Source organism: Pseudomonas sp. TE12234 (genome assembly GCF_054061835.1).
On sequence record NZ_JBSSEP010000010.1, the window covers coordinates 112,882 to 221,610 of the forward strand.

A 108,729-nucleotide genomic window follows, 5' to 3' on the forward strand; every position below is an offset into this window, starting at 1 on the left:
ATCTGGCTGTAAAGCGCGTCGAGTTGGTCAAGCCGGGTGGAGTCGACCTGCACGCCGGTGGCGTTGCCGACTGCGGCTACCGCGGCGTCCAGTTCAACCTGGCGGCGACCGGTGATGTACACGTGGGCACCTTCTTCAGCGAAGCGTTTCGCAGTAGCCAGGCCGATACCGGTGGTGCCGCCGGTAACCAGTGCAATTTTGCCTTTGAGTTTGTCAGTCATGGTGTTTCTCCCGTTGTTCGGTTGAGTAAGTTGCGATGTGGGAGAAGCATATCGACGGCGGTTTCATTTCAAAATAGAATTGTCTGAAACCTATCGTTGCAGAAATGAAATGAGCAAACTTCCGGATTTTGAAGGGTTGGCCATGTTTGCCAAAGTGGCCGAAGAGGGTTCGTTCGCCGCCGCAGCGCGTGTCATGAGTGTTTCGGTGCCCACCGTATCGCGGGCCGTTGCCCGGCTGGAGGAGCGATTGGGCGGGCGATTGTTCAATCGCACCTCACGGCAGCTGGCGCTTACCGAGTTTGGTGCGAGCATGGCGGCGAAAGCAGGGGAGATCTATCGGCAGGCCGAAGATGTCGAGAGCGAGGCCCAGGAATTAGCGATTCAACCCCGTGGCCAGGTTCGACTGGCCATACCCATGTCGTTCGGTTTGCGCTGGGTCGCGCCCCTGATGCCAGAATTGATGCGACGCTACCCTGAACTGTCTATCGATCTGCACCTTTCAGATGCGTCCGTTGACCTTATCGCCGACGGCTTTGATGCGGCGCTGCGCATTGCGGTTTTGCCCGACTCGTCTCTGGTGGCTCGCCGACTGTGTGCAGTCACACAATACCTGGTCGCGTCTCCGGGCTATCTGGAAGCGCACGGTTGGCCCAAGCATCCGCGTGAGTTGGCCGCCCGGTCATGCCTCAGTTATGCATATCGGGCTCGCAGCCAGGTGTGGCGCTTTACCCATGAGAATGGGGTCGAGGAAGATGTGGTACCCAGCGGCCAACTGAGAGTAACCAATTCGGACGCTTTGCTGCCCGCCTTGCTTGAAGGGTTGGCTATCGCCGAACTCCCTGAATTCATCGCGAGTGAATACCTTGCCGATGGTCGATTGGTCGTGCTTTTGCCTGAGTGGAGCATGGCGCGGGGTGGGCTTTACTTCGTTACACCATCGGCACGCACCAGGTCGGTAAAGATCAAGGCGCTGTCGGATTTCTTTGCCGAGCACCTATCGGAACCTGAGTGGCGCTGGTCGTGAAAGGGTGGAGGTCAGGCCTGTGCTGAGGCAAGGATAGGTTCCTGAAGTGGTCCTGCTTGATACAAAGATCGACCGCTTCTGGCTGTTCTCTGCCGATCATGGTTATAGCGCGTGCTGGTCAAATCCGATGCAATCGCGGGTCAGAACCAATGCAAGTGACTGGTCAGGTCGGATGCAAACGGATAGTCAAATGGAGCGCAATTTCGCAGTGAAAAAAGCCGCGTTCGTACGCGGCTTTTTTACGCCCATGAGCCGTTCCTATGGCGTTACCGTGCGCTCACGATCAGCCTCTCGATCCAGCACTTTCGCCACATCATCGATCACCGCTTTGCTCATCGCTGTCAGGTAATGGGCGGCCCAGGCGTGGCGGTCGGTGTCTTTGGCGTAGGCGGCGTCGACGGCGAGCTCCTTGACCAGGAAAAGCAGATTGGAGGCCTGGGCTAACGCGTCGGCGAGGGGCACACCACGGCTGACATGAAACAGCGCCTGGTTCGAGCAGTAGATGAAAGGGGTGAAGCCGATGGTTTTGAGTTCTGAGGGATCGATTGGATTGGTTTTAGCCATGGTGTAACTCCTAAGCTTGAGGAGCCGCCACGTTCGTTTCCAAGCGAATGGGTGGCAGCTGTGCGCAGGTTGGAAAACCGGGAGCAAAGGAAGACCGGCACGTCCGAAGACGTCCCACGCACAGCCGCCATGACACAGAATTGCAGCCGCAATACGACTGCGCTCATGTTGGGCACGTTGTTGCAATTTGCTCGACGGGTTTCCAAGCCCGATCGCTGAATGGGTCAGCGACGTCCGGAGACTATCCCGTCAAAGAAAAACGCAACAAGGCATCAAAGTGCCCAAACGCAAGATTCGGAGTTTGCCTACAAGGTCCTACGGCGTCATCCGGTAATGCGTCTTCGTAATTAAACGAAACCAAACAAAAGACGCTCTGGCGCAAGAGGGGGGCAGCGGCAAGGTGTCCGCTGTCCTGGGACTGAGGACACCTTGAGCATCCCGGTCGGGTCGCTGTCAAGGGCAACAAAAAGCCCCAACTCTTACAAGTCGGGGCTTTTGCGTTTCAGGCGCTCAGGCTTACAGCGTCGGGTAGTCGATGTATCCCACCGGGCCTTTGCCGTAGAAGGTTTCCGGATGAGCCTCGTTCAGCGGCGCATCGGCCTTCAGGCGTGCTGGCAGGTCCGGGTTGGCAATGAACGGTACGCCGAAAGCGACGGCGTCCGCCTTGCCGGCGGCCAGCCAGGCGTTGGCGCTGTCCTTGGTGAAGCGTTCGTTGATGATGTACGGGCCGCCGAAGGCTTCCTTGATTTGTGGGCCCAAGCTGTCGGCACCTTCTTTCTCGCGCGAGCAGATAAAGGCGATGCCGCGCTTGCCCAGTTCACGGGCCACGTAGGTGAAGGTCTCGGCCAGGTTGTCGTCGCCCATGTCATGGGAGTCGGCACGTGGCGACAGGTGCACACCCACACGGCCTGCGCCCCAGACTTCGATGGCGGCGTCGGTCACTTCCAGCAACAGGCGTGCACGGTTTTCCAGGGAGCCGCCGTAGATGTCGGTGCGCTGGTTGGTGCTGCTTTGCAGGAACTGGTCGAGCAGGTAGCCGTTGGCGCCGTGGATTTCCACGCCGTCGAAACCGGCGGCCTTGGCGTTCTCGGCACCGACGCGGTAGGCGTCGACGATGTCGGCGATTTCAGCGGTTTCCAGGGCGCGCGGGGTCGGGTAGTCGGACAACGGGCGAACCAGGCTGACGTGGCCCTTAGGCTGGATGGCGCTCGGTGCGACCGGTTTTTCGCCGTTCAGGTACGACTCATGGGAGACCCGGCCGACGTGCCACAGTTGCAGGAAGATCTTGCCGCCCGCGCCGTGGATGGCCTTGGTGACGTTGGTCCAGCCGCGTACCTGGTCGTTGGACCAGATGCCCGGGGTGTCCGGGTAACCGACGCCCATCGGCGTGACCGAGGTGGCCTCGCTGAGGATCAGGCCGGCGGAGGCGCGTTGTACGTAGTACTCGGCCATCAGCGCGTTCGGCACACGGCCTTCGTCGGCGCGGCAGCGGGTCAACGGGGCCATGATGATGCGGTTGGACAGCTCGAGGTCGCCCAGTTTGATCGGATCGAAAATAGTCGTCATTCGTTAAAACCCTCGTGAGGTAATGGTCAATCAGTTAGTCGCAGGAGCCAGTTCGGGATTGCCGCTCTGGCGGAAAGTGATCAGGGTTGCCAGCAGGGCGAGTACCGCCAGTGCCGCGGCGGCGAGTGGCACGCTGGTCAGGCCGAAACCATGGGCAATCACGCTGCCGCCCACCCAGGCGCCGAGGGCGTTGCCGACGTTGAACGCGCCGATGTTCAGGGTCGACACCAGGTTCGGCGCGGCCTGGCCGTAGGTCACCACGTTGACTTGCAGGGCCGGCACGGCGGCGAAACAGGCGGTGGCCCAGAGGAACAGGGTGATTTCGGTGGGGATCAGCGCCACGCTGGTCCAGGTCAGCACGGTGGAGACCACGGCCATGGCGATGAAGACGCCGATCAGCGTCGCGGCCAGGCCTTTGTCCGCCAGCTTGCCGCCAATGATGTTGCCGACGGTCAGGCCCAGGCCGATGAGCATCAGGCTCCAGGTCACACCATGGGGCGAGACGCCGGTGACTTCGCCCAGCAACGGTGCGACGTAGGTAAACAGGGTGAACACCGAGGCGGCGAACAGCACGGTCATGCTCAGGGACAACCAGATGCCGGCGCCTTTGAGGGCGCGCAGTTCGGCGCGCATGTCGAGTTTTTCTTCATCGCGCTTGGCCGGCAGGAAACGGATCAGGCCGATCAGCGCGATCACACCGATCACCGTCACCGCCCAGAAGGTCGAGCGCCAGCCGGCTTCCTGGCCGAGCGCGGTGCCCAGTGGCACGCCGAGGACGTTGGCCAGGGTCAGGCCGGTGAACATCAGGGCCACGGCCGATGCGCGTTTGTTCGCCGGCACCAGGCCCGCCGCGACCACCGAGCCAATCCCGAAGAAGGCACCGTGGCACAGGGCTGTCACCACACGGGCGAGCATCAGCACGTTGTAGTCACTGGCCACCGCACACAGCAGGTTGCCGATAATGAAGATGCCCATCAACGCCACCAGCGCAGCTTTGCGTGGCAGTTTCGCAGTGGCCAGCGCCATGAACGGCGCACCGATGGCCACGCCCAGGGCGTAACCGGTCACCAGCCAGCCGGCGCCAGGAATCGATACACCAAGGTCGGCCGCCACGTTGGGCAGCAAGCCCATGATGACGAACTCCGTGGTGCCGATGGCGAAGGCGCTCAAGGCCAGGATGAGTAGCGAGAGGGGCATTGGTTTAATTCCTTTTCGGCTGGCTGACGTTAAGGGTCAGAGCTCTTTGCTGAAGGTTTTGAGGAACTCCTGGATGGTTTCCTCGTTGCGCTTGAAAAAATGCCACTGGCCGACTTTGCGGCTGCTGATCAGGCCGGCGCGTTGCAGCGTCGCCAGGTGCGCAGACACCGTGGACTGCGACAAACCGCAACGTTGATCAATCTGCCCGGCGCAAACGCCGTGCTCGTTGCTGTGGGACTGGTCTGGAAATTCGACGTCCGGGTCTTTGAGCCAGTGCAGGATTTCTCGCCGTACCGGGTGCGCCAGGGCTTTTATTATTTCGTCGAGATTGAGGGTCATGGGTGTGGGCTCGTGATGATTAAAACGCTATATCGCGATGGGGCGAACTTTAAATCGGTATTTCGCGATATACAAATATGATTTGGCTCTGACCAGCTCACATTTCGGTATATCGAGTTATAACGATACGTTGATGTGTAGATACAAGGGGCAGTGCTAAGCTGCGCCCATGAACTATCTCGCACATCTTCACCTCGGTGGCCAGCGTCCCGGTCAACTGCTCGGCAGTCTGTATGGCGATTTCGTCAAGGGACGGCTGCAAGGGCAGTTCGATCCGGAGATCGAAGCGGCCATCCAGCTGCATCGCAGCATCGACGTGTTCACCGATCGTCACCCGTTGGTGGACGCTTCGTTGTCGCGCTTTTCCCTGACACGCAGGCGCTATGCCGGCATCGTTCTCGACGTTTTTTTCGACCACTGCCTGGCGCGGGACTGGGCGCAGTACGCCGATCAGCCGTTGGCGCATTTCACTTCCGACGTGTACCGGGTGTTGTCCAGTGAGCGGCAGTTGCCCGAACGGCTGGCGAAAATCGCACCGCACATGGTGGCCAATGACTGGTTGGGGTCTTACCGGGAGTTTGAGGTGTTGGAGCAGGTGCTGCGCGGGATTGCCCGGCGCTTGACCCGGCCCGAGGAACTGGCCGCCGCGATGCAGGAATTGCGGGTGTTGTACGAGCCGTTAAGCGAGGACTTTCGGTTGTTCTATCCGCAGCTTCAGGATTTTGCGCAGAGCCATCCAACGACATAGATCACTGTGGGAGCTGGCTTGCCAGCGATAAGTCCGGATCATCCAACATCTACATTGGCTGACCCACCGCTATCGCTGGCAAGCCAGCTCCCACAGGGGGGATGTGTTCAGGCTGCGATGGCAGGGCGCAATGGGACTTGCTTTTTTTCCGGAATCGCCCCAAACAACACCTTCTGCACCGCCTGCTGCGCCTCGAACGCCAGTGCGGCGCGTTCGCGACCTTCGCAAGCGATCGGCTTGAGCAGATGAATTTCCACCTGGCCCCGATCGTTGGCAAACAGGCGCATCAGGTGCGAGAGCAAATCATCGTCGCCAATGAACGGGGCCAGCAGGCAAGGCTCGCCGTCGCGCACATAACGAATCGCCACCGGTTGCAGCGCGACTTCAGAATCGATGGCCGCCGACAACAAACGGCCATGAAAGGTACGCAGCGAACGGCCATCGGTGGTGGTGCCTTCCGGGAACATCAGCAGCGGGTGCGCCTGCTCCAGGTGGCGAGTCATTTGTTTGCGGATCAACTGGCTGTCGCCCGAGCCGCGACGGATAAACAGGCTGCCGGCCTTGGCCGCGAGCCAGCCCGCCACCGGCCAGGTGCGCACTTCGGCCTTGGACAGGAACGACATCGGCGTGAGCATTCCCAACAATGGAATGTCAGTCCAGGACACATGGTTGCTGACCCAGAGCATCGAGGTCTTCGGCAGTTCACCCTTGATCGTCACGTCGAAGGGCAGGGCATTGCTCAGGCGCGCCATGAAAAAGCGCGACCAGCGTTGGCGACGCTCCATCGAATGGGCCATGCCCAGGCGTTCGAATACGCCGAAGACGGTGGCCATGCCCAGGCCAAGCGCGACCACCAGCAGCACCCGCGCGATTCGCGCGTACACGCGCAACCGACGCATCACACAGCCGCCTTGAAGTGTTTGGCGTAACGCGGGCAAAGCTCGTCGCGCTTGAGCAGGATAAACACGTCGGCGACCTGGAAGTCTTCGTCCCAGCACGGTTCGCCGCAGATTTTCGCGCCCAGACGCATGTAGGCCTTGAGCAGCGGCGGCATTTCGGCGATCACGTTCGATGGAATATCCAGGGTCGGCAGCGGCTTCTTTGGCTCGGCCCGCAGGTGTTCGGTGCACAGGTAGCGTTCGCGCAGGCGCTGCATGATCGCGTGGGCCTGGACCCCGCCGTCCTGCATCGGAATGCTCGCGCAACCCATCAAGTAGCTGTAGCCACCCTGGTTCAGCACTTCGGCCAGCTCGCCCCAGAGCACGGCGATGGTGCCGCCGTTGCGGTAGGCCGGGTCGACGCAGGTACGGCCGATTTCCAGGATCGGGCCTTGCAGATGGACCAGGCCGTGCAGGCTGAATTCTTCTTCGCTGTAAAACCTGCCCAGGCTGCTGGCGGCGGTGTGATCGAGCAATCGAGTGGTGGCCACCAGGCGCCCGGTGTTGAGGTCACGCACGCCGATGTGGGCGCAGTGAACATCGTAGTCGTCCATGTCCAGACCCCGTTCCGCGCCCTTGAGTTTGGCGTTGAATTCGCCGCTGAACACGTTGAAGCGCAAGGCTTGGGCTTCCTGCAAGGCCTCGGCGCCCACCAGGCGTTCGGCTTGCAGGCGGCGTTCGTTGCCGGTGTCGCTGATGCGGGCGATCTGAGTCATGGCGAATCTCCGTGCGGGCTGTTCACTCGTCTTTGGGTGCAGCCGATCGACTTTCTTTATGCAGCCGTGTTGTGCAAAGTCAGGCTATGTAGCGCCGGTGTCATCGCCGTTAAGCTTTGGTGATGCTTATATGACAGCCCACAAGGAGCCCCTTATGCCCTGGCAACACCTGTTGATTCGCCGAGAACGCCTGCCCGCCAATTCGGATCTGGGTGAGGGCTACGCGACCTTGTTGCACCACTTGGGCACGGTCACGCCCTTTGATTTGGCGGTGGCGGGGGGGCGGATGATGGCGACGCCGGGGCTGGCATTTCTGGTGGGGTATCAAGCGGCGTTGCGCATGTTGTGGCCGAGCGCGCCTTTGAGCCTCGGTGCGTTGTGCGCCACTGAGCAACGCAGCCTGCGGGTGGCGGACATGCAGACCCGCCTGCACGACTTGCGCTTGAGCGGGCGCAAGGATTTTGTCACCGCTGGCGATGCCGCCGACTGGCTGTTGATCGCTGCGCGCAGCGAGGCGCCGGGCGACGATCCGTGCCTGAGCCTGGGGGTGGTCTATCCCGATGAGCCGGGCGTGCGCGTGGAAAAGCTGGCTCCGATCCCGTTGATGCCGGACATCAGCCATGGCCGGGTGTTTCTGGACAACGCTTTGTGCGAATTGCTGGCCGGGGACGGTTGGGACGCTTACGTCAAACCGTTCCGTACCCTGGAAGACATTTATGTGTTGAGCGCCATGACGGCGTGGCTGTATGGCGTCGGCCAGGACAGCGATTGGCCGCAAGCCCTGCAACTACGTCTGCTGGCGCTGCTGGCCGGGTGCGCGGAAGTCAGCCGCCAGGCACCGAACAACCCGTGCGGGCATGTATTGCTCGGTGGGCTGTTTGCGCAGTTCGAAGGGCTCAAGGGCGAAATCAATCAAGCGCTGGCCGAAGGGCCGCCGCAGTGGGCGGTGATGTGGCAGCGTGATCAAGCGGTGATGGATCTGGCGGCGGGGGCACGGGGCAAGCGATTGGCCAAGGCGTTGGCGGCGATTTGACTGGCCCCTTCGCGAGCAGGCTGGCTCCCACTTTTTCAAGCGCATTGCCCTATGGGAGCGAGCTGGCTCGCGATAGCCATCTTTCCGGCAATACAATTTTCAAAACTGTCATCAACCTCAACTAGGCTCAGAAGGTTAATCCCCACGAGCACCCGCCATGCCCAAAGGCCTGCCGTTGTTTGTTGTGCTGCTGTTCAGTCTCGCGGCCCACGCTGAAAACTGGCCTGGCGAGCAATGGTCATCGGGTCCGAGCATCACCGGGCCGGCACTTCGGGCGTTTGAGGGGTACGCCTTCCCACCGCGCAACGACACCACTCGCCGAGGCATCCGCACCGATGCCTTGCTGGTGGTCCGCGACGGTCAGTTGATCTTCGAGCGCTACGCTGGCCCGACCACCGCCACAACGCCACACCTGACCTGGTCCATCAGCAAGAGCCTGCTGGCCACGGTGCTGGGCGTGGCCTACGGCGAAGGCCGGTTCAATCTGCAGGACCCGGTGGCGAAGTTCTATCCGCCACTGAAAAAATACCCAGGCATGACCATGGCCGACCTGCTGCACTGGGCCTCGGGCCTTGACTGGCAGGAAAACTACGAATACGCACCATTGAAATCCTCGGTGGTGGCGATGCTCTACACCCGGGGGCACCGCGACATGGCGGCGTTTACTGTCGATCAGGATGCGTACGCCGCACCGGGTCAGGTGTTTCGTTACTCCAGCGGTGATAGCGGTCTGTTATCCGCTGCGTTGAAGGGCATCGTCGGCCCGGCCCGCTATGCGGACTATCCGTGGACCGCGCTGTTTGAACCCCTGGGCATTCACCATGCCACCTGGGAAACCGATGCCGCGGGCACCTTCGTCGCCTCGTCTTACGCCTACCTCACCGCGCGGGATCTGGCGCGGATCGGTCTGTTGATGGCCCGTGACGGCCGCTGGGGCGAGCGCCAATTGCTGCCCAAGGATTGGGTCACTTTCAACCTCGAACCCTTTGCCCGTTATCACGCCAACCAGGATGACGCCGTGCCCGGCGGCCACTGGTGGCTCAACCGCGCCGTGGAGGGCGCGCCCCGGCCCTGGCCCGACGCACCCGCGGACACCTATGCCGCGCTTGGACACTGGGGACAGGCGCTGTATGTGATCCCCAGCGAAAACCTGGTGATCGTGCGCTACGGCGATGACCGCGACGACAGTTACCAACACAACCAGTTACTCAAGCTCGCGCTCAAGGCCTTTGGCGGGAAGGTGCAGCCATGAACCGTCGCAGCTTCGTGCGTCGCCGACCGTTCAGCACCTTGCTGTTGATTCTGCTGATCGTCCTGTGCGGCTGGGGCTGGCGTGAGCGGGTGGCACTGGAGGCGTTCCCGGACATCATCAGCGCCTACACCGCCAAGGAATATTGCTCGTGCCGCTACGTGATGAACAATGGCGCCGAGTACTGCCGTGGCTACGTGAAACAGTGGGTGCCCATCAGCGGCTTTACCGATGACGCCGCCAGCAAAAGCGTCACCGTCAGCGGTTTGGGGCGCAGCAACAGCGCCGTGTGGATCGGCGAGCGCCAGGGTTGCCGCTTGAACCCCTGACCGACAGGTTCCATCTGGTGGAACCACATTCGATTGTCCTCGCGCGCGACTCGCGGTTATCTGGCGGTGAGCGCGACCTGCCTTGATGTGTCGCGAAATCACAGCGAACAAAAAGAACGGGAATACACCCGGCCCGAGGACAATCGTCATGACCCGACATCAGCACATTCTTGCCTGGCTCAGCGACGTGGCCAGCGATCTGCACGCCACCCGCCAGGACATCCACGCCCACCCGGAACTCGGCTTCAAGGAAAACCGCACGTCGGCGCTGGTGGCCCGATCCCTGAAGGAGTGGGGGTACGAGGTGCACACCGGGATCGGCAAGACCGGCGTGGTCGGCGTCCTGCGCAACGGCAGCAGCCCGCGCAAACTCGGCATTCGGGCGGACATGGATGCGCTGCCGATCATCGAGAACACCGGTGCGACTTATTCCAGCCAGCATCAGGGCTGCATGCACGCCTGCGGGCATGACGGCCACACCACGATGTTGCTGGGCGCGGCGCGATACCTGGCGGCAACCCGTCAGTTCGACGGCACCCTGACCCTGATCTTCCAGCCCGCCGAAGAAGGCCAGGGCGGTGCCGAAGCCATGCTCGCCGATGGCTTGCTCGAGCGGTTCCCCTGCGACGCGCTGTTCGGCATGCACAACATGCCGGGCTTGCCGGCCGGACACCTGGGCTTTCGCGAAGGGCCGATGATGGCCTCGCAAGATTTACTGACAGTGACGATCGAAGGCGTCGGCGGCCACGGCTCGATGCCGCATCTGGCGGTCGATCCGCTGGTGGCGGCGGCCAGCGTAGTCATGGCGTTGCAGACCGTGGTGGCACGCAACATCGATGCGCAACAGGCGGTCGTGGTCACGGTCGGGGCATTGCAGGCCGGGGAGGCGGCCAACGTCATTCCGCAGCAAGCGATCCTGCGCCTGAGCCTGCGCGCGCTGAACGCCCAGGTGCGTGAGCAAACCCTGGAGCGGGTGCGAGCGATCATTGAATCCCAGGCCAGGAGTTTCGGTTGCAGTTCGAAGGTCGAACACCGTCCGGCGTATCCGGTGCTGGTCAACCATGCCGCCGAAACCGAGTTCGCCCGGCAAGTGGGCGTCGAGCTGGTCGGTGCTGATGCGGTGGATGGCAACACGCCCAAGCTCATGGGCAGTGAAGACTTTGCCTGGATGCTGCAACGCTGCCCCGGCGCCTACCTGTTCATCGGCAACGGCGTATCGCGGCCGATGGTGCACAACCCTGCCTATGACTTTAACGACGACATCCTGCTGACCGGCGCGGCATATTGGGGCGCGCTGACCGAGCGCTGGCTCAAGCCGGCCTGATTTCCTCTCTTTCTACTGCCGCTGGACCGGGCGCGCGCCGTCGTGCCCGTCATCACCCAACAGGTTTTTGGAGAGTTCCCCATGCAGACTTCGAGCACAGGTGTTTCGCGGACCCGGCAGGTGATCGCCGCCGTGATCGGCAATGCCCTGGAATGGTATGACTTCATCGTTTACGGCTTTCTGGCGAGCATCATCGCCCGGCAGTTTTTCCCGTCCGAGGACGAGTACGCGTCGTTGCTGATGGCCCTGGCGACCTTTGGCGTCGGCTTTTTCATGCGCCCGGTGGGCGGCATTTTGTTGGGCATGTATTCGGATCGCAAAGGCCGCAAGGCGGCGATGCAGATGATCATCCGGCTGATGACGGTCTCCATCGCGCTGATCGCTTTCGCGCCCGATTACGCCGCCATCGGCATGGGCGCGCCGTTGTTGATCGTGGTCGCGCGGATGCTCCAGGGTTTCGCCACCGGCGGCGAGTACGCCAGTGCCACCGCGTTCCTGGTGGAAAGCGCACCGGCACATCGCAAGGGCTTGTATGGCTCGTGGCAGTTGGTCGGGCAATGCCTGGCGGTGTTTGCCGGCGCGGGCATGGTGGCCTTGTTCACCCATCTGCTGAGCCCTGAAGCACTGGACAGCTGGGGCTGGCGGATTCCGTTCATGATCGGCCTGTTGATCGGCCCGGTGGGCCTGTGGATTCGCAAGCACATGGAGGAACCGGAAGAGTTTCTCGAAGCGCGCAAGCAGGCCAAAGGCGAGAGCCCGGGGTTGCTGCACGTGATTCGCGAACACCGTCGCGCCATTCTGGTGTCCATGGGCCTGGCGTGCGGCGCAACGGTGTCGTTCTACGTGGTGCTGGTGAACATGCCGACCTTTGCCCACAAAAACCTCGGCCTGCCGTTGGATCAGGTGCTGCTGGTGCAGATGATTGCAGTCGCCGTGATGACCGTGGTGATTCCGCTGTCCGGCGCATTGTCGGATCGACTTGGCCGCCGCCCGGTGCTGATGGCCTTCACCCTCGCGTTTTTTCTGATGGTGTATCCGCTGTATGTGTGGGTGGCGGCGGCGCCGTCGGTGGAGCGGCTGCTGGTGATGCAGCTGTTGCTGTGCAGCGCGATCGGCGGATTTTTCGGCCCGGCACCGACGGCACTGGCCGAGCAGTTTCCAATCGAAGTGCGTTCCACCGGCGTGTCGGTGGCGTACAACGTCGCGGTCATGGTCTTCGGTGGTTTCGCGCCACTGATCGTCACCTGGCTGAGCAAGGTTCTGGCCACGCCGGTGGCGCCATCCTTCTACGTATTGTTCGCTTGCCTGCTGACGCTGCTGGGTACTTACTGCATGCAGGAGGCGCCGCGTGCAAAGCGATCCGTCGCACTTAACCTTGAGGTGAAATCTTGAGCATCCATCCGATTGTTGAAATGGACGCCGATTCGTTGTCCCGGGCCATTCACGGGCGACAGGTGTCCTGCCGTGAAGTGATGCAGGCGTATCTGGCGCAGATCGAGCGCTTCAATCCGCAGGTCAATGCGCTGGTGTCGCTGCGCCCGGCCGAAGAGTTGCTGGCCGAGGCCGACACCTGCGATCGGCAACTGGATCAGGGGCAATCCCGCGGCTGGATGCACGGCATGCCGCAAGCGATCAAGGACCTGGCGGCCACCGCCGGGTTACGCACCACCATGGGCTCGCCGCTGTTCGCCGAGCAAGTCCCGCAACACGATGCCATCAGCGTGGCGCGGGTTCGCGACAGTGGCGCCATTATTATCGGCAAGACCAACGTGCCGGAGTTCGGCCTTGGTTCGCAGACATACAACACGGTGTACGGCACCACCACCAACGCTTACGACCCGAGCCGGGTGGCCGGTGGCAGCAGCGGCGGGGCGGCGGTGGCACTGGCGTTGCGCATGCTGCCGGTGGCCGATGGCAGCGACATGATGGGCTCGCTGCGCAACCCGGCGGCGTTCAACAACGTGTTCGGTTTTCGCCCGTCCCAGGGGCGCGTGCCCCACGGTCCGCAGCCGGAGGTGTTTGTCCAGCAACTGGCCACCGAAGGGCCGATGGGCCGTACCGTCACCGATGTCGCCCGATTGCTCGGCACCCAGGCCGGGTACGACCCGCGCGTGCCGTTGTCGCTGACGCAGGACCCGGAGATTTTCCATCAGTCCCTGGCGCAGGATTTCAGCGAGGTTCGTGTGGGATGGCTGGGTGACTACAACGGCTACTTGCCGATGGACACCGGCGTGATGAGCCTGTGCGAATCGGCGCTGCAGGATTTCGCGGCGCTGGGTTGCAAGGTCGAAGCCTGCCAGCCGGATTTTTCCATGGAGCGCCTGTGGCAGACCTGGCTGGTACATCGGCACTGGCTGGTGCAGGGCAGTCTCGGCGCGCTGTATGCCGACCCGAAGAAACGCGAGCAACTCAAGCCTGAAGCGCAATGGGAAATCGAGGGTGGGCTGCGTTTGACGGCGGCGGATGTGTATCAGGCATCGGTCGGCCGCAGTGACTGGTACCGCGCCTTGAACGAATTGTTCGAGCGTTACGATTTTCTGTTGCTGCCCACCGCCCAAGTGTTCCCTTTTGATGCACACACCCACTGGCCCCGGGTCGTTGGCGGGCAGAGCATGGACACCTATCACCGCTGGATGGAAGTGGTCATCGGCCCGACCCTGGCCGGCTTGCCGAGCATGAACGTACCGGTGGGCTTCAACCCGGCAGGCTTGCCCATGGGCCTGCAAATCATTGGCCCGGCCCAGGCCGACCGTGCGGTGCTGCAACTGGCTTATGCCCATGAGCAGTTGACCCAGTGGGTCAAGCGTCGCCCGCCCGGTTGTCTGTCAAACGCCTGAGCGCGCCTGACGGGCGCGCATCTTGCTGTACTTTGTAACAAGAGCACACGATCATCCATTCCGGGCAAAGGGAGGTCGAACACATGGACAGCAAGGCAGAAACCGGCAGCGTGCGTTCCGTCGAGCGCGCCCTGGCCATCGTCGAGTTGCTGGGCGAGCATCAGGCGCTGGGTCTGGAGGAGTTGCACTACCTGACCCGCCTGCCCAAGGCCACGGTCTCGCGCATGTTGCTGACGTTGCAGGAGCAGGGCTGGGTCTATCGCGGGCTGAGCGACCGGCGTTATCGCCTGTGCGCCAAGCGCCTGTTTGGCGACAGTCAGCAGCGCTTCAAGCGGCGCCTGGTGGAAAACGCCGCGCCCCTGTTGCTGGAGTTGAGCGAACGTACCGGGCTGGTGGCGGACCTGTCGTGTTTCGACGGCGAACGCGTGGAAGTCATGGAAAGTGCGGTTCCCACGGTGCTGCGCAAGCGCTATCCGAACAACTGCCAGATCGTCGGCCAGCATGCCAGCCTGTTTCATTCGGCCATGGGCCGGGCTTGCCTCGCCGAGTTGCACAGCCATGAAGTGGAGCGTCTGGCCCATCGTGAACGGCTGACCGATGAAAACCTGTTCAGCGCCACGCAGCAGGCCTTGCATCAAGGCTTCGGCCAGCGCACCGAAGGTTATTGGGAATACCCGGTACGCCTGCCGTTTCTGATTCGCGCGGTGGCCTTGCCGATCCATAGCGACGGCCGCCTGGTCGGCAGCATGGCGTTGCACTGGCCGATGGATCAGGCGCCGGTGGAGCGGGTGCTGAGCCTGCACCTCAACAGCCTGGCGGCGACCATCGGCGATGTGCAGCAGGCGATGGCCTGAGTGGAACCTTTGGCTGTTTAACGACTCAAGGCAACACAAAGTTTGCAACCTGTGTCAGGCCGGTTAAGGTTCAGCACAGGTTTATTTGCCCCACGAGTCACTATGTTCAAGCGCTCCATCATCAAAACGCTCACCGTCCTGCTATTGGCCGGCGCTTCGCTGTCGGCCCGGGCCAATTGGTACCTGGACGGCGAATCGTCGCGGCTGTCGTTTGTCAGCACCAAAAACGCCAATGTTTCCGAAGTGCAGCGCTTTCTGGTGTTGCACGGCAAGGTCGATCCCGAAGGGGTGGCGGAGGTGGAGGTCGAGCTTGAATCGATCAACAGCGGCATTCCGTTGCGCGACGAGCGCATGCGCAAGGAACTGTTCGAAATCGACAGGTTTCCCGAAGCGCTGATCACCACCCGGATCGATCTGCGTCCGATCAACGATCTGGCCCCCGGTGCGCAACTCGAACTGCGCTTGCCGCTGACCGTCAATCTGCATGGCAAGCAACACACCTACACCACCGAGCTGCTGGCGACCCGTCTCGATGACCGGCGCTTTCAGGTGGTGACGCTCGAACCGGTGGTGATCAATGCCGAAGACTTCGACCTGGCACCCGGCCTGGAAGCGTTGCGCAAGCTCGCCGGGCTTTCGGCGATCAGCCTGTCGGTGCCCGTGGGTGCCGTGCTGATTTTCGCGGCGCGCTGACATGGCCGGCCCCGTCTTTCCCTGGCGTGAAGGCAATCGCTTCGAACTGCTGATCGATGGCCCGCAGTTTTTCCCGCGCATGCTGGTGGCGATTGCCCGTGCCGAAGAGCAAGTCGAACTGGAGTTGTACCTGGTGGAGGCGGGTGCCTGCGCCGAGGCCATGGTTCAGGCGCTGGTCCAGGCTGCCGAGCGCGGCGTGCGGGTGCGTTGCCTGTTCGATGATTACGGCAGCCTGGCGTTCACCTTGCACCTGCGTCAGCGCTTGATGGCCGCCGGGGTCGAGCTGCGTTTCTACAATCGCCTGAGCTGGCGGCGCTGGGTCGGTAACTTCTACCGCGATCACCGCAAGCTGTTGCTGGTGGACCAGAGCCTGGCGGTGGTCGGCGGCACCGGTGTCACCGATGAGTTCTGGACACCGGGCAAGGACGTCAGCGACTGGCACGAGGTGATGGTGGAAATCACCGGGCCGCTGGTCCTGGACTGGCAGTTGCTGTTCGATCGGCAATGGATCGCCAACCGCCATCGCCGCGCCTGGAAACCCGCCTCGCATTTCGGCCTGCCGCGCCTGCCCCGTGTGCCACCCGTGGGCGAGGGCATGGGCCGGGTCGCCTATGCCGACGCCCGTCAGCATCGGGACATCCTGCATTCGCTGGTTCGTGCCTTGAACAGCGGACAAAAGCAAATCTGGCTCGCCACCCCCTACTTTCTGCCGACCTGGAGGGTCCGGCGGTCATTGCGTCGGGCGGCCGGCCGCGGTGTCGATGTGCGACTGCTGCTGACCGGACCGCGCACCGATCACCCTTCCGTGCGCTATGCCGGGCATCGCTACTACCCGCGCCTGCTCAAGTCCGGGGTGAGGGTTTTCGAGTACCAGCCGTGCTTCCTGCATTTGAAAATGGTCCTGATCGATGACTGGGTGAGCATCGGCTCGTGCAATTTCGATCACTGGAATTTGCGTTTCAATCTGGAGGCCAACCTGGAAGCGCTCGACCCGGGATTGACCCGGGCGGTGACGGCGAGCTTCGAAAACGACTTCGCCCTGAGCCAGGAAGTCAGCCTGGAGTCATGGAAACGCCGACCGCTGTGGCGGCGGGTGAAGCAGAGGGTATGGGGATGGGTGGATCGGCTGGTGGTGAATCTGCTGGATCGGCGGGGATAGGCGCAATCTTTCAAACACCCTGAAACCTCAGTGGGAGCTGGCAAGCCAGCTCCCACAGGGAGTTGTGGGGCTTAGAGCAGCTCAAAACTCTGCTGCGTCACGTCCTGGGAATCCAGGCCGATCTGCACGTTGAATTTGCCCGGTTCCGCCGCGTACTTGAGCTGGGTGTTGAAGAACTTCAGGTCGTCCTCGGTGATGGTGAAGTGCACGACTTTCTGTTCGCCGGCCTTGAGCATCACTTTCTGGAAGTTCTTCAGTTCCTTGATCGGGCGGATCATCGAACCGGCCACGTCCTGGATGTACAACTGCACCACGGTTTCGCCGTCACGCTTGCCGGTGTTCTTGACCGTGACGCTGGCGTCGAGCTTGCCGGTCTTGTTCAGCGTGGTCGACGACAGGGCCATGTCGCTCAGGCTGAAGTCGGTGTAGCTCAGGCCGTAGCCGAACGGGAACAGGGGACCTGTGGTGTCATCGAAGTACTGTGAGGTGTAGTTGCCCGGTTTGCCCGGCGTGAACGGCCGGCCAATGGTCAGGTGGTTGTAGTAGGTCGGGATCTGCCCCACCGAACGCGGGAAGGTGATCGGCAGTTTGCCCGACGGGTTGTAGTCGCCGAACAGTACATCGGCGATGGCGTTGCCGCCTTCGGTGCCGCTGAACCAGGTTTCCAGGATCGCGTCAGCCTGTTCCTTCTCTTCGAGAATCGACAGCGGACGGCCGTTCATCAACACCAGCACCAGCGGTTTGCCGGTGGCTTTCAAGGCACGGATCAGCTCGCGCTGGTTTTCCGGGATGTTGATGTCGGTGCGGCTGGAGGATTCGTGGGACATGCCACGGGACTCACCCACGGCGGCCACCACCACGTCGGCATCCTTGGCGGCCTTGACCGCTTCGTCGATCAGCACATTGGCCGGGCGCGGGTCATTGACCACTTCCGGTGCATCGAAGTTGAGGAAGTTCAGGTAATCGAGGATTTTCTTGTCCTCGGTGATGTTGGCGCCACGGGCGTAGATCAGCGTTGCCTTGTCGGCGACGGCGGCGTTCATGCCGTCGAACAGGGTCACCGATTGCGCAGGTTTGCCGGCGGCGGCCCAGCTGCCCATCATGTCGATCGGCGCCTTGACCAGCGGACCGACCAGCGCGATTTTCGCGGTTTTCTTCAGCGGCAGGGTTTCGTTCTGGTTCTTCAACAACACCAGGCTACGGCGTGCCACATCGCGGGCTTCGGCGCGGTGCAGGCGGCTGTCGGCATAGGTGTCGGCCGGGTCATCCTCGGCCTTGCCGATACGCAGGTACGGGTCCTTGAACAGGCCCATGTCGTACTTGGCGCCCAATACGGCACGCACGGCGTTGTCGATATCGCTTTGCTTGATCTCGCCAGACTTCAACAGCCCCGGCAGCTCTTTGCCGTAGAGGGTGTCGTTCATGCTCATGTGGATGCCGGCCTTGATCGCCAGCTTCGCCGCTTCGCGACCGTCAGCGGCCACGCCGTGCTTGATCAGTTCGAAAATCGCGCCGTGGTCGCTGACCGCCAGGCCCTTGAAGCCCCAGTCCTTGCGCAGCAGGTCGTTCATCAGCCAGGTGTTGGCGGTGGCCGGTACGCCGTTGATCGAGTTCAGCGCGACCATCACCCCGCCGGCGCCGGCATCGATCGCCGCGCGGTAGGGCGGGAGGTAGTCCTGGTACATCTTGACCGGACTCATGTCGACCACGTTGTAGTCGCGACCGCCCTCGACGGCGCCGTACAAGGCGAAGTGCTTGACGCTGGCCATGATGCTGTCGGCGGCGTTCGCGCCGGTGCCCTGGAACGCCTTGACCATCACGCCGGCAATTCGCGAAACCAGATAAGTGTCTTCGCCGAAACCTTCGGACGTACGACCCCAGCGCGGGTCGCGGGAGATGTCGACCATCGGGGCGAAGGTGATATCGAGGCTGTCAGCCGCGGCTTCCTTGGCGGCGATGCGCCCGGACAGGCCGATGGCGTCCATGTCCCAGCTGGAGGCCAGGGCCAGCGGGATCGGGAAAATGGTGCGGTGGCCGTGGATCACGTCATAGGCGAAGAACATCGGGATCTTCAGCCGGCTGCGCATCGCCGCGTCCTGCATCGGACGGTTTTCCGGGCGGGTGATCGAGTTGAACGTACCACCGATGTTGCCGGCTGCAATTTCCTTGCGGATCAGCTCCCGGGGCATTTCCGGGCCGATGCTGATCAGGCGTAACTGGCCGATTTTCTCATCGAGGGTCATTTGCTTCATCAGTTTGCTGATGAAGGCGTCCTTGTTCTCCAGAGGTGCGGGCGTCGTGGCGGCCAATACGTTATGACTGGCCAGGCTGACGAGCAGGCCCAGCAAACACAGCTTCTTCATGAATGTTTTTCTCAAGGGCCCAAACGGCGATGTACACGCCGGCCAGCCAAAATTTAGGGAGCGACTATTGTTGTTCGGGTGCAGACTCAAAACGGGCAGCCGGAAGACGACGATCGAATGCCGAAAGCGTTTTTGCGCAGGGCGTCTTTTTAGCCCATCGGCCCGTTGCAATCCAGAGGCGCGGGCGATTATGCCCCAAGAGCCGGCTCAGGAGGTTTCACGGTGGTTTATTTCATGAAGTGTACAAAGGGAGCATCATCCTGATGAATGTCAGTCCTACCTACCGTTCTCGCCTGCAGGTCGCCACCCTGCTGGTGCTGGCCACATTGCTGACCGCTTGCGGCATCAACAACATCCCGACCCTGGATGAACAGGCCAAGGCCGCCTGGGGTCAGGTGCAGAACCAGTATCAGCGCCGCGCCGACCTGATCCCCAATCTGGTGGAAACCGTCAAGGGCTACGCCAAGCATGAGGAAGCGACCCTGACCGCCGTGATCGAGGCCCGGGCCAAGGCCACGTCGATCCAGGTCGACGCCTCCACCCTGGACAACCCGGAAAAGCTCAAGCAGTACCAACAGGCCCAGGATCAACTCAGTGGCGCCCTGAGCCGGTTGATGGTGGTGTCCGAGCGCTATCCGGACCTCAAGGCCAACCAGAACTTCCTGGCCCTGCAATCGCAACTCGAAGGCACCGAGAACCGCATCGCCGTCGCCCGCCGCGACTTCATTCTCGCGGTGCAGAAGTACAACACCGAAATCCGCACGTTCCCCGGTCGCCTGTGGCACAGCGTGCTGTACAGCAATCTGCCGATTCGCGAGACCTTCGAGGCCACGCCAGGTTCGGAGAAGGCGCCCGAGGTCAAGTTCTGAACACTGAAGGACCCGCCAGCATCACAAGGCGGGTGCGTCATCGCCCAAGAGGTTGCCCATGCGCATCTTGAAAATGGGCCTGGTGCTGTTGCTCTGGGCGTTGTCCCTGGCGGCCCAGGCGCAATTGAAGTTCCCCGAGCTGACCGGGCGGGTGGTGGATAACGCCCAGATGATCGAGCCGGCCGTGCGCGAGCAACTGACCCAGCAACTCCAGGCCCACGAAAAGGCCACCGGCGAGCAGTTGGTGGTGGTCACTCTGGCGAACTTGCAAGGCACCGACATCGCCGACTTCGGTTATCAACTGGGGCGTTATTGGGGCATCGGGCAGAAGGACAAGAACAACGGCGCGCTGCTGATCGTCGCCCGTGACGAGCGCAAACTGCGCATTGAAGTCGGTTACGGCCTGGAAGATCGCCTGACCGATGCGCAGAGTTCGGTGATCATCAATCAGGTCATCACCCCGGCATTCAAGGCCGGTAACTTCAGCAAAGGCATCAGCGACGGGGTGGCCGCCATGTTGGTGGTGTTGGGTGGCAACGCCCTGGACGAGCCATCGACCGTTTATGACTCCAGAGGCGATCCGGGTGACGATTTCGTCTCGCGGCATCCGGGTGTCTTCGTGTTTTTGGTGCTGCTGTTCATCCTGACTGTTTTTGTCTGCCAGATGCTCGGTATCCTGCCCGCCGGCCGCGGTGGTTCGGGCGGCTCGGGAGGCGGTTTCGGCGGTGGAGGTTTTGGCGGCGGTGGAGGCGGTGGCTTCAGCGGCGGCGGGGGCAGTTTCGGGGGCGGTGGTTCGTCGGGCGGCTGGTGATAAAAACAATAGCGAACAGGCATCTTCAAGACATGGCATTACTCACTGAACACGAACAACGCAAAGTGGCCGAAGCCATTGCCCGGGTCGAGCGCGACACCGACGCGGAGCTGGTGACCGTGCTCGCGGCCCGCGCCGACGACTATGCGTACATCCCGCTGCTCTGGGCCAGTCTGCTGGCGCTGGTGGTGCCGGGTATCGTGCATTACCTGACAGGGTGGTTGACCCTGCACAGCCTGCTGCTGGTGCAATGGATCAGTTTCATCGTCCTGTGCCTGGTGTTCCGTCTGCCGAAAATCACCACCCATCTCATTCCGCGCGCGATGCGGCACTGGCGTGCTTCCAACCTGGCGCGGCGGCAGTTCCTGGAGCAAAACCTGCATCACACGGTGGGCCGCACCGGCATGCTGATTTTCGTCTGTGAAGCCGAGCGTTATGTGGAAATCCTGGTGGATGAAGGCATTTCCAGTCGGCTGGACAACAAAAACTGGGACGCGATTGTCGCGACGTTCACCCGGCAGGTACGCCAGGGGCAGACGTTGCAGGGGTTCGTCAGCTGCATCGAAGCATGCGGCGAGCTGCTCAAGGTGCATGTACCGGTCACCCATGTGCGCAATGAGTTGCCGAATCGCCTGGTGATACTGGGCTAGGCCTTTTGATCGGAAACTTTTGTAGCGCTCCCAGGGACAATGCCCGTTGATTGTCCGGGTTCCGGCTTGTCTTCAACATCTCTCTCCAATAGCGAACGCCCTGCGACAGGCGTTCTGATGAGAGAGAGTTCTTATGTCTATGCATCAAACACTCGACTCTTTGCCTGGTGCCTGCGGCGGCGCACATTCCCTGCCCGTGCAGCTGACGGCCAAAGAGACGCAAACCCTAATGTGGTGCTTCAAAGGTAAAACTTCGTGGGAAATCGCCAGGATTCAGAACTGTTCGGAATCCACGGTCAACTTCCACTTCTCCAATATTCGCCGCAAGTTTGCGGTCAGGTCTCGCAGTGCCGCCCTGCTCAAAGCCATTGAGTCCGGCGCCATCCGCGTGAGTGAGGTTGAATCGCGAGGCGCCCATGAGCCTGACTGACTCGGCCTACAACAGTGTGGGTGGACTCCTGTTGGGCTTGGGCATCGCGACATTGCCCGTGATCGACGGCGAGGTGTTGTTCGGCGCATCGCTCGGGGCGTGGCTGGTAACCACGACGCGTGCCAACTTCAAGGCCTGGCAACGCATCGGCTCCTGGATGCTGTCGGCGGGTGTCGGTTATCTCTTCACGCCCGTGGCGCTGCCGTTGATCCCTTTCCTGACGGCGGGCGTGACGGCATTTCTGTGTGCGCTGGTCGTCATTCCCATCAGTATCAAGTTCATGCAGTGGATTGACGGTGCCGCCCTGGGTGAAATCGTTCGGCATTTGAGAGGGCGAGGATGATGAGTGATGACGCCGTTGTACTTGTCTTCATTACCGGTATTGCTCATTTGTTGAGTGCATTCAGGCTGGCCTGTTATCAGCGTGATGAAGTGCGACACCGTTGGCGTGACGGACTGTTGACCAGCCTGTGTGGTGGACTGTTTTGCATAGCCGGGATGGATGTTCTTATAACTTCTGTACCGGTGAGCCCATGGCATTCAATCGTGAGCGTGCTGTTATGCGTACTGATCGTACGAAATGAAGGAAATATCATTGTGCTATGGCGCGCCTTGAAGTAACCGCACTTCGGGTTATATATGACTTTATGTTTCTTTGGGCTGTTGAAGTGTCGCAAGGATGGCGGCCATTTCCGAAAGTTGAAGTTCCATATCGCGCAGGCGTCGCTTCTCCTCCAGAGCATGTTGAATGGCGCGGCGATCCTCTTCATTGAGTAAACGCCACAACGCGAGAATTGTATTTTCTCGCGTCGCATTGTCCTGATTTTCCTCGGCTGACGGTGCAGGAGCAGGCCGTAATACCGGCCCTTCACCGAGCAGTAACCAGTCAAGAGAGATGCCACGCGTTCGTGCGATATCTACGCATAATGAGTATGGCGTGCTGTCGCGACCTTTCCAGCTGCTGAGGGTTTGCGGGCTGATCTGTAGCGCGGAGGATAGCGAAGCATCGCTTGTTGTACCGGTAATTTGTTTTAAGCGCGTCAGAACAGCTTGTGATTTTTTGCTACGCAATTTGAGCCTCTTCCTTTTGACATATGCTTTTTGAGTGCCTAACTTATGCGTAATGAGTACGTTTTTTCTTGTGAGTAATCAATCGTCAACTATGAATCAGCAGAATACGATGTCGAAACTTCCTAATGGTAGCAAGGTGATTTCCTACGGGTTTAGTTCTTACCCAAGACGCTTCTGCCCATTGCACTTCCTTTTGTCCGGCAGGCGCCATTCGCAAGGGCGGATCTTGGCGAGTAATGCTTCCAGCAGTATTGCGTTTGACAATGTTGATTACCACCAGACGACCATCGGGAAGCAGGCATGAGCACTTACAAAATGGTGTGTCCGCACTGCTTGAACCGGATGCGCATTCGAACCAGCGAGGGCCGTCATATTTTTCTGCGGGTCGCCTATTTGCAATGTACGTCGGAAGCTTGCGGCTGGTCGGTTCGCGCCGAGTTCGAAATGACCCATGAACTTTCCCCCAGTGGAATGCCCAACCCGGCGGTTCGTTTACCTTGCGCCGGGCCGGACTTGCGCCGTGCCGCCCGCCCTGTCGCGGTCAGCGATGCTTCGACGGACATGCAACAGGAGTCGTGAACATGAACGAAGTCGATGAAAACCCGGAATTGAATGAGGATCTGCTGGCGATGGCCCAGGCTTTTCTGGTTCGTCATGAAAGCGACGGATTGCTTGATGACCAGGTGTTGTTCTGTCGTGCCGTCAAGCATTTGCAAAGTGTCGATGTGCCCATGCACGTGGCGGAAAGACTGGTCAGCCATGCCTATGGGGAGCTCAAGTCGAGCCATGATCGTCGGCGTCTGGACATCGCCGCGAGCTCTGAAACCGTCGCGGTGGTGACTGACCCGCTCAACGGTCTTACCTGGGCGGTACCGGTCGGGTTGATCGTCAAATACGTGATCAACTCGCCGAGTAACCGCAGGTTGCGACTGGTTGAGCCGTGATACGTCGAAGGCATTTATTCAGGTCTTGGGTGGCGTGACCAAGACCTGCCACAAAATAACCCCGTGCCCAAAACCCTCGGCCCCCCTAAAATACCCGGCATTCTCCCGATTCGTATTGCCCGAGGCCGTTTTTCATGTCTGTCACCGCCACTCCCGCCAGCCTCGCGCCGGATCATCACGCGCAGTTCATCGAGCTGCTGCAATCGAGCCTCGAACACAATGCCTTCATCAAACTGGTGCTGGCCAAATACGTCGGCGAAGAAGCGGAGCTGCAGCGGGTCATCATCAAGCCGGTGACCGTCAAGTCGCAGCCGTGCCTGTCCTTCGTCTATCGCTACAAAACCCGCGACATCACCAAGAACCTGCCGCTGGCCGAAGGTGTCGCAAGCGTTGCCGAGCTGCTCCCCGCGTCGTTCAAAAATGCACATTTACTGTCGCTGACCGATGAAGCCCAGCTCGAATACAGCAAAAAGGGCAAGTCTTCGTTGTTCAAGAGCAAACCCCAGCAATTGCGTGAAGTGCCGTCCGCCGAGCACAACCGTGAGAAAAACCGCTTCCTTGACTTGAGCCGACCGTTTCTCGCCGACCTTGGCGTGACCAACAAGCAGCATGAGCTGATTCCTGCGATGTCGCGCAAATGGAAGCAGATCAACAAGTTCATCGAAGTGTTCAGCCATGCCCTGACCTCGTCTCCCTTGGCGCTGGACAAGCCGGTGCGTGTGGCGGACTTCGGTTCGGGCAAGGGTTACCTGACCTTTGCCATTCACGATTACCTGCGCAATACCTTGAACGCCGAAGGCGAAGTGACGGGCGTCGAGTTGCGCGAGGACATGGTCACCCTCTGCAATGCCGCAGCGGCCAGGCTTGAGCATCCGGGGCTGGTCTTCAAATGTGGTGACGTGCGTAGCGTGGCGCCGAGCGAACTGGAGGTGATGATCGCGCTGCATGCCTGCGACATCGCCACCGACTACGCGATTCACACCGGCATCCGTTCCGGCGCGTCGATCATCATGTGCTCGCCGTGCTGCCACAAACAGATTCGCCTGCAAATCCAGAGCCCGGCATTGCTCAAGCCGATGCTGCAGTACGGTTTGCACCTGGGCCAGCAGGCAGAGATGGTGACTGACAGTCTGCGCGCGCTGTTCCTCGAAGCCTGTGGTTACGAGACCAAGGTGTTCGAGTTCATCTCACTGGACCATACCAACAAGAACAAGATGATCCTGGCGGTCAAACGCGCCGAGCCGGTGGACCCGGCCCGGTTGTTGGTGAAGATCCAGGAGCTGAAGGATTTCTATCACATCAGCGAACATTGCCTGGAAACGCTGCTGCGGGCTGACGGCTACCTGTGATCCCACAGGATTTATGCGGTGGCAATTCGCGCGGGTTTGATGGCGGTCTTGCGTCCCAGCATCACCGTCACGATCACCCCGGCGGCAAACAACCAGGTGATCGGCTCGACGTGTTCGCCGAAGAACAACGCCGAGAAGGCGATGGTGAAGAAGATCTGCAGCAACTGGATCTGGCTGACTCGCGCAATACCGCCCATGGCCAGCCCGGCGTACCAGGCAAAGAACCCGATGAACTGCGAAAACAGTGAGACATAGCCGAAGGCCCACCAGGTTTTCGCTGAAATCTCGCCTTGATGTTGCAGCGCCAGATACACCACCGGCCCGATCAGCACGGGCGTCGACAGCACCAGCGCCCAGCAGATCACCTGCCAGCCGCCCATTTCCTTTGCCAGGCGACCGCCTTCGGCATAACCCAGGCCGCCCACCGCAATTGCTCCGAGCATCAGCAAATCGCCGGCCTGAATGCTGCCGGCACCGCTGATCAGCGCATACCCGAGCACCAGCGCACTGCCCAGTGCGGCGCAGGCCCAGAATGCTTTCGACGGACGTTCATGGGACAACCATGCGGCGTACAGCGCCACGCACAGGGGCTGCAGGCCATTGACCAAAGCGCCATGGGACGCCGGCAAGGTTTGCATGGCCCAGGCCGACAGCACCGGGAAACCCAGAATCACCCCGGCAATGACCAGGGTCAGGCCCTTGACCTGCTTCCAGGTCGGCCATTTTTCACGACGCCAGAGCAACAGCAATGCCGCGGGAATCGCCGCGAACAGGGCCCGGCCCAAGCCATTGAGCAGTGGATGGAGTTCCTGCACGACGATTCGCGTGAAGGGCAGGGTGAGGCTGAAGATCACAACGCCGAGCAGGCCCAGGGCCATGCCGGTGTTTTCGCGGGAGGACATGATGGCAACCAGAATCGAGGGTGATGAGAGATGCCTTCATCTAGCCATAAATGCCGGGTTTGGCGCTGTTACAGCTGGGTGCAGAGTTATCCGTACAGTTTGAGGACGTCTTCGCAGTCCATCAGGTAGTAGCAGGTTATTACCCGACCCGCCGGATAAGGACTACCTTGAATACTCCTGCCTGCCTACGTTTTCCAGAGGAGTCCTCCCCATGGCCGCTAAAAAAATTCTGATGCTGGTCGGCGATTACGTCGAAGACTATGAAGTGATGGTGCCGTTCCAGGCGCTGCTGATGGTGGGTCACACGGTACACGCGGTGTGCCCGGACAAAACCGCCGGCCAGACTGTGCGTACCGCGATTCATGACTTCGAAGGCGACCAGACCTACAGCGAAAAACCCGGTCACCTGTTTGCCCTGAACTTCGACTTCGCCAAGGTCGCGGCAGCGAACTATGACGCGTTGCTGGTGCCTGGTGGTCGTGCGCCGGAATATCTGCGGCTGAACGAAAAAGTCCTGGAGCTGGTACGGGATTTCGACAAGGCCGGCAAACCGATTGCCGCTGTGTGCCACGGTGCGCAGTTGCTGGCGGCGGCAGGAATTCTCGAAGGCCGCGAGTGCAGCGCTTACCCGGCCTGCGCGCCGGAAGTGCGCCTGGCTGGCGGTACCTATATCGATATCCCGGTGACGGACGGCCACGTTCAAGGCAATCTGGCCACTGCGCCGGCCTGGCCTGCCCATCCGAAGTGGCTGGCGGGTTTCCTCGGCTTGCTGGGCACCAAAATCACGCTGTAACGAGGAACGTCTCTATGTGCGAGCTCTACGTCAAAGCTGACCCGATCCTCTACGAATCGCGCTCCCGCTCGCTGCGCATCTGCGGGGTGGTCACCACGCTGCGACTGGAGAATCAGTTCTGGGACATCCTCAGCGAAATCGCCGAAGTCGACGGCATGACCACCAACCAGTTGATCGCCAAGCTGTATGAAGAGGTGATGGACTACCGCGGCGAGGTGGTGAATTTCGCCTCGTTTCTGCGGGTGAGTTGCACGCGGTATTTGAGTCAGCGGCGGGTGGCTGCTCCGGAGTTGTCGGTGGTGCGAACGGCGGTGAAATAGATAGGCGTGTATCGATCCTGCCGGCCCCTCGCGGGCCGGTACAGGCGACAAACTATCCGGCCTGATCTTTACTCTGAAGCGCGCAACCTCTCAATCGCCCAGGAGAAAGAGTATGTCCGGATGGTACGAAGTGAGCAAAAGCATCAGCGGCCAATTCAGGTTTGTGCTGAAGGCGGCCAATGCCGAGACCATTCTGACCAGCGAGCACTACACCACGCGCGCCGCAGCCGATAAAGGCATCGCGGCGGTGCAGGCCAACAGCCCGCTGGATGAGCGCTACGAGAAAAAAACCACCAGGGATGGCCACCCTTATTTCAACCTCAAGGCCGCTAATCACGAGATTATCGGCAGCAGTGAAGCTTATTCGTCCGCCATCGCTCTGGACAAAGGCATCGCCAGCGTCAAGGCCAACGGGCCGACCAAAGTGATCAAGGACAAGACATTGCCGGTGCTATGAGGCACTTGTGGGAGCAAGCTTGCTCCCACATCGGTTTCGGGAAGACGCCAGATCCAGCAGCACTAAACCTCGACTGGCACCGCCAGCTTCGGGCTACCCAGTGCATGGGTCTTGGAATCAAAAAAACGCAACTCAACACCCGTCCCCTCGAACACCTTCGCGTAATAGTGCTTCTGATGCTGGATAAACGCCTTGCTGCGCGGATAGATCGAGATCGCCACCACCTGCGGTTTCGCCTGACGCAAGGCGTGCACGATATGACTGTCCTGTTCGCCCAGCGCATGACCAAAAATGCACAAGCCGTCGCCATGCTCCAGTAACTGGTCGTAGCAGAACGACAAATAGTCCGAGCTGCGAATGGTCTTGAGCTTGTCCGCGGTGGGTCCTTCGTTGACGAACAGCGGCACGTCGTCGAGGGTCTTGATCGTGTTGTTGATCGCGAAATTACCCAGCAATGTGCCCTCGGTCGACATCAGCTTGCGCGCCGTGCCGTCCTGATTGCGCACCAGATGCAAACCGCCGTGCAGGTACAGCAAGCGGGTTTTGTCAGTGGTGGTGGCGCTGAGGTCGAAGCCGGGCTCGTCACCCTGGAACAGATCGGTGATCGCCTGTGGCGAGTGCTGGATCGCCCAGTAATTGAGCAGGTCGTAGTTGGTGGTGAAGATCGTGCGGTAGCTGGTCAGTTCCTGATTGATCGACGCCAGGGTCGAAGCCTGGACCAGACGCCACGGGATATGCACCGCGTGCACCGTGTTGATCAAGGCTTCCTTGATCGCGTAGTAACGATTGCGCGGGGCGGCGGAGCTGACGGCCAGGGCCTTGTTGACCCGGCTGGTGGTTTTCAGCGCGCTGAGCACTTGTTCGAAACTGCGCGTTTGCAGCGCATCGAACACACTCAATTCCGATTGGCTCAGGGGCTTTTCTTCGACGGTGCGGGCGTTCTCGAACAGCGAGTCGTAGCCGAAATCGTCCCACACGGCGCGGCTGGCGCCGTTGCCCACCAGCAAGCCGGCGAACGCGGTGCTTGAGCGCAAGGCGTTCCAGTCTTCAAGTTGGGCGTCGACATCCTGTAAATCGGTCATTGCGTTTGTCGTCTCGAAGCAAAAGGTCTGATGGGCGGCGACTTTATCACGACCAGACGTTGAGCCAGATCAACATGCGGCGTTGGCGACGGGTCGATCCTGAGCATTCAGTGGATCGGCGCTGCCGGTCTGAACTTCGCCAGGAGACTCGTGCATGAGTAGTACGTTTTTTATCCCCGCTGTGAACATCATGGGCATCGGTTGCCTGGACGAAGCCATGGACGCCATCCGCCAATACGGTTTTCGCAAGGCGTTCATTGTCACCGACGCCGGGCTGGCCAAGGCCGGCGTGGCAAGCATGGTTGCCGGGAAGCTGGCGCTGCAGGACATCGACTCGGTGATTTTCGACGGTGCCAAGCCCAACCCCAGCGTCGCCAACGTCGAGCATGGCCTGGGTTTGCTCAAGGAGACCCGCTGTGACTTCGTGGTGTCCCTGGGCGGTGGCTCGCCCCACGACTGCGCCAAGGGGATTGCCTTGTGCGCGACCAATGGCGGGCAAATTCGCGACTACGAAGGCGTCGATCGATCCACTAAACCGCAACTACCGTTGATTGCCATCAACACCACGGCCGGCACGGCCAGCGAGATGACCCGGTTCTGCATCATCACCGACGAGTCGCGGCACGTGAAAATGGCCATTGTCGATCGCAACGTCACGCCGCTGCTGTCGGTCAACGATCCGGAGCTGATGACCGCCATGCCCAAGGGCCTGACGGCCGCCACCGGCATGGATGCCCTGACCCATGCCATCGAAGCCTACGTGTCCACCGCGGCCACCCCGATCACCGATGCCTGCGCCCTCAAGGCCATCACCCTGATCAGCGATAACCTGCGCTGGGTGGTCCAGGACGGGGAAGACCTCGGGGCGCGGGAGAATATGGCGTACGCGCAGTTTCTGGCGGGCATGGCGTTCAACAATGCGTCCCTGGGCTTCGTGCATGCCATGGCCCACCAGTTGGGTGGCTTCTACGATTTGCCCCATGGTGTGTGCAACGCAGTGCTGTTGCCCCACGTGCAAAGCTTCAATGCCCAGGTCTGCGCGGTGCGCCTGACCGACGTGGCCCATGCCATGGGCGCCGACATTCGCGGATTCAGCCCGGAAGAGGGCGCCCAGGCAGCCATCGACGCCATCCGCCGCCTTGCCCGCGATGTGGACATCCCCGCCGGTTTGCGTGAACTTGGCGTGCGCCTCAACGACATCCCGACCCTGGCCAGCAACGCCCTGAAAGATGCATGCGGCGTGACCAACCCCCGGGCAGCGGATCAGCGGCAGATCGAGGAGATCTTCCGCAGCGCGTTCTAGACGTTTTGACGGCCGGGCGCGAGCATCGCGCCCAAGGCCAGTATGACCGGGCGGCCTCCCTTTAGCCCACGGTCGCCAGTGCCTTGTCATGAGCCCCACTGAACTGAATCAGTATCACACCCGCAATCAGCATCACGACGCCCAACACCCGTGGCAAGCTCACCTGCCGCTGCACCAACCCGAACCACCCAAAGTGATCCAGCACCAATGACGCGACCACTTGCCCGGCCAGCGCCAAGGCCATGAACCCAGAGGCCCCGATCTTGGGCAGCAGTACCAGGGCCAGGGAAATGAAGCAGACTCCGAACGCGCCACCCGCCCACATCCAGAGTGGCGCTCTGCTGATGAACGCCATTGAAGGCAACGGCACGCGCAGCGCCAGCATGATCGGCAACAGCACCAGGATACTCACCAGCAACGAGGCCAATGTGGCCCACAACGGATGCCCCAGGCCTCGTCCAAGGTTAGCGTTGATCGCACTCTGAAAAGGCACCACCGCCCCGGCAATCACGGCCAGCAACAACAGGCCGACCCCATGCAACGTACTCATGTTCATTCTCCAGCAGGTTTTGCTGGACTCTAGAGTATTCGTCGCGCAGATTTAAATTCCGTTTTGCTATCCAGAACATGCATCAAATGAATGATCTGCGCCGTATCGATCTCAATCTACTGGTGATTCTCGACGCCTTGCTCAGCGAGCAACACGTCACCCGGGCGGCTGAACGTTTGCACCTGAGTCAGCCGGCCGTGAGCCATGCGCTGGCGCGTTTGCGCGACCTGCTGGGCGATCCGCTGTTGGTGCGGGCGGGCGCCAGCCTGGTGCCGACTTCGCGGGCGCTTGAGCTGATGGCGCCGTTGGCCGAAGCCCTGGCCCAGGTGCAATCGCTGCTGGCGCCTAATGCCTTTGATCCGGCGACCACCCAGCGCACCTTTCGCCTGGCCATGTCCGATTATGGCGCCGCCATCGTTCTGCCCGGTCTGATCCGCAGCTTGCGCAGTGAAGCACCGGGCATCGATCTGCAAATCAGTCACGCCAGCCGTGAAGGCATGCTCGACGGGATACTCAACGGTGATATCGACATCGCCGTCGGCGTGTTCCCGGAAATGCCCAACGAACTACGCAGCACCCTGCTGTTCGAAGAGCACTACGTTTGCCTGGTGGATCGCGACAGTTTGCCGGCCGACGCCACCCTCGACCTGCCGGCCTACCTGACGCGTCCCCACGTCTTGCTGGAAATGCGCGGCAGTGGCACGCCGGAAATCGAGCGCGCCCTGACCGCCTTGCATGAACGGCGTCGCGTGGCGGTCAGCCTGCCGCACTGGAATGTCGCCCCGCAGTTGATCAGTGGCACGGATTTGATTTTGACCGTCGCTTCCCGCGGCGTGCGCGACATCGACGAGGCGTCACTGATCGTCGTGCCTCCACCCTTTCATATTCCGTCGTTTACCTTTGTGTTGGCGTGGCACCAGCGGCGGGGCGGGGATCAGGCGTTGAACTGGCTGAAACAACGCATCGGCGAGGGGATAAAGCGCTGATGAAGTTCTTCGACGATCAGTCAATCAATGCCCAATGAGCTGATATAGACTGGCGCCCACTCACCAAACGGTTCAAAAGGATTTCCCATGACCCCGTCGCTGCTAATGGCCGTTCTCGCCTCGGGCTTTATTTACGGGATTACGCCAGGCCCCGGCGTGCTGGCCGTATTCGGCATAGGCGCGGCCCATGGAAGACGGGCCGGGGCGGGGTTTCTTTGCGGGCATTTGCTGGGGGACGTGGTCTGGTGCGGCACCGCGCTGGTGGCGATAGTCGGGGCGCGGGAAATCGGCAGTACCGCGTTCGATGTACTGGGTGTGCTCAGCGGGCTTTACCTGTTCTGGCTCGGGCTGCGGGCGGTGCGGGCGCGTCGCAGCGGTGCCCAGGCGCCACAAGGGCCGGCACGTCAGCCGTTCTGGCACGGCATCCTGTTTGGCCTGACCAATCCCAAGGCTTATCCGGTGGCGGTGGCGACATTCACCGCGCTGCTGTCCAGCCGTGCAGAACTGCTGCATTGGTCGATGTTGCCGTGGCTGATCCTGCTGAGTTTCGTCGGCGGCCTGATCGCCTACGCTATCCTCATCGGCATCGTCGGAGCGCGGCGGGTGCGCACCTTGTATCAGCGCCATGAATTGGCCATCACCCGGCTTTGCGGGGTAATGTTTATCGGTTTCGCCATCAACGCCCTGGCGCATGCACTGCCGGGACTGGTGACGAACAAGGCTTGAAGCCCGGCGCAGGGATGCCTCGGTTACACAGGTTTCAACGGTCAGGGACGGTTCTTTATTGCTGCATTGTCAGGACATGCTTTCAGCACCATGACCACCAGAAATTCCGCGCCGTTGGCGAGCTACATCGACCTCTTGCTGGACGCCGTTTGCGCGGTCGACAAGCAAGGTCGCTTCGTATTTGTCAGTGCGGCCTGCGAGCGCATTTTCGGCTACAGCCCTGACGAGTTGATCGGCCAGCCGATGATTGAACTGGTGCACCCGGCCGATCGCCAGCGCACCCTCGACGCCGCCCAGGAAATCATGGGCGGTGAGCCCAAGCTCAATTTCGAGAACCGCTACCTGCGCAAGGATGGCCGGGTGGTGCACATTCTCTGGTCGGCACGCTGGTCGGAGGTCGATCAACTGCGCATCGCCGTCGCTCGTGACATTACCGAGCGCAAGCAAGCCGAGTCCCGGCAAGCCGCGCTGTATGCGATTTCCGAGGCGGCGCATGCAGCGGAAGACCTCTTGGCGCTGTTCAAGCGTATTCACCTGATCATTGGCGAATGGTTGCCTGCGCTGAATTTTTCCGTGGCGTTGTATGACGAACACTGTACCGAGCTCAGTTTCCCCTATCACGTTGATGTCCACGAACCCGAAACCGGGCAGCCCGGCACGATGACCGGGCGCCTGTGTGCCGAGGTGGTCCGCAGCGGCCAGCCGATCCTGCTGACCCCGGATCAGGACGATCGACCTGCGGGGTTCGAGAGGCAAGGGAGCGGACAGAATTCGCCGTGCTGGCTCGGCGTGCCGCTGAACTCGCAAAACGGCACCATCGGTGCACTGATTGTCAAAAGCATGCCGGGCAGTGAGCGCTATACCGAGCAGGACAAGGAGTTGTTGCAGTACGTTTGCGCGCAGGTCGCGACCGCGATCGAACGCAAGCAACTGCACGCGCGCCTGCAACGCATGGCCCAGTACGACCAACTGACCCAACTGCCCAATCGCGAATTGCTGCGCGACCGGCTCAAGGTTGCACTGGAAGCGGCGCGTGAGGATCGCGGGCGCATGGCGTTGCTGTATGTCGATCTTGACCGCTTCAAGGAGGTCAACGACACCCATGGGCATGCGGTTGGTGACATGTTGCTGCAAACCGTGGCCAATCGCCTCAAGGGTTGCGTGCGTGAAACCGACACGGTGGCGCGCATTGGCGGCGATGAGTTTGTGGTGTTGTTGCACAGTATTCACGCCTCGGGAGATGCTGATTGTGTCGCTGTGAAAATCCGTCAGGTCCTGGCTCAACCCCTGCGCCTGGACGGCCACAGCCTCAACATTCAACCCAGCATCGGCGTTGCCCAATACCCCGAACACGGCACGGAAGAAAAACAGCTGTTCAGGCACGCCGATGAAGCGATGTACACCGCCAAGCGCGAGCATCACCTGCGGCTGGTCTGATTCGCGTGCACCGTTCGTCGTGGCATCCACATTTTTTTCTAAACCTTTTGCATCGCGCTAATTCAGATTCTATGCGGGCGTCAGCTCGCCGCGATCATCACCAAGAGGTAGAGAATCATGCCTAACTCAAGAAACTCGAACTCGGGAAGTTTCGCCAACGATCGAACCAAGGCGTCTGAAGCCGGTCGCAAGGGTGGGAAAACCACCACCACGACCGTCGATAAAGAACCAGCGAAACCCGACATGGGCCGCAAACCCGGACAAAAATCCAAGTAGTGGATGAAGGTGGTTTTGATTGAGAAGCGGGGGCGAAAGCTCCCGTTTGAATTTACTGAGGAGGGCGCGACCATGAAGTGGATGGCCACCCGAATACGCAACACCGGTTTCGCCACGTTACTGGGCCTGTGTGCCAGCACGGCCTTTGCCCAGTCCCCCGCCGAATTCATCAACGATGCATCGGCCCAGGGCATGGCCGATATCGAAGCCAGTCGCCTGGCGCACCAGAAGTCCGAATCCAAAGCGGTCAAGGACTACACCATCGTCGTGATCAACGACCGCACCACCGCCAACCAGCACCTGGCGAAAATCGCCAAACAGCTGAATCTGCCGGTGGCCCCGCGTGAACAAGTGGTCGACAAAGCCAAGGCCTTGATGCCGCAAGTCATGGAAGGCGCGAACTTCGATGAGGCCTATGCGGCCAGTCAGGTGCAGTCGACCGAAGAAGCCATCGCGCAGCTTCAGCAGGAAGCGCAAACCACGGACGTGCCTGAGATCAAGGCGTTCGCTGAAGAAACGTTGCCCAAGCTGCAAAATCACCTGCAGATGGCCAGGGCGTTGCAAGCCAGTCGTTAGGGCATTCGATCTCGCGGGCGGCGGGTTGCCGCCCGCGCAATGACCTTCAGCACTTGTTCAGATCCTGTTTGTTGTTCTCTTCGACGACCGTGCCATCAAGGGAAATCGTTTCGCCTTCGCCAAGCTGCCGATACTGCTTTCTCAGCGCTTCCAGCTCCTTGAGATCCAGTGCTTCGAGACCCAGCATCGCGTTCTGTGCCTCTTTCGTTACTCGCAACAGTTCATCGACTTTCAAATGCAGAATGTCCGTATCGCGGTTTTGCGTGTTCTGGATCAGGAACACCATCAGGAAGGTGATGATGGTGGTCGAGGTGTTGATGATCAGTTGCCAGGTATCGTTGAAATGGAAGATCGGCCCGCTCAGCCCCCACAGGAAAATCAGAATGATCGCCCCCAGGAAGGTCCTGGGGCTGCCGGCCCACAGGGCGAGTTTCTGTGCAATTTTTGCGAACTTCATGGCCGTGTTCCTCATCTGAAGGCACCTGAATTTCAGACAGTGGGGGCGGGATGAAAATTCGATGGGCGTGGCGGGGCGACGCAAAAGGCTGTTTTCTGAAACCACTGGTTGTGCCTGGCGCGGTATCGTAGCGGTCCGAGGACAACGCACCGACAGGAGAACGCAATGAGTTGGTCCGCCAAACAGTACGTCGCTTTTGAAGATGAACGCACCCGTCCCGCCCGTGATCTGCTAGCGGCCATTCCCGCCAGTGATGTGCGCTCGGCGATCGATATCGGATGTGGTCCCGGCAACTCGACCGAGTTGCTGGTGGAACGCTTTGCCAACGCCACGGTGCGCGGGCTGGACAGTTCAACCGACATGATCGAGGCCGCCCGCAAGCGATTGCCGCAGGTGCAGTTCGATATCGCGGACATTGATCGCTGGAACGAAACCGGCCCATTCGATGTGATTTTCGCCAATGCGGTGTTGCAGTGGCTGCCGGATCACGCCACGTTGCTGCCTTCACTGGTGAACAAACTTGCACCTGGTGGCAGCCTGGCGATCCAGATGCCGGACAATCTCAATGAACCCTCCCATCGCTTGATGCGCGAAGTGGCGGCGAGTGGTCCCTGGGCCACCAAACTGACTGGCGCTGCCGGGCAACGCACGCAGATGGACGATGCCAGCGGCTACTACTCCATGCTCAAACCACACTGCAGTCGGGTCGATGTGTGGCGTACCACTTACCATCATCCACTCGCAGGCGGTGCGTCGGGCGTGGTCGAGTGGTTCAAGGGCAGCGGTTTGCGGCCATTCCTCGAGCCACTGGATGAGGCCGAACGTGCTGAATACCTGAAGCAGTATCACGCCGCGATCGAACAGGCTTATCCGGCGCAGGCTGATGGTTCGGTGCTGTTGCCGTTTCCGCGGTTGTTTCTGGTGGCGACGCGCTGATGTGAAAAAAGGGACAGATGACCTTGAGCGTCATCTGTCCCTTTTCTTGCCCGTCCGAATCATTGCTGCGGCTTGTTCTTTTTCGAGCGGCGGGCGCTCAAGTATTCAAATGCAAACGAGGCAAAGCCGAACAACCCGATCAATGAAATGATCATGATCCCCAACTCTGAATTGGCCATGTTGATCTCTTGGCGAAAGGTGAGCCTGGAGCATAAGGCATCTGCCATCGGGCTCAACGCAGCGCTATTGCTTCTTTACGGGCGTGCGCGGATCTATACGCAAACAATACAAGTGCCCGTTCAGCGTTGAACACCAACCAGCAACATCATCGGCCGTTCGCGTTCTTCGGCCAGCGCGGGTTGCGCTGCCACCTCGGCATCGGTGGGGCCCCATTCATTGACGTGCTGGATGCTGAAGCCTGCGGCGATCAGCATGTTGAGCAAGGTGCCGAGGGTTCTATGTTGCTTGATCACACCCTCGGCCAGCCAGTTGGTCACGCGCTCGCCTTCCCTCTGATAGCCATCCACCGGCCAGCTCTTGCGGCCCTCGGCATCGGTGATCCAGCCCGGATTACGCGGCGCCATGAAGATCGGATGCTCGATGGAGAACACGAAACGCGAGCCGGGCTTGAGGGCCGCGTGGACATTCGCGAACAATCCCGGCAGGTCCTTGATGTAGTGCAGGGCCAGAGAACTGTAGGCCAGGTCGAAACGGGCGGCCGGCAGGTCAAGGTGTTCCAGGTCAGCGCGTTCGTAACGGATGTTGGACGCCGACGTGGTCTTGCGTGCCTGCTCCAGCATTTTCTCCGACACATCCAGGCCCAGTACCTTGTCGGCGCCTTGCTCGCTCGCCCAGCGGCAGAACCAGCCATAACCGCAACCCAGGTCGACCACGTTCAGGCCCTGCATCGGCGGCAGCATCGATTTCAAGGCAGGCCATTCCGGCGCGGCGTCGAGACCACTGATCGAGCGGGCCATCTGGCTGTAGCCTTGGAAGAAACCGGGGTCGTCGTAGATGTTTTGAGTCATGGTGGGGATGCTCTTTTTGAGGTCGTTCGACAGGCATTTGAACGCCGAAAGACTTGTGGGAGCGAGCTTGCTCGCGATGACGGTTGCACGTTCAACGACTGAGTAGCCTACCCGTCCGTCCGCTATCGCGACCAAGCCCGTTCCTACAGGTTAGGTCAGGACGATTCTCCATCCATGCGCCGAGCGATGACATCCAGTACGTCGCAACCATCACGCAATGGTATGCAGCACAACAACGCGAAGTCGCTGAGGATGACCGAGTCGCTGGTGATATCTCCCCGCATCGCGAAGTTTTCGAGGATCTGCGTCACAGCGCCAATTCTGTAGCGGGCGGTGGTGAGCAGTGAGTGCAGGGGTTGGGTGGTGTTGACGTAGAGGGAGGGGAGATCGTCGGCGTTGCTGGTTAAAGCCATAAATTCTTTCATGAGTGATTTCCATGGAGAGGAGAAGACCTACCACTCAATCGTCGCCAAACAATAGGGTGGTAGCTGTACGCGGGTTGGCGAACCGGGCCATGGTAAACCGGCAGACCCTAGGGTCTCCCACGCACAGCCACCAGAAAACAGGTAGCCAATTGCGTTCAAAAGCGCTCCGAGAAACACTCGGAGGCTCCTGTACCAAGGCATCGAGTCGCCAAACCCGATACGCCATTTGGGCGCGCTCGGACTATAGGTCTCATGACAAAGGCACAGCAACGCGCAAGTGTACGGAGATTTCCGAGTGTCGTGTAGGACGTTGCTTTTTTTGATAATTCGCCTTGGTCATGGTTTTTAAAACTTGGATGTGCGTCCACTTTGGCGGGTGTTTCTCTAATCTCCACCCATAAAAAAACCGGTCACTTGGACTAATGCCAGTCAGTTAAGGACGAACACTGTACCTGTGGCGAGCGAGCTTGCTCGCGCTGGGGCGCGAAGCGGCCCCAAAAAATGGGACTGCTACGCAGTCCAGCGCGAGCAAGCTCGCTCGCCACAGGTTACTGATTGCTCGCTCTATCTCTTAACTGATCGGCATTAGCCACTTGGACTGGCTTTTAAGTCTCTGCATCTCCTGTCAGGCAACACCCGCAAGCAAACTTTCATAAGGGATGCGTAGCCCGTCGTGCAGGCGCTTGATCATCGACAGACTCAATTTACGCTTGCGATTGAGCACTTCGGACACACGTCCGCTCGTACCGATGAACGGTTCCAGATCACGAGGCGTCAGGCCTTGTTGGTCCATGCGGAACTTGGTTGCCTCAATCGGATCGGAGGGCGGCGTGGGATAATGCTCGTCTTCGTACTTTTCAATGAGCAGCGCAAGAATTTCCAGCTCATCGCCTTCCGGAGAGCCGACTTCCGAGCCCCACAACTGCTCAACGCGAGCAAATGCAGCGGTCAGGTCTTCTTGGCTGCGAATAGGTTTAATGTCCATCATACGGTCTGCGCGTTGATCTGATCGTACTGGAAAAACCCTGCCGCGAGGGCCGGTCGAAATCTCTGAAAAAACCATCAACTCTGCTGCAACACCTTGAGCGCCGCCGACGCCAGAAAGCCCGAACGGCTCTTCTCTTCCGGATGGTGCAGTACGTACTCATCGATTCGGTTGAGCAGGTAGCCAGGCAATGTGATGTTCAGTTTCTGGGCCTTGCCCAGGTATTTGGTAACGTCAATGTCCACCAATGCCCACGTACAGCCCGCATATTTCGGATTGGCTGCGTGCAGAGTGACTTTGTTGGCAGGCGGAATGGGTGAACCGTCCTCGGCCAGAATCTCGAAATGGCCTTCAATGGCTTCCCGGGCCATGGCCATTGCGTCGTCCAGATCGTCCCCGGCGGAAAAGCATCCCGGAATGTCAGGGACTTCCACGCCCCAGGCGTGCTCGTCGTCGCCCATTGATATCGCAATTGGGTACAGCATGTTCATTGTCCTCCGAGGACTCAGCGCGTCGGGCTCGTTAAAGCAGCGCCTGTTGCAAAATACTGATGGCCGTTTTCTTCAGCAGATCTTTTTTCGGATGAGGGACCGTCACCAAGCCCGGCTTGGTCGGATGCTTGAAGTGATGATGGCTGCCTTTGATACGTACCAGATACCAACCGTCCGCCATGATTTGGCTTATCAAAAATCGGCTGTTCACATCACCTCCGTGTGGCGTGCTTGTGGTTACTATACCTACTGAATTTGTGTAATCAACACTATACCTACCAAATCTTCCTGGCTTGGTGGAATGGAGATAGAAATCGAGTCTAGGAGGGAGCTGCGGCAACGGCTTTGGGTCAGTCTGAATTTATGTGGTCTGTGTATTGCGAGGTTTTTTCGTGAGCAACGTCGCCCGAATTCCTGGCATAAAAAAACCGGTCACGAAGGACCGGTTTTTTCTGTCTCAACATCCCCCGTCAAAACCTTCTTAACGTGAGACCCAAATTTGATGTGGAGCGGGTGAAGGGAATCGAACCCTCGTTATCAGCTTGGGAAGCTGGAGTAATGCCATTATACGACACCCGCTCAGAGCGGTGACTTTGTACCAGATACAGCTGGGGATTTGAAGTTTTTCTTTGCGTGGGGCGGGTTTAACGCAGACAGACCCTGTGGCGGTCTATCGCGGGCAAGCCTCGCACGTGCAGGAATGCAATTAACGCTGCGGGGCGAAGCTTGCTCGCGATGACTCTGTTTCAGATTGCCAATGCATGGTGGTCCTGAACGTAGTGGTAACGCGGTCGGCTTTCGTGCTGTGCCGGTTTCAGGAACCCGAGCAGTGCGTTGCGGCTGTCCCGGCAGGCGGCTTTGTGCTCCATGTCGAGAAAGTGGCCGGTGGCCTCCAGCGTCGTGAAGGTGGCATGTTGCACGTGGTCGGCGAACAACCGGGCGCCTTCGGCGGCGGTGTATTCGTCCCATTCGCCATTCATGAACAGCACCGGCACGTTGATTTTCTGCGCGGCCTTGAAGAAGCACTGGCGATCACTGTGCAGCAGGTCGCTGATGTGGAAATGCATCTGCCCGTATTCGTGATCGGCCAGGCTGCTCACGTGCCGGTAGTTGAAGCGCTTGAACAGCGTCGGCAAGTGTTTGCCGATGGTGCTGTTTACCAGGTTGCCGACCCGGTCGCCGTCGCGGCTGCCGAGGTAATCCACACCACGCTCGAGGTAATCGAGCATGTGCGCGTTGATCTCCGGCGAGAACGAGCTGATCACGGCTTTTTCGATGCGCCGAGGCTGGTGGGCGAGTGCGACCAGTGTCGCGGCGCCACCCCAGGAAAACGACAGCACGTGTTCGGCGGCGAAGTGGTCGATCAGCTCCAGGAGGATCTGCCCTTCGACTTCCTTGGTCAGCAATTTCTCATGCAGGTTGTGGGCTTTTGACTTGCCCGCGTAGGGCTGGTCGTAGCAGACCACATTGAACTGCGGGTGGAGGTTTTTCACGGTTTGTGCAAACGACGCAGTCGTGGCCATCGAGCCGTTGACCAGAATAATGGTCTTCTCTGCGGCGTCTGCGCGATAGAACTCCGTGTAAACCCGATACTGACCCTGTATATCCAGCACAGCGATTTCTGGCCTCATGTCATAAGACTCCTGGCAAGCGGGTATGCGCGCAAAAGAGATTGCACGAGCTTTGTGACAGGTAGGCATACGCCTGGAATTTGAGAGGCCCATGTCGATCCGTTACGGCAGGTCGACGGGTATTATTATTGGCGGGCAGTTTGCCGGGGAGGCGGAACCTGAAGGTTCTCTACCGGCAAAAAGTTTCTTAGAAGTATGTTGTGACTCGTCAGTCACATTTCGGCTGACGACCTGATTCAAGCAGGGGAGACGCGATCACGCAAGTGCCGTTGGTAAATTGTTCGACAACTTCTGCTCAGCGGTAGGCGGCTTAGATCCTTTCGATCTCATCGACGCTCAGCGGGCGGTATTCGCCCGGTTTCAGCGCCTCATCAAGCACCAGAGGGCCCATGCGTTCGCGATGCAGGCGCAGGACTTTGTTGTCGAAGTGACCGAACATGCGCTTGACCTGGTGATAACGGCCTTCGACGATGCTCAGTCGCGCCGATTTTGGCCCCAGCAGCTCCAGTCCGGCGGGTTGGGTGGTGAGGTCTTCGAAGGCGAAGTACAGGCCTTCGCTGAATTTGAGCGCGTACTCGGGGCCGATTTCCTGTTCGGTTTCGACGTAATAGACCTTTGGCAACTTGGTCTGCGGTTGAGTCAGGCGCCGCGACCAACTGCCGTCGTTGGTGATGAGCATCAGGCCGGTGGTATTGAAATCCAGGCGGCCGGCGATGTGCAGTTCGTCCTTGTCCGGCTCGTGGATCAGGTCGAGCACCGTCGGGTGCTGCGGGTCACGGGTGGCGCTGACGCAACCGGCGGGCTTGTGCAGCATGAAGTGGCGAAGCGGCTTGCCGGCCTGCAGCACGTGCTCGTCGACCTCGACGCGGCTGAACTCACGGACTTCGGCATGCGGGTCGCTGGTGATTTTTCCGTCAATCCGAACGCGTTTTTCCACCAGCAACAGGCGCACCTGCTTACGGTTGAAGCAGGGCAGGTTGCTGAGGAAGCGGTCGACGCGCATGGCTAAGGATCGGCGAAAAAGGGGCCGCGCATCTTACTCGATTGGCCGGGGCGCTGCTTGCAACTGCGCCTCGACGGCGGCGCAACGCGGGCACAGACACGACGCGTTGCGCAGTTCGGGCGGCAATGCTTCGAGTACCGCCGGATCGATGCTGACGCCGTAGCACCAACACGCGCGGTCAGCGGTTCGCGGGTCCGCCAGGGTGCAGTCATTGGGCGCACCGCAGGCCGGGCAGAGTTCAGGCTGATTCATGATGGGTTAGCCATAGACGGATTGAGGCATTTCCACGCAGGTACGATTGCGGCCGGATTGTTTGGCCCGATACATCGCATGATCGGCCCGCGACAGCAGGGTGTGCAAGGTGTCGTCGTCCTGCAGGGTGGTCAGGCCGATGCTGACCGTCAGGTGCAGGCTACTGCCGTTGTAGGCATAGCGCTGCTGTGCCACATGCTGGCGGATTTTTTCGGCGATCATCAGACCGGTCTCACCGTCGGTGTCCTTGAGCAGCACGATGAATTCTTCACCGCCCCAGCGGCAGACAATGTCGGAGTGGCGCAGGCAGCTCTCCAGGTCCCGGGCGAAGCCGATCAGCACCTTGTCGCCGGCCAGGTGGCCGTAGGTGTCGTTCAACGCCTTGAAGTGGTCCAGGTCCAGCAGCAGCGCGCTCAGCGGCTTGGGTTCGCGCTGGGCTTCGTGCATCGCTTGTGCGGCGAGCAGGTCGAAGCCGCGGCGGTTGGGCAATTCGGTCAGGCTGTCGAGGGTGGCCTGGGCCTGGATCTTGTCCTGATAACGTTTGATCACACGGTTGAGCAGTGCGAGCACGGTCAGCGTGACGATCAGGCAGATCAGCAGGTTGAGGTACAGCGAGCGACGGATGTCACTGAGGTCGCCGTCTTCGAGTTTGTCGACGAACAAATACCAGTTCAGCTCGGGAATGAACCGCACATTGAGGAAATGCCCCTGGCCCTGACCGGAATATTCATAGCTGCCGCTGTGGGGTTTGGGCAGCTGACTGACGAGGTTTTTCATGCTGTCGATTTCGCTCAGCGGTTGGCCGACCCGGGCGCCTTGCGGGCCACCCTCGGCACCGGTCAGTACCAGGCGTCCGAAGGTGTCGACGAAATACACGCTGCGCTGGTAGTGCTGCTGGTACTTGTCGATCAGCTTGATCACCGCATCGACGGTCAGGCCTACACCGGCGGCACCGATGAAGCGGTTGTTGTAGTCGTAGACCTTGTAGTTGATGAACACGGTCAGGTTGTCTTTGTTGGCCAGGTCGGGGTCGACATTGATCTCGTAGGGATCCTTCATGTCACGCACCCGGAAGTACCAGGCATCGCGGGGTTCGGTGGCCTTGACCTGCTTCAATACGCCCTTGGCGTGGTAGTAGGTCAGGCTGGTGTCGGAGACGAAAAACGCCGTGTAGGCGCCGTAATGGGTCATGACCTCGTCGAGGTAGCGGGTCATCTGGTCGGGGTCGCGTTCGCCGTTGACCACCCAGTCGCGCATAAAGGTGTCACGGGACATCATCGAGGAAATCAGGATCGGTCGGACCAGGTCTTTCTGGATTTCCGAGTAGACCGTGTCCGACGTCAGCGGCAATTCGGTGTTGACGATGTTGTCGCGGATCGACGTTCGCGAAGCGTAATAACTGAGAAAGGAAGTGGCCAGGAAGCCTGCGCCCAGCAACGCAATCAGCGTGAGAATCAACGAGCGTTGAGAATACAGCGGCGAGCGGGGCGACATGACAATTCCGTTGGCAGTGGTCCGATGGCAAGCATTCTAATGGCACGGCGGGGAAATAACTGCCCCATGTGTGCCGCGAATGGTCGTCAATCCTGCCCGGATCTTGCAGGAGCGAGCCAGCTCGCTCCTGCAGGTTCACTGTCAGACGAGGCTTTTCAGATAGGCCCGCCACCCGCCGAAATGACTGATGTCCACCGCACCCTCCAACCCGTACGCCTCGCAGATAAAGCCACTCTCCCAACGACCATCCGCCAGTTGCACCTTGCCCAGGCCCAGCGGTGCCGGAATGCCAGTCAGGAACGAGCCCAATTCACTGCTCGGCAATTCCCACACCTCCACGGCAATCGCCACGCCGCCTTCCTTCACCCGAACCATGCCCGGACGAAACGGCGGGCCGCCGGCCAGGGCGTGCAGTTGATAGTCAGGCGAACTCTGGGTGGTTTCGACCAGCCGAGCCCCACGGCGCTTCAGTTGCCAGTTCAGTGCCAGGCCATCAAGGTGCGCGCCGCAAACCACCAGCCGCGCACGGTCGTGGCGGGCCGCTGTCGTCGGTGCCGGCTCGGTTGTGCCTTGCTGGCGCTGCAAGCCCGCCGCCACGCTTAACAGGTACTGATCGGTGAACGCCCGCCCGAACAGCGTCACGCCCCACGGCAGGCCATTGCCCATGAAACCGCTGGGCACGGCGACGGCGGCGTAATCGAGCAGGTTCATGAAGTTGGTGTAGTAGCCGAGTTCCGAGTTGCGCAGCACCGGTTCGGCTTCAAGCTCCGCCAGCGTGACGGGGCGGCCGATGGTAGGCGTGAGCACGCAATCAAGACCTTCCAGTGCCTTGTCACACAGGGCTTTGAGCGCTTGCAGCCGATACTGGGCGCGGAAGGTTTGCACCCCGCTGACCGCCGGGGCCTTGGCCAGCACAGCGCGGATCACCGGCAGCACGGCCTCGGGGTTCTGTTCCATGAGTTCGCCCGCGACGCTGTAGCGCTCGGCCACCCACGGGCCTTCGTACAGCAGGCGCGCGGCTTCGAGGAACGGCGACAGATCCAGTTCCACGGCTTCACCGCCCAGGGCCTTGAGTTGCTCGACGGCCTTGGCGAACAACAGCGGGCCTTCAGTGCAGCCGAAGAATTCCAGGTCCTGGGATCGCGGCACACCGAAACGAAATGGACGCAGTGCGCCGAAGGCCGAGCCGTCATTCCACAACGGGTTGCTGCGGCTGTACTCGTCCCGTGGGTCGAGGTGCGCAGTGAGCGCCAGCAGCTGACTGGCTTCGCGCGCGGTGGCGGTGAAGGTGGTCACGCAATCGAGGGTGCGACAGGCCGGCACTACCCCGGCGGTGGAGATCAGCCCCTTGGTTGCTTTGAGCCCCACCAGATTGTTCAGTGCTGCCGGCACGCGCCCCGATCCCGCGGTGTCGGTGCCCAGGGCAAAACTCGCCACACCGAGGGCCACGGCCAGCGACGATCCGGCGCTGGAGCCGCCTGACGGATACTCCGGCAACACGCTGTTCGGGCATGCGCCATAGGGCGAACGACTGCCATTGAGGCCGGTGGCGAACTGGTCAAGGTTGGTCTTGCCCAGTGGCACCGCGCCCAGCGCCAGCAGTTGCTCGACGATGGTCGCCGAGCGCTGCGGCACATAAGCGAAAGCCGGGCAGGCCGCCGTGGTCGCAATGCCCGCCAGATCAATGTTGTCCTTGATCGCGAACGGCACGCCGTACAGCGGCAGGCTGTCGATATCGCGACCGTCGAGGGCGGCGAGGTAAGGTTCCAGTTCTTCGACACTGAGCAAGTGGATGAACAGGTGATAGTCCGGGTTCAGCGCCGCGGCTTTGTCTCGCAGGCTCAGCAGCAATTGCCGGGGCGTGGTGCTGCCGTCGCGGTAAGCGTTGCGCAGGGCGTCGAGTTGCAGATCGATGTTCATGACGTTCGTCCTTTTCCAAATGGGTTCAGTCGAGTTCCAGCACCACGACGCGTTGTCCGGCACGCACCGCCGAACCCGGCTGCACGCGAATCTCCCGCACCACGCCGGCCATGGGCGCGAGCAGCGGGATTTCCATTTTCATCGACTCCAGAATCACCAGGACATCACCGGCCTCGACTCGCGTGCCGGTTTCCACCTGGACCTGCCAGAGGTTGCCGGCGATGTGGCTGTCGACGCTCTGCTGACCGCTGGCCAGCGGTGCGTCTTCGGTCGTTTCCGCGACCAGGTCCTCACTGTCGAAATGCGCCTGGCCGCTGGCGATCCAGCGTTCGCGCTCGGCGTTGAAAGCGCCCTGTTGCTGGCTGCGAAACGCCTCGATGGTCTCGGCTTCCCGGGCCAGAAACGCCTGGTAGTCGGCGAGGTTCAACTGACTGTGCTCGATGTTCAGGTCGAAACGTCCGAGGGGGAAATCCCGACGGATGCGCAGCAGTTCATCGGCGCTCACCGGGTAGAAACGGATCTGGTCGAAGAATCGCAGCAACCACGGTTTGCCATCGAACGCGGCGACTTCGCGGTAGCGATTCCACATCTGCAGCGTGCGTCCGACGAACTGATAGCCGCCGGGGCCTTCCATGCCGTACACGCACATGTAGGCGCCACCGATGCCCACCGAGTTCTCGGCGGTCCAGGTACGGGCCGGGTTGTACTTGGTGGTCACCAGGCGATGGCGCGGATCGAGCGGGGTGGCGACCGGTGCGCCGAGGTATACATCGCCCAGGCCCATCACCAGATAGCTGGCGTCGAACACCGTGCGCTGCACTTCATCGAGGTTCGGCAGGTCGTTGATGCGCCGGATGAACTCCAGATTGCTCGGGCACCAGGGGGCGTCCTTGCGCACGGTGGTCATGTATTTCTCGATCGCCAACTGGCACGCCGGGTCGTCCCAGGACAGGGGCAAGTGGACGATGCGCGACGGCACTTGCAGGTCTTTGGCCGCGCACACCGCGTCCCATTCGCCGGCGACGATGCCCAGCAGATCGGCCAGCGGCAGTTGCTCGGGCTGGTAGTGCACTTGCAGCGAGCGGATACCCGGTGTCAGGTCGATCACGCCTTGCAGCTGTTTGCTTTCCAGCGCCTGCATGAGGGCGTGGGCGCGGAAGCGCAGGACGAGGTCAAGTTCGGCGGCGCCGATTTCCAGCAGCAGGTGAGTATCACCGGATAGGCGCGCCACCAACCGCGTATCGTCCTGCCCAATGTCCAAAACCACAGGCGACACAACCCCCTGTGGGAGCGAGCCTGCTCGCGATGACGGCATGTCATTCAGGATTGATCTGTCTGATACACCGCTATCGCGAGCAAGCTCGCTCCCACATTGATCCCATTTCAACACGAGGTGGCGGGCGGTTTTGATATCGACCGGCACAAACTGCACCTTGTCCCCGGCCTTGAGCTGCCCCAGCTGCCACAGATCCGCTTCGATCACCGTCACCGGGCACACAAAACCACCAAGGCTCGGGCCATCGGGGCCGAGGATCACCGGCATGTCTCCGGTGAAATCCACGGCGCCGATGGCATACGGATTGTCATGGATGTTCGAGGGATGCAGGCCGGCTTCACCGCCATCCGCGCGCACCCACTCGGGTTTGGGCCCGATCAGGCGAACGCCGGTTCGGCTGGAGTTGAAATGCACTTCCCACTGCGTCGCGAAGAAGGTGCCGATGTAGTGTTCGGTGAAGTACTCCGGGGCGCCATGGGGACCGTAGATCACGCGGATCTGCCGCACGACAGGCAACTCGGTGACCTGATGTTCAGGCAGTTGCGCACCGACACTGCGGTCATCCAACGCCGGTACATGCAACACATCACCCGCCCGCAAGGCACGACCGCCATGACCGCCAAACTGGCCGAGGGTGAAGGTGCTTTTGCTGCCCAGGTAATCCGGAACCTGCAAGCCGCCACGCAGGCACAGATAGCTGCGTGCGCCGGCCCCGGCGATGGTGCCGAGACTCAAGGCAGCGCCGGCCGGCACCAGCAGCGCCGTGTTCATCGGTACTGATTCACCGTTCAGCGTCAGCGGAATCACCGCCCCGGTCACCGCGACCACCGCGTCGCAATTGAAGCGCAGCAACGGTCCGCTCATGGTGATTTCCAGCGCCGCAGCGCCTTCCTCGTTACCCAGCAACAGGTTGCCCAGGCGCAAGGCACGACTGTCCATCGGCCCCGATGGCGGTACGCCCACTGCCCAATAGCCGAGGCGCCCCGGATAGTCCTGAACGCTGGTCTGGGTGCCGGCACTCAATACTTCGAAGGTGTTGGCCTGATACACCAGGCCTTCCAGGCAGCGGGTCCACGGCTGGCCGCTGGCGAAAGGCGCGTCGAGCAGAATCTGCCGCAGGTAATCGCGGTTGGTTTCCACACCGTAGAGCAGGCTGTCGCCCAAGGCTTGATGCAGATCGGCGCGGGCCTGTTCGCGTGTCGGTGCCCAACTGATGACCTTGGCGATCATCGGGTCGAAGTACGGCGGGATCTCGCAACCGGCCTCGACCCAGGTGTCGATGCGCAGTTGTACACCGTTGGCGGCGGGAAAATTCACCGCCGTCAGCAAGCCTGGACTGGGTTGAAAATCCCGGCCCGGATCTTCCGCATACAAGCGCGCCTGAATCGCATGACCTTCCGGCTGCAATCCCTGACACAAAGCTTGCAGCGGCGGCAAATCACCGGTCGCCAGTTGCACCATCCAGCGCACCAGATCGACACCCCACACCTGCTCGGTAACGCCGTGCTCCACCTGCAGACGGGTGTTCACTTCAAGGAAATAGAAGCGCTGGGCATCGCTGTCGAACACGAACTCGACGGTGCCGGCGCTGCGGTAATTCACCGCTTTGGCCAGTTTGATTGCCGCTGCGCAGAGCTCATCGGCCATGCCGTCGGGCAGGTTCGGCGCCGGGGTTTCTTCGAGGACTTTCTGGTTGCGCCGCTGTACCGAGCAGTCGCGTACGCCAAGTGCGATGACCTCGCCACGGCCATCGCCGAACACCTGCACTTCCAGGTGCCGGGCGCGCTGGATGTACTTCTCGATGAACACGCCAGCGTCACTGAAGTTGTTCTGCCCGAGGCGCTTCACGGCCTCGAAGGATTCGCTCAACTCGGCCGCGCTGCGGCACACGCGCATGCCGATTCCACCACCGCCGGCGGTGCTTTTGAGCATGACCGGATAGCCGACGTGCTCGCCGGCGACCAGTGCCGCGTCGAGGCTGTCGAGCAACTCGGTGCCTTCAAGCATCGGCACGCCGTGCTGCCTGGCCAGGGCGCGGGCGGTGTGCTTGAGACCGAATACGCGCAGTTGCTCTGGCGTCGGGCCGATAAACGCTATGCCGGCGGTTTCGCAGGCTTCGGCGAACGCGGCGTTTTCCGACAGAAAACCATAGCCGGGATGAATCGCCGTGGCGCCAGTGGCGTGGGCGATGGCGAGGATTTTTTCCACCGCCAGATAGGTGCCGGCCGCAGCGCCTTCACCGAGGCTGTGGGCTTCATCGGCCTGCAGGATGTGCAGGCTGGCGGCATCGGCTTCGGAGTAAACGGCAACGCCCTGGACTTGCAGGTCGCGCAAGGTACGCAGGATGCGGCAGGCAATGGCGCCACGGTTGGCGATCAGGACTTTTTCGAACATGGCATAGCCCCTGAAGGGGATGCGGGCCGTCCCGCAGTTTTTCGATGAGCGCCGGGGTCGTCCCCGACGGAAAAATCTTTTTTCTTCAACGCTGACCCCTGTAGGAGCGAGCCTGCTCGCGATGGACGTGAACGATTACGCGTAGCACCAGATGCCCAGCGGTGGCTTCTGGTTTTTCGCGAGCAGGCTCGCTCCTACAGTGGCTGGTGGTGCTCTTTAGGTTTGAGGCACTGCCCTGAACGGGCCTGGCACAGGGCAAACAACCAGCGGCGCAAACGGCTGAGGTTCAGTTCCATACCAGCAGCTCCGCAGGCGTCGGGTTGTAGGCGTTGCACGGGTTGTTCAGTTGCGGGCAGTTGGAGATCAGCACGATCACGTCCATCTCGGCCCGCAGGTCGACGTATTTGCCCGGCGCGGAAATGCCGTCCTCGAAGGTCAGGCCACCGTCAGCGGTGACCGGCACGTTCATGAAGAAGTTGATGTTCGGCCCGATGTCGCCCTTGCCCAGGCGCCCGTCGTGCACGCAGGCGCGCAGGTAGTTGTCGCGGCAGCTGTGCATGTAGCGTTTTTCCAGGGCGTAACGCACGGTGTTGCTCTCTTGGGCGCAGGCGCCGCCGAGGGTGTCGTGACGGCCGCAGGTGTCGGCGACGATGGTCAGCATCGGCTTGCCGAGGTTGGAATACAGCACGCTGCCGGTGCTCAGGTACACGCTGTTTTGCCGACGCAAGGTGCGTTGCACGTCGTAGCGTTCTTTCGGGTTGGCGACGCTGTAGAACAGGGTGTCGACGGCCTGGTTGCCTTCCAGATCGAGGATGCGCAGGGTCTGGCCGGCCTTGACCTCCATCAGCCAGGGTTCGCCGGCGGGGATGGTGGCGCGGTAGATCGCGGTTTCTGGCTGCCGGTTTGGGGTAGCGGTGGTGGCGATGGCGAGTGACATGGCAGCGATCCTCAGGCGAACAGACGGTCGGTGTTGATGAAGCCGCGCTCATTTTCCGGGCGCGAAGTGCGGCAGTGTTCGGCGACGCTGGCGTCGGCGTTCATCCAGCTGAGCTTCAGTGGTTTCGGCGCATAGTCTGGCGATGGGTCCATCGGGTGTTGCAGGGCGGTGAGCACCACCAGGGTGTCCATCGGCGCGTACAGCTCGATGTAATCGCCAGCCTTCGAGTTGCCTTCGACGAAGTGGAAACGCCCGGCATCGTCGACGTTCACCCGGCTGAACAGATTGAGGGTCATCAGCAGGTCCGACAGGCCCAGCCCCCACTTGCCCAGCTCCACCAGCAGGTTGTCGGTGCCGTTGCGGAAGAAGCCGTTGCGCAGTTCCTGATAGCGGCCGGCGCCATACTTTTGTGCGACTTCTTCAGCGCACAGTACGCCACCGAGGCTGTCGCTCCAGCCACAGGTGTCGGCGGTGATGGCGGCCAGTACGCGACCCATGTCCGAGTACAGGCAATGACCGGCGGTGAGCTTGGCGGTGTGCTGGCATTTGAGGCTGTCGGGCAGGTTCAGGCGTTCGGTTTTTTCATTGGCGTTGAGCAGTGTCAGGCTGACGTTGGCGCCGCCGCGCAGGTCGGTCAGGCGCAGCAGTTGGCCGCGCTTCAAGACGAAGGAGCGATGGCCGCCGCCAGGGAGCATTTCTTCGGCGAACGGTGGGAACAGTTGAGTCGAATCGGTCATTTTCAAAATTCCTCTAAGCGATGCGAAGCGTGCCTGCCAGCGTGGCCGGCAGGGCGTCGACGGCGGCACGTTGGGCGCGGCGGTCGCTGTTCAAAGGGATGTCGTAGGTGATGCGCGCGCCATAGGCACCGGGGGCGTGCGGGTCGACGCGGACCTTGTCGAACACCAGCAGGCGCGTGCCGAGGCTGAAGCCTTCGGACAGGTCATGGGTGACCATGAACACCGTCAGTCGGGTCTCGCGCCACAGCTCCAGCAGCAAGGCGTGCATGTCTTTGCGTATGCCCGGATCGAGGGCGCCGAACGGTTCGTCGAGCAACAACACCCGCGGCTTCATGATCAGCGCCTGGGCAATGGCCAGCCGTTGTTGCATGCCGCCGGAAAGCTGCGCCGGGTACTTGTCCAGCGAGTGCCCGAGACCGACTTTGTGCAGCAGCACCGCAGCCTGTTCCCGCGCCTCACGCTTGGCGCTGCCGAACAGGCGCCCGAGCAACGGCGAGCGCGGCAGTTCGAGGCCCAGGGCGACGTTGTCCAGTACGCTCAGGTGCGGGAACACCGAGTAGCGTTGGAACACCACGCCACGGCTGGCGTCCGGTTCACCGGCCAGGGGCTGGCCGTCGAGCAGGATTTCGCCGCGACTGGCGCGCTCCTGGCCCAGCAACAGGCGCAGGAAGGTCGACTTGCCGCAACCGGACGCGCCGACCAGGGTGCAGAACTCACCCTCATTGATGTTCAGGTTCAGGCCTTCGAGCACCACCTGATCGGCGTATTGCTGCCAGACGTTTTTAACGGTGATGTAACTCATTTGGCGGCCCCCTCGTACCAGGGAAACGCGCGACGGGTCAGGTATTTGAGCCCCCAATCCATCAGCCAGGCGAGCAGGGTGATCCACACCACGTAGGGCAGAATCACATCCATGGCCAGGTAGCGGCGCACCAGGAAGATCCGGTAACCGAGGCCGTCGGTGGAGGCGATGGCTTCGGCGGCAATCAGGAACAGCCACGCCGAACCGAGCATCAGGCGCAGCGAGATCAACAGGCGCGGCAGCAATTGCGGCAGCACTACACGCAGCATCAGGGTCCAGGTCGAGGCGCCCAGGGTCTGGGCCTTGATCAGCAACTCCACGGGAATTTCCCGGGCGCGCTGTTCCAGGTCACGGGCCAGGGCGGGGGTAATGCCGATCACGATCAGCATCACCTTCGACAATTCCCCCAGGCCGAAGACGATGAACAGGATCGGCAGGATTGCCAGCGGCGGCACCATCGACAGCACCGTCAGCAGCGGTGACAACGGCGCGCCGAACAACGGCAGGGTGCCAGCGGCCATGCCCAGGCACAGCCCGGCCAGCGCGCTGATGCCCAGGCCGATGCCCAGGCGACGCAGGCTGGAGGCCGTGTCCTGCCACAGTACGTACTCGCCGGTGCGGCTGTCGGCGACGAAGGCCAGGCGTTTGACCGCGTCGGTCATCTGCACGGCGCTGGGCAGCAACTTGTCGTTGGGGTTGTCCGTCAGTCGCTCGGCCGAGCCCATGAAGTAGGCGAACAGCACCAGAGCGAACGGCAGGATCACCAACAGCAGGCGACTCGGGTGATCCGGATGACGATTGATCAGGCGCATGGCCAGGTCCTCTTCTTACAGCTTGGCGTCGGCGGCCATCTGCACGTAACTCGGATCGAAGCGCAGCTTGAGGTTGCCCTTGTCGCCACTGGTCACGCCGTTGGCGAAGGCCATGCCGACCGCGCTGGTGTCCTTGGCGCCTTCACCCAGCAAGCCGTGCTGGAATGAGAATTCGGCGACCCGGCGCATGGTTTCCGGCAATTGCTTGCTGGTGGAAAACGCCAGGGCTTCCTGGGGGGTGGCGAACAATTTGGTGGTGTCCAGTTGCGCCTGGAAACCGGCCAGGTCAGTGCCCGAGGCTTTGGCCATGTGCTCCAGTGCGGCTTTGCTCGCGGCGTTTTTTTCGCTCATCAGTTCGACGACTTCGAACCAGGCGCCGGTCAGGGCTTTGCCCAGGGCCGGGTTGTCTTTGAGGGTCTGAGAGTTGACCACCATCATGTCCATGATTTCGCCGGGGATCTGGCTGGAGTTGAACACTTCGGTCACTGCAGGCTTGGCCTTGATGTCCGAGAGCATCGGGTTCCAGGTGGTCACGGCCTTGACCTGATCGGTGTTGAAGGCCGCCGAGATATCGGCATCGGAGGTGTTGACCACCTTCAAGTCTTTCTCGGTGAGGTCCACCGAATCCAGGGCACGGGCCAGCAGGTAGTGGGACACCGACAGTTCGACGAGGTTGACGTCCATGCCCTTGAGGTCGGCGACTTTCTTGCCTTCGCCCTTGAGCACGATGCCGTCATTGCCGTTGGAGAAGTCGCTGACGATCAGCGCCGTGCTGTCGACGCCACCGGCGGCAGGGATGGTCAGGGCGTCCATGTTGGTCATGGTGCAGCCATCGAACTGGCCGGCGGTGTACTGGTTGATCGATTCGACATAGTCATTGAGCTGCACCACATCGATCTTGATGCCGTACTTCTTGGCCCATTTGTCGACGATGCCTTGGCTGCCGGCGTATTCCCAGGGCATCCAGCCGGCATAGATGGTCCAGCAGACGCTGAAGTGGTCTTTTTGCGCGGCGTGGGAAGAAAGGCTCACGAGGGCGGCGAAGGCAGCGGCGAGCAAGGCGGGTAAACGAAGCTGGGACATGATGGTTCTCCAGTTGATCAAGGGCGGACAGGAGGCAACGCGGCACCGTGAACGGTGGCTTGTCTCCCGGGCTTTTGTCCCGCCGTGTAACCTCAACTGGAGGTCGCCAACTCTCGGACCAGTCACTCGCGATTGCGAGCCGGAACCCTAGTCAGCCATTGCAAATTGTGGTGCCGCGAACCTGTGGTGACTCCTGCACGCCTTTGTTAAAGCGAGAGCCGTGCCAAGTCGCTTGAAGCGCTCTGGCATGCGGGTGAGGCGACAGGTGCCGGGGAAAACAGGGGGGGCGGGTTGCCTTGTGATGGTGCGTACGCGCACCGCAATGGGACGTGCCGGCCACTGATCCGAAGGCCGGCAGGGCGCTGCACTCGGTCGCGGATTGCGAGTCAAAACAGGTGTCAGTCGGTTTGTTCCGACGGCGGGTCTTTCAGGAGGCCGCCATGTTTCGTCGAGTGTTGCTGGTCGTTGTGCTCGGTCTGGGGCTTTGCGGCTGTTATTACTACGCCGGCTCCTACGATGTGTATTCCGCGCCTTATTACTACCCTGGCTACGCGCCTTATTACTATCCAGGCTACGCGCCTTATTCCTACTATTACGGTCCCGGTTACTACTACGCAGGTCCCCGTTTCTATGGTGGCTATCGCTATTACTACTGGGGCGGGCACGGCTCGCGTTATTACCGCGGTGGATACCACGGTGGTCACCACTAATCAGCGGCTGAATGGATGAAAAACTTTTAATTCACGAGATGTTTCAAGTTGTTACTGAATCGCACCAGATCCGGAATTTGATGTCAGATGTTTCGACAGTCACCGAATCATTGACTGTCGCCTGCCAGCGTCGCTGGTGTGGCTCACCCGCGGTCCAGGAGGCCGCCATGCTCTATCAAAAAAAGCTGCGTCGAATTCTACTGATTGCTGTGTTGGGATTGTCCGTGGGTGGATGCGTGGCTTATCCCGATGGAGGAGACGGTTACTACAGTTCCGAGGTCTACAGCTCGCCAGCGCCGGCCTATTACGCCGGTGGTGCGTACTATTCCAATGGCGGCGGTTACTACTCGCCACCGGCGCGCTATTACGTGCCGCCTGCGCGGTATTACCAGCCAACCCCGCGTTATTACCCGCAACCGCGGGTCTATCAGCCGGCCCCGCGTTACTACCCGGCACGTGCAGATTACCGGGCGTATGAGAATCATGGCTGGGACGGTCGTAACCGCGGCAATTGGGACAATGACCACCGTGGTGGCGGACGTGACCACAATCACGACGACCGGGGTGACCGTAACGGTCGGGGCAATCACGACGGCCGGGGTGACCGTTAAGCTGACTTAAACGAAATTCCCCTGTAGGAGCGAGCTCGCGAGGGTGGTTCAGTCACCGCTGTGTTGACTGACACAGCCTCGATCGCAAGCTCGCCCCCACAGTTTTGTTTAATACTCCAACAGGTCCGCCAATGGATGGCGACCCTCCCAAACCTTTTGGAAATGCGCTTCCACCACGGCGTCCGGCACGTTGTTGATATCGGGCCAGTGCCAATGGGGCTTTTGATCCTTGTCGATCAACCGTGCACGCACGCCTTCGCTGAACTCCGGATGACGGCAGCAATTGAGGCTCAGGGTGTATTCCATCTGGAAGACTTGCGCCAGCGACATATGCCGCGCGCGGATGATCTGTTCCCACACCAGGTGCGCGGTCAGCGGCGAACCTTCGCTCAGGGTTCGCGCGGCGCGGCTGAGCAGCAGATCCGGGTGATCGCGCAGCGCACTGATGGCCTTCCAGGCGCAAACCACATCACTGACGTCCAGCAGCTCATCAATGCGCTGGCGCCGCGGCAACCATTGGGATTCGGGCATGTGCGCGACGGCTTCCTGCTGCAAGGCCTTGAGCAGACTGTTGAGCTGCCTCGGGGTCTGTTCCTGCCAGTTCAACTGCAACAGGCCTTCGATCAGGGCTTCCTGCTGCTCATCGAGCAGGAAACGGTCGGCCAGGTCCAGATCGATCGCATCGCGAGCGTTCATGTGGGCGCCGGTCAGGCCAAGGAACAATCCGAGCTTGCCGGGCAGGCGTGACAGGAACCAACTGGCCCCGACGTCCGGGTACAGGCCGATGCTGATCTCCGGCATCGCCAGGCGACTGCTCGGCGTGACAATGCGAATGCTGGCCCCCTGCAGCAGGCCCATGCCGCCGCCAAGCACATAGCCATGGCCCCAGCAGATCAAGGGTTTGGGGTAGGTATGCAGGCTGAAGTCCAGGCGATATTCCGCGGCGAAGAACTGCGCGGCCAGGGGCGGCACTTCGCCGGGATGGGCGCGACAGGCTTCGACCAGGCTGCGCACTTCGCCGCCGGCGCAAAAAGCCTTGGCGCCGTTACCGCGCAACAATACACAGACGATTTGCGGCTCCTTGGCCCAGGTGTCCAGTTGAGCGCGCAAGGCCTTGATCATCGGCAATGACAGGGCGTTCAGCGACTTTTCGGCATCCAGGCTGGCGATGCCGATACGGGCGCCGTCGGTGCCGGTGAGTTCTTCGAAGTGCAGATTCATCGTGACCTCGATCGGGAATTTGAGGGTTAAGTATGATCGTTGTGCGGGAAAGTGCCGGATCTGCGTCAGATCAATTGACAAGCGTGGTGGGCCTTCTTAGGGTTCGCCCCATTGTTTTTACCGGATATGACCATGACTGCTGACGACCGTATCAAACTCGAACCGAGCTGGAAGGAGGCGCTGCGTGCCGAATTCGACCAGCCCTACATGGCGGAGTTGCGAAAATTCCTGCAAGAGGAGCGGGCGGCCGGCAAGGAAATCTATCCACCGGGCCCGATGATTTTCAACGCGCTCAACTCCACGCCGCTGGACAAGGTCAAGGTCGTCATCCTTGGCCAGGACCCGTACCACGGTCCGGGCCAGGCGCACGGTTTGTGCTTTTCGGTGCAACCGGGTGTCCCGGCGCCGCCCTCGCTGGTGAACATCTATAAAGAGTTGAAACGTGACCTGAACATCGACATCCCCAACCACGGCTATCTGCAGAGCTGGGCCTATCAGGGCGTGTTGATGCTCAACACCACCATGACGGTCGAGCGCGCCAATGCCAATGCGCACAAGGACAAGGGCTGGCAGTTTTTCACCGACCGGATCATTGAAGTCGTCAGCCAGCAGCAACCGCATCTGGTGTTCATGCTGTGGGGCGCCCATGCCCAGAGCAAACAGAAGCTGATCGATGCGACCAAGCATTTGGTCCTGACCTCGGTACACCCTTCGCCGTTGTCGGCTTATCGTGGCTTCCTGGGTTGCGGGCACTTCAGCCGTACCAACAAGTTCCTGGAACAGAATGGCGAGACACCGATCGAGTGGCGTTTGCCGCCGGTTCAGGCAGGCTGAGAGTTTGCTGTGGCGAGGGAGCAAGTTCCCTCGCCACAGTGACTCGGTATCACTCGGGTTTGCGGTTCCAATACTGGAACAACGGCTCCGCCAGAAACAACACAAACAACAGCCGCATCACCTGCATCGCCGTCACCAGCGGCACCGACAGTTGCAGGGTTTCCGCCGTCAGGCTCATCTCGGCAATCCCGCCGGGCATCATGCCCAGGGTCAGCGAACGCAGATCCAGGTGGGTCAGCGCGCTCAAGCCCAATGCCGCCGCCGTGGCGATCAGCATGGTCAGCACAGTCCCGATCAGGGTGCGCCCCATGAACGAGGGCGCGCGTCGGAAAAACTGCCGGTTGAAGTGACAGCCCAGACCGCTGCCGATCAGCCACTGGCCGATCTGGCTGCCGCCCTGGGGCAAACCGATGTGCAAATCCCAGCCAATGCTCACCGCCGCGCTCACCAGCAACGGGCCGAACAGCCACGGGTTGGGTTGACGCAAACGCTCCCAGATCCAGGCCGCCAGCGCGCCAGCCGGGAACAGCAGGGCCAGCCAGCGCCAGTCCACGGCGGTGGCATGGGAGACCGGCGCCCCGTCGCCCAACAAATACTTGAACGCCGCCGGTACACACAGCACGACGACCAGTACCCGCAGACTTTGCCCGGCGGCAACGCGGCTGAGCACCGCGCCATTACGGGCGCCGAGGTTGACCATCTCCCCGGAGCCACCGGGCATGCTGGAGAAGAATGCGGTGGCGCGATCCTCGCCGGTGCGCCGCATCAACCAGACCCCGACCACGGCGGACAGGCTGGTGACCAATGCGCCAAAGAAGATCAGACCGAAATGACTCAGCACCTGCTCCATCACCACCGGGGTGAAATGCAGGCCGATGCCGATACCGACGATCCACTGGCCGCACTTGCGGCCGCCAGGGATTTCCGCCAATTGCCAGGGGGTCAGGCAGCGCACCAGGATGATCGCCAGCAACGAGCCGACCATCCATGGCAGCGGCCAGCCGACCTGGCTGGCGAGGTAGCCGCCCATCAGGCCGACCAGCGGGGTTCCCCACCAGAGTTTGAAGGGTGACCGATCAGACATCAGCGATGGCGCGTTGCGCGGCCGAACGTTTACGCCAGATACGGATGATCGGCATCAGCAGCATGATCGCGGTCAGGACCCAGCAACCGAAGGTGATCGGGCTCGACCAGAGGATCTCCAGCGCTCCGTTGGAAATCGACAGGGCGCGACGCAGGTTCTGCTCCATCAAGCCTCCGAGGATGAAGCCCAGCAGCAGGGGCGACAACGGGAAGTCCAGCTTGCGCAGGATGTAGCCGAAGATGCCGATGCCGATCATCAGGAACAGGTCGAAGGTGGTCGCGTGCACCGCGTAGACGCCGATCCCGGTAATGATGGCGATCACCGGTACCAGTGCCCAGTTCGGTACGGCGAGGATGCGCGTGAAAATGCGGATCATCGGGATGTTGAGGATGACCAGCATGACGTTGGCGATGAACAACGAGGCAATCAGGCCCCAGACGATGTCGGGTTGCTGCTGGAACAACAGCGGTCCCGGCGTGATGTTGTACAGCGAGAGCGCGCCGATCATCACTGCCGTGGTGCCCGAGCCAGGCACACCCAGGGTCAGCATCGGCACCAGCGCACCGCAGGCCGCGCCGCCAATGGCGGTTTCCGGTGCGGCCAGGCCGCGCATATCACCCTGGCCGAACGTGCCCTTGGCGCCCGCGATGCGTTTCTCGGTCATGTAGGCCACGGCACTGGCCAGGGTCGCACCGGCACCCGGCAACACACCCATGATGAAACCGAGTACGCCGCAACGAATGTTCACCACGAACACCGATGCCGCTTCCTTGACGTTGAACATCATCCGCCCGGTGGCTTTCACCGCTTCCTGACCATGATGGGTTTTTTCCAGCAGCAGGAGGATTTCGCTGATGGAGAACAGGCCCAGCACCAGCACGACGAACTGAATGCCGTCGGTCAGGTGGATGTTATCGCCGGTAAAACGATACACGCCGCTGTTGGCGTCGATGCCGACGGTCGACAGGAACAGGCCGATCAGCGCCGCGATGAAGGTCTTGAGCGGACGATCACCGGCCATGCCGCCGAGACAGACAATGGCGAACACCATCAGCACGAAATATTCCGCCGGTCCGAAGGCAATCGCCCATTTCGCCAGCAGCGGGGCGAACAGCACCATGCCGCAAGTCGCGATGAAGGCGCCGATGAACGAGCTCCACGCCGAGAGCGACAAAGCCACGCCGGCCAGGCCTTTGCGGGCCATCGGATAGCCGTCGAGGGTGGTCATCACGGTGGAGGCTTCGCCAGGGATGTTCAGCAGGATCGAGCTGATCCGGCCGCCGTACTCGCAGCCCAGGTACACCGCCGCCAACAGGATCAGTGCCGACTCCGGTGGCAGGCCGAGGGCGAATGCGATCGGGATCAACAGTGCCACGCCATTGATCGGCCCCAGGCCTGGCAACAGGCCCACGACGGTGCCGATCAGGGTGCCGCAGAGGGCGGTCACCAGGTTGTACGGGCTCAGCGCAACGCCGAAACCCTGACCCAAATAGCCAAGAGTATCCATATCAGTTCTCCAGAACGTCGAGCACGCCAAGCGGCAGCGGCACGTCCATCAACTTGTCGAACAGCAGGTAGAGGCCGACGGCCATCAGGCTGATGATCACGACACTGGGCAACCAGCGGCCGCCATACAGGCGCGCCATCGGCACACCGGTGAGGATGCTGGCGACGATGAAACCGAGGGGCTCGAAGGCGCCGGCGAACACCAGCAACAGCACCACGCAGAAGCCGATCTTGTTCAGGGTGGCGCGGTCCAGTGGCGGTTCGTCAGCGCTGTGCTTGATCGGTGCCGGGCGAAAAACCATGTACAGCAGCGCCGCGCCCATCAGGCCGAGCATCAACAGCGGAAAGGCCCGAGGCCCTACCGGTTCGTAGGAAAAAGCCGCTTGATACGGCCATGCCATCAGCGCCAGGCCAATACAGGCCAGCAACAGCACCGATGCAAAAATGCGTTGTAAGAGCATGGGGAACTCCTGGGCCACGCCCCCCCGCAAACGGGAGCCGCAGCCGCTAGCTGGACGGAGGCGATCACTGAATCAGGCCGAACTCTCTGGCCAGCACTTTGTAGTCCGCCACCTGCTTCTTCACGTAGGTGTCCAGCTCGGGGCCGGTCATGGCGAACGGGAACAGTTCCCGCTGATCGCGCAACTTGGCGAAGTCTTCGGAAGCCAGCAGCTTGTCAAAGGCCGCTTTCCACCAGGCGTAATCTTCATCGCTGACTTTCGGGCCGAGGTAGAAACCGCGAACCACCGGCCAGACGATGTCGTAGCCTTGTTCCCTGGCGGTCGGGATGTCTTTCATTTCCGGCTCGTCGAGACGCTTGTCGGCGAACACCGCCAGCAAGCGCATGTCGCCGCTGAGGATGTGCGGCATGGAGTCGGAAATGTCGGTGCTGCCGACCTGGATGTGGCCGCCGAGCAGGGCCGTAGCGATTTCACCGCCACCCTCGAGTGCGACATAACGCAGGTCGCGCGGGTTGATCCCCGCGGCCTTGGCGATCAGCGCGGTTTGCATCCAGTCCTGGCTGCCGACCGTGCCGCCGGAACCGATCACCACTTTGCTCGGATCTTTCTTCAACGCCTGCACCAGGTCGTCCAGGGTCTTGTAGGGCGAATCGCTTTTCACAGCGATGGCGCCGTAGCTGGTGCCAACGGCGGCGAGCCAGCGCACGTTGGTTTCATCGAAACGCCCGAACTTGCCCTGGGCCAGGTTCAATAGCGAACCGCTGGACCAGGCCACCAGGGTGCCAGCATCGGCCGGACGCTGGGCGACGACCGCGTTGTACGCGACCGCGCCGACGCCACCGGGCATGTAGGTCACGCGCATGGGTTTGGTCAGCAGCTTTTCGTTGACCAGCGCGCTTTGCGCCAGTTTGCAGGTCAGGTCGAAACCACCACCTGGCGAGGCCGGGGCGATGCATTCCGGTCGTTTTGGCTCGTCGGCGAGCGCTTGGCCGGTGAACAGCAGGACGCTGGCGGCGAGGGCAATTTTACGCATTGACAGGTTCATTCAAGTCTCCTTGGGAGTTGTTGTTATGGACGTACTGAATTACCAAAGGGCAACGCTATAGCTCACCAGCAGACGCACTTCATCGGCATCGCGAGCGGAGTAATTGGAGCGGTAGGTGGCATTGCGCAGGCGAACGGCGACATCCTTGAGCGCGCCGCTTTGTACTACATATTTGATCTCGGAGTTGCGCTCCCACTCTTTGCCTTCGTCACCGTTCTTGAGCTTGATGTTGTCACCGCTCACGTAACGGCTCATGAAGCTCAGGCCAGGGATGCCGAGGGTGACAAAGTCGAAGTCATAACGCGCCTGCCAGGAGCGTTCTTCAGCGCCGGCAAAGTCGTTGATCTGCACGAAGTTGACCAGGTAAGGATCGCTGCCATCTACATACGGGAACGCGCTGTCGCCGGACATGTGCTGGTAGCCGGCGCTGAACTTGTGCCCGCTCAAGGCGTAGCTCACCAGTCCGTTGAGGGACTTGTTGTCGATCTTGCCGCCACGGGCCTGGCCCTGGTCATCACTGATGGCAAACCGCAGGTCGCTGGCAAAGGTGCCGGGGCCCAGCGGCTGCGAAGCGACCAGCCCGAGAAAGTGCTGGTTGTAGACTTCATCGAGCTGCGCGAAGTGGTAGCTGCCGGTGATCTTGTCGGTGAACTTGTAGTCCAGGCCGCCAAAGTCGAAGTGTTTGCCGGCTACCGTTCCGGCGAAGCGGCCGTTCTTGTTGTTGAGGGCAATGTCCTCGAAGTCGGTGCTGTCGCGATCCTTGGCCTTGTCCAGGCGCCCGCCGGTGAAGGTCAGGTTCTTGATTTCCCTGGAGGTCAGCATGCCGCCTTCGAAGGTCTGCGGCAGGATGCGCCCGTCATTGGGCTTGAGGATCGGCAGTTCCGGAATCAGGGTGCCGACTTTCAGCTCGCTGGCGGAGATTTTCACCTTGCCGGTCAGGCCGAGCTTGGAGTATTCGTCGACGGCGCGCCCATCGTCGGTCGGCAACAGGCCGGTCCCGGTACGGTCGGGGCTTGAGTCGAGCTTGACCCCCATCATGCCCAGCGCATCGACACCGAACCCCACGGTGCCATCGGTGTAACCCGATTTCAGATTGAGCATGAAACCCTGGGCCCACTCGTCACGCTTGGACTGTTGGGCACTGGTACCGTCGCGAAAATCGCGGTTGAAGTACATGTTGCGGGTTTCGAAAGTGGCCGAGCTGTCTTCGATGAAGGCGGCCTGGCTCAACGGTGAAAAACCGGCAAGGGCGGCAGCGCTGGCAAGCGCAGTGTGGCTGAAACGGGAGAGGCGGGCAGGCGCGATAGCCTGGGTCTGCAAGGACTGCATGGATGACTGACTCCGTTTATTGTTCTTATTTGTCGAAAACGCTTCGAGGCGTTTTTCGTATCGCTGCATGGCAGCAGCGACGGCAGCCGAAACTGTCCGTGGCTGGACTGTAACGGGCTAACCTTTCGTTAACCTTTCAGCTGGCTTTCACGTTTTTTCAGGCTTCACAGTGGCGGATGCCGCTGTAAACTCCGCGCCAAAGAATGGCGTCGACCATCCCTGAACGAGGTAAAAATCCATGCGTGTCCTGCTCGTCGAAGACCATCTGCAGCTCGCCGAAAGTGTCGCCCAGGCGCTCAAGAGCACCGGCTTGACCGTGGATGTGCTGCACGACGGCGTGTCGGCCGACCTGGCACTGGGCAGCGAGGAATACGCCATGGCGATTCTCGATGTCGGCCTGCCGCGCATGGATGGTTTCGAGGTGTTGGCGCGTTTGCGCGCACGGGGCAAGAACCTGCCGGTGTTGATGCTGACTGCCCGCAGCGACGTCAAGGATCGGGTCCACGGCCTGAACCTCGGCGCCGATGATTACCTGGCCAAACCTTTCGAACTCACCGAACTCGAAGCCCGGGTCAAAGCCTTGCTGCGCCGCAGTGTGCTGGGCGGGGAACGCATCCAGCGTTGCGGGGTGCTGGCCTATGACCTGGAAACCCGGCGCTTCACCCTCGGCGAAGAATTGCTGACCCTGACCTCCCGTGAACAGGCCGTACTTGAAGCCCTGATCGCCCGTCCCGGCCGGGTGATGAGCAAGGAGCAATTGGCGTCGCAAGTGTTCGGTCTCGACGAGGAGGCCAGCCCCGACGCCATCGAAATCTACGTGCACCGCCTGCGCAAGAAACTCGATGGCCAGCCGGTCGCCATTGTGACCTTCCGCGGCCTTGGTTACCTGCTGGAAAGTCGCGATGCATAAGCCCAGCAGTCTGCGCTGGCGGTTGCTGTGGAACCTGGCGCTGTTGCTGGTGGTGCTGATGCTGGCCAGTGGCTTGAGTGCTTACTGGAATGGTCGCGAAGCGGCCGACACCGCGTATGACCGCACCTTGCTCGCGTCGGCGCGGACCATTGCCGCCGGTGTTTCCCAGCGCGACGGAACGCTGAGTGCGGATGTGCCTTATGTGGCCCTCGATACGTTCGCCTACGACAGCGCCGGGCGGATTTTCTACCTGGTCAACGACATCAATCAGAAGCTGATCTCCGGTTACGAAAACCTGCCACCGCCACCCCCGGGGACGCCGCGCACCGATGACTATCCGGCGCTGGCACGCTTTTACAACGCGACCTATCGGGGGCAGAACGTGCGGGTGGTGAGCCTGCTCAAACCGGTCAGCGAACCGAACATGAATGGCATGGCGGAAATTCGCGTCGCCGAGACCGATGAGGCACGTGTCAGGATGGCCCGTAGCCTGGCGGCGGATACCCTGCTGCGCCTGGGCATGCTGGCGATCGGCGCGCTGCTGATTGTGTGGTTTGCGGTCAGTGCCGCACTGCGTCCGCTGGAGCGCTTGCGCTCGGCGGTGGAGGAGCGTCAGCCGGATGACCTGCGGCCATTGCCGTTGGTGGAAGTGCAGCATGAGTTGTGGCCGCTGGTGCGAGCGCTCAATCACTTTACCGAGCGCCTGCGCGGTCAGTTCGAGCGTCAGGCGCAGTTCATCGCCGATGCCGCCCACGAACTGCGCACCCCCTTGGCGGCGCTGAAGGCACGGCTGGAACTGGGTCTGCGTTCAAGCGAACCGCAAACCTGGCGCAGTACCCTGGAAACCGCTGCCCAGGGCACCGATCGCTTGACCCATCTGGCCAATCAATTGCTCTCCCTGGCACGGGTCGAAAACGGCGCCCGGGCGATTGCCGAGGGTGGCGCGCAGTTGCTCGATCTCAGTCAACTGGCGCGTGACCTGGGTATGGCCATGGCGCCGCTGGCCCACAAGCGCGGTGTGGCGCTGGCGCTGGAAGCGGACGAACCGGTGTGGATGCGGGGTGAGCCGACCTTGCTCAACGAACTGTTGAGCAACCTGGTGGACAACGCGCTGGCCCATACGCCACCGGGCGGCAACGTGATTTTGCGTGTCTCGGCCCCGGCGGTGCTGGAGGTTGAGGATGACGGACCGGGTATTCCCCTGGATGAGCGCGATCGCGTGTTCGAACGTTTTTACCGACGCAACCAGCACGTTGCCGGGTCCGGGTTGGGCCTGGCGATTGTCGGCGAGATCTGCCGTGCGCACCTGGCGCAGATCAGCCTGCATGATGGCGAGCACGCAGGGTTGAAAGTGCGGGTCAGTTTTATTGCGGGCGAGTGAGTAGAGCATTTGTGGCGAGGGAGCCAGCTCCCTCGCCACAGGAATTGCATTCATGCTTAATAAAACATCGTCCGGGTTTCTTCCAGGTCGGCGCACATTGCCTTGTCCTCAGGGTCGATCCCGAGCTTGTTGAAGGCGGGCACGCTGAAGGGGTCGATGCGCGAGATCGGGTGATCTGTATCTTGGTGGCAATACAGACTGGCTACCTGCACCAGATCGACGTAATCGATTTGAGCCGACTGTCGCTTGAAGTTCAGGTACAGCCGCGGTACCTGCACCAGCATGTCCGGAAATTCCCAGACCCTGAGCAATTTATCGCCCAGCAGCGGATGGATATGGTCGATCACGTGGTTGAGGCTGACCGGGTCGGACAGCAGGTCATAGTGATCTTCGGCATAAGTCAGGATGGGCAGTACGCCGATCTGGTGCACCAGCCCGCCAAGGGCCGCCTGATCGGGTTTGAGCTGGGTGTAGTTGCGGCACAGTGCATAGCTGACACCGGCGATTTCCAGGCTTTTGCGCCAGACATCGCGCATTTTCTGTTCCACCACTTCGGAGCGGGCATGGAAAATCTGTTCCATGACCAGGCCGATGGCCAGGTTGCTGCTGTAGTTGATCCCCAGGCGAGTGACGGCCGTGTGCAACTCGGTGACTTCCTGGGTCGCGCGCAGCAGCGGGCTGTTGACCACTTTGATCAGCCGCGCCGACAGCGCCGCGTCGCGGCCGATCACTTTGCTCAGGGCGCTGATACTGACGTCAGGGTCTTCGGCTGCCTTGCGAATCTGCAGCGCCACTTCCGGCAATGTTGGCAGAACCAGGTCATCGTTATCGATGGCCTCAACCAAATCCTGTTGGACCTTTTCCGCCAGCTCACTCATTTCTGTTCTCTAGGTGTCGCCAAAAAGTACTGCTGTTAACGCTGGATTTCGCGGTCGCGGTCCAGTTCATAAGGCAGGTCGAGCAAGTGCAGGGCGGGGCCGTCGAGCGCACCGACGTGAATGTCGCCGGCCTCTGCCGCATCGGCTTGCAGCACCGCCAGCAGTTCAATCTGTTGTTCGCCCTGGGCGGCCAGTACCACTTCGCCGATTGAACTGCCATGGCTTGGGGAAAACAGCTGGGTGCCAGGCTCAGGCAGTTCGCTGGCGTCCAGGCTCAGGCGATACAGGCGGCGCTTGAGCTTGCCCAGATACTGCATCCGCGCAACGATTTCCTGGCCGGTGTAGCAACCTTTCTTGAAGCTCACGCCCCCGACCGCCTGCAGGTTGAGCATCTGCGGGATGAACAGCTCGCGGGTGCCCGGCATCACCTGGCCGATCCCGGCGCGGATCTGGCCCAGCAGCCATTGATTCAGTTCGCCTTCGGCGAGCAGGGCGGACAGCTTGCCCTTGACCGCGTCGCTTTGATCGGCGCTGACCCAGAGTTCGGCGCGATCAGGGGACACGCGAAGGGCGATCAGGCCGTCATTGCGCACGACCTGGTCGGTTTCAGCGGGCAGTTCGAGGCCGAGACTTTTGAGCGCGGCATCGCCATGATCGACGCCAAAGCGGACCCAGGCAGCGCTTTCGTCCGTCAGTTTGGACTTGGAAAAAACAGCGTATTTTTTCAGGTCTGCCAGTTGCGGTTCGAGCAACTCGCTGGCCATGGCCATGAGCACGCCGTCACCTTCGAGCAGGATGCGGAAGCTCGACTGCATCCGGCCTTTCTGCGTGCAGCGCGCACCGAGACTGGCCTGGGTATCGCTCAGGTAATTGAGGTTGCAGGTCAATTGGCCTTGCAGGAACTTGCCGGCGTCCGCGCCACGGACCGCCAGAACACCTTCATGAGACAGCGTGCAGAAAAAAGCAGAATCGGCCATGGGTCATCGCAGGGTAAAGAGTCTGGCGGACATGATAAGGGGGCGCTCTTGAAATGGGTAGTTCACAAAGGATCGTCGGTGCCCGACCAAAGCCGACTGTTCGACCGGGCGCGGGGCTGTATACTTGCGGCCTATTTGAGGAGCGCTCCATGGTCGAAGATGTTGAACTGAATCGCCTCTACTGGCACAGCCGCCGCGGCATGCTTGAGCTTGACGTGTTGCTGGTGCCGTTTGTGAAAGAGGTTTATCCGCACCTCAACGAGGTTGATCGCGCCTGTTACGTCAGGTTGCTCGAATGCGAAGATCAGGACATGTTCGGCTGGTTCATGGAACGCGCCGAATCTGAAGATCCTGAGCTTCAGCGCATGGTTCGCATGATTCTGGACCGTGTTCAGCCCAAGTAATGGTTTCGAGTGCCGCTGGCATGCCTCACGGCAGTTGCTGGCGGCGTATCTGTTGGCCCAGCTGTTCGCGCTGGGTTCCCTATGGCTTCTCGCTATTCCGCTTTGGGCCAGCTTGCTCGGCGCCTTTTGCTGTCTGCTGCACGCCGTTTGGGCATTGCCACGCCAGATTCTGCTGACCCACGCCCGGGCCTTCTGCGGCTTGCGTCGCGATGCCGATGGCTGGCAGTTATGGAGTCAGGCGGCGGGATGGCAAGCGGTGCAGCTTCGTCCGGACAGCATCGCGCTGCCGTTGGTGGTGCTGCTGCGGGTTCGTCTGCGGGGCGAGCGGCGTGTCCGCTCCGTTTGCGTGCCTCGGGATTCGCAGGCGGCGGATCTGCACCGACGCCTGCGGGTGCGGCTCAAGTTCAGTCGACGTAGGTGGACGGCACCAGAATAGTGTCCAGCGCGACTGGCAGCATCTTCGGATAGTCGAGGGTGTAATGCAGGCCGCGACTTTCCTTGCGCTCCATGGCTGAGCGAATCATCAGCTCGGCCACCTGGGCCAGGTTGCGCAACTCGATCAAATCCCGGCTGACTTTGTAGTTGCTGTAGAACTCGTCGATCTCGTCCAGCAGCAGGCGCACCCGATGCTGGGCCCGTTGCAGGCGTTTGTTGGTGCGCACGATGCCCACGTAGTCCCACATGAATCGCCGCAGTTCATCCCAGTTGTGCGCAATGATCACGTCTTCATCGGAGTCGGTCACCTGGCTCGCGTCCCAGATGGGCAGGGCGGTGGGCGCCGAAACGTTCGGCAATTGTTCCAGGATGTCCGCCGCGGCTGAGCGCGCATACACAAAGCATTCCAGCAACGAATTGCTGGCCATTCGGTTGGCGCCATGCAGGCCGGTAAAGCTGGTTTCGCCAATCGCGTAGAGCCCCGGCACATCGGTGCGACCTTGCTGGTCGACCATCACGCCGCCGCAGGTGTAATGCGCCGCCGGAACGACCGGAATCGGTTGCTTGGTGATGTCGATGGAAAATTCGAGGCAGCGCTCGTACACGGTCGGGAAATGCGTTTTGATGAAGTCTTCGGACTTGTGGCTGATGTCCAGATAGACGCAGTCGATACCGAGTCGCTTCATCTCATGGTCGATGGCCCGGGCCACGATGTCCCTTGGGGCCAGTTCGGCACGAGGGTCGAAACGCTGCATGAAGCGTTCGCCGTTGGGCAGTTTCAGGTGTGCACCTTCGCCACGCAGTGCTTCGGTGATCAGGAAACTCTTGGCCTGTGGGTGATAAAGGCAAGTGGGGTGGAACTGATTGAATTCCAGATTTGCCACCCGGCATCCTGAACGCCAAGCCATGGCGATGCCGTCGCCGCAGGCACCATCAGGGTTGCTGGTATAGAGGTAGACCTTGGCCGCTCCGCCGGATGCAAGAATCACGAAGCGCGCGCCGTAGGTGTCGACTTCCCCGGTGGCGCGATTGAGCACATAGGCGCCCAGGCAGCGATCGCCTTCAAGACCCAGGCGTTTTTCCGTGATCAGATCGACGGCAACGCGTTGCTCGAGCAACTCGATGTTCGGTCGTTGCTTGGCCTGGGCGAGCAGCGTCCGGAATATTGCAGCGCCCGTGGCATCGGCGGCATGGATGATGCGCCGGTGGCTGTGCCCGCCTTCGCGAGTCAGGTGAAATTCGAATCCGCCATCTTCAGTGCCGGACTGTTCATCACGGGTAAATGGCACGCCCTGGTCGATCAGCCATTGAATGGCTTCTTTACTGTGTTCGACGGTAAAGCGCACGGCGTCTTCGTGGCATAGGCCACCGCCAGCGTTCAGGGTGTCATCGACGTGGGATTCGATGGTGTCGGTGTCGTCGAGGACGGCAGCCACGCCGCCCTGCGCCCAGAATGTCGAGCCGTTGGCGAGGTCGCCTTTGCTCAGTACGGCGATGCGCAAATGACCGGGCAAGGTCAGCGCAAGGCTCAAACCGGCAGCACCGCTGCCAATTACCAGAACATCGTGTTGAAACTGTTGGCTCATTTCAGGATTCCGCTCAAAGCGACCCGGGTCGGGGTAGGCGCCAGACATCTGGACAGGTGAGTCAGGCAACCGCACAGCCCACTAGTATATAGAGGGGGGGAGCGGCACAATACCCGAGCCGATATGGCATTGTGAAACTACCGTGACAGAAAAGACCTGTCGCTTCGTCGGATGTTTTTTCTGACGATTCGCCAACATGTGGACTGTATCGTGGATTTAACAGTCTTTTTCTCTTCACGGTTGCACAATGTCGGTTTGGCACGGCTATAAATATTTGGAACTTTTGCCAAAGGCCCAATATCAATAGACGGTTGCCTGAATCAAGGGACAGTGTCGGCGTCCGCGCAGGGTCAGCAGTTGGATCCTTGCCAGCGAATCCGATGACAAGATTATTTGCGCAGCCGGGTCATCTCGCGCTGCGCTTTTCGTGCGTGCCGAATCAGTGCCCGCAGGAAACTTGCCTGGAGGGGGAGAACTTTTGCGAAAAGCCCGAGTCTATGTTTGCAAGTCCGGTCGTTTAGTTTTGCAAGCCTCCTCCAAGCTTATCGAGGAGTGTTCATGCTAACCCAGGAAGAGGATCAGCAGCTGGTCGAACGCGTTCAGCGCGGTGACAAGCGTGCATTCGATCTGTTAGTGCTGAAATACCAGCACAAAATTCTCGGGTTGATCGTGCGTTTTGTGCACGACACCCATGAAGCCCAGGATGTGGCACAGGAAGCCTTTATCAAGGCGTACCGTGCGCTTGGAAATTTTCGCGGAGACAGCGCGTTTTACACGTGGCTTTACCGCATCGCCATCAACACGGCGAAAAACTATCTGGTTTCACGCGGCCGTCGGCCGCCGGATAGCGATGTCAGTTCCGAGGATGCAGAGTTCTACGATGGCGATCATGGCCTCAAGGATCTCGAGTCGCCAGAACGAGCTTTGCTGCGGGATGAGATCGAAGGCACCGTCCATCGAACCATTCAGCAACTGCCAGAAGATTTGCGTACGGCGTTAACTTTACGTGAATTTGATGGTCTGAGTTACGAGGACATTGCGAGCGTCATGCAGTGTCCGGTAGGCACCGTGCGCTCCCGGATTTTCCGCGCTCGGGAGGCCATCGATAAAGCCCTGCAGCCATTGTTGCAGGAAAACTAAAGACAGCGGCGACAGCCAAGAGAGGAACGCCATGAGTCGTGAAGCCCTGCAGGAATCGCTGTCCGCAGTGATGGATAACGAAGCGGACGAGCTGGAGTTACGTCGGGTATTGAATGCCTGTGACGATGTCGAAACCCGTGAAACCTGGGCTCGTTATCAGATCGCTCGGGCAGTGATGCACAAGGACCTGCTGCTTCCACGTCTGGACATCGCTGCGGCGGTATCTGCTGCTCTGGCTGACGAAGCCGTACCGGCAAAAGTCTCCCGTGGTCCATGGCGCAGCCTGGGACGTCTGGCGGTAGCCGCTTCGGTGACCCTTGCCGTACTGGCGGGTGTTCGTCTTTACAATCAGGACGAGATCGCCGGGGTAGAACTGGCTCAGCAATCCAGCCAACAAAGCCTGGTTGCTCCGCAAGTAAAAGGCCCGGCTGTTTTGGCAGGCTACAATGAGAGTTCGGATGCCACCGGTCCCATGGCCAATGGCGTACTGCAAGGTCAGCCAGGCTGGCACGATCAACGTCTGCCGGGCTACTTGCGCCAACATGCTCAACAGGCTGCACTGAAAGGTACTGAGAGCGCTCTGCCTTACGCTCGTGCAGCGAGCCTGGAAAACCGTTAAGGAGGATCATGCGCGCCATACCTTTACTTACGCTTCTGCTGGGTGGCTGGTTCGTTGTTCCAGCCCATGCCGATGAAGCCCAGGACTGGTTGACCCGTCTTGGTCAGGCCGAGCAGCAGCAAAGCTTTCAAGGTACTTTTGTCTACGAGCGTAACGGTAGTTTTTCTACCCACAACATCTGGCACCGCGTCCAGGAGGGCAAGGTCCACGAGCGTCTGCTTCAGCTCGATGGCTCCGCGCAGGAGGTTGTGCGCGTTGACGGGCATACGCAATGCGTAAGCGGCACCCTGATCGCAGGGCTTGGGGATACCCCCAACTCGGCCGCCCGCGTAATCGATCCACAAAAGCTCAAGAATTGGTATGACCTTGCCGTTATCGGCAAATCGCGCGTGGCCGGGCGATCGGCCGTGATTGTTTCGCTGACGCCTCGCGATCAGCATCGCTACGGTTTTGAACTGCATCTGGACAAGGAAACCGGGTTGCCGCTCAAATCGTTGCTGCTCAATGACAAAGGGCAGTTGCTCGAGCGATTCCAGTTTACGCGACTCGATACCACCACTGTCCCGTCAGAGGGTGATCTGCAGCCTGGCGCCGATTGCAAGGCGGTCAACCTCGAGAGTGACAAGTCCTCCGCGGTCAAGGCCGCTCAAACCTGGCATTCGGATTGGTTGCCACCCGGTTTTGAACTGACCAGCAGTTCGGCGCGCAAGGATCCTGAGACCAAGACACAGGTCAGCAGCCTGATGTATGACGATGGTCTGGCTCGCTTTTCGGTGTTTTTGGAGCCTTTGAATGGCGCTGTCGTCACCGACACCCGTATTCAGCTGGGGCCAACCGTTGCTGTGTCCCGACGTCTGACCACTGCGCAAGGCGAGATGATGGTCACGGTAGTGGGCGAAATTCCGATAGGCACTGCTGAACGGATTGCGCTTTCCATGCGCGCTGACGCTGCCACAACCAAGCAGTAAGCTGAGATCGAAATGTTTCGTGAACATTTCAATTTGCAAAATCCAGTGAATTTTTCTTAAGTCAGAGCCCTCGGCTCTGGCCTTGTTTGTTGTTCCCGGAACAAAGATACCGGCGTATCTTTCTCGGTGTTCCTTGATCCATATCGCTTAACCATGCTCGTCGTAACGGGAGCCGTATGTCGATACCACGCTTGAAGTCTTACCTCTCCATTATTGCCACCGTGCTGGTGCTCGGTCAGGCGGTCGCCGCTCAAGCGGTCGAATTGCCTGATTTCACGCAACTGGTCGAACAGGCCTCGCCTGCGGTGGTCAACATCAGTACCACGCAAAAACTGCCGGACCGCAAAGTGTCGATCCAGGATATGCCTGACCTGGAAGGTTTGCCGCCGGCGCTTCGCGAGTTTTTCGAGCGAGGCATGCCGCAGCAGCCTCGTTCACCGCGGGGCGATCGCCAGCGTGAAGCCCAATCCCTGGGTTCGGGTTTCATCATTTCGCCTGATGGCTACATCCTCACCAACAATCATGTGATCGCCGATGCTGACGAAATTGTCGTGCGTCTCGCCGATCGCAGCGAAATGAAAGCCAAACTGATCGGTACCGACCCACGTTCCGACGTGGCGCTGCTGAAAGTTGAAGGCAAGGATCTGCCGGTCTTGAAGCTGGGCAAATCCCAGGACTTGAAAGCCGGGCAGTGGGTCGTGGCAATCGGTTCGCCATTCGGCTTTGACCACACCGTGACCCAAGGCATCGTCAGTGCCGTTGGCCGTAGCCTGCCGAACGAAAACTATGTGCCGTTCATTCAGACCGACGTGCCGATCAACCCGGGTAACTCCGGTGGACCGCTGTTCAACCTCAATGGTGAAGTGGTCGGGATCAACTCGCAGATCTATACCCGCTCCGGTGGCTTCATGGGCGTTTCGTTCGCCATTCCCATCGATGTGGCCATGGATGTGTCCAATCAGCTGAAAAGCGGCGGCAAAGTCAGCCGCGGCTGGTTGGGTGTCGTGATTCAGGAAGTGAACAAGGATCTGGCCGAATCGTTCGGTCTGGAGAAGCCGGCCGGTGCGCTGGTTGCCCAGATCCAGGATGACGGCCCGGCTGCCAAGGGTGGCCTGCAAGTCGGTGACGTTATCCTGAGCATGAACGGTCAACCGATCGTCATGTCTGCCGATCTGCCGCACCTTGTGGGCGCGTTGAAAGCTGGCTCCAAGGCTAAGCTGGAGGTGATCCGCGACGGTAAGCGCCAGAACGTCGAACTGACTGTCGGTGCCATTCCGGAGGAAGGTAAAGAGTTGGACAGCTTGTCTAAATCCGGCGTTGAGCGTAGCAGCAATCGCCTGGGTGTTTCTGTGGTCGAGCTGACCGATGAGCAGAAAAAAACCTACGACCTCAAAGGCGGTGTGGTGATCAAGGAAGTCCAGGACGGTCCTGCTTCGATGATCGGCTTGCAGCCAGGAGACGTCATTACTCACCTGAACAATCAGGCCATCGAATCGACCAAGCAATTCACGGAGATCGCCAAATCGTTGCCGAAGAACCGTTCGGTGTCGATGCGGGTTCTACGTCAGGGGCGTGCCAGCTTCATCACCTTCAAACTGGCTGAATAATCCGGTTGTTGGCTGAATAAAAAACCGCCTCGAAAGAGGCGGATTTTTTTGTGTCCGACGTTTTTTGAGTCCTTAGCCCATCATGTCCTTGATCATGCGTTCCTGCTCCATCAGCTCGCGTTGACGTGCATCGATTCGTGACGAAAGCGGGAAGTTGTTGCCAGCCTTGCGCTTGGCAAAATCCAGTTGCTGAATGGCTTGCCGATAGTCGCCCACCAGCGCGAAGTACTCGGCGCGCGCCTGGTGCAGGCCGATGATGTTGCCTGACAGGCCGCGCGTCTCGGCAACCTGATACCACACGTCCGGGTCGTTCGGGCGTGACTTGAGCAGGCCTTCGAGTGCCTTTTCGGCGTCGGCGGTACGGTTCTGCTTCAGTAGCAAGTCGACGCGCACCTGATTCAGCGGGTAATTGCCGGGGTACTGCGTCAGTAACCGGTCAACCCGTGCTTGCGCATCCGGCAATCGATTGTTGGTGATGTCCAGATCGATCTGAGCGAGGTTATAAATGATCTCGTTCGGCGACTTGGCCAGCAGTGGTTTGAGATTTTCCCTGGCTTCGTTCAGCTGGCCACCCTTGATCTGGGCGATGGCCAGGCCGTAGCGAGCGACATCGCTTTTCGGGTTTTCATCCAGTTCGGCGCGGAATCGCTTGGCACCCAGGCCAGGGGTTTCTTCGTAGAACAACTGGACCCGTGCTCGAATCAGTTGATAGCGCAGGCTGTCTTCGATACCACCTTTCGGCGCCTGTTCGGCACGGTTGCGGGTGTCGGCGATCCGTGATTCGGTGACCGGGTGAGTCAGAAGGAATTCCGGTGGCTTGGCGTCGTAACGGTACTGACGGCCCAAACGCTCGAACATGGTGGGCATCGAGCGTGGGTCGTAACCGGCTTTTTCAAGATTGAGGATGCCGATACGGTCGGCTTCCTGCTCGTTCTGGCGGGAGAACCGTCGCTGTTCCTGAATCGCGGCGGCCTGCGTACCTGCGATGGCCGCGATACCTGCGTCGCCGGCACCGGCCGCGGCAATCACGATACCTGCCAGCAGGGCGGCCATCATGGGAACTTGCATGCGTTGCTGGGCCTCAACACCACGGGCAAAGTGACGTTGCGACAAGTGAGCCAATTCGTGAGCCAGTACGGAGGCGTATTCACCTTCGGTCTGGGCGTTGAGGAACAGGCCGCCGTTCACCCCGACAATCCCGCCCGGGGCGGCGAAGGCGTTGAGCTGGGGGCTGTTGATCAGGATGAATTCCAGGCGCCGATCATTGACCTGGCTGGTCTCGACCAGTCGGTAGACGCTGGATTCGACGTAGTCCTTGAGCTGCGGGTCATTGAGCTGCGATACCTGGCTACGCAAAAGCGCCAGCCATGCACGGCCCAACTGGTATTCCTGCTGTGGCGAGACAATGGCAGAGCTGGCATCACCGAGTGACGGCAGGTCGTCGGCGAAGCCTGGCGAGGCAAGCAGGCAAGCGAGCGTCAGCAGGGTAGGGCGCAAAAATGTCATGCACAAAGCCTTAGTCGACAAAGACCTTACTGTAGCCGGACACTGGCGCTGCGACCAGATATTCTAGGCGACTCAACTACCTGATCCGGAGTAACGCAATGACCGACGCTGTAGCCCATGACGTTGAACTGGACGCCAGTGGCTTGAATTGCCCGTTGCCGTTGCTCAAGGCCAAGATGGAGCTCAACCGGATGGCCAGCGGTACCGTGCTCAAGGTGATTGCCACTGATGCGGGGTCACAGCGCGATTTCCGCACCTTTGCCCGATTGGCCGGTCATACGCTGCTCCGCGAAGAGGATGAAGCGGGCGTTTACCAGTACTGGTTGAAAAAAGCCTGAAACCTGCGGCGTTTGTTCTTAAGGATTATTAATGTTCAAGGTGTTACGCGACTGGATTCAGCGCTACTTCTCCGATGAAGAAGCCGTGGTTCTCGCCGTTCTGTTGTTTCTGGCGTTCACCGCCGTGCTCACATTGGGCGGCATGCTTGCGCCCGTGCTGGCCGGGATGGTGCTGGCGTATCTGATGCAGGGACTGGTGGTTACCCTTGAACGCGTGCGTGTACCTGGCGGGGTCGCGGTGGGGTTGGTCTTTGCGTTGTTCATGGGAGTGTTGCTGGTATTTATCGTGGTCGTGGTGCCGTTGCTCTGGCATCAGTTGATCACGTTGTTCAACGAGCTGCCGGGAATGCTCGCGAAGTGGCAGTCGCTGTTGCTGCTGCTACCGGAACGCTATCCCCATCTGGTCTCAGACGAGCAGGTGCTGCAGGCCATCGACGTGGCGCGGGGCGAGATTGGCAAGTTCGGCCAGTGGGCGCTGACGTTCTCGCTGTCGAGTCTGCCGCTGTTGGTGAACATCATGATCTATCTGGTGCTGGTGCCGATTCTGGTGTTTTTCTTCCTCAAGGACCGCGAAATGATTGGTCGGTGGGTGCGCGGTTATTTGCCCCGTGAACGGGCGCTGATTACCCGCGTCGCGCATGTGATGAACCGACAAATCGCCAACTACATTCGCGGCAAGGTCATCGAGATCTTCATCTGCGGTGGCGCGACCTACATCGGTTTCGTCGTGTTGGGGCTCAACTACGCGGCGCTGCTGGCGCTGCTGGTGGGCATCTCGGTGGTGGTGCCCTACGTCGGTGCGGTGGTGGTGACCGTGCCGGTGCTGTTGATTGCGCTGTTCCAGTGGGGCTGGAGCGATCAGTTCATCTATCTGATGGCGGTTTACGGCATTATCCAGGTCCTGGACGGAAACGTGCTGGTGCCGTTGTTGTTCTCGGAAGCGGTCAACCTGCACCCGGTGGCGATCATTTGCGCGGTGCTGTTGTTCGGTGGCTTGTGGGGCTTTTGGGGGGTGTTTTTTGCGATACCCCTGGCGACGCTGTTCAAGGCTGTGCTGGATGCCTGGCCGCGCAAGGAGCCCGAGGTGGCACCATTGTTATAACGCTCGGCCTTGATTCGGGGCTGATAACCTCTTCGCGGGCAAGCCCGCTCCTGCAGTTGACCGAGCTGTAAAGGCTGACAGAGTCTCATGTGGGAGCGGGCTTGCCCGCGAAGGCATCCGAACAGACGCTGGGGAAATCAGGCTTTGTTGAGGGCCTGAGCGGCAGCCAACACCGCATCAACATGCCCCGGCACCTTCACGCCACGCCATTCCTGACGTAGCACGCCGTCCTTGTCGATCAGGAACGTGCTGCGATCCACGCCCATGTATTCCTTGCCGTAGAGCTTTTTCAGCTTGATCACGTCGAACTGCTGGCAAAGCGCTTCTTCCTTGTCGCTGATCAGCTCGAAGGTGAATGCCTGCTTGGCCTTGAAGTTTTCGTGGGACTTCAGGCTGTCGCGCGATACGCCGAACACTTCGGTGTTGGCGGCTTTAAAGGCTTCGAGCTGATCGCGAAAGCCCTGGCCCTGGGTAGTGCAGCCTGGCGTGCTGTCCTTCGGATAGAAGTAGATCACCACTTGCTTGCCTTTGAGCGCAGCGAGGCTGACGGTCTGCCCGCTGGTGGCGGGTGCTTCGAAATCGGCAACCGGTTGGTCGATAGCAACGGCCATGAAAGCTTCCTTACATTGGGTTTTGTGGGCGCCACGGTTCGATCAGGGCGTCCAGGTTCAGCGCGTCTGCAAAATCCAGGAACTGATCGCGTAGCCAACTGATTTGCACGCCGGCCGGCAAGGTCACGGTAAACGTGGCATTGAGCATGGTGCCGCCGGTCTGCGGAGCCTGATAGGTGTCGCAGGTCAGGTTCTCCAGCTCAACGTTGTGATCCATGAAGAACTGGCACAACTCGTTGACGATGTCCGAGCGATAGGCCGAACTGACGTAGGCGACGTAGGGCAAGGCCTGCGGACGATTCTCCAGGGCTGCGCTGCGCACAACATTGACGGTGAAGGCGTGCCGTTTGGCCAGCACGGGCAGGCTGCCTTCCAGGCGTGCCAGGGCGTCCCAGCTGCCGGAGACTTCAAGGACCAGCGCACTGCACTCGCCGTGGCGTGTCAGGCGAGAGGTGACCACGGCGCAGCGGTTTTCATGGCTGGCGCGGCACAGGACGTTAGTCAGCTCCATGGGGTTGGCGCCAAGGGCACTGATGACAAGGAATTGTTCGCGAACTGTGGGGGTGGACATGCAGCATTCCTAAAGCGATGAGCGGTCGATACTTCTGTCGGCTTGTTTTGTCGAGGCTAGCCTGCGCAAGCGTATTCGGAAAACCCGAGGCGCAGCTTGCAACGTGCTCCTCAATGGCAGGAGCGAGGGGCGGCAACGCTGGATCAGGGCTTGTGATGCCGAAAATCGAGGCAGAAACCCGACGTACGAGCTTGTCAGTATCGATCAAAGTCTGAAGGGTAGCGAAAAGCAGCGCCAAGGGGAATGGCGGCAGCGCAGTACTTCGCTTGTACAAGCATCTTGGCGCCAGTACCATTACCGCTCTCTTTTTCCGGCAGGAGCGGTTGCATGATTGCGGGCAGTATGGTGGCACTGGTCACACCCATGGATGCGCAGGGTCGTCTCGACTGGGACAGTCTGAGCAAACTGGTGGACTTTCACCTGCAAAACGGCACCCACGCCATCGTGGCGGTTGGCACAACAGGTGAATCGGCCACTCTTGATGTGAACGAACACATCGAAGTCATCCGTCGCGTAGTGAAGCAGGTCAATGGCCGCATTCCGGTGATCGCCGGTACCGGTGCCAACTCGACCCGCGAAGCCATCGAGCTGACCACCAATGCGAAGACCGCCGGCGCCGATGCCTGCCTGCTGGTCACGCCGTACTACAACAAGCCGACCCAGGAAGGCCTGTACCAGCACTTCAAGGCGATTGCCGAAGCCGTCGACATCCCGCAGATCCTCTATAACGTGCCGGGTCGCACCGCTTGCGACATGCAGGCTGAAACCGTGATCCGCCTGTCGACCGTCAAGAACATCATCGGCATCAAGGAAGCCACCGGCGACCTCAAGCGTGCCAAAGCCATCATCGACGGCGTCAGCAGCGATTTCCTGGTGATCTCCGGTGACGATGCCACCGCGGTCGAGCTGATCCTGCTGGGCGGCAAGGGCAATATTTCGGTGACCGCCAACGTCGCTCCGCGCGACATGGCCGACCTGTGCATCGCTGCTCTGAATGGTGAGGCCGAGAAAGCCCGGGCCATCCATGAAAAGCTGATGCCGCTCAATAAAACCCTGTTTATCGAATCCAACCCTATTCCCGTGAAATGGGCGCTGCATGAAATGGGACTGATGCCGGACGGTATCCGTCTGCCGCTCACCTGGCTCAGCGCCGAATGTCACGAACCGCTGCGGCAGGCCATGCGCCAGTCCGGCGTCCTGGTTTAATTGAGGAAGTACAACGCATGAAGCGAATGGCCGGACTTTCCGCACTTGCCTTGATTATCTCCAGCACCAGTGGCTGCGGATGGGTCTGGGGCCCGGAAGGTTATTTCCGTGACCGTGGTAGCGATTACCTGGGCGCGCAACAGACTGCACCGATGCAAATGCCGCCGGATATCAGCACCGCCAAGCGCCTTGACCCGCTGTTGCCGATCCCGCGTAACGTGGCTGATGAAACCGTCAAGGGCGAGTACGTCGTTCCTCGTCCACAACCGCTATCGGTCGCTGCCGACGCCAGTGCCTACTCCCTGCAAAAGAGCGGTGACTCGCGCTGGATCCTCGCGCAAAACCAGCCGGCCGAAGCCTGGCCAGCGGCTGTGCAATTCTTCCAGGACAACGGTTTCCGCCTGGACGAGCAGCGCCCGCAAACCGGTGAGTTCACCACCACCTGGCAGCATTCCGACGAACTTTCCGCAGCCATGGCCAAGCGCCTGAGCGCAGCCGGTGTCGCTTCTGACAGCGAAATCCGTGCCCGGGTACGTATCGAGCCGGGTGTGCAGCGCAACACCAGTGAAGTCTATGTGGTGACCGCCGAGCGTCCTGCCGGCAGTACCGCCGACGTCGCCTTCACCAACCGTTCGGTCAACACCGGCCTGGACGCGGCATTGGTCGATGACATGCTCGCGAGCATGAGCCGCATCTCGGAGAAGGGTGGTTCGGTGTCCATGCTGGCCTCCCGTGACTTCGACGCACCTGGTCGTGTCAGCCTGAATGTGGACGGCAGCGGCAACCCTGTCCTGAACGTTGGTTCCGACCTGGATCGTGCCTGGTCAAGCGTCGGCCGCGCCCTGGAGCACGGCGAATGGCGCGTGGAAGACATCAACCGCAGCCTAGGCCTGTACTACATCAACCTGGCTGAAAAAGCCGAGAAGAAAGACGACAAGCCAGGGTTCTTCAGCGGACTGTTCGGCGGCAAGTCGAGCAAGGAAGAAGTTGAAGCCCGTGCCGAGCGTTATCAGGTTCGCCTGAGCAAGGTGGGTGAAAGCGTTCAGGTCACCGTCGAGAAAAACATCAACACCGTGGCGCCTGCTGATGTAGCGCGCAAAGTGTTGAGCGTGATTCAGGACAACTTGGGCTGATCACATGCGTTTTGCCGTTCTCGGCAGCGGTAGCCAGGGGAACGGCACGCTGGTAGCCAGTGCTGATACATACGTGCTGGTGGATTGTGGTTTCTCCCTGCGGGAAACCGAAAAACGCCTGCTGCGCCTGGGTGTGTACCCTGCGCAGCTGAGCGCGATACTCGTGACCCACGAACATGCCGACCACGTGCATGGCGTGGGTTTGCTGTCTCGGCGCTACAATCTGCCTGTCTACCTGAGTCGCGGGACCTTGCGCGGGATGCGCAAGCCGATTGAACCCGCAGGCTTTCTGGCGGGCGGCGAGCAACTGCGGATCGGCGACTTGAGCATTGGTGTCATTGCCGTGGCCCACGATGCACAGGAACCGACGCAGTACGTCTTCAGTGACGGTGAACGGCGATTCGGCCTGTTGACCGACCTGGGGTCATACTGCAACAGGGTGCTGGACGGTTATCGGGATCTCGATGCATTGATGATCGAGGCCAACCATTGCCGTGACATGCTGGCTCGCGGTCATTACCCGTACTTTCTGAAGCAGCGGGTGGGCGGCGAACTGGGACATTTGAACAACCATCAGGCGGCATTCCTGGTGGCCGAGTTGGGCTGGCAAGGCCTGCAACACCTGGTCCTGGCCCATCTGAGCAGCAAGAACAACCTGCCGCAGCTGGCCCGGCAATGTTTTGTCGACACCCTAGGGTGCGACCCGGACTGGCTGCAATTGGCCGATCAAGATTCAGGGCTCGACTGGCGACACATCGCCTAGCCCATCTACTTAGCAAGCGGAGCCCATCATGGAAAAACGTGAAGAACTCTACCGCGGCAAAGCCAAGTCGGTTTACAAGACCGACGACGCTAACCGTTTGATCCTGTTGTTTCGTAACGACACCTCGGCGTTCGACGGCAAGCGCATCGAACAGCTCGACCGCAAAGGCATGGTGAACAACAAGTTCAACGCCTTCATCATGCAGAAACTCGAAGCCGCCGGCGTGCCGACCCAGTTCGACAAGCTCCTGGGCGACAACGAGTGCCTGGTGAAGAAGCTGGACATGATCCCGGTCGAGTGCGTCGTGCGTAACTACGCCGCCGGCAGCCTGGTCAAGCGCCTGGGCGTCGAAGAAGGCATGAAGCTCAACCCTTACACCTTCGAACTGTTCCTCAAGGACGACGCCAAGGGTGACCCGTTCATCAACGAATCCCACGTCGTGGCATTCGGCTGGGGCACGGCCGAGCAACTGGTTCGCATGAAAGAACTGTCGCTCAAGGTCAACGAAGTCCTGAGCAAATTGTTCGATGACGCCGGCCTGCTGCTGGTCGACTTCAAACTCGAATTCGGCGTGTTCCACGACGGTTCCATCGTTCTGGGTGACGAATTCAGCCCGGACGGCTGCCGTCTGTGGGACAAGGCGACCGGCAAGAAAATGGACAAGGACCGCTTCCGTCAGGGCCTCGGTGACGTTATCGAAGCCTACGAAGAAGTCGCCAATCGTCTGGGCGTACCGCTTTAACCGACGCAAGCATCTGATAGCACGGAAAAATTTCGCTTAGGGGGTTCGCTTCCGGCAAAAGTGTTGTTATGATGCGCGCCGTTGGAGAGATGCCAGAGTGGCCGAATGGGACGGATTCGAAATCCGTTGTACCTTCACCGGTACCTAGGGTTCGAATCCCTATCTCTCCGCCATTATTGAACAAGACGAAGCCCCTGAAATGGTCAAACATTTCAGGGGCTTTTTCGTTTCTGACATTTCGTTCTGCAGACAGGCTGCGATCTCGTTTCAAGCTGATTGGACAGTCTTGATCAGCACAACGTTTTCGACCGAAGGCGCTGCCTGCTCGAAAAGGTTGCCAAACACCGGCTCACTGCCCTATGTATAGTGGCAATATTGCATCCTGTGGGCAGTCTTCATGAGTTACCGGTGCCCGTTGTGGGTCATGCCTCTCATCTTTTTTCTATCACTGCCGGTGCAGGCCGACGAGCACACTTTGCGTGTGCTCGCCTGGCCCGGGTATGCCGACAGTGATGTAGTCGCTGGCTTCGAGAAACGCTTCAACGTTAAAGTCGAAGTCACCATGGTCGGTAGCGATGAAGTGCTTCGAAGCAAGATGACGGAAAACCAGGGCGGTAATTTTGATGTGATCGCCGCCAATACGGCGGAAGTTCACTACTACGCCGATCAAGGGTTACTGCAGCCGCTTCGCCCCGAACGCATTGCCAATACTTCGCGTCAGCTCCCACGGTTTCGCGATTATTCAAGAATCCCCGATGTAGTGGTCGACGGTCGCATCTATGCCATTCCCTACGTCTGGTCGGACATGGGGCTGATCTACGATCGCAAACAGTTCAGTCAGCCGCCCGAGTCCATCAGCAGCATGTGGGACCCGAAGTTTCAGGGCAGCGTGTTGGCGTTCAATACCAGCAACCATAATTTTTCCTTGGCCAGCCTGTCGTTGGGCGGCGATCCGTTTCGGATAGAGGCGGCCGATTTTCCGCGTGTGTCCGAGCAATTGATTGCACTGCGCCGTAACGTGTTGACGTTCTACTCGCTACCGGAGGAAGCCGCGGAGTTGTTTCGCCGGCATAACGTGGCGCTTCTGTTTGCCAACTATGGACGCCAGCAACTCAAGCAGTTGCGGGACGCGGGAATCGACGTGGGTTATGTGATCCCCCGCGAAGGCGCGCTGGCCTGGCTTGATTGCTGGGCAATCAGTCGTGGCGCGCGTGATCCGGTACTGGCCAACGTCTGGATCAATTACATGCTCGAACCCGGGGTCAGCAACCTTCTCACTGAACGTCAGGGGCTGCCTAACACGCTGCAAGAGCCGAATGAGGGAGGTTCCTCAAGTCGCTTGATCTGGCTACGTCCCGTTGAAGACGACAAACGCCGCACCGAACTTTGGCAACGTATCGTTTCTGGCGAGCGTCCGCCGTCGGTGCAGCAATGAGGTTCGGCATCGCCTTCAAGCTTGGCTGTTTGATGGCCGTGTTTGGCATGTTGCCCACGGCCCTCGCGGGCTACTACATCTATAACAGCAGTCGCGAATTATTGCTTCAGGCTGCCGAGCGCGATTTGCAAGCGGCGGTTCAGGTGCTCGGGCGTAATCTGCAAAGCAGTTTGCGCAATATTTCTCTGGATGCCGCCGTGTTGACTAACGGTGCGCACGTACAGCAACTGGCAAATATCAGCGACCCCGCGCAACGCAGTCATGTGCAGGATGATCTGGCCGCATTGTTCCGTGCGATGTTGCTGGCGCATCCCGATTACATGCAGATTCGCTTGATCAGCGCCTCTGATCATGGGCTGGAATGGGTTCGCCAGGATCGGGACGGCGATCGTATCGTCAGGGTCAGTGGCGCTGATCTGCAAGAGAAGGGGCATTTTGCCTATGTGTTCGAGGCGTTGAAGCTGGCTTCGGGCGATGTGCGCATTTCGCCGATTGTCATCAATCACGAGCAAGGTGCGCATTCCGGGCTGGGCAAACCGACGCTGCATGTTTCAACGCCCGTGGCCGACGCTAACGGAAAAGTATTCGGGCTGCTGGTCATCAACGTCGATCTGGATCAGTTGTTCAGCCAACTGCAAAGCGATCTGCCGGATGAATATCAGGTTTATCTCAGTAATCGTTGGGGCGACTTGTTGATTCATCCAGATCATCGGCGGACCTTCGGTTTCGACCAGGGCCGCCGACTGTTTCTGCAAGACGAGTTTTCCGAGGTGTCCCGACTCCTTGATCCGAGCGGCCCGAACAGCTTGATCAGTCGCAGCGTCGAGCAAAATCAACAGGATGGTCTGGTCGCGGCTTTTGTGCGGCTAGCCAACAACTCCGAAACATCCGAGCCGTTTATCATTCTTGGCCTTGGGCAGCTGCAAAGTCATGTGCTGGCGCAAGCATCGCGAGCCGGTGGCTATATTGCACAAATTGCCGTGTTCTTCAGCCTGTTGGCATTGCTGGTGGCGTTTGTTGCGTCCCGCGCGCTGATTCGTCCCCTGCGTAACATGACCGAAGCGGTCGAGTTGTTTTCCCGGGAGCGGAAAATCAGCGAGCTGCCACCTCGGCAAGACGAACTGGGCGTACTGGCACGCAGCTTTCGTGCGATGAAAGAGGAAATTCTGACCCAGCTCAAGGATCTCACCCACAGTCGTGCTGCGTTCGAACATCTGGCTCGCCACGATTCGCTGACCGGGCTGCCCAATCGACGGATGTGCTTCGAGCGGCTGGAACAGGCCCTGATCAGTGCACGGCAGAGCGGTCAGAAAATGGCTTTGCTGTTTGTCGATCTGGATCATTTCAAGGAGGTGAATGATCAGTGGGGCCACCGCTTTGGTGACCAGGTGCTGCAAGCGGTGGCCAAGCTGCTCAGTTCAGCCAGTGAGGCCCGCGATAACGTGGCGCGCCTGGGGGGCGATGAGTTCGTGATGTTCTTTGAGGATGTCCAGGATCCTCGCAAGATAGTCGCTTTGCTGGAGAAACTGCATGTCTGTTTTCAGCTGCCGCTGTTGATCGACGGAAGAGGGGTGAACATCCATGCCAGCATGGGCGTGAGCATGTTTCCACGGGACGGCAACGACATTGGCGCTCTGATCCAGCATGCCGATCATGCGATGTATAAAGCAAAGAGTGCGGGTAGAAACCGGTACTCCTTTGAGGTGATGAGTGAGCACTGACCGGTGAGTCGGGGCATTTCTCCTCGGTCTTGAGACGTCTGAAAAGTTATCGAGCCCGATTGTTGTTACCCCCTGCGCATTTGCAATTAACGCAAAGTAGCCAGGTGATTCTCATCAGTCGCATAGACGCCGCTTACGCCACCTCCCTAAACTGTCAACAGTGAATGGGCGCAGGGTCAATGGATGAATCGCAACGAACTACGCAAGGCCGACATCAACCTGATGGTGGTGTTCGAGGCGCTGATGATCGAGCGCAATGTCACCAAGGTGGCGAAGAAGTTGTTTCTCGGCCAGCCAACCATCAGTTCGGCGCTCAATCGCTTGCGTACGATGTTCAACGATCCGTTGTTCATTCGCGTCGGGCATCGCATGGAGCCGACGGCGCGAGCCGGAGAAATCTTTCGGCACTTGTCGCCGGCGCTTGATTCATTGTCGGTGGCGTTGAGCCTGACCCACGATTTTGACCCCGGCAGCAGCACCATGACCTTTCGAATCGGCATGTCGGACGACGTCGAGTTCGGTCTGTTGCCGCCGCTGCTGCGTGCATTGCGCCAGGAAGCGCCGAATGTGGTGTTCGTGGTGCAGAATGTCGATTACTGGCGGATTCCCGACTTGCTGGCGTCCGGCGATGTCACGGTCGGCATCACCCAGACGCGTGACCTGCCGGCCAATGCCAAACGCAAGCTGCTGCGACACATCCAGCCTTGCGTGCTACGTGCCGATGCCTCCGATACGCCGCTGACCCTCGATGAATATTGTTCTCGTCCGCATGTGCTGGTGTCCCACATCGCCAACGTCAGCGGTTTCGCCGATGAGTGGCTGGCGCAGATTGGTCGTACGCGCCAAGTGGTGCTTTCGGTGCCGCAGTACAGTTCGTTGCCGGCGTTGCTTGCCGGGACCGATCTGATTGCCAGCCTGCCGGATTACGCGGCCGAGGCCATGGCCGCGACCGGGCAGTTGTTCAAGGAACCCTTTCCGTTCAAGACGCCGACCCTTGACCTGTCCATGGTCTGGCTCAGTCATGCCGACAGCGACCCTGCTGAGCGCTGGTTGCGTTCCCGTCTGGAGTCGTTCATGGGGCAGCGCAATCTGCAATCGCTACCTCATTGAGCGGGACAGCTCTGTGTTATATGTATGATTTTTGCGCCAACTTACAGGAGTAACGCCATGCCTCACCTGCACCTGGAATACACCGCCAACCTCCCCGAGCTGAACGCCGATGTGGCATTGATACGGCTCAACAACACGCTGGTGGGTTCCGGTCAGTTTGCTGCCGAGTTCGACATCAAGAGTCGCGCGGTGAAGGTCGAGACATTCAAGGTCGGTACCGCAATGGCCGAGCGGGCGTTCGTGCATGTGAAGCTGGCGGTGCTGAGCGGGCGTTCGCCTCAGATCAAGCAGCAGTTGTCCGAAAGCCTGCTGACGGTGGTGAAAGATCTATGTGAATGGCCGGCGGGCGTTGAAGTCCAGTTATGTGTGGAAATCCTCGACATTGACCGCGATTCCTACGCGAAAACCGCCATCGGCGCCTGAGTTTCAGGCCCCTTGCGGATCGGTGCAGGCCATGAGCACTTGTTCGCGCAACCAGGTGTTGGCGCTGTCCTGATCGACCTTTTGACTCCAGTGCATGTCGAGCGTGAAGCCCGGCAGGCCCTCCGGCGCTTCACGGTGATTGAAGGCTGCTTCATCGGCCAGCAATCGCTGGATGCGCCGGGGCAACGTCAGGACGAAGTCGGTGCCGGTGATCATTTTCAGCGCCGCGCTGTAACTATTGGCCCGCGCCACAATGTGCCGTTGGCGCGCCTGCTGTGACAGCCAGCCGTCGACCATGTTGGTGGTCGAAGTCCATGGTGTCGGGAACACATGCCGGCGTTCGACGAAGGCTTGCAGGCTCAGGCGCGCCTCTGCCGGTGTAGCGCATTTATCGAAGACGCAGACCAGATCGTCCTCCAGCAGCGTTCGCGTAATGAAGTCGCCGTGGCTGCGATGAAAGTTCGGGCCGAAACCCATCACCAGATCAAGGCTGCCGTCGCGCAGTGCCTCGGCCGGGATGTCGGTTTCGAGCTTGTGCATGTTGATCATCACCGCGAGGTCAGCGAAAGCGAAGTTCTTCAGCAGATTCGGCAGGATCAACTGTTCGAAGTATTCCGGCGCGCAAATGTTGAAGGTCGCCGGATGCAAGGCTGGATTGAACGCGGGTGCCCCGGCGTGACACAGATTGATGCTTTCGAGGATCTTCAGCACGTGGGGGTACATGGTGCTGGCCTTGAATGTGGGGCGCATGCCGCTGCGGGTATTGATGAACAGCTCGTCGGTGAACCCGTTGCGCAGTTTCTTCAGGCAATAACTCACGGTGGACTGGCTGACGCACAATGCCTCGGAAACCCCGGTGACGCTGTTTTGCTCGTACACGGCAACGAACACCATGAGGTCCTGCATGTCGAGCTTTCTTAGCACGTTGCTGTTGAGCATTCCTTGCCTCTTGCGGCTCGTCTGGCGCTGCTTGTGCGTAAACCTGTGCGAGCGATCCTAGCGCAATGAACGTGCAAGGAGAATGTCCCGAAAATTTTCAACGTCCAACGCTCACAGGTGTTGCGCGTCGGCTGGACCTTAACAGCGCAAGCATGCCGGCCCCGACCATGACGGCGCCCAGTGCTTCCAGGGGCAACGGCGACTGACGCCCCCAGAGCCAGTGAAACAGGGTGATGAGCAGTGTGCTCAGGTAAATGTAGGAAATGACGGAGGACGGCGCGATCACACCAATGGCCCGATGCAACAACCAGAATGTCGCCAGGGTGGCAAACAGTGCCAGGTACACGAGCCAGTAGACATCCGTCACTGTCAGCAATGATGTCGAACGCCAGCCGCCGCTGAACCCACAGAACGTCAGCAGGAACGCTGCGCCGAACAGCATGTTCCAGAAGGTCATGGCCACAGGGCCACGTCCCTTTAGGCTACCGGTTTTGAGTCGCTGGCTGAGGGGCGAGTAGAGCGCCATTGCCAGGCAACCGACGCCGTATACCGACAGCGCGTACACCGACGGCAGCTCATCGGGGCCCGTGCCTTTCATCACCAGGAGCGCGGCTCCGGCAGCGGCGATCAGCATCGGCCACAGTCGTTGTTTCAGGTGGCTGTCGGGCATGAGCAGCGCCTCGAAACCCAGGGTCAGCAGCGGCACCAGGGTAAACATCGTTCCGGTGTTGACGGCCGAGGTATAACGCAGCGCCTCGAACAGCGAACCGAAATACACCGCGAGCAGCAAGCCGAGTACGCCGTGACCAAGCAGCCCGCGGACGGTCATGGCGCTATCGCCCTTGAACAGCAGCAAGGGGAAAAATACCAGCGCACAAAACAGCAGGCGTAAACCGGTGAGCAGGATCGGGTCTATGGCCTGGCTGACCTGCGCCGCAGCGGAAAACGATGCAGCGATCAATAATGCCCAAAGCAGCATGCCAGCGTGAGCGGTGGCGAATCCGGTGCGATTCATGGGGAGCTCCAAGTCATTGAAAGTGTCGACCGTCATGCAAAGGATTGAAGCGCCGGACCATCAGCGGCGAGAGCCCGGCGGTCAAATACCCGGTGTCTTGCATGAGTGCAGTCGGGACGCCGGCACGCTGATGGGGAAGGAAGGGAGGTTGAGCGAAGGTTTTCCATAAGCCGGCCCTGATAAGCAACACGCCGATTAGGCGCGAGCGATCTGCAGGCCGCAAATCAGAAAGTCCGGAGACATATCTAAAATTTAAATAATGCTGATCGGCCTTCGATGCCGACAGTTCATCGGCGCAACCGGCGAGGATGACAGGCGGTGGTGTTTGACCCGGGTCTGAACACAGCTGAATAAATGCTGAACGGTTCTCAAATAAGTCAAAGGTTTCTGTCGGATACCTGAAGCCAGCCGTCAATTAGCTTCATTTCACAAAAAATTGATGGACGACAGTCTAAAGTTTACGCCGTCGCGGTAAATGGAAGATTTTCACATTTGCCGAGGCCTTTCTTTTCAGGAACAGCCGACCCCCCCCATGTTGAAGATTAAAGCCGTGCGCCCTGAGTGGGTGACATTGATTGCCAGTGCCTTTTTATTAGTAGCCTTCAATTTTGTTTTGTGGCAACACCTGTTCGACATCACCGCGGCTGATGGCAAGGGCATGGTCATACGCGTTGCCTTCGGGGCGATGATCCTCGCAGCCTTCAACATTGTCCTGAGCCTGGTGGCTTTCCGACCCGTCCTGAAACCGATTCTGACCCTGCTGTTCATGGTCAGTGCAGGCGTGGCTTATTTCATGAGTCAATATGGCGTCTTGATCGATGCCGGCATGTTTCGTAATTTCGCCGAGACGAATGCCACGGAAGTGCGTGATTTACTGTCGCTGAAATTGCTGGTTTACATCCTGCTGCTGGGTGTTTTGCCCTCGTTCCTTTTGTGGAAAACCCCTGTCAGCTACCGCCCCTGGCACCGTGAGCTTCTCAGTAAGGTGTTGGTGGGTGTGGCGTCGGCAGCGGTTATCGGCGGCGTTGCGCTGGTCAACTATCAAGGCCTGTCATCGTTGTTTCGCAACCACCATGAGTTGCGCCTGATGGTGGTGCCGAGCAACTACGTGGGTGCTTCGTTCGGTTACTTGCGTGAGCAGGTTGCGTCTGTCCAGCAACCCTTTGTCAAAATCGCTGAAGATGCCCAGCGAAATCCGGCCTGGCAAGCCCATGACCGTAAGTCCCTGACTGTGCTGGTGGTGGGCGAAAGTGCCCGGGCGGAAAACTTCGGCATTCTTGGTTATAACCGCGACACGACCCCCAAGCTCAACAAAGAGGCGGGTCTGATTGCATTTACCGATGTGCATTCCTGTGGCACTGAAACCGCTGTGTCGGTGCCTTGCATGTTTTCCAACATGGGGCGCGATAATTACGACGCCAGCAAGGCCAAGAACCAGGAAGGCCTGCTGGACGTGCTCAAGCGGGCGGGTCTGGATGTGATCTGGCGCGACAATCAGTCCGGCTGCAAAGGCACTTGCGATCGGGTCACGCTCGACGATGTCAGTGACCTGAAAGACCCGGTACTGTGCGCCAACAGCGAATGTCGAGATGAAATCCTCTTGCAAGGCCTGCAGCACTTCATCGACACCTTGAGCAAAGACACGGTGTTGGTCTTGCACCAGATGGGGAGTCACGGTCCGGAATACTTCAAGCGTTACCCGAAAGAATTCGAACGCTTCACGCCTGTCTGTGAAAGCAATGCGCTGAACAACTGCAGTCGCGAAAGCATCGTCAATGGCTACGACAACACGCTGGTGTATACCGACCATGTGTTGTCGACCTTGATCGATCTGTTGCGCAGCAACCAGCAGAAAGTGGATACCGCCATGCTTTATCTGTCGGACCACGGCGAATCCCTGGGCGAATACAACTTGTTCCTCCATGGCACGCCTTACATGTTGGCGCCGGAACAACAGAAGCATGTCGCGATGCTGGCCTGGTTCTCCGATAGCTACCAGAAGTCGTTTTCGGTAGACGCCCATTGCCTGCAACAGGGTCGTGATAAACCCCTGAGCCAGGACAACCTGTTCCATTCAATGTTGGGTCTGCTGCAGGTCAACAGCAAGACTTATGACCCGGATCTGGATATGTTTGCCGGATGCCGTGGCGCGGTGAAAGACGGAGTGTTGGCCAAAGAGTAGCGGGACCTTTTTTTCATGCAGCGGCCGCTCAACGGCGGCCGGTAAAACCACGATCAAGAGCCAATGCACATGTCCGCTCAGCCCCCATCCGCCATCGAACTCGAGTTCGCCCGGCGCTACGACCAGGAACACGCCCGTGCCTGTCTGCAGCCGCGGGCGCAGGGCCTGGCCGGGCGTCTGGGGTTCTGGCGTGAAGAGCGACTGGTTCGCAATGCGCTCAAGGTCGCTGGCGAGCCTGGCCTGATCCTTGACGTGGCGTGCGGTGTCGGGCGCTTCTGGTCAGTGCTGGCCGAGCACGCGAATCGGGTGATCCTCGCCGCCGATCCGTCCCAGGACATTCTCGATCATGCCCGCACCCACCATCCGCAGAGCCTGCTGAAGCGGATAAGGACGTTTCAAAGCTCGGCGTTCAGCATTGGCTTGCCGGAGAATGCGGTCGACTGCATTTGTTGCATGCTTCTGTTTCAGCATATTGCCTGCTCCGAGCATCGTCTGGCGCTGCTGCGCGAGTTTCACCGGGTCGGGCGCGATACCGTGATTGTCGCCGTGCGGGTCAGCGGCCGCTTCAAGGGTCGCCGTACAGACGGGGAGGGGCTTACAGCCCGTCCGCTGGTCAGCAAGGCCGAAGTGGAAGCCGAGTTCAAGCAAGCGGGTTTTTGCATACTCAGTCATCAGGACTTCCTGCCAGGCTTCGCGCCGATGCGGGTTTATGTACTGCGCAAGGCCGGCTAGCCCACCTTTGTCGGACTATTCTTTCTATCCGGCAGGTATTTTCGCTAATGCTCTTGTTCAGTGGATGCGCGGAAATCGCCGGGGGCGATATATACTGCGCGCCATTCTTCAAGGGAGAGCCGTGTGGCCATCGATATTCACTGGATTCGCGACAACGATAGCCTCGGTCGGTTTTGCACCGAGTGGCAGCAGTTGCCATACGTTGCCCTCGACACCGAATTCATGCGGGTCGACACCTTCTATCCCATCGCGGGCCTGCTGCAGGTGGGCGATGGCGTACGCGCTTACCTGATAGATCCGCTGACCATCGATAACTGGCAGCCCCTGGCCGCACTGCTGGAGAACCCGGCGGTGCTCAAGGTCGTCCATGCCTGCAGTGAAGACCTCGAAGTCCTGCTGCGGCTGACCGGCAGCCTGCCGACGCCATTGTTCGATACCCAGCTGGCTGCCGCTTACCTGAACCTGGGTTTCTCCATGGGTTATTCGCGTTTGGTGCAGGAAGTGCTCGGCATCGACCTGCCCAAGGGCGAGACCCGTTCTGACTGGTTGCAACGTCCGCTTTCCGATACCCAGATCAGCTATGCCGCCGAAGACGCCGTGCACCTGGCCGAAGTGTTCGTGAAGCTTCGTCCGAAACTTTCCGACGACAAATACGCCTGGGTCCTGGAAGACGGTGCCGAACTGGTGGCCAACCTGCGCCGCGAGATTGATCCGTATGAGGTCTATCGCGACGCCAAACTGGCCTGGAAGCTGTCCCGCGCGCAACTGGCCGTGTTGCGTGAGCTCTGCGCCTGGCGCGAGAAAGAAGCCCGTGCCCGTGACCTGCCGCGCAACCGCATTATCCGCGAGCATTCGCTATGGCCACTGGCGCGTACCCAGCCGGACAACCTCGGTGCGCTGGCAAAGATCGAAGACATGCACCCGCGTACCGTGCGTCAGGACGGCGAATTTCTGCTTGATCTGATCAAGCGCTCTGGCAGTGTGTCGCCAGATCAATGGCCGCCCGCCGTACCCGAGCCGCTGCCAGTGGATGCCGCCGCGTTGCTCAAACAGATGAAAGCCATCGGCCAGGCCGAGGCCGAGCGCCTCGACATCGCGCCGGAGCTGATGCTGCGCAAGAAAACCCTGGAAGCGCTGCTCAAGAGCGGCTTCCCCAATGGTCCCTACCAATTGCCTGATTCGCTGCGTGGCTGGCGCCGCGAATTGATGGGCCAGGCGCTGCTTGACAGCCTGGCCACCGCCGGAGAACAGCCTTGAAACGTATTTGCTCCATCTACCGCAGCTCGAAAAGAAACGAAATGTACCTGTATGTGCTCAAGAGCGATGCTCTGGAGCGTGTGCCCGAGCCGTTGATGATTGCCTTTGGCAAAGCCATCCACGCCTTCGACCTGGTGCTGACCCCGGAGCGCAAACTGTCCCGCGAGGACATCACCGTGGTGCTGGAAAACCTCGAAAAGCAAGGCTATCACCTGCAAATGCCGCCAGCCGAAGACGAGTACATCGAGCACTTGCCCGAAGAGTTGCTGCGCCGCAACGACCCAATTTAATCGGCAGACAGGCTCTGTTCAGAGCCTTTTGAAACACTGGAATGATTTTGGCGATGGCCGCGTCGACGCAGCGAAAACCTGTCGGCGGTCGTCGGCAGCGTTTTTTTGAAAGGTTGAAGCATGCGCGTTCTGATTGCTGAACACGACCACCCTGTGTACGCCCGACTGCTGCGCGAAGCGGCACCCGACCTGGAAGTGATGACCAGCGGCGATTCCGCCGAACTGGCCCGCCAGGCTGCCGACTGTCCAGTCTGGCTCGGACAACCCGATCTGCTGGCGACGCTGCTGCGTCAAGGTCATCAGCCGCAATGGCTGCAATCGACCTGGGCGGGTATCACGCCGTTGTTGGCCGACGGCTTGCCTCGGCATTATCGCCTGACGCGTGCGGTGGGGATTTTCGGCCAAGTCATGGCTGAGTATGTGCTCACCTACATGCTCGGTCACGAGCGGGAGGTGCTGGCGCGATTGGTCAGTCAGGTCGAGCGTAAGTGGGACAGTCGCCATGGCCAAAGCCTGGCGGGACGCAAGGTGTTGATCGTCGGCACCGGTGATATCGGCCAGACGGTGGCGCAGTTCCTGCTGCCGTTTGGTGTCGAGCTGTACGGCATCGCCAGCTCAGCCCGCGAGCAGGCACCGTTTATCGAGGTCGGTTCGCTCGACGATTTGCCGCGTCTGGTTGGTGAAGTCGATTACGTGATCAACCTGCTGCCCAATACACCCAGTACCCACGATATTTACAACGCCGCGTTGTTCAAACAGTTCAAGCCGACCGGTTTGTTCATCAACGTCGGGCGCGGTGTGGCGGTGGTCGATGCGGACCTGGTGGAAGCGTTGAAAGAAGGGCATCTGGTGGGCGCCGTGATCGATGTCTGCCGTCAGGAGCCATTGCCACAGCGCCACCCATTCTGGACGGCCTGGGGCCTGTTGCTGACCGGCCACAGCTCGGCACCGACCTCGCCATCATTGATGGTGAAGCTGTTTGTCGAGAACTTGCGGGCTTATCAGGCCGGAGAGGCGTTGCGCGGGGAAGTGGATTTCAATCGCGGGTATTGAACCCACCGCATACTTGAATATTGGGCAAAACCTGTGAGAGCGAGCTTGCTCCCACAGGGGGTTGCTGTTCTTAGAGGGTGAAATCACCTTCAGCCGCCAGCTCGCTCAAAGGACGGCGCGGACTCGGCTCTTCGCGGGCTTGCAGGTAGTCCGCCAGTGTCGCCTTGTCCCCCAGCTTGCCAATCGCCACGGCCGCGTGCAGCGCGTAGCCTTCCGGAATGTTCAGCTCCTTGCGGGTCAGCGCCTGATCGAAACCGGCCATGCCGTGGGTATGCCAGCCGCTGATACTCGCTTGCAGCGCCAGGTGGCCCCAGGCCGAACCCGTGTCGAAGGTGTGCCACAGGGCGGGGGTTTCTTCGGTGGCGCCTGGCGCGGTGAAGGTGGTCTTCGATACCACGATCACCAGGGCCGAGGCGTGTTGCGCCCAACTGCGGTTGAACTCGTTGAGCAGGCCCAGGTAACGCTCCCAGTTCGGCGTATCGCGACGTGCGTAGAGAAAGCGCCAGGGTTGCGAGTTGTACGCCGACGGTGCCCAGCGCGCGGCTTCGAAAAAGCTCAGCAGCGTTTCTTCGGGAATGGCTTCGCCGGTGAAGGCGCGCGGCGACCAGCGATCGGTGAATTGAGGGTGGATGGCATAGTCGGCAACGCGTGGGTTGGCACTCATCAACAGATTCCTTGCTAAGTTTTAAAGTGTAAGGCGACGCAGAACCCTACTCGGCGGCGCAAAGACTGACAAGCGCGTTCTACCGACAGTCGCCAACGCTTGGCCGACGAGCCTCGCGGCACTAGACTGGCGGCCTTTTCATCACCTGATGTAGATGCTTGAGCCATGGCCGCCAAAGTCGAACCGTTCTGGATACGCAAAACCCTCGATCAACTGGATCAAGAGGAATGGGAATCGCTGTGCGACGGCTGTGGCCTGTGCTGCCTGCAAAAGCTTGAAGATGAAGACGACAACAGCGTCTATTACACGCGCATTGCCTGCAAACTGCTGGACCTGAAAACCTGCCAGTGCACCAACTATCCCAACCGTCGTGACTTCGTGCCGGACTGCATCCAGCTCACCCCGGGCAAGGCCGACGAATTCAAATGGCTGCCGCCGACTTGCGGTTATCGCCTGGTCAGCGAGGGCAAGGATTTGCCGCTGTGGCATCACCTGGTTTGCGGGGACCGTGACGCGGTGCACCATGAACGCATTTCCCAGTCCGGACGCATGCTCGCCGAAGGCACCGTGGCCGAGGATGATTGGGAAGATCATCTGATTTTCCGCGCGGGTTGATGGTGGCGAGGGAGCTTGCTCGCGCTTGGGTGCAAGTGCTCACAAAATTGACGGTGATTACAAAAAAGATGGGGCTGTTTCGCAGCCCGGCGCGAGCAAGCTCGCTCGCCACACTAGGAGGGTGTATGGCTGTGGGATGGCGGCGGGCGTTGGTCATAGGGTTGCTGACCCTGAGTTCGCCCGCGTGGGCGGCGGGGAAGAAAGTCGATCTGGATTATCACGTGCGCCTGTTGCCGCAAAGTGATCAGGCCGAGGTACGGCTGACGCTGGCCCAGGGCTCGGCGGTACGCAGCCTGGACTTCGACCTCGGCGACGGCAGCCACTACAGCGATTTCAAGGCCGACGGCCAATGGCAGCTCACCCCTGGCAAACAAGCCCGTGGTGTCTGGCGTCCGGCCGCCGACAAGGCCAGCCTGACCTACCGCGTACGCATCAGCCATGGGCGCAAGAGTGGCAGCTTCGACACGCGCATGACCCCCACCTGGGCATTGATGCGCGGCGACGATCTGGTGCCTGCCGCCAAACTCGATCAGCAGGATGGCATCGAGCTGATTTCGCGCCTTGAATTCGAATTGCCCAGCGGCTGGAAAAGCGTTGAAACCGCCTGGCCGCGGATCGGCAAGAACAAGTTCCGCATCGACAACGTGTCGCGACTGTTTGACCGGCCGACCGGCTGGATGCTTGCCGGGCACCTTGGCAGTCGTCGCACCCGACTGGGTGAAACCGAAGTCACCGTGGCCTCACCCCGGGGCCAGGGCATGCGCCGCATGGATGTGCTGACGCTGCTGACCTTTGTCTGGCCGCAAGTGCAAGCCGTGTTCCCTCGTCATCCTGCCAAACTGCTGATTGTCGGCGCCAACGATCCGATGTGGCGCGGCAGCCTGGCGGCGCACGAGTCGATCTACCTGAACAGCCGCCTGCCACTGGTCAGCGAAAGCGGCACCAGTGCCTTGGTGCGTGAGTTGGCCCAGGTTTTCGGACGGATCAACGATACGCAGCGCAGTGACTGGATCAGCGAAGGGTTTGCCGAGTATTACGCCATCGAGCTGATACGCCGTGCCGGTGGCATGAGTGACGAGCGGTATCAGAGCCTGCAGGAGCGGTTGAGCAATAACAGTCAGAACGTCAGCACTTTGCGTGGTGAACAGCTCAGCCCGGCGCAGGTTTCAAAGGCGGTGGTGCTGCTACAGGAACTGGATCGCGAAATCCGCCTGAAGACACGCAACAAGCGTTCGCTGGATGATGTGTTGCGCGGGGCGATGCGCTTGGATAGCGTTGACACCAAGGCGTTCGTGCAGCTCAGCGAGAGCGTGCTGGGCGAGTCTTCCAAAGTACTGGATACCGCGCTGATCCAGTAAATCCGCCATCGCTGGCAAGCCAGCTCCTGCATCGGATTCTTGTCAGTCACACCCCTTGTGAGCGAAACCGATCAACTGTTGGAGCTGGCTTGCCAGCGAAGCGGCCATAAGCCTCACCGCCTGTCTCGGATCAAACCCCGGTTTTCGGCGACTTCAAGGAGTCATTCCCGGTCACGGTCGCCGTTTTGGTCGCCGCTTCGGCATTCGCCTTCAGCCGGCTCAAGTCCTCGCCAGCCCGCTGGATTTTTGCCCGTACGTTATCCATGTCCTGACGGCTTTTTTCCAGCAGGCTTTTCGCCGAGCTATGGCCGGTGATGCCGCGAGCCAGGGCAACACCGCCGATCGCCACTTGAATCAAACCGAAGATGCCGCCACGACGCAGGCCCTTGCCCACCATCACCACACCACCGGCCAGGGAACCGATGCGCTCCCAGCCCTGCACATTCTGCTCGGTGTTGGTCTGGAACGGGGTGGATTCGATACGCTCAACGCGTTTGAGTTCGCTCATGATCTGTCTCCAGGCAGGATCGGGAATGGATAGTTAAGCTGACTGCCGGGGCGGGTAGCTCGTTCCATCGGATGTACGACGATTCAGCGGAATTTGGGCCCTGAACGGGTGTTGAGCCCCTTGGCCATGCGGTCGTAGAGCACAACGTTGACCGTGGCGGCCAGGTTCATGCAACCGGTGGTCGGGATATAGACCACGTCTTCGCACCAGTCGCGAATCTCTTTATCCAGCGAGCCGTCTTCCGGACCGAAGATGTACAGCGCACGGTCCGGGTGCGTGTATTCGGGCAGCGGACGAGCGCCTTCCACCAATTCCACGGCGACGGGAACACAATTGAGGGGCAGGATTTTTTTCAGGTCGTCGATGCCGATCAGCGGGATGTCGTAGTGAACGCGCTTGGTATCGGTGACGAAGTCGGCGGCGCGCTCATAGCGCTTGCCGGTGTAGAACACCGACGCCACGCCATAACAGCCAGCGGCGCGCATCACCGAACCGACGTTCTCCGGTGATTTAGGGTTATACAAACCAATGCAGCTGTACCGTTTGTCTGCCACGAGCGAAGCGCCTTTCAGGAAAAAAGCGCGATTATACGGGGTTTGGCGGCAGGCCGCTGATTCGGCGACAGGCTCACTGCGTTGCCGGCATGAGCGCCTTGATCCTGTCCATCATGGCATTCCCGGCATTGTTGATCTGTTCGTACTGCGGGTTTTTGCTGGCTCCCGGGTCGGTATCGACGCCTGCCAGGATTTCCGCAAGATTATGGAAGTGACCGGCTTGTTTCCCCGTATCTGCGGAGTCCTTGTTGCCATTGGCGTACTGATTCAATGCGTTGGCCAACGTTAGGTGTTGGGACAGCCACTGCGGCGTGTTCTTCTCTTCGGGGCTCATCTTATCGAGGAAGTTCAGCGCTGCCTTGGCCCGACCGACCGGGTCATTGGCGAAGGGGTCTTTCCAGTATTTCTTTTGATCGTCCGGGCCGCTGAAGTAGCCCGACGCCAGTCGAGCCTGTTGCTGCATCAACGCTTTCGCTGCGTCCTGCTCGTCCTTCGAAAACTGTCCGCCCTGGTTCCTCGCGACGGCGTTGAGCGAGCGTCGATCCAGATCGCCCATCAGCGCATTGCGGTCTTCGGCGCTGCCGGTGTAGGGCTTGTCGCCGGTCTTCATCTGAGCGTATTTCTGATCCATCCGTTTGCGAGCATCGGTGGCCACTTCGTCAAAGGTTTTACCGGTTGAGCTGGAAACCGCGCCCGGCTGGGTGACACCCAGTACGAGGGCATCCGCATTCATGCCTGGGCGCACCGGAAAAAACGGCGCGTTGCCGGCAATCGAACCGCTGTAGTCGGCGGCTGTTTTAGAGAGGCTGAGCGAATCGTCGTTTTTGCTTTTACCGGCCGCCTGCTCGCTGTCACGGGCGATGGATCCGGCCTTCGCCTCGGTCGTGTTGTTGTAGGCCAGGATGGCAGTGCTATTGAAGGTTGAGGTGACGTTCATAAAACGGGTCTGTCCATGTATGACGCGGTTCAGAGGCGACATGAGCAGCGCTCAATGTATTGAGGCTGATACATCGCAAGAACAGTGCCATCAGCGGATGATGGCCATGGAGAGGGCGGTTTGTAACGGTTTGGACACGTTACAGCCTGAGAGAAGGGCGGGATGTTTTTGCCGGTAGCGGCAGATTGTCGCCGGCAGTTGGCAGGTTTTGCCGGGTTGTTGACACGATCCCGGCCGGAGCGAGCGATCTCGCTCCGGCCGGTGATTTTCAATCTTCTTTTTTCATCAGGCCCGCCAGAGCGGCAAACGGGTTATGCGTGGCCTTGGCGATTTTCGGCGTGCTCAGCGAGCCTTCGTCGAAATACTGTTGGTCGGTATAGCGCGAGTGTTCGTTGTCGTGGCAATACAGGCACAACAATTCCCAGTTCGAACCGTCCTGAGGGTTGTTGTCGTGGTTATGGTCGCGGTGGTGCACGGTCAGTTCGCTCAAGCGCTTGCCGGAGAATTCACGGGCGCAGCGGCCGCAGACGTGCGGGTACATCTTCAGGGCCTTGTCGCGGTAACCCATTTCCTTATCGCGCTGGTTGTCGGCGAGGATGCGATCCAGCTTCGAGGTATTGGTCGGTGTGGACGAACTCATGGGTTCACCTTTGTAAAAGACTAATGACGGTTATGCAGCCAGTTTAGCTCAGCCCTTGAGCTTTTCGGCAATCCAGATGGTGTGCCGGGTGCCCTTGTTGCCATGGGCGAAGACTTGCACTTCCTCGGCCTTGAACCCGGCTTTTTTCAGTTTGTCGGAAAACTGCCGATCCGCGCTGGCCGACCAGACCGCCAGCACGCCTTTGGGCCGCAGAGCCTTGGCGCAGGCACTCAGGCCGCCGGCGGAGTACAGCCAGCTGTTGGCTTTCTGGGTCAGGCCTTCGGGACCATTATCGACATCGAGCATGATCGCATCGAAACCCTGGGGTTCGGCTTGCAGCACTTTGGCCACGTCTTCCATGCGGATGACCGTGCGCGGGTCGAGCAGCGGGTTACCGGACTTTTCGCCCAACGGCCCGCGATTCCACTCGACCACGCCGGGCACCAGTTCCGCGACCACCACTTCAGCGGTCTTGCCCAGATGCTTGAGCGCCGAGGCCAGGGTAAAACCCATGCCCAGGCCACCGATCAGCACCCGTGAATTCGGGCGTCCGGCGACCTTGCGGCAGGGAATTTCGGCCAGCGCATCCTCGGAGCCGTGCATGCGCGTGTTCATGAGTTGCCCGCCGTCACCCCCCTGGATCTTGATGACGAAATCCTCGCCGTACTCGAACAGGCACAGGGCTCCGCCATTTTCAGGGATTGGCGCGGTGTCGAGCAGAACGAAACGTTTCATGGGGCTCTCTTGAGAAGAATTGGCAAGACGGGGAGGGCAAACGGGCGCAGTTGGGAGTAGCCTGCACAGGACAACAAGGCCAACGGAGCCATTGATGAAGCGCACCATTCTAACGGTCATTGCCCTGGCCGCGCTCTCGATTACTGCAGTGCAGGCCCAACAGCAGCAAACCACTCCCGTCACGCCCGCGCCGCAGCCCGGCTCGCCGGGGACCGCGACGCCCACGCCCTATCCGCAAATCAGCCCCGCGCCCGTGCCGAAAGTCGGCCCTGGCAGCAGTGGTCCGCCTTTGGTGCCGATCGAGATGCCCAGCCCGCCGACCAAGGATCAGCCGGTGCCGGGGATTGAGCCCAACCCGCCGAAAGCCAAATCGCCCGGAGGTTAGACCTGCTGTAGAAGCAGTTGCCCGTCGGCCATGCGCAAGCGTTTGGAGAGCGAGACGGCGAGGGCGCGGATGATCTTGGCGGCGATTTTCGGCGCGTCGTTGAGCATCTTTTCCAGAGAGTCCTTGCCCAGGTTGAGCAACTGGCAGTTGCTCGCGGCCACGCAGCTGGCCGAGCGACGTTCGCCATCGAGCACGGCCATTTCGCCGAAGGAGCGGCCGCTGCGCAGGGTGGCGATGGTCAACAGTTGCCCGTCGCTGGTGGTTTTCTGTACCGCCACTTGTCCGGTATGGATGATGCACATGAAGCTGCCGGCGTCGCCTTCATGGAAAATTTCTTCGCCCTGGGCAATGGTGCTGATGCTGAAGTAGCCCGAGGCCGCGGCGAAGTCCGCTGGCAGCAGTTGGTTGAACAGGCCGCAATCCATCAGCCAGTCGCGGATTTCGTTGTTGAGCAAGGTCGGTTCTGACATGTCGTGCGGTCTTTTTTGTTGTGTCCAGGTTCGGATTTCCCCAATCTCCTGTGGCAGCGAGCAAGCTCCCACAGGGATCTATCGTTGTATCGGGCACGATGTGCTGGTCTTAAGACCGGTTCGTCGGGCCAGGTTCCTCAGGCAATCCCCAGAACCTTGAACAAAAATGCGTATTCGAGCGCTGCGTCACGCAATCCCTGATATCGACCACTCATCCCGCCATGCCCGGCGCCCAGTTCGGTCTTGAGCAGCAGGGGGTTGGTGTCGGTTTTGGTCGCGCGCAACCTGGCCACCCACTTGGCCGCTTCCCAGTACTGCACACGGCTGTCGTTGTAGCCGGCGATCACCAGGGTCGCCGGATAGGCTTGCGCAGAGACGTTTTCGTACGGGGCGTAGGCCTTGATCCGATCATAGACGTCCGGTTCCTCAGGATTGCCCCATTCATCGTATTCAGTGACGGTCAGTGGCAGGTCCGGGTCGAGCATGGTGTTGAGCACGTCGACGAACGGCACTTCGGCAATCGCCGCGCCGAACAATTCCGGTCGCTGGTTGAGCACCGCACCGATCAGCAGGCCACCGGCGCTGCCACCGCTGATCGCCAGTTGCGCAGCGCTGGTGAAGCCATTGGCGATCAAATGTTCGGCGCAGGCGATGAAGTCGCTGAACGTGTTGTGTTTGTGTTCCTGCTTGCCGGCGCGATACCAGGCTTCACCCAGTTCGCCACCGCCGCGCACGTGAGCGATGGCAAACGCCATGCCGCGATCGAGCAGGCTCAGGCGTGCGTGGGAGAACCACGGGTCGAGACTTTCGCCATAAGCGCCGTAACCGTACAAATACAGCGGCACCGGTTTGCCGAGCGCTTCGCGTTTGACCACCAGGCTGATCGGCACCTGCGTACCGTCCGGCGCGGTGGCCCACAGGCGTTGGCTGACATAGGCGTCGGCGTCGAACGGGCCGAGCACCGGGGTTTGCTTGAGGACTTTTTGATCGCCTGTGTTCAGTTCCAACTGGCGGATTTGCGCCGGACGGTTCAACGCTTCGTAGCGCAGCCGAATCCGCTCGCTGACGAACTCCAGGCTGTTTTGCACATGCAGGCTGTAGGCCGCGTCCGGCAATTGCACCCGGTAGCTCGGCAGGTCTTGCGGGTGAACTTCGATGATCGGCAAGCCGCCTTCACGCAGGCTGAGCGTCATGGCCCCGGCATTCAGGCTCATGCCGTCGATCATCACGGTGTCGCTATGGGGAATCAGTATCTGCCAATCGGCTTCGTTCGGCGCCACACTACGGTCAATCGCCGTATACAACGCGAAGTTGATGCCGTCGCGGTTGCTGCGGATGAACCAGGTCCATTGGCCGTTGCGCGCGCCGTGGTCGACATCGTACTCGTGATCCTCGACCCGTGGCGCGATGCAGCTGAAGGCTTGTTGCGGCTGGTTGGCGTCCAGTACCCAGACTTCGCTGGTGGTCTTGCTGCCCAGGGACAGCAGCAATTGCTGCTCGGAACTCGAGCGGTAGCAATGCATGAAGAACCGGCCGTCCGGCTCATGAAACACTTCTTCGGCCGCCGTGCCGTCGAGGCGATAGCGGTACAGCTTGTGCGGACGATGGGTGTCGTCCAGCTCGCCGAAAAACAGGGTCAGGCTGTCGTTGGCCCAGGTCATGCTGCCGTCGCAGTTCTGGAACTCCAGTTCGCTGACGCGTCCGTCGGATAATTCCTTCACGAACAGCGTGTAAATCTCATCGCCTGTCGAATCGATGCTGTAGGCCAGGCGCTGGTGGTCCGGGCTGATGCTGAACGCACCCAGGGAGAAAAAGCCGCCATTGGCCAACAGGTTCGGGTCAAGCAGCAGTTGTTCCCGGCTTTCATCGAGTTGCAGGCTGTCATCGGCCGGGCGCGGGCAGCGATAGTGGCGGGCGTACTCGTCACCCGCCGTGGTGCGCGTGTAATACAGGTAAGGTCCCCACGGGGAGGGCAGGGACAGGTCGGTCTCGAGAATCCGGCCCTTGATCTCTTCGAACAGGGTTTCACGCAGCCCGGCCTGATCGGCGGTTTGCGCCTCTTGATAGCTGTTTTCAGCCTTGAGGTAGTCGAGCACTGCATCGGTATCGCGCTCTTGCAGCCAGGCATACGGGTCGGAACCTTCGGCCTTGTGAGCAACCGGAGCGTCGTAAAGGGTGGCGGATAGCGGCATGGAGGGCTCTCGAACTGTATACGGAATGGGGTTTTGAACCTGTGGAGGCGAGTTTGCTCCGGGCGGCGTTCCGACGATAGCGTTCTGACAGTCAGTATGGATGCTGAATGTGCTGGCCTCATCGCGAGCAAGCTCGCACACAGGTACTGTCTCCCGAGCGGCTGCCATTGATGCAGCCTGACGGACGAAAAGCCGTTATCATAAGCGCCTCTTTGCCTGCCTTGCCATGGACACCATGACCGAGAACGACTATCTGATCGCTTGGGGCCTCTACGCCTTTGCCGCTTTGGGCTGCCTGTTGGTGTGGATGCGCATTACCCGCTGGATGTGGCGTTGGCTGCGTGAGCCGCTGCGGCTGCTGGTGGCGGTGCTGCTGTTTTCCCCGACCATCATCGACCCTGTAAAGGAAAAGGTCGCCCCGGCCATCGCCATTACGGCCCTTGATCTGTTGTTCAAGGTCGGCAACAACGCGTGGCGGGCGATCTCCGATCTGTTCATGTACGGCATGATCGCGTTCGGCATTTACCTGGTGTTCGTGGCGATCCGCTTCCCGATCGAGCGTGCCTCCAATGCACGCAAGGAAAAGGCCGAAGCCGCCAAAGCCGCGGCGCTTGCCGAGGAGCCGGAAGAAGAACGCGCCTTCGGCGGCGCCGGCGACGATCGCTATGGGCGTCCCCCTGTGCCGAGCAATCCCCAGCGGATGCGGGTCGAGCCCCGTCTGTAACGTCGCCCCTGGCCTGAAGCGAGAGTCCGAGCATGTGTGAGTTATTGGGCATGAGCGCCAATGTGCCTACCGATATCGTGTTCAGCTTTACCGGGCTGATGCAGCGTGGCGGCCGTACCGGTCCGCATCGCGACGGCTGGGGCATCGCCTTCTATGAAGGCCGGGGCTTGCGCTTGTTCCAGGACCCGGCGGCGAGTTGCGAATCGGAAGTCGCGAATCTGGTTCAGCGCTATCCGATCAAGAGCGAGGTGGTGATCGGGCACATCCGCCAGGCCAACGTCGGCAAGGTCTGCCTCTCCAATACCCATCCTTTCGTGCGCGAGCTGTGGGGCCGTAACTGGTGTTTTGCCCATAACGGCCAGCTGGCGGACTTTCAACCGGGCGCCAGTTTCTACCGTCCGGTGGGCGATACCGACAGCGAAGCGGCGTTCTGCGATTTGCTCAACCGTGTTCGGGCGGCGTTCCCCGAGCCGGTCGAGGTCGAGGAACTGCTGCCCGACCTGGTGGCCGCGTGTGCCGAATACCGCAGCAAAGGCGTGTTCAACTGCCTGCTCAGCGACGGCGATTGGCTGTTCTGCTATTGCTCGACCAAATTGGCGCAGATCACCCGTCGTGCCCCGTTCGGCCCGGCGCGCCTGAAGGACGTCGACGTCATCGTCGACTTCCAGGCCGAAACCACCCCCAACGACGTGGTGACGGTGATCGCCACCGAACCCTTGACCGAAAACGAAACCTGGACCCGCTACGAACCGGGCCAATGGAGCCTGTGGCGACGCGGCGAATGCGTCAGCCAGGGCAGGACCGAATAAGGATTCTTCCCCATGTTGCTCAGTTATCTACGGCTGGTGTTGTTCGCGGCGGGCCTGTTGATCGGTGTCCAGGTGCCGGGGTTCATCAATGATTACGCCAAGCGGGTGGAGGCCCATCTGATTGAAGCGCAGGCCAGCCTGAGCGGCTTTCAGGGCACGGCCAATCAGTTCTTCAAGGGCGATATGCAGGCCCTGGTGGCCCATTATCGTGCCAGCGAAGACCCGATTTTCCGCAGCGACGCCGACAGCCTGAGCAACCTGCTGACCCGTCAGCTGGCGCTGGACAAGCAGTTCCAGGCGATGCAGGGCCCCTGGTACATCCGGTTCCTGCAAGTGGTACTGGCCGCCGATCCGGATATTCGCAAGGAAACCTGGAATGGCTACGGCTACCAGATCCTGTTGACGCCGGAAGCGATGATCTGGGGCATGAGCGGCGCGATGTTGCTGTCGTTCGGCCTGGAATGCCTGTTCCGACTGATTGACTGGGTGGTGCTGGGCGGCAAGCGCCTGCGCCAGAGTCGGCCGATCGAGGAACGGGATTTGCGCGGGTTGTAAACACGGCCCTTGTGGCGGGGAAGCCAGCGACCTCGCCACAAGATTTGTTAGACCGCCAATACGATGTAGCTTTCTCCCACCCTGCGCGCATACCCCTCCAGCACCTGCTGACACAACGCCACAATCTCTTCGACCCACTCCACCCCGACCCGCCACGACACCACCACCTGCAGGTTCGGCGGGCGCTGGTCGATGGCCAGCAAGGTCAATTCCCCACGCGCCAGTTCCTCGGCCACCAGCACTGGCGGCAATGCACCAATCCCGAAACCATCGCGCAACAATCGGGTAATCGCCGATACCGAGTTAACGCAGTTGAGCCGTGGCGCCATGACGCCATTGGCCTGCATCAGCGCGAGCACTTCCTGGTGCGGATGAGAGTTTTTCGAGTAGGTGATGATCCGTTCATTCGCCAGATCGGCGACGCCTGAATACTCACGGTTATAGAGGGAATTACTGGCGACGATCCAGCCCATGGGATGGCTGGCCAGTTCCAGGCTGCGGACGCTTTCCTGGCGCAACAGGTCGGTTTGCAGGATCACATCGAGAAAGCCTGTTTGCAGCTGATCGCAGAGGTTCAGCGAGGTATCGGCCACCAGCTCGATCTCCACCAGGGGATAGTGATCGGTCATTTGGGCCACCAACGGGCTGAGCCAGGTGTGGATGACCGTGTCCATCACACCGATGCGCACGCGTCCGGCCTTGCTCGAACGGTTCTCGATCGACTGCCGCAGCGCCTGCATGGTGTCCATCATCTGCTCGGCATAATCGAGCACCTTCAAGCCTTCCGGCGTCAGGCTCACGCCACGGGAATCTCGCAGAAACAGCTTTACCCCAAGCTCGCCTTCGAGCACGGCGATGCGGCTGGAGATTGACGCCTGGGTGGTGAAGAGTTTGTCGGCGGTCAGGCGAAAGCTCTTGAGTCGGGCGACCCAGACGAAGGTCTCGAGAAACTTCAGGTTCATGGGATTGGCTCGGGGGGATAAAGATTTCTTATGTCTAGGGCGGGTTTTTATTAGTTGGACGCCACAGGGCAAGCAGCCCAAAAATCGACGCATCCGGTTCCCACGATAGGCGTCGTCGGGGCTCAGAACAATACCAATAAAATCAGCGCGGAGATTTGCCATGAGTGCGCCAGACACCCCCTTCATCGCGAAAGCCACGGCGCGTCCGGGACCTTTCGATTGGTATCGCAACATCAATCAGCAAGAACGTCGCACCTTCTGGAGCTGCAAGATCGGCTATGGCCTGGACGGCATGGACACCCAGATGCTCAGCTTCGTGGTGCCGACCCTGATTGCCATGTGGGGCATCACCACCGGGCAGGCCGGGCTGATTCACACCAGCACCTTGATCGCTTCGGCCATCGGTGGATGGGTGGCCGGCATTCTCTCCGACCGCATCGGCCGCGTGCGTACCTTGCAATTGACGGTGTTGTGGTTTGCCTTCTTTACCTTCCTCTGCGGTTTTGCCCAGAACTACGAACAGCTGTTGATTGCTCGTACCCTGATGGGCTTCGGTTTCGGTGGTGAGTGGACGGCTGGCGCGGTCCTGATGGGTGAGGTCATCCGCGCCCAGGATCGCGGCAAGGCCGTCGGCATGGTGCAATCCGGCTGGGCGCTGGGTTGGGGGCTGACGGCAATCCTCTATGCGCTGCTGTTCTCGGTGTTGCCTGCCGAAGATGCCTGGCGTGCGCTGTTCATTCTTGGCATCGTGCCGGCGATTTTCGTGATCTTCGTCCGTCGTCTGGTCAAGGACCCGGAAATCTACCGCGAAGCCAAAGCCAGGCAGGAGCCGAGCAATCCGTCGAAGTTCTACGAGATCTTCGCCCCCGGCATGCTCTTCACCACGATTCGCGCTTCGCTGCTGACCACCGGCGCGTTGGGTGGCTACTACGCGATCACGTCCTGGTTGCCGACCTTTCTAAAGAACGAACGCGGTTTGAGCGTACTCAATACGAGCGGTTATCTGGCGATGGTGATCGTCGGGTCCTACGTGGGGTACGTCATCAGTGCCTACTTGACCGACATCCTCGGCCGCAAAAAGAATTTCATCCTGTTCGCGGTCGGCTCCTTCACCATTGTGTTGCTCTACACCCAACTGCCGGTCAGCAACGGTGTGATGCTCTGGCTTGGCTTCCCGCTGGGTTTCTTCGCCTCAGGCATCTTCAGCGGTATGGGCGCTTTCCTGACCGAATTGTTCCCGACGCGGATTCGCGGTTCAGGCCAGGGCTTTTGCTACAACATCGGCCGGGCGCTGGCGGCATTGTTTCCGCTGCTGATCGGTTTGCTCAGCCAGAAAGTGCCGCTGAGTGTGGGAATCGGCGCCTTCGCGGCGGTTTCCTACGGCGTGGTGATCCTCGCGGCCCTGAGTTTGCCGGAAACCCGTGGCAAGCAACTCGACGCCCGGTAACTGATAATCTGCGGGCCTGCCTTACAGATATGTCCCGCAGCTAAAAAGAATAATGCCTACAGGAGTGTTCACCGTGAGCCGCCTGCTATTGAACTGCGACATCGGCGAGAGTTTCGGCAACTGGACCATGGGTCTGGACGCCGAGGTCATGCCCTTTATCGATTGCGCCAACATCGCCTGCGGCTTCCATGCCGGCGACCCGAGCATCATGCGCAAGACCGTCAGCCTGGCCCTCAGCCATGGCGTACGGATCGGCGCCCATCCCGCCTATCAGGACCTGGTGGGCTTCGGCCGCCGCTCCATGGCCTACGCTGCTCAGGAACTCCAGGACATCCTGCATTACCAGATCGGCGCCCTCGACGGCATTTGCCGGGCGCAGGGTGGTCGGGTCAGTTACGTCAAACCCCACGGCGCGATGTACAACGACATGATGGCCAACCCGGCGCAATTGCGTGCGGTGTTGCAGGCCGTGGCCGCTTATGACCGCAGCTTGCCGTTGATGTTGATGGCCACCCGCGACAACAGCGCTGCGCAGCGGATGGGCGATGAATACGGCGTGACCCTGTGGTTCGAAGCCTTTGCCGATCGCGCTTACGACAGCGCCGGCATGTTGGTATCACGGCAACTGCCGGGCGCCGTGCACCACGATCCGGAGAAAATCATCGAACAGGCGTTGATCATTGCCCGCGGCGACCACCTCACCGCCAGTGACGGCAGCGCCTTGCATTTGCAGGCCAATACTCTGTGCGTGCACGGCGACAACGCCAGTTCGGTGGCCGCCGTGCAGCGCATTCGCGAGGCCTTGAATCAGCAGAGCGCGTCATGAAACTGCGGGTGGAAGTGGTCGCGCTGGATTGCTTGATGGTGCGTCTGTTCGATGAAATCGCCGAAGCCAACATGCCGTGGATGCTCGCTGCCAGCGAAGGTCTGCGCCGCGCTTTCGGTGAACATCTGATCGATCTGGTACCGTCGTACACCACGTTGATGGTGCATTACGACCTTGCCGCGATGAGTCCGGCCCAGGCACGGGAGTTGATTGCCGAGGCCTTGATCGATCTGTCGCCCAACGCGCGAACCCACGGCGCCTGTCATGTCCTGCCCGTCTGGTACGACTTGAGCGTCGGCCCGGAGCTGAGCCTGTTGGCACAGCGCAGCGGGTTGACGGTGGCAGAGGTGATCCGTCGGCACAGCGAGCGTGAATATCAGGTGTTCGCTCTGGGTTTCGCGCCGGGTTTCGCCTTCATGGGACTGGTGGAGGAGGTGCTGGCCGCGCCACGTCTGAACACACCACGCAACAAGGTCGCCGCTGGCAGTGTTGGCATCGCTGAACGGCAAACGGCGGCCTATCCGGTGGTGTCGCCAGGGGGCTGGAACCTGATCGGTCGCACGCCGGCCAAGCTGTTCGACCGCCACCGCGACGGCTACAGCCTGATGCAGCCGGGCGACACCGTGCGTTTCGAAGCGGTGGGGCACGCCGAGTTCATCAACCTGGGCGGTGATGACACGCCACTGGAGGGCCAGGCATGAGCCGTCTGACGATTGAAGCCAGTACGCCGTTGTGCCTGTTGCAGGATGCCGGGCGCTTTGGCGTGCGGCACCTGGGCGTGACCCAGGGCGGCGGGCTGGATTGGCGTTCGCTGTCCTGGGCCAATTGGCTGCTGGGCAACAGGCTGGATGCACCGGTGATCGAAATCACCCTCGGCGGGTTCACAGTGGTGGCCGAGGATGATTGCGTGCTGGCGCTGGCGGGTGCCGATCTTGGCGCGCAGCTGGACGGTGAGGCGCTGGCGCCGTGGCGCAGCTTCAGGCTGCACAAAGGTCAACGGCTGCAATTCACCCAGCCGTTGCTCGGTGCCCGGGCCTATCTGGCCGCGCCGGGCGGGTTTGATGCGCCGAAGGTGTTGGGTAGCAGCGCGACGGTGGTGCGCGAAGCGCTCGGTGGCCTGGATGGCATGGGCCGGCCGTTGGGCAAGGGGCAGTCGCTGAGCTA

The 108,729-nt window shown here is 60.3% G+C and carries 119 protein-coding genes, 2 tRNA genes and 1 riboswitch (2 of these 122 cut by a window edge); of the genes, 67 read left to right on the forward strand and 54 right to left on the reverse strand.

The genetic code is table 11. From position 1 onward, the window contains the following. Positions 1-221, reverse strand: the 5' end (the start) of a protein-coding gene (locus ACVWYU_RS17115) for an SDR family NAD(P)-dependent oxidoreductase (protein ID WP_090317232.1). Its footprint begins 532 nt before the window's first position; the window shows 221 of its 753 coding nt (coding positions 1-221); its start codon is at positions 219-221; the stop codon falls past the left edge of the window. 109 nt (positions 222-330) lie between these two features. Here ACVWYU_RS17115 and ACVWYU_RS17120 point away from each other — a divergent pair, with 109 nt between their 5' ends. Continuing rightward, positions 331-1,245 (forward strand): LysR family transcriptional regulator, encoded by a 915-nt coding sequence (locus ACVWYU_RS17120; protein WP_457373233.1) that lies wholly within the window; start codon positions 331-333, stop codon positions 1,243-1,245. A gap of 258 nt (positions 1,246-1,503) precedes the next feature. Here ACVWYU_RS17120 and ACVWYU_RS17125 read toward each other — a convergent pair whose 3' ends face one another. The 4 genes from ACVWYU_RS17125 to ACVWYU_RS17140 form a co-directional block, all read right to left on the reverse strand. Further along, the gene (locus tag ACVWYU_RS17125; RefSeq protein WP_090317238.1) at positions 1,504-1,809 is read right to left on the reverse strand and encodes a DUF3077 domain-containing protein; all 306 of its coding nucleotides are present in this window, start codon (positions 1,807-1,809) and stop codon (positions 1,504-1,506) included. 516 nt (positions 1,810-2,325) lie between these two features. Further along, positions 2,326-3,375 (reverse strand): alkene reductase, encoded by a 1,050-nt coding sequence (locus tag ACVWYU_RS17130; protein ID WP_090317241.1) that lies wholly within the window; start codon positions 3,373-3,375, stop codon positions 2,326-2,328. Positions 3,376-3,405: 30 nt separating this feature from the next. Continuing rightward, entirely contained in the window at positions 3,406-4,572 is a 1,167-nt protein-coding gene (locus ACVWYU_RS17135) for an MFS transporter (protein WP_457373234.1), read from the reverse strand. Between the two features lie 36 nt (positions 4,573-4,608). After that, on the reverse strand, positions 4,609-4,911 hold the full coding sequence (locus ACVWYU_RS17140; protein ID WP_090317247.1) for an ArsR/SmtB family transcription factor: 303 nt from the start codon (positions 4,909-4,911) through the stop codon (positions 4,609-4,611). Between the two features lie 169 nt (positions 4,912-5,080). Between ACVWYU_RS17140 and ACVWYU_RS17145 the strand changes: the two genes are divergently transcribed. Continuing rightward, positions 5,081-5,659, forward strand: coding sequence for an acyl carrier protein phosphodiesterase (locus ACVWYU_RS17145; protein ID WP_457373235.1), 579 nt, complete (start codon positions 5,081-5,083; stop codon positions 5,657-5,659). Positions 5,660-5,766: 107 nt separating this feature from the next. On the opposite strand, the gene ACVWYU_RS17150 is transcribed toward ACVWYU_RS17145, so the two are convergent. Both ACVWYU_RS17150 and olsB read right to left on the reverse strand, forming a co-directional pair. Beyond that, the gene (locus tag ACVWYU_RS17150; RefSeq protein WP_457373236.1) at positions 5,767-6,558 is read right to left on the reverse strand and encodes a lysophospholipid acyltransferase family protein; all 792 of its coding nucleotides are present in this window, start codon (positions 6,556-6,558) and stop codon (positions 5,767-5,769) included. Next, the gene (gene olsB, locus ACVWYU_RS17155) at positions 6,558-7,313 is read right to left on the reverse strand and encodes an L-ornithine N(alpha)-acyltransferase (RefSeq protein ID WP_457373237.1); all 756 of its coding nucleotides are present in this window, start codon (positions 7,311-7,313) and stop codon (positions 6,558-6,560) included. The genes ACVWYU_RS17150 and olsB overlap by 1 nt, the downstream gene beginning before the upstream one ends. 154 nt (positions 7,314-7,467) lie before the next feature. Between olsB and ACVWYU_RS17160 the strand changes: the two genes are divergently transcribed. From ACVWYU_RS17160 to ACVWYU_RS17200, 9 genes are all read left to right on the forward strand, one after another. Next, complete coding sequence (locus ACVWYU_RS17160) at positions 7,468-8,346, forward strand: acyl-CoA dehydrogenase (protein WP_457373238.1); 879 nt, start codon at positions 7,468-7,470, stop codon at positions 8,344-8,346. Between the two features lie 157 nt (positions 8,347-8,503). Further along, entirely contained in the window at positions 8,504-9,598 is a 1,095-nt protein-coding gene (locus ACVWYU_RS17165) for a serine hydrolase domain-containing protein (protein WP_457373239.1), read from the forward strand. After that, complete coding sequence (locus ACVWYU_RS17170) at positions 9,595-9,924, forward strand: amidase (RefSeq protein ID WP_390959183.1); 330 nt, start codon at positions 9,595-9,597, stop codon at positions 9,922-9,924. The genes ACVWYU_RS17165 and ACVWYU_RS17170 overlap by 4 nt, the downstream gene beginning before the upstream one ends. Positions 9,925-10,072: 148 nt before the next feature. Further along, positions 10,073-11,248, forward strand: a complete 1,176-nt coding sequence (locus tag ACVWYU_RS17175) for a M20 aminoacylase family protein (RefSeq protein ID WP_457373240.1) — start codon at positions 10,073-10,075, stop codon at positions 11,246-11,248. Positions 11,249-11,329: 81 nt separating this feature from the next. Further along, entirely contained in the window at positions 11,330-12,640 is a 1,311-nt protein-coding gene (locus tag ACVWYU_RS17180; protein WP_248915713.1) for a citrate-proton symporter, read from the forward strand. Next, positions 12,634-14,085: an amidase gene (locus tag ACVWYU_RS17185; RefSeq protein ID WP_457373284.1), complete on the forward strand. Its 1,452-nt coding sequence runs from the start codon at positions 12,634-12,636 to the stop codon at positions 14,083-14,085. The genes ACVWYU_RS17180 and ACVWYU_RS17185 overlap by 7 nt, the downstream gene beginning before the upstream one ends. Before the next feature lie 83 nt (positions 14,086-14,168). Next, positions 14,169-14,939, forward strand: a complete 771-nt coding sequence (locus tag ACVWYU_RS17190) for an IclR family transcriptional regulator (protein ID WP_457373241.1) — start codon at positions 14,169-14,171, stop codon at positions 14,937-14,939. Between the two features lie 102 nt (positions 14,940-15,041). Beyond that, on the forward strand, positions 15,042-15,632 hold the full coding sequence (locus ACVWYU_RS17195; RefSeq protein ID WP_090317274.1) for a YceI family protein: 591 nt from the start codon (positions 15,042-15,044) through the stop codon (positions 15,630-15,632). A 1-nt stretch (position 15,633) separates the two neighbouring features. Then, positions 15,634-16,791: a phospholipase D-like domain-containing protein gene (locus ACVWYU_RS17200; RefSeq protein ID WP_247254779.1), complete on the forward strand. Its 1,158-nt coding sequence runs from the start codon at positions 15,634-15,636 to the stop codon at positions 16,789-16,791. Positions 16,792-16,862: 71 nt separating this feature from the next. On the opposite strand, the gene bglX is transcribed toward ACVWYU_RS17200, so the two are convergent. Further along, positions 16,863-19,154: a beta-glucosidase BglX gene (bglX, locus tag ACVWYU_RS17205; protein ID WP_248915716.1), complete on the reverse strand. Its 2,292-nt coding sequence runs from the start codon at positions 19,152-19,154 to the stop codon at positions 16,863-16,865. A gap of 263 nt (positions 19,155-19,417) precedes the next feature. Between bglX and ACVWYU_RS17210 the strand changes: the two genes are divergently transcribed. The 6 genes from ACVWYU_RS17210 to ACVWYU_RS17235 all read left to right on the forward strand — a co-directional run bounded on the left by ACVWYU_RS17210 (position 19,418) and on the right by ACVWYU_RS17235 (position 22,535). Then, the gene (locus ACVWYU_RS17210) at positions 19,418-20,023 is read left to right on the forward strand and encodes a LemA family protein (protein WP_090318367.1); all 606 of its coding nucleotides are present in this window, start codon (positions 19,418-19,420) and stop codon (positions 20,021-20,023) included. A 58-nt stretch (positions 20,024-20,081) separates the two neighbouring features. Next, a complete protein-coding gene (locus ACVWYU_RS17215) occupies positions 20,082-20,834 on the forward strand; it encodes a TPM domain-containing protein (RefSeq protein ID WP_090317282.1) in 753 nt (250 codons plus the stop codon). A gap of 32 nt (positions 20,835-20,866) precedes the next feature. Next, complete coding sequence (locus ACVWYU_RS17220) at positions 20,867-21,484, forward strand: TPM domain-containing protein (protein WP_090317285.1); 618 nt, start codon at positions 20,867-20,869, stop codon at positions 21,482-21,484. A 133-nt stretch (positions 21,485-21,617) separates the two neighbouring features. Continuing rightward, entirely contained in the window at positions 21,618-21,914 is a 297-nt protein-coding gene (locus tag ACVWYU_RS17225; protein ID WP_247254776.1) for a helix-turn-helix domain-containing protein, read from the forward strand. Beyond that, on the forward strand, positions 21,901-22,257 hold the full coding sequence (locus ACVWYU_RS17230; protein WP_390959194.1) for a putative holin: 357 nt from the start codon (positions 21,901-21,903) through the stop codon (positions 22,255-22,257). The genes ACVWYU_RS17225 and ACVWYU_RS17230 overlap by 14 nt, the downstream gene beginning before the upstream one ends. After that, positions 22,257-22,535, forward strand: coding sequence for a phage holin family protein (locus ACVWYU_RS17235; RefSeq protein WP_457373242.1), 279 nt, complete (start codon positions 22,257-22,259; stop codon positions 22,533-22,535). The genes ACVWYU_RS17230 and ACVWYU_RS17235 overlap by 1 nt, the downstream gene beginning before the upstream one ends. A gap of 24 nt (positions 22,536-22,559) precedes the next feature. Here ACVWYU_RS17235 and ACVWYU_RS17240 read toward each other — a convergent pair whose 3' ends face one another. Then, positions 22,560-22,985, reverse strand: coding sequence for a helix-turn-helix domain-containing protein (locus ACVWYU_RS17240; RefSeq protein ID WP_247254774.1), 426 nt, complete (start codon positions 22,983-22,985; stop codon positions 22,560-22,562). 300 nt (positions 22,986-23,285) lie between these two features. On the opposite strand from ACVWYU_RS17240, the gene ACVWYU_RS17245 reads away from it, so the two are divergent. The 3 genes from ACVWYU_RS17245 (at position 23,286) to ACVWYU_RS17255 (ending at position 25,278) form a co-directional block, all read left to right on the forward strand. Then, positions 23,286-23,564 carry an ogr/Delta-like zinc finger family protein gene (locus ACVWYU_RS17245; RefSeq protein WP_247254773.1) on the forward strand — a complete coding sequence of 93 codons (279 nt, stop codon included), beginning with the start codon at positions 23,286-23,288 and terminating at the stop codon, positions 23,562-23,564. A gap of 2 nt (positions 23,565-23,566) precedes the next feature. Beyond that, entirely contained in the window at positions 23,567-23,929 is a 363-nt protein-coding gene (locus ACVWYU_RS17250) for a hypothetical protein (protein ID WP_247254772.1), read from the forward strand. A 134-nt stretch (positions 23,930-24,063) separates the two neighbouring features. Beyond that, positions 24,064-25,278: a class I SAM-dependent methyltransferase gene (locus ACVWYU_RS17255; RefSeq protein ID WP_457373243.1), complete on the forward strand. Its 1,215-nt coding sequence runs from the start codon at positions 24,064-24,066 to the stop codon at positions 25,276-25,278. A gap of 11 nt (positions 25,279-25,289) precedes the next feature. Here ACVWYU_RS17255 and ACVWYU_RS17260 read toward each other — a convergent pair whose 3' ends face one another. Further along, positions 25,290-26,180 (reverse strand): DMT family transporter, encoded by an 891-nt coding sequence (locus ACVWYU_RS17260; protein ID WP_090317304.1) that lies wholly within the window; start codon positions 26,178-26,180, stop codon positions 25,290-25,292. A gap of 211 nt (positions 26,181-26,391) precedes the next feature. Here ACVWYU_RS17260 and ACVWYU_RS17265 point away from each other — a divergent pair, with 211 nt between their 5' ends. The 3 genes from ACVWYU_RS17265 (at position 26,392) to ACVWYU_RS17275 (ending at position 27,750) form a co-directional block, all read left to right on the forward strand. Further along, positions 26,392-26,973 (forward strand): DJ-1/PfpI family protein, encoded by a 582-nt coding sequence (locus tag ACVWYU_RS17265; protein ID WP_457373244.1) that lies wholly within the window; start codon positions 26,392-26,394, stop codon positions 26,971-26,973. A 14-nt stretch (positions 26,974-26,987) separates the two neighbouring features. Next, positions 26,988-27,293, forward strand: a complete 306-nt coding sequence (locus ACVWYU_RS17270; protein ID WP_090317308.1) for a ribbon-helix-helix domain-containing protein — start codon at positions 26,988-26,990, stop codon at positions 27,291-27,293. A 112-nt stretch (positions 27,294-27,405) separates the two neighbouring features. After that, a complete protein-coding gene (locus ACVWYU_RS17275; protein ID WP_457373245.1) occupies positions 27,406-27,750 on the forward strand; it encodes a YegP family protein in 345 nt (114 codons plus the stop codon). Positions 27,751-27,812: 62 nt separating this feature from the next. Here ACVWYU_RS17275 and ACVWYU_RS17280 read toward each other — a convergent pair whose 3' ends face one another. Beyond that, on the reverse strand, positions 27,813-28,832 hold the full coding sequence (locus ACVWYU_RS17280; RefSeq protein WP_457373246.1) for a DUF4917 family protein: 1,020 nt from the start codon (positions 28,830-28,832) through the stop codon (positions 27,813-27,815). A gap of 154 nt (positions 28,833-28,986) precedes the next feature. On the opposite strand from ACVWYU_RS17280, the gene yiaY reads away from it, so the two are divergent. After that, positions 28,987-30,135, forward strand: coding sequence for an L-threonine dehydrogenase (gene yiaY / locus ACVWYU_RS17285; protein ID WP_090317314.1), 1,149 nt, complete (start codon positions 28,987-28,989; stop codon positions 30,133-30,135). A gap of 61 nt (positions 30,136-30,196) precedes the next feature. On the opposite strand, the gene ACVWYU_RS17290 is transcribed toward yiaY, so the two are convergent. After that, positions 30,197-30,685, reverse strand: a complete 489-nt coding sequence (locus ACVWYU_RS17290) for a DMT family transporter (RefSeq protein ID WP_457373247.1) — start codon at positions 30,683-30,685, stop codon at positions 30,197-30,199. 77 nt (positions 30,686-30,762) lie between these two features. Here ACVWYU_RS17290 and ACVWYU_RS17295 point away from each other — a divergent pair, with 77 nt between their 5' ends. The 5 genes from ACVWYU_RS17295 (at position 30,763) to ACVWYU_RS17315 (ending at position 34,686) form a co-directional block, all read left to right on the forward strand. Beyond that, complete coding sequence (locus ACVWYU_RS17295) at positions 30,763-31,671, forward strand: LysR family transcriptional regulator (RefSeq protein WP_457373248.1); 909 nt, start codon at positions 30,763-30,765, stop codon at positions 31,669-31,671. An 87-nt stretch (positions 31,672-31,758) separates the two neighbouring features. Beyond that, a complete protein-coding gene (locus ACVWYU_RS17300) occupies positions 31,759-32,397 on the forward strand; it encodes a LysE family translocator (protein WP_248915724.1) in 639 nt (212 codons plus the stop codon). Positions 32,398-32,487: 90 nt separating this feature from the next. Beyond that, on the forward strand, positions 32,488-33,834 hold the full coding sequence (locus tag ACVWYU_RS17305; protein WP_090317324.1) for a sensor domain-containing protein: 1,347 nt from the start codon (positions 32,488-32,490) through the stop codon (positions 33,832-33,834). A gap of 117 nt (positions 33,835-33,951) precedes the next feature. Then, a complete protein-coding gene (locus ACVWYU_RS17310) occupies positions 33,952-34,110 on the forward strand; it encodes a KGG domain-containing protein (RefSeq protein ID WP_090317327.1) in 159 nt (52 codons plus the stop codon). A gap of 72 nt (positions 34,111-34,182) precedes the next feature. Next, complete coding sequence (locus ACVWYU_RS17315; RefSeq protein WP_090317330.1) at positions 34,183-34,686, forward strand: DUF4142 domain-containing protein; 504 nt, start codon at positions 34,183-34,185, stop codon at positions 34,684-34,686. 46 nt (positions 34,687-34,732) lie between these two features. Here ACVWYU_RS17315 and ACVWYU_RS17320 read toward each other — a convergent pair whose 3' ends face one another. Beyond that, positions 34,733-35,143 (reverse strand): low affinity iron permease family protein, encoded by a 411-nt coding sequence (locus tag ACVWYU_RS17320; RefSeq protein ID WP_248915726.1) that lies wholly within the window; start codon positions 35,141-35,143, stop codon positions 34,733-34,735. Between the two features lie 165 nt (positions 35,144-35,308). Between ACVWYU_RS17320 and tam the strand changes: the two genes are divergently transcribed. Then, entirely contained in the window at positions 35,309-36,079 is a 771-nt protein-coding gene (tam, locus tag ACVWYU_RS17325; protein WP_457373249.1) for a trans-aconitate 2-methyltransferase, read from the forward strand. 299 nt (positions 36,080-36,378) lie between these two features. Here tam and ACVWYU_RS17330 read toward each other — a convergent pair whose 3' ends face one another. From ACVWYU_RS17330 to ACVWYU_RS17410, 17 genes are all read right to left on the reverse strand, one after another. Beyond that, positions 36,379-37,107, reverse strand: coding sequence for a class I SAM-dependent methyltransferase (locus ACVWYU_RS17330; protein WP_457373250.1), 729 nt, complete (start codon positions 37,105-37,107; stop codon positions 36,379-36,381). A 155-nt stretch (positions 37,108-37,262) separates the two neighbouring features. Continuing rightward, complete coding sequence (locus tag ACVWYU_RS17335; RefSeq protein WP_090317341.1) at positions 37,263-37,532, reverse strand: short-chain dehydrogenase; 270 nt, start codon at positions 37,530-37,532, stop codon at positions 37,263-37,265. A 625-nt stretch (positions 37,533-38,157) separates the two neighbouring features. Then, a complete protein-coding gene (locus ACVWYU_RS17340) occupies positions 38,158-38,517 on the reverse strand; it encodes a helix-turn-helix domain-containing protein (protein ID WP_457373285.1) in 360 nt (119 codons plus the stop codon). A gap of 77 nt (positions 38,518-38,594) precedes the next feature. Further along, positions 38,595-39,002, reverse strand: a complete 408-nt coding sequence (locus ACVWYU_RS17345) for a type II toxin-antitoxin system HicB family antitoxin (protein ID WP_090318374.1) — start codon at positions 39,000-39,002, stop codon at positions 38,595-38,597. A gap of 37 nt (positions 39,003-39,039) precedes the next feature. Next, a complete protein-coding gene (locus tag ACVWYU_RS17350; protein ID WP_457373251.1) occupies positions 39,040-39,219 on the reverse strand; it encodes a type II toxin-antitoxin system HicA family toxin in 180 nt (59 codons plus the stop codon). A gap of 294 nt (positions 39,220-39,513) precedes the next feature. Then, positions 39,514-39,587, reverse strand: a tRNA-Gly gene (locus tag ACVWYU_RS17355). 167 nt (positions 39,588-39,754) lie between these two features. Beyond that, complete coding sequence (locus tag ACVWYU_RS17360) at positions 39,755-40,639, reverse strand: alpha/beta fold hydrolase (RefSeq protein ID WP_247254758.1); 885 nt, start codon at positions 40,637-40,639, stop codon at positions 39,755-39,757. Positions 40,640-40,949: 310 nt separating this feature from the next. Continuing rightward, the gene (locus ACVWYU_RS17365) at positions 40,950-41,642 is read right to left on the reverse strand and encodes a pseudouridine synthase (protein ID WP_457373252.1); all 693 of its coding nucleotides are present in this window, start codon (positions 41,640-41,642) and stop codon (positions 40,950-40,952) included. A gap of 33 nt (positions 41,643-41,675) precedes the next feature. Further along, the gene (locus tag ACVWYU_RS17370; RefSeq protein ID WP_457373253.1) at positions 41,676-41,894 is read right to left on the reverse strand and encodes a cysteine-rich CWC family protein; all 219 of its coding nucleotides are present in this window, start codon (positions 41,892-41,894) and stop codon (positions 41,676-41,678) included. Between the two features lie 6 nt (positions 41,895-41,900). Continuing rightward, positions 41,901-43,388 carry a sensor domain-containing diguanylate cyclase gene (locus ACVWYU_RS17375; RefSeq protein WP_457373254.1) on the reverse strand — a complete coding sequence of 496 codons (1,488 nt, stop codon included), beginning with the start codon at positions 43,386-43,388 and terminating at the stop codon, positions 41,901-41,903. A 141-nt stretch (positions 43,389-43,529) separates the two neighbouring features. Then, complete coding sequence (atzF, locus tag ACVWYU_RS17380) at positions 43,530-45,308, reverse strand: allophanate hydrolase (protein WP_457373255.1); 1,779 nt, start codon at positions 45,306-45,308, stop codon at positions 43,530-43,532. 25 nt (positions 45,309-45,333) lie between these two features. Then, positions 45,334-48,978 carry an urea carboxylase gene (gene uca / locus ACVWYU_RS17385; protein ID WP_457373256.1) on the reverse strand — a complete coding sequence of 1,215 codons (3,645 nt, stop codon included), beginning with the start codon at positions 48,976-48,978 and terminating at the stop codon, positions 45,334-45,336. 286 nt (positions 48,979-49,264) lie between these two features. Then, complete coding sequence (locus ACVWYU_RS17390) at positions 49,265-49,915, reverse strand: urea amidolyase associated protein UAAP2 (protein WP_247254752.1); 651 nt, start codon at positions 49,913-49,915, stop codon at positions 49,265-49,267. Between the two features lie 11 nt (positions 49,916-49,926). Next, positions 49,927-50,652 (reverse strand): urea amidolyase associated protein UAAP1, encoded by a 726-nt coding sequence (locus ACVWYU_RS17395; RefSeq protein WP_103405162.1) that lies wholly within the window; start codon positions 50,650-50,652, stop codon positions 49,927-49,929. A gap of 13 nt (positions 50,653-50,665) precedes the next feature. Continuing rightward, complete coding sequence (locus tag ACVWYU_RS17400) at positions 50,666-51,454, reverse strand: ABC transporter ATP-binding protein (RefSeq protein WP_090317374.1); 789 nt, start codon at positions 51,452-51,454, stop codon at positions 50,666-50,668. Then, the gene (locus tag ACVWYU_RS17405; RefSeq protein WP_090317377.1) at positions 51,451-52,266 is read right to left on the reverse strand and encodes an ABC transporter permease; all 816 of its coding nucleotides are present in this window, start codon (positions 52,264-52,266) and stop codon (positions 51,451-51,453) included. The genes ACVWYU_RS17400 and ACVWYU_RS17405 overlap by 4 nt, the downstream gene beginning before the upstream one ends. A gap of 15 nt (positions 52,267-52,281) precedes the next feature. Then, positions 52,282-53,349, reverse strand: coding sequence for a putative urea ABC transporter substrate-binding protein (locus ACVWYU_RS17410; RefSeq protein WP_390959229.1), 1,068 nt, complete (start codon positions 53,347-53,349; stop codon positions 52,282-52,284). Between the two features lie 61 nt (positions 53,350-53,410). Next, a riboswitch (guanidine-I (ykkC/yxkD leader) is annotated at positions 53,411-53,511 on the reverse strand. Positions 53,512-53,789: 278 nt separating this feature from the next. Between ACVWYU_RS17410 and ACVWYU_RS17415 the strand changes: the two genes are divergently transcribed. Together ACVWYU_RS17415 and ACVWYU_RS17420 are read left to right on the forward strand one after the other, a co-directional pair. Then, complete coding sequence (locus ACVWYU_RS17415; RefSeq protein WP_090317382.1) at positions 53,790-54,059, forward strand: hypothetical protein; 270 nt, start codon at positions 53,790-53,792, stop codon at positions 54,057-54,059. A 167-nt stretch (positions 54,060-54,226) separates the two neighbouring features. Further along, a complete protein-coding gene (locus ACVWYU_RS17420; protein ID WP_457373257.1) occupies positions 54,227-54,670 on the forward strand; it encodes a hypothetical protein in 444 nt (147 codons plus the stop codon). Positions 54,671-54,778: 108 nt separating this feature from the next. Here ACVWYU_RS17420 and ACVWYU_RS17425 read toward each other — a convergent pair whose 3' ends face one another. Then, positions 54,779-55,891, reverse strand: coding sequence for an enoyl-CoA hydratase/isomerase family protein (locus ACVWYU_RS17425; protein WP_390959233.1), 1,113 nt, complete (start codon positions 55,889-55,891; stop codon positions 54,779-54,781). Between the two features lie 132 nt (positions 55,892-56,023). Here ACVWYU_RS17425 and ung point away from each other — a divergent pair, with 132 nt between their 5' ends. Further along, complete coding sequence (gene ung / locus ACVWYU_RS17430; protein WP_457373258.1) at positions 56,024-56,725, forward strand: uracil-DNA glycosylase; 702 nt, start codon at positions 56,024-56,026, stop codon at positions 56,723-56,725. Between the two features lie 49 nt (positions 56,726-56,774). On the opposite strand, the gene ACVWYU_RS17435 is transcribed toward ung, so the two are convergent. The 5 genes from ACVWYU_RS17435 to ACVWYU_RS17455 form a co-directional block, all read right to left on the reverse strand. Next, positions 56,775-57,809, reverse strand: coding sequence for an AbrB family transcriptional regulator (locus ACVWYU_RS17435; protein ID WP_457373259.1), 1,035 nt, complete (start codon positions 57,807-57,809; stop codon positions 56,775-56,777). Further along, positions 57,802-59,316, reverse strand: a complete 1,515-nt coding sequence (locus ACVWYU_RS17440) for a tripartite tricarboxylate transporter permease (protein ID WP_457373260.1) — start codon at positions 59,314-59,316, stop codon at positions 57,802-57,804. Before ACVWYU_RS17440 ends, ACVWYU_RS17435 begins: the two co-directional genes overlap by 8 nt. A gap of 1 nt (position 59,317) precedes the next feature. Further along, entirely contained in the window at positions 59,318-59,776 is a 459-nt protein-coding gene (locus tag ACVWYU_RS17445) for a tripartite tricarboxylate transporter TctB family protein (RefSeq protein WP_090317402.1), read from the reverse strand. A gap of 64 nt (positions 59,777-59,840) precedes the next feature. Next, positions 59,841-60,821, reverse strand: a complete 981-nt coding sequence (locus ACVWYU_RS17450; protein ID WP_090317405.1) for a Bug family tripartite tricarboxylate transporter substrate binding protein — start codon at positions 60,819-60,821, stop codon at positions 59,841-59,843. Between the two features lie 39 nt (positions 60,822-60,860). Beyond that, positions 60,861-62,150 (reverse strand): OprD family porin, encoded by a 1,290-nt coding sequence (locus ACVWYU_RS17455; RefSeq protein ID WP_247254748.1) that lies wholly within the window; start codon positions 62,148-62,150, stop codon positions 60,861-60,863. 238 nt (positions 62,151-62,388) lie between these two features. Between ACVWYU_RS17455 and ACVWYU_RS17460 the strand changes: the two genes are divergently transcribed. Beyond that, complete coding sequence (locus ACVWYU_RS17460) at positions 62,389-63,060, forward strand: response regulator (protein ID WP_457373261.1); 672 nt, start codon at positions 62,389-62,391, stop codon at positions 63,058-63,060. Continuing rightward, complete coding sequence (locus ACVWYU_RS17465) at positions 63,053-64,441, forward strand: sensor histidine kinase (RefSeq protein ID WP_247254747.1); 1,389 nt, start codon at positions 63,053-63,055, stop codon at positions 64,439-64,441. The genes ACVWYU_RS17460 and ACVWYU_RS17465 overlap by 8 nt, the downstream gene beginning before the upstream one ends. Positions 64,442-64,497: 56 nt before the next feature. Here the strand turns inward: ACVWYU_RS17465 and ACVWYU_RS17470 are convergent, their stop codons facing one another. Together ACVWYU_RS17470 and ygfZ are read right to left on the reverse strand one after the other, a co-directional pair. Beyond that, positions 64,498-65,319 (reverse strand): HDOD domain-containing protein, encoded by an 822-nt coding sequence (locus ACVWYU_RS17470; protein ID WP_090317417.1) that lies wholly within the window; start codon positions 65,317-65,319, stop codon positions 64,498-64,500. Positions 65,320-65,354: 35 nt separating this feature from the next. Further along, positions 65,355-66,296: a CAF17-like 4Fe-4S cluster assembly/insertion protein YgfZ gene (gene ygfZ, locus ACVWYU_RS17475; RefSeq protein ID WP_457373262.1), complete on the reverse strand. Its 942-nt coding sequence runs from the start codon at positions 66,294-66,296 to the stop codon at positions 65,355-65,357. 149 nt (positions 66,297-66,445) lie between these two features. On the opposite strand from ygfZ, the gene ACVWYU_RS17480 reads away from it, so the two are divergent. After that, complete coding sequence (locus ACVWYU_RS17480; RefSeq protein ID WP_007898624.1) at positions 66,446-66,700, forward strand: FAD assembly factor SdhE; 255 nt, start codon at positions 66,446-66,448, stop codon at positions 66,698-66,700. Beyond that, complete coding sequence (locus ACVWYU_RS17485; RefSeq protein WP_457373263.1) at positions 66,684-67,136, forward strand: protein YgfX; 453 nt, start codon at positions 66,684-66,686, stop codon at positions 67,134-67,136. Before ACVWYU_RS17480 ends, ACVWYU_RS17485 begins: the two co-directional genes overlap by 17 nt. Here the strand turns inward: ACVWYU_RS17485 and nadB are convergent. Continuing rightward, entirely contained in the window at positions 67,105-68,721 is a 1,617-nt protein-coding gene (gene nadB / locus ACVWYU_RS17490; RefSeq protein ID WP_090317429.1) for an L-aspartate oxidase, read from the reverse strand. The genes ACVWYU_RS17485 and nadB overlap by 32 nt on opposite strands. A 558-nt stretch (positions 68,722-69,279) precedes the next feature. On the opposite strand from nadB, the gene rpoE reads away from it, so the two are divergent. From rpoE to ACVWYU_RS17510, 4 genes are all read left to right on the forward strand, one after another. Further along, on the forward strand, positions 69,280-69,861 hold the full coding sequence (gene rpoE / locus ACVWYU_RS17495) for an RNA polymerase sigma factor RpoE (protein WP_003172477.1): 582 nt from the start codon (positions 69,280-69,282) through the stop codon (positions 69,859-69,861). A 31-nt stretch (positions 69,862-69,892) separates the two neighbouring features. Further along, positions 69,893-70,480, forward strand: coding sequence for a sigma-E factor negative regulatory protein (locus ACVWYU_RS17500; protein WP_247254744.1), 588 nt, complete (start codon positions 69,893-69,895; stop codon positions 70,478-70,480). Between the two features lie 8 nt (positions 70,481-70,488). Continuing rightward, complete coding sequence (locus ACVWYU_RS17505; protein WP_457373264.1) at positions 70,489-71,448, forward strand: MucB/RseB C-terminal domain-containing protein; 960 nt, start codon at positions 70,489-70,491, stop codon at positions 71,446-71,448. A gap of 176 nt (positions 71,449-71,624) precedes the next feature. Continuing rightward, complete coding sequence (locus tag ACVWYU_RS17510) at positions 71,625-73,055, forward strand: DegQ family serine endoprotease (RefSeq protein ID WP_090317439.1); 1,431 nt, start codon at positions 71,625-71,627, stop codon at positions 73,053-73,055. 72 nt (positions 73,056-73,127) lie between these two features. Here ACVWYU_RS17510 and ACVWYU_RS17515 read toward each other — a convergent pair whose 3' ends face one another. Beyond that, positions 73,128-74,561 carry a M48 family metalloprotease gene (locus ACVWYU_RS17515; RefSeq protein WP_090317441.1) on the reverse strand — a complete coding sequence of 478 codons (1,434 nt, stop codon included), beginning with the start codon at positions 74,559-74,561 and terminating at the stop codon, positions 73,128-73,130. Positions 74,562-74,659: 98 nt separating this feature from the next. Between ACVWYU_RS17515 and ACVWYU_RS17520 the strand changes: the two genes are divergently transcribed. Both ACVWYU_RS17520 and ACVWYU_RS17525 read left to right on the forward strand, forming a co-directional pair. After that, complete coding sequence (locus tag ACVWYU_RS17520; protein WP_390959248.1) at positions 74,660-74,899, forward strand: sulfurtransferase TusA family protein; 240 nt, start codon at positions 74,660-74,662, stop codon at positions 74,897-74,899. Between the two features lie 31 nt (positions 74,900-74,930). Beyond that, the gene (locus ACVWYU_RS17525; protein ID WP_390959250.1) at positions 74,931-76,001 is read left to right on the forward strand and encodes an AI-2E family transporter; all 1,071 of its coding nucleotides are present in this window, start codon (positions 74,931-74,933) and stop codon (positions 75,999-76,001) included. A 137-nt stretch (positions 76,002-76,138) separates the two neighbouring features. Here ACVWYU_RS17525 and ACVWYU_RS17530 read toward each other — a convergent pair whose 3' ends face one another. Further along, on the reverse strand, positions 76,139-76,612 hold the full coding sequence (locus tag ACVWYU_RS17530; RefSeq protein WP_090317451.1) for a peroxiredoxin: 474 nt from the start codon (positions 76,610-76,612) through the stop codon (positions 76,139-76,141). 10 nt (positions 76,613-76,622) lie between these two features. After that, entirely contained in the window at positions 76,623-77,183 is a 561-nt protein-coding gene (locus ACVWYU_RS17535) for a glycine cleavage system protein R (RefSeq protein WP_090317454.1), read from the reverse strand. 327 nt (positions 77,184-77,510) lie between these two features. On the opposite strand from ACVWYU_RS17535, the gene dapA reads away from it, so the two are divergent. From dapA to ACVWYU_RS17580, 9 genes are all read left to right on the forward strand, one after another. Then, positions 77,511-78,389: a 4-hydroxy-tetrahydrodipicolinate synthase gene (dapA, locus tag ACVWYU_RS17540; protein ID WP_090317459.1), complete on the forward strand. Its 879-nt coding sequence runs from the start codon at positions 77,511-77,513 to the stop codon at positions 78,387-78,389. A 17-nt stretch (positions 78,390-78,406) separates the two neighbouring features. Continuing rightward, positions 78,407-79,522: an outer membrane protein assembly factor BamC gene (bamC, locus tag ACVWYU_RS17545; RefSeq protein ID WP_390959254.1), complete on the forward strand. Its 1,116-nt coding sequence runs from the start codon at positions 78,407-78,409 to the stop codon at positions 79,520-79,522. Between the two features lie 4 nt (positions 79,523-79,526). Next, positions 79,527-80,285, forward strand: coding sequence for an MBL fold metallo-hydrolase (locus ACVWYU_RS17550; protein ID WP_457373265.1), 759 nt, complete (start codon positions 79,527-79,529; stop codon positions 80,283-80,285). 28 nt (positions 80,286-80,313) lie between these two features. After that, positions 80,314-81,027 carry a phosphoribosylaminoimidazolesuccinocarboxamide synthase gene (purC, locus tag ACVWYU_RS17555; RefSeq protein WP_007944067.1) on the forward strand — a complete coding sequence of 238 codons (714 nt, stop codon included), beginning with the start codon at positions 80,314-80,316 and terminating at the stop codon, positions 81,025-81,027. Positions 81,028-81,110: 83 nt separating this feature from the next. Beyond that, a tRNA-Ser gene (locus tag ACVWYU_RS17560) sits at positions 81,111-81,200 on the forward strand. Positions 81,201-81,451: 251 nt separating this feature from the next. Beyond that, the gene (locus ACVWYU_RS17565) at positions 81,452-82,462 is read left to right on the forward strand and encodes an ABC transporter substrate-binding protein (RefSeq protein WP_457373266.1); all 1,011 of its coding nucleotides are present in this window, start codon (positions 81,452-81,454) and stop codon (positions 82,460-82,462) included. After that, positions 82,459-84,183, forward strand: a complete 1,725-nt coding sequence (locus ACVWYU_RS17570) for a diguanylate cyclase domain-containing protein (RefSeq protein WP_457373267.1) — start codon at positions 82,459-82,461, stop codon at positions 84,181-84,183. The genes ACVWYU_RS17565 and ACVWYU_RS17570 overlap by 4 nt, the downstream gene beginning before the upstream one ends. Before the next feature lie 183 nt (positions 84,184-84,366). After that, the gene (locus tag ACVWYU_RS17575) at positions 84,367-85,293 is read left to right on the forward strand and encodes a LysR substrate-binding domain-containing protein (protein ID WP_090317473.1); all 927 of its coding nucleotides are present in this window, start codon (positions 84,367-84,369) and stop codon (positions 85,291-85,293) included. 57 nt (positions 85,294-85,350) lie between these two features. Then, positions 85,351-85,716 carry a 5-carboxymethyl-2-hydroxymuconate Delta-isomerase gene (locus ACVWYU_RS17580; protein WP_457373268.1) on the forward strand — a complete coding sequence of 122 codons (366 nt, stop codon included), beginning with the start codon at positions 85,351-85,353 and terminating at the stop codon, positions 85,714-85,716. A 3-nt stretch (positions 85,717-85,719) separates the two neighbouring features. Here ACVWYU_RS17580 and ACVWYU_RS17585 read toward each other — a convergent pair whose 3' ends face one another. From ACVWYU_RS17585 to ACVWYU_RS17595, 3 genes are all read right to left on the reverse strand, one after another. Continuing rightward, the gene (locus ACVWYU_RS17585) at positions 85,720-86,655 is read right to left on the reverse strand and encodes a LysR family transcriptional regulator (protein ID WP_457373269.1); all 936 of its coding nucleotides are present in this window, start codon (positions 86,653-86,655) and stop codon (positions 85,720-85,722) included. Between the two features lie 97 nt (positions 86,656-86,752). Next, positions 86,753-87,670, reverse strand: coding sequence for a DMT family transporter (locus ACVWYU_RS17590; protein WP_457373270.1), 918 nt, complete (start codon positions 87,668-87,670; stop codon positions 86,753-86,755). 13 nt (positions 87,671-87,683) lie between these two features. Then, on the reverse strand, positions 87,684-88,085 hold the full coding sequence (locus tag ACVWYU_RS17595) for a hypothetical protein (RefSeq protein WP_457373271.1): 402 nt from the start codon (positions 88,083-88,085) through the stop codon (positions 87,684-87,686). A gap of 117 nt (positions 88,086-88,202) precedes the next feature. On the opposite strand from ACVWYU_RS17595, the gene ACVWYU_RS17600 reads away from it, so the two are divergent. The 5 genes from ACVWYU_RS17600 (at position 88,203) to ACVWYU_RS17620 (ending at position 93,184) form a co-directional block, all read left to right on the forward strand. Next, on the forward strand, positions 88,203-89,852 hold the full coding sequence (locus ACVWYU_RS17600; RefSeq protein WP_390959349.1) for a phosphoethanolamine transferase: 1,650 nt from the start codon (positions 88,203-88,205) through the stop codon (positions 89,850-89,852). A gap of 69 nt (positions 89,853-89,921) precedes the next feature. Beyond that, positions 89,922-90,584, forward strand: a complete 663-nt coding sequence (locus tag ACVWYU_RS17605) for a class I SAM-dependent methyltransferase (protein ID WP_247254733.1) — start codon at positions 89,922-89,924, stop codon at positions 90,582-90,584. Positions 90,585-90,707: 123 nt separating this feature from the next. Further along, complete coding sequence (gene rnd, locus ACVWYU_RS17610; RefSeq protein ID WP_247254732.1) at positions 90,708-91,841, forward strand: ribonuclease D; 1,134 nt, start codon at positions 90,708-90,710, stop codon at positions 91,839-91,841. Continuing rightward, the gene (locus ACVWYU_RS17615; RefSeq protein WP_090317492.1) at positions 91,838-92,131 is read left to right on the forward strand and encodes a YcgL domain-containing protein; all 294 of its coding nucleotides are present in this window, start codon (positions 91,838-91,840) and stop codon (positions 92,129-92,131) included. Before rnd ends, ACVWYU_RS17615 begins: the two co-directional genes overlap by 4 nt. Positions 92,132-92,251: 120 nt before the next feature. Next, the gene (locus tag ACVWYU_RS17620; RefSeq protein ID WP_090317495.1) at positions 92,252-93,184 is read left to right on the forward strand and encodes a D-2-hydroxyacid dehydrogenase; all 933 of its coding nucleotides are present in this window, start codon (positions 92,252-92,254) and stop codon (positions 93,182-93,184) included. A 70-nt stretch (positions 93,185-93,254) separates the two neighbouring features. Here ACVWYU_RS17620 and ACVWYU_RS17625 read toward each other — a convergent pair whose 3' ends face one another. Next, positions 93,255-93,848, reverse strand: coding sequence for a nitroreductase family protein (locus ACVWYU_RS17625; protein WP_090317499.1), 594 nt, complete (start codon positions 93,846-93,848; stop codon positions 93,255-93,257). A 165-nt stretch (positions 93,849-94,013) separates the two neighbouring features. Here ACVWYU_RS17625 and ACVWYU_RS17630 point away from each other — a divergent pair, with 165 nt between their 5' ends. Together ACVWYU_RS17630 and ACVWYU_RS17635 are read left to right on the forward strand one after the other, a co-directional pair. After that, positions 94,014-94,463, forward strand: coding sequence for a YcgN family cysteine cluster protein (locus ACVWYU_RS17630; protein WP_248915745.1), 450 nt, complete (start codon positions 94,014-94,016; stop codon positions 94,461-94,463). Between the two features lie 125 nt (positions 94,464-94,588). Continuing rightward, complete coding sequence (locus tag ACVWYU_RS17635) at positions 94,589-95,821, forward strand: hypothetical protein (RefSeq protein ID WP_457373272.1); 1,233 nt, start codon at positions 94,589-94,591, stop codon at positions 95,819-95,821. Positions 95,822-95,951: 130 nt separating this feature from the next. On the opposite strand, the gene ACVWYU_RS17640 is transcribed toward ACVWYU_RS17635, so the two are convergent. The 5 genes from ACVWYU_RS17640 to ACVWYU_RS17660 all read right to left on the reverse strand — a co-directional run bounded on the left by ACVWYU_RS17640 (position 95,952) and on the right by ACVWYU_RS17660 (position 99,195). Next, positions 95,952-96,329, reverse strand: coding sequence for a YgaP family membrane protein (locus tag ACVWYU_RS17640; RefSeq protein ID WP_090317507.1), 378 nt, complete (start codon positions 96,327-96,329; stop codon positions 95,952-95,954). Between the two features lie 83 nt (positions 96,330-96,412). Next, entirely contained in the window at positions 96,413-96,883 is a 471-nt protein-coding gene (locus tag ACVWYU_RS17645; protein ID WP_007911337.1) for an RNA methyltransferase, read from the reverse strand. Positions 96,884-96,956: 73 nt separating this feature from the next. Beyond that, positions 96,957-97,862, reverse strand: a complete 906-nt coding sequence (locus ACVWYU_RS17650; RefSeq protein ID WP_457373273.1) for a hypothetical protein — start codon at positions 97,860-97,862, stop codon at positions 96,957-96,959. Positions 97,863-98,088: 226 nt separating this feature from the next. After that, on the reverse strand, positions 98,089-98,460 hold the full coding sequence (locus ACVWYU_RS17655) for a YajD family HNH nuclease (RefSeq protein ID WP_007898702.1): 372 nt from the start codon (positions 98,458-98,460) through the stop codon (positions 98,089-98,091). Between the two features lie 48 nt (positions 98,461-98,508). Further along, on the reverse strand, positions 98,509-99,195 hold the full coding sequence (locus tag ACVWYU_RS17660; protein WP_090317513.1) for a spermidine synthase: 687 nt from the start codon (positions 99,193-99,195) through the stop codon (positions 98,509-98,511). A gap of 94 nt (positions 99,196-99,289) precedes the next feature. Here ACVWYU_RS17660 and ACVWYU_RS17665 point away from each other — a divergent pair, with 94 nt between their 5' ends. Beyond that, positions 99,290-99,580 (forward strand): hypothetical protein, encoded by a 291-nt coding sequence (locus ACVWYU_RS17665; RefSeq protein ID WP_090317516.1) that lies wholly within the window; start codon positions 99,290-99,292, stop codon positions 99,578-99,580. On the opposite strand, the gene ACVWYU_RS17670 is transcribed toward ACVWYU_RS17665, so the two are convergent. Both ACVWYU_RS17670 and ACVWYU_RS17675 read right to left on the reverse strand, forming a co-directional pair. Further along, positions 99,577-100,050, reverse strand: coding sequence for a cyclic nucleotide-binding domain-containing protein (locus ACVWYU_RS17670; RefSeq protein ID WP_247254729.1), 474 nt, complete (start codon positions 100,048-100,050; stop codon positions 99,577-99,579). The two genes, ACVWYU_RS17665 and ACVWYU_RS17670, sit on opposite strands and share 4 nt — an antisense overlap. A gap of 137 nt (positions 100,051-100,187) precedes the next feature. Next, complete coding sequence (locus ACVWYU_RS17675) at positions 100,188-102,242, reverse strand: S9 family peptidase (RefSeq protein WP_457373274.1); 2,055 nt, start codon at positions 102,240-102,242, stop codon at positions 100,188-100,190. 226 nt (positions 102,243-102,468) lie between these two features. On the opposite strand from ACVWYU_RS17675, the gene ACVWYU_RS17680 reads away from it, so the two are divergent. The 3 genes from ACVWYU_RS17680 to ACVWYU_RS17690 are packed head-to-tail and all read left to right on the forward strand — an operon-like array spanning position 102,469 to position 104,330. Further along, positions 102,469-102,966 carry an MFS transporter gene (locus ACVWYU_RS17680; RefSeq protein WP_090317524.1) on the forward strand — a complete coding sequence of 166 codons (498 nt, stop codon included), beginning with the start codon at positions 102,469-102,471 and terminating at the stop codon, positions 102,964-102,966. A 32-nt stretch (positions 102,967-102,998) separates the two neighbouring features. Then, the gene (locus ACVWYU_RS17685) at positions 102,999-103,775 is read left to right on the forward strand and encodes a class II glutamine amidotransferase (protein WP_090317527.1); all 777 of its coding nucleotides are present in this window, start codon (positions 102,999-103,001) and stop codon (positions 103,773-103,775) included. Between the two features lie 12 nt (positions 103,776-103,787). Then, complete coding sequence (locus tag ACVWYU_RS17690) at positions 103,788-104,330, forward strand: DUF2937 family protein (RefSeq protein ID WP_090317530.1); 543 nt, start codon at positions 103,788-103,790, stop codon at positions 104,328-104,330. A 47-nt stretch (positions 104,331-104,377) separates the two neighbouring features. Here ACVWYU_RS17690 and ACVWYU_RS17695 read toward each other — a convergent pair whose 3' ends face one another. Then, a complete protein-coding gene (locus tag ACVWYU_RS17695) occupies positions 104,378-105,292 on the reverse strand; it encodes a LysR family transcriptional regulator (RefSeq protein ID WP_090317533.1) in 915 nt (304 codons plus the stop codon). Between the two features lie 160 nt (positions 105,293-105,452). Between ACVWYU_RS17695 and ACVWYU_RS17700 the strand changes: the two genes are divergently transcribed. The 4 genes from ACVWYU_RS17700 to ACVWYU_RS17715 all read left to right on the forward strand — a co-directional run. Further along, a complete protein-coding gene (locus ACVWYU_RS17700) occupies positions 105,453-106,739 on the forward strand; it encodes an MFS transporter (protein WP_090317536.1) in 1,287 nt (428 codons plus the stop codon). 73 nt (positions 106,740-106,812) lie between these two features. Next, positions 106,813-107,565: a 5-oxoprolinase subunit PxpA gene (locus ACVWYU_RS17705; protein WP_457373275.1), complete on the forward strand. Its 753-nt coding sequence runs from the start codon at positions 106,813-106,815 to the stop codon at positions 107,563-107,565. Then, on the forward strand, positions 107,562-108,266 hold the full coding sequence (locus ACVWYU_RS17710) for a 5-oxoprolinase subunit B family protein (protein ID WP_457373276.1): 705 nt from the start codon (positions 107,562-107,564) through the stop codon (positions 108,264-108,266). The genes ACVWYU_RS17705 and ACVWYU_RS17710 overlap by 4 nt, the downstream gene beginning before the upstream one ends. After that, a protein-coding gene (locus tag ACVWYU_RS17715) for a 5-oxoprolinase subunit C family protein (RefSeq protein ID WP_457373277.1) crosses the window boundary here: on the forward strand, positions 108,263-108,729 show its 5' portion. 454 nt of this gene lie beyond the right edge of the window; the window shows 467 of its 921 coding nt (coding positions 1-467); the start codon lies at positions 108,263-108,265; its stop codon lies beyond the right edge, outside the window. Before ACVWYU_RS17710 ends, ACVWYU_RS17715 begins: the two co-directional genes overlap by 4 nt.

What these genes read in the sequence shown, in the direction of transcription:
- ACVWYU_RS17120 (WP_457373233.1), top strand. Translation starts at nt 331, where the DNA reads ATGAGCAAACTTCCGGATTTTGAAGGGTTGGCCATGTTTGCCAAAGTG.
- ACVWYU_RS17125 (WP_090317238.1), bottom strand. Translation starts at nt 1,809, where the DNA reads ATGGCTAAAACCAATCCAATCGATCCCTCAGAACTCAAAACCATCGGC.
- ACVWYU_RS17130 (WP_090317241.1), bottom strand. Translation starts at nt 3,375, where the DNA reads ATGACGACTATTTTCGATCCGATCAAACTGGGCGACCTCGAGCTGTCC.
- ACVWYU_RS17135 (WP_457373234.1), bottom strand. Translation starts at nt 4,572, where the DNA reads ATGCCCCTCTCGCTACTCATCCTGGCCTTGAGCGCCTTCGCCATCGGC.
- ACVWYU_RS17140 (WP_090317247.1), bottom strand. Translation starts at nt 4,911, where the DNA reads ATGACCCTCAATCTCGACGAAATAATAAAAGCCCTGGCGCACCCGGTA.
- ACVWYU_RS17145 (WP_457373235.1), top strand. Translation starts at nt 5,081, where the DNA reads ATGAACTATCTCGCACATCTTCACCTCGGTGGCCAGCGTCCCGGTCAA.
- ACVWYU_RS17150 (WP_457373236.1), bottom strand. Translation starts at nt 6,558, where the DNA reads ATGCGTCGGTTGCGCGTGTACGCGCGAATCGCGCGGGTGCTGCTGGTG.
- olsB (WP_457373237.1), bottom strand. Translation starts at nt 7,313, where the DNA reads ATGACTCAGATCGCCCGCATCAGCGACACCGGCAACGAACGCCGCCTG.
- ACVWYU_RS17160 (WP_457373238.1), top strand. Translation starts at nt 7,468, where the DNA reads ATGCCCTGGCAACACCTGTTGATTCGCCGAGAACGCCTGCCCGCCAAT.
- ACVWYU_RS17165 (WP_457373239.1), top strand. Translation starts at nt 8,504, where the DNA reads ATGCCCAAAGGCCTGCCGTTGTTTGTTGTGCTGCTGTTCAGTCTCGCG.
- ACVWYU_RS17170 (WP_390959183.1), top strand. Translation starts at nt 9,595, where the DNA reads ATGAACCGTCGCAGCTTCGTGCGTCGCCGACCGTTCAGCACCTTGCTG.
- ACVWYU_RS17175 (WP_457373240.1), top strand. Translation starts at nt 10,073, where the DNA reads ATGACCCGACATCAGCACATTCTTGCCTGGCTCAGCGACGTGGCCAGC.
- ACVWYU_RS17180 (WP_248915713.1), top strand. Translation starts at nt 11,330, where the DNA reads ATGCAGACTTCGAGCACAGGTGTTTCGCGGACCCGGCAGGTGATCGCC.
- ACVWYU_RS17190 (WP_457373241.1), top strand. Translation starts at nt 14,169, where the DNA reads ATGGACAGCAAGGCAGAAACCGGCAGCGTGCGTTCCGTCGAGCGCGCC.
- ACVWYU_RS17195 (WP_090317274.1), top strand. Translation starts at nt 15,042, where the DNA reads ATGTTCAAGCGCTCCATCATCAAAACGCTCACCGTCCTGCTATTGGCC.
- ACVWYU_RS17200 (WP_247254779.1), top strand. Translation starts at nt 15,634, where the DNA reads ATGGCCGGCCCCGTCTTTCCCTGGCGTGAAGGCAATCGCTTCGAACTG.
- bglX (WP_248915716.1), bottom strand. Translation starts at nt 19,154, where the DNA reads ATGAAGAAGCTGTGTTTGCTGGGCCTGCTCGTCAGCCTGGCCAGTCAT.
- ACVWYU_RS17210 (WP_090318367.1), top strand. Translation starts at nt 19,418, where the DNA reads ATGAATGTCAGTCCTACCTACCGTTCTCGCCTGCAGGTCGCCACCCTG.
- ACVWYU_RS17215 (WP_090317282.1), top strand. Translation starts at nt 20,082, where the DNA reads ATGCGCATCTTGAAAATGGGCCTGGTGCTGTTGCTCTGGGCGTTGTCC.
- ACVWYU_RS17220 (WP_090317285.1), top strand. Translation starts at nt 20,867, where the DNA reads ATGGCATTACTCACTGAACACGAACAACGCAAAGTGGCCGAAGCCATT.
- ACVWYU_RS17225 (WP_247254776.1), top strand. Translation starts at nt 21,618, where the DNA reads ATGTCTATGCATCAAACACTCGACTCTTTGCCTGGTGCCTGCGGCGGC.
- ACVWYU_RS17230 (WP_390959194.1), top strand. Translation starts at nt 21,901, where the DNA reads ATGAGCCTGACTGACTCGGCCTACAACAGTGTGGGTGGACTCCTGTTG.
- ACVWYU_RS17235 (WP_457373242.1), top strand. Translation starts at nt 22,257, where the DNA reads ATGAGTGATGACGCCGTTGTACTTGTCTTCATTACCGGTATTGCTCAT.
- ACVWYU_RS17245 (WP_247254773.1), top strand. Translation starts at nt 23,286, where the DNA reads ATGAGCACTTACAAAATGGTGTGTCCGCACTGCTTGAACCGGATGCGC.
- ACVWYU_RS17250 (WP_247254772.1), top strand. Translation starts at nt 23,567, where the DNA reads ATGAACGAAGTCGATGAAAACCCGGAATTGAATGAGGATCTGCTGGCG.
- ACVWYU_RS17255 (WP_457373243.1), top strand. Translation starts at nt 24,064, where the DNA reads ATGTCTGTCACCGCCACTCCCGCCAGCCTCGCGCCGGATCATCACGCG.
- ACVWYU_RS17260 (WP_090317304.1), bottom strand. Translation starts at nt 26,180, where the DNA reads ATGTCCTCCCGCGAAAACACCGGCATGGCCCTGGGCCTGCTCGGCGTT.
- ACVWYU_RS17265 (WP_457373244.1), top strand. Translation starts at nt 26,392, where the DNA reads ATGGCCGCTAAAAAAATTCTGATGCTGGTCGGCGATTACGTCGAAGAC.
- ACVWYU_RS17270 (WP_090317308.1), top strand. Translation starts at nt 26,988, where the DNA reads ATGTGCGAGCTCTACGTCAAAGCTGACCCGATCCTCTACGAATCGCGC.
- ACVWYU_RS17275 (WP_457373245.1), top strand. Translation starts at nt 27,406, where the DNA reads ATGTCCGGATGGTACGAAGTGAGCAAAAGCATCAGCGGCCAATTCAGG.
- ACVWYU_RS17280 (WP_457373246.1), bottom strand. Translation starts at nt 28,832, where the DNA reads ATGACCGATTTACAGGATGTCGACGCCCAACTTGAAGACTGGAACGCC.
- yiaY (WP_090317314.1), top strand. Translation starts at nt 28,987, where the DNA reads ATGAGTAGTACGTTTTTTATCCCCGCTGTGAACATCATGGGCATCGGT.
- ACVWYU_RS17290 (WP_457373247.1), bottom strand. Translation starts at nt 30,685, where the DNA reads ATGAGTACGTTGCATGGGGTCGGCCTGTTGTTGCTGGCCGTGATTGCC.
- ACVWYU_RS17295 (WP_457373248.1), top strand. Translation starts at nt 30,763, where the DNA reads ATGCATCAAATGAATGATCTGCGCCGTATCGATCTCAATCTACTGGTG.
- ACVWYU_RS17300 (WP_248915724.1), top strand. Translation starts at nt 31,759, where the DNA reads ATGACCCCGTCGCTGCTAATGGCCGTTCTCGCCTCGGGCTTTATTTAC.
- ACVWYU_RS17305 (WP_090317324.1), top strand. Translation starts at nt 32,488, where the DNA reads ATGACCACCAGAAATTCCGCGCCGTTGGCGAGCTACATCGACCTCTTG.
- ACVWYU_RS17310 (WP_090317327.1), top strand. Translation starts at nt 33,952, where the DNA reads ATGCCTAACTCAAGAAACTCGAACTCGGGAAGTTTCGCCAACGATCGA.
- ACVWYU_RS17315 (WP_090317330.1), top strand. Translation starts at nt 34,183, where the DNA reads ATGAAGTGGATGGCCACCCGAATACGCAACACCGGTTTCGCCACGTTA.
- ACVWYU_RS17320 (WP_248915726.1), bottom strand. Translation starts at nt 35,143, where the DNA reads ATGAAGTTCGCAAAAATTGCACAGAAACTCGCCCTGTGGGCCGGCAGC.
- tam (WP_457373249.1), top strand. Translation starts at nt 35,309, where the DNA reads ATGAGTTGGTCCGCCAAACAGTACGTCGCTTTTGAAGATGAACGCACC.
- ACVWYU_RS17330 (WP_457373250.1), bottom strand. Translation starts at nt 37,107, where the DNA reads ATGACTCAAAACATCTACGACGACCCCGGTTTCTTCCAAGGCTACAGC.
- ACVWYU_RS17335 (WP_090317341.1), bottom strand. Translation starts at nt 37,532, where the DNA reads ATGAAAGAATTTATGGCTTTAACCAGCAACGCCGACGATCTCCCCTCC.
- ACVWYU_RS17340 (WP_457373285.1), bottom strand. Translation starts at nt 38,517, where the DNA reads ATGGACATTAAACCTATTCGCAGCCAAGAAGACCTGACCGCTGCATTT.
- ACVWYU_RS17345 (WP_090318374.1), bottom strand. Translation starts at nt 39,002, where the DNA reads ATGCTGTACCCAATTGCGATATCAATGGGCGACGACGAGCACGCCTGG.
- ACVWYU_RS17360 (WP_247254758.1), bottom strand. Translation starts at nt 40,639, where the DNA reads ATGAGGCCAGAAATCGCTGTGCTGGATATACAGGGTCAGTATCGGGTT.
- ACVWYU_RS17365 (WP_457373252.1), bottom strand. Translation starts at nt 41,642, where the DNA reads ATGCGCGTCGACCGCTTCCTCAGCAACCTGCCCTGCTTCAACCGTAAG.
- ACVWYU_RS17370 (WP_457373253.1), bottom strand. Translation starts at nt 41,894, where the DNA reads ATGAATCAGCCTGAACTCTGCCCGGCCTGCGGTGCGCCCAATGACTGC.
- ACVWYU_RS17375 (WP_457373254.1), bottom strand. Translation starts at nt 43,388, where the DNA reads ATGTCGCCCCGCTCGCCGCTGTATTCTCAACGCTCGTTGATTCTCACG.
- atzF (WP_457373255.1), bottom strand. Translation starts at nt 45,308, where the DNA reads ATGAACATCGATCTGCAACTCGACGCCCTGCGCAACGCTTACCGCGAC.
- uca (WP_457373256.1), bottom strand. Translation starts at nt 48,978, where the DNA reads ATGTTCGAAAAAGTCCTGATCGCCAACCGTGGCGCCATTGCCTGCCGC.
- ACVWYU_RS17390 (WP_247254752.1), bottom strand. Translation starts at nt 49,915, where the DNA reads ATGTCACTCGCCATCGCCACCACCGCTACCCCAAACCGGCAGCCAGAA.
- ACVWYU_RS17395 (WP_103405162.1), bottom strand. Translation starts at nt 50,652, where the DNA reads ATGACCGATTCGACTCAACTGTTCCCACCGTTCGCCGAAGAAATGCTC.
- ACVWYU_RS17400 (WP_090317374.1), bottom strand. Translation starts at nt 51,454, where the DNA reads ATGAGTTACATCACCGTTAAAAACGTCTGGCAGCAATACGCCGATCAG.
- ACVWYU_RS17405 (WP_090317377.1), bottom strand. Translation starts at nt 52,266, where the DNA reads ATGCGCCTGATCAATCGTCATCCGGATCACCCGAGTCGCCTGCTGTTG.
- ACVWYU_RS17410 (WP_390959229.1), bottom strand. Translation starts at nt 53,349, where the DNA reads ATGTCCCAGCTTCGTTTACCCGCCTTGCTCGCCGCTGCCTTCGCCGCC.
- ACVWYU_RS17415 (WP_090317382.1), top strand. Translation starts at nt 53,790, where the DNA reads ATGTTTCGTCGAGTGTTGCTGGTCGTTGTGCTCGGTCTGGGGCTTTGC.
- ACVWYU_RS17420 (WP_457373257.1), top strand. Translation starts at nt 54,227, where the DNA reads ATGCTCTATCAAAAAAAGCTGCGTCGAATTCTACTGATTGCTGTGTTG.
- ACVWYU_RS17425 (WP_390959233.1), bottom strand. Translation starts at nt 55,891, where the DNA reads ATGAATCTGCACTTCGAAGAACTCACCGGCACCGACGGCGCCCGTATC.
- ung (WP_457373258.1), top strand. Translation starts at nt 56,024, where the DNA reads ATGACTGCTGACGACCGTATCAAACTCGAACCGAGCTGGAAGGAGGCG.
- ACVWYU_RS17435 (WP_457373259.1), bottom strand. Translation starts at nt 57,809, where the DNA reads ATGTCTGATCGGTCACCCTTCAAACTCTGGTGGGGAACCCCGCTGGTC.
- ACVWYU_RS17440 (WP_457373260.1), bottom strand. Translation starts at nt 59,316, where the DNA reads ATGGATACTCTTGGCTATTTGGGTCAGGGTTTCGGCGTTGCGCTGAGC.
- ACVWYU_RS17445 (WP_090317402.1), bottom strand. Translation starts at nt 59,776, where the DNA reads ATGCTCTTACAACGCATTTTTGCATCGGTGCTGTTGCTGGCCTGTATT.
- ACVWYU_RS17450 (WP_090317405.1), bottom strand. Translation starts at nt 60,821, where the DNA reads ATGAACCTGTCAATGCGTAAAATTGCCCTCGCCGCCAGCGTCCTGCTG.
- ACVWYU_RS17455 (WP_247254748.1), bottom strand. Translation starts at nt 62,150, where the DNA reads ATGCAGTCCTTGCAGACCCAGGCTATCGCGCCTGCCCGCCTCTCCCGT.
- ACVWYU_RS17460 (WP_457373261.1), top strand. Translation starts at nt 62,389, where the DNA reads ATGCGTGTCCTGCTCGTCGAAGACCATCTGCAGCTCGCCGAAAGTGTC.
- ACVWYU_RS17465 (WP_247254747.1), top strand. Translation starts at nt 63,053, where the DNA reads ATGCATAAGCCCAGCAGTCTGCGCTGGCGGTTGCTGTGGAACCTGGCG.
- ACVWYU_RS17470 (WP_090317417.1), bottom strand. Translation starts at nt 65,319, where the DNA reads ATGAGTGAGCTGGCGGAAAAGGTCCAACAGGATTTGGTTGAGGCCATC.
- ygfZ (WP_457373262.1), bottom strand. Translation starts at nt 66,296, where the DNA reads ATGGCCGATTCTGCTTTTTTCTGCACGCTGTCTCATGAAGGTGTTCTG.
- ACVWYU_RS17480 (WP_007898624.1), top strand. Translation starts at nt 66,446, where the DNA reads ATGGTCGAAGATGTTGAACTGAATCGCCTCTACTGGCACAGCCGCCGC.
- nadB (WP_090317429.1), bottom strand. Translation starts at nt 68,721, where the DNA reads ATGAGCCAACAGTTTCAACACGATGTTCTGGTAATTGGCAGCGGTGCT.
- rpoE (WP_003172477.1), top strand. Translation starts at nt 69,280, where the DNA reads ATGCTAACCCAGGAAGAGGATCAGCAGCTGGTCGAACGCGTTCAGCGC.
- ACVWYU_RS17500 (WP_247254744.1), top strand. Translation starts at nt 69,893, where the DNA reads ATGAGTCGTGAAGCCCTGCAGGAATCGCTGTCCGCAGTGATGGATAAC.
- ACVWYU_RS17505 (WP_457373264.1), top strand. Translation starts at nt 70,489, where the DNA reads ATGCGCGCCATACCTTTACTTACGCTTCTGCTGGGTGGCTGGTTCGTT.
- ACVWYU_RS17510 (WP_090317439.1), top strand. Translation starts at nt 71,625, where the DNA reads ATGTCGATACCACGCTTGAAGTCTTACCTCTCCATTATTGCCACCGTG.
- ACVWYU_RS17515 (WP_090317441.1), bottom strand. Translation starts at nt 74,561, where the DNA reads ATGACATTTTTGCGCCCTACCCTGCTGACGCTCGCTTGCCTGCTTGCC.
- ACVWYU_RS17520 (WP_390959248.1), top strand. Translation starts at nt 74,660, where the DNA reads ATGACCGACGCTGTAGCCCATGACGTTGAACTGGACGCCAGTGGCTTG.
- ACVWYU_RS17525 (WP_390959250.1), top strand. Translation starts at nt 74,931, where the DNA reads ATGTTCAAGGTGTTACGCGACTGGATTCAGCGCTACTTCTCCGATGAA.
- ACVWYU_RS17530 (WP_090317451.1), bottom strand. Translation starts at nt 76,612, where the DNA reads ATGGCCGTTGCTATCGACCAACCGGTTGCCGATTTCGAAGCACCCGCC.
- ACVWYU_RS17535 (WP_090317454.1), bottom strand. Translation starts at nt 77,183, where the DNA reads ATGTCCACCCCCACAGTTCGCGAACAATTCCTTGTCATCAGTGCCCTT.
- dapA (WP_090317459.1), top strand. Translation starts at nt 77,511, where the DNA reads ATGATTGCGGGCAGTATGGTGGCACTGGTCACACCCATGGATGCGCAG.
- bamC (WP_390959254.1), top strand. Translation starts at nt 78,407, where the DNA reads ATGAAGCGAATGGCCGGACTTTCCGCACTTGCCTTGATTATCTCCAGC.
- ACVWYU_RS17550 (WP_457373265.1), top strand. Translation starts at nt 79,527, where the DNA reads ATGCGTTTTGCCGTTCTCGGCAGCGGTAGCCAGGGGAACGGCACGCTG.
- purC (WP_007944067.1), top strand. Translation starts at nt 80,314, where the DNA reads ATGGAAAAACGTGAAGAACTCTACCGCGGCAAAGCCAAGTCGGTTTAC.
- ACVWYU_RS17565 (WP_457373266.1), top strand. Translation starts at nt 81,452, where the DNA reads ATGCCTCTCATCTTTTTTCTATCACTGCCGGTGCAGGCCGACGAGCAC.
- ACVWYU_RS17570 (WP_457373267.1), top strand. Translation starts at nt 82,459, where the DNA reads ATGAGGTTCGGCATCGCCTTCAAGCTTGGCTGTTTGATGGCCGTGTTT.
- ACVWYU_RS17575 (WP_090317473.1), top strand. Translation starts at nt 84,367, where the DNA reads ATGAATCGCAACGAACTACGCAAGGCCGACATCAACCTGATGGTGGTG.
- ACVWYU_RS17580 (WP_457373268.1), top strand. Translation starts at nt 85,351, where the DNA reads ATGCCTCACCTGCACCTGGAATACACCGCCAACCTCCCCGAGCTGAAC.
- ACVWYU_RS17585 (WP_457373269.1), bottom strand. Translation starts at nt 86,655, where the DNA reads ATGCTCAACAGCAACGTGCTAAGAAAGCTCGACATGCAGGACCTCATG.
- ACVWYU_RS17590 (WP_457373270.1), bottom strand. Translation starts at nt 87,670, where the DNA reads ATGAATCGCACCGGATTCGCCACCGCTCACGCTGGCATGCTGCTTTGG.
- ACVWYU_RS17600 (WP_390959349.1), top strand. Translation starts at nt 88,203, where the DNA reads ATGTTGAAGATTAAAGCCGTGCGCCCTGAGTGGGTGACATTGATTGCC.
- ACVWYU_RS17605 (WP_247254733.1), top strand. Translation starts at nt 89,922, where the DNA reads ATGTCCGCTCAGCCCCCATCCGCCATCGAACTCGAGTTCGCCCGGCGC.
- ACVWYU_RS17620 (WP_090317495.1), top strand. Translation starts at nt 92,252, where the DNA reads ATGCGCGTTCTGATTGCTGAACACGACCACCCTGTGTACGCCCGACTG.
- ACVWYU_RS17625 (WP_090317499.1), bottom strand. Translation starts at nt 93,848, where the DNA reads ATGAGTGCCAACCCACGCGTTGCCGACTATGCCATCCACCCTCAATTC.
- ACVWYU_RS17630 (WP_248915745.1), top strand. Translation starts at nt 94,014, where the DNA reads ATGGCCGCCAAAGTCGAACCGTTCTGGATACGCAAAACCCTCGATCAA.
- ACVWYU_RS17635 (WP_457373272.1), top strand. Translation starts at nt 94,589, where the DNA reads ATGGCTGTGGGATGGCGGCGGGCGTTGGTCATAGGGTTGCTGACCCTG.
- ACVWYU_RS17640 (WP_090317507.1), bottom strand. Translation starts at nt 96,329, where the DNA reads ATGAGCGAACTCAAACGCGTTGAGCGTATCGAATCCACCCCGTTCCAG.
- ACVWYU_RS17650 (WP_457373273.1), bottom strand. Translation starts at nt 97,862, where the DNA reads ATGTCGCCTCTGAACCGCGTCATACATGGACAGACCCGTTTTATGAAC.
- ACVWYU_RS17655 (WP_007898702.1), bottom strand. Translation starts at nt 98,460, where the DNA reads ATGAGTTCGTCCACACCGACCAATACCTCGAAGCTGGATCGCATCCTC.
- ACVWYU_RS17660 (WP_090317513.1), bottom strand. Translation starts at nt 99,195, where the DNA reads ATGAAACGTTTCGTTCTGCTCGACACCGCGCCAATCCCTGAAAATGGC.
- ACVWYU_RS17665 (WP_090317516.1), top strand. Translation starts at nt 99,290, where the DNA reads ATGAAGCGCACCATTCTAACGGTCATTGCCCTGGCCGCGCTCTCGATT.
- ACVWYU_RS17670 (WP_247254729.1), bottom strand. Translation starts at nt 100,050, where the DNA reads ATGTCAGAACCGACCTTGCTCAACAACGAAATCCGCGACTGGCTGATG.
- ACVWYU_RS17675 (WP_457373274.1), bottom strand. Translation starts at nt 102,242, where the DNA reads ATGCCGCTATCCGCCACCCTTTACGACGCTCCGGTTGCTCACAAGGCC.
- ACVWYU_RS17680 (WP_090317524.1), top strand. Translation starts at nt 102,469, where the DNA reads ATGGACACCATGACCGAGAACGACTATCTGATCGCTTGGGGCCTCTAC.
- ACVWYU_RS17685 (WP_090317527.1), top strand. Translation starts at nt 102,999, where the DNA reads ATGTGTGAGTTATTGGGCATGAGCGCCAATGTGCCTACCGATATCGTG.
- ACVWYU_RS17690 (WP_090317530.1), top strand. Translation starts at nt 103,788, where the DNA reads ATGTTGCTCAGTTATCTACGGCTGGTGTTGTTCGCGGCGGGCCTGTTG.
- ACVWYU_RS17695 (WP_090317533.1), bottom strand. Translation starts at nt 105,292, where the DNA reads ATGAACCTGAAGTTTCTCGAGACCTTCGTCTGGGTCGCCCGACTCAAG.
- ACVWYU_RS17700 (WP_090317536.1), top strand. Translation starts at nt 105,453, where the DNA reads ATGAGTGCGCCAGACACCCCCTTCATCGCGAAAGCCACGGCGCGTCCG.
- ACVWYU_RS17710 (WP_457373276.1), top strand. Translation starts at nt 107,562, where the DNA reads ATGAAACTGCGGGTGGAAGTGGTCGCGCTGGATTGCTTGATGGTGCGT.